Below are 115,343 nucleotides of genomic sequence, written 5' to 3'. Positions count from 1 at the left end.
ACGATTTCCGAGGCGGACCGGCTTACTATATCCAAAAGGGGCTTGGAGTCAGATGGCTTGGCATCGTATTTGCTGTCTTAATTACCGTATCATTCGGTTTAATCTTTAACGCTGTTCAATCAAATACAATTGCAGGAGCGTTAGAAGGCGCTTTTCATGTGAATAAAATAGTTGTCGCTGTTGTTCTTGCTGTTTTAACGGCTTTTATTATTTTTGGCGGCTTAAAACGTGTTGTCGCTGTGACACAGTTGATTGTTCCGGTCATGGCGGGGCTTTATATTCTTATTGCACTATATGTTGTATTCACAAATATTTCTGCATTCCCAAGCGTTATTGCGACAATTGTCAAAAACGCTTTAGGAATTGAACAAGTTGTCGGCGGAGGAATAGGAGCTATCATTGTCATCGGTGCACAGCGCGGACTTTTTTCTAACGAAGCGGGAATGGGTAGCGCGCCAAACGCTGCTGCGACAGCTCATGTTTCGCATCCGGCTAAGCAAGGCTTTATCCAGACATTAGGCGTGTTTTTCGATACATTTATCGTATGTACGTCCACAGCGTTTATTATTTTACTGTACAGTGTAACACCAAAAGGTGACGGCATCCAAGTAACACAGGCTGCTTTGGACCACCATATTGGGGGATGGGCGCCTAGTTTTATAGCAGTCGCAATGTTCTTATTCGCTTTCAGCTCAGTTGTCGGAAACTACTATTATGGCGAGACAAACATTGAATTCATTAAAACAAGCAAAACATGGCTGAACATTTACCGTATTGCGGTTATTGCTATGGTTGTCTTTGGATGTGTAGCAGGGTTCCAGATTGTTTGGGACATGGCGGATCTCTTTATGGGGGTTATGGCGCTGATTAACTTAGTTGTGATCACACTGCTGTCAAACGTAGCATACAAAGTCTATAAAGATTACGCGAAACAGCGCAAACAAGGACTTGATCCTGTGTTTAAAGCGAAAAATATCCCAGGACTGAAACACGCTGAAACTTGGGAAGAAGAGAAACAAGAAGCATAAATTCATAAAGAATACGGCTGCATTCAATGACTTGAATGCAGCTTTTTATTTGCCGAAAAAAAGCGGAATCTTTTGATTTCATCAAAAAATAACGTGTAAAGTCCTGAACAAGCACTATTATCCCTGATATACACGTGTCAGCTGTATAGGAAGCAACACAAAAAGAGTCAATAGACAGGCTTTTAAGCCGCCTAAAAACAAGAAATTAGGTTGATAGACAATCATGAGAAAGATTTTTACAATGAGTGCGTGTTTAAAAAAAGAAAGGGAGGGAGAGCGGCAGCTAATAGGCAGACATTTTACATGATTATTTGGAGGAGGAGAGAATGCTATATGAAACGTTCAGTCTCTATCTTTATCGCTTGTTTATTAATGGCAGTATTAACAATTAGCGGTGTCGCGGCACCAGAAACCTCTGCAGCAGGGGCGAAAACGCCTGTAGCCCTTAATGGCCAGCTTAGTATCAAAGGTACTCAGCTAGTCAATCAAAACGGAAAACCGGTGCAGCTGAAAGGAATCAGCTCACACGGTTTGCAGTGGTTCGGTGATTATGTCAATAAAGACACTTTAAAATGGCTAAGAGACGATTGGGGAATTACCGTCTTCCGGGCGGCAATGTACACGGCTGACGGCGGTTATATCGAGAATCCGTCTGTGAAAAATAAAGTCAAAGAAGCTGTTGAAGCGGCAAAAGAGCTCGGGATATATGTTATCATTGACTGGCATATTTTAAATGACGGCAATCCAAATCAAAATAAAGAGAAGGCGAAGGAATTCTTTAAGGAAATGTCAAGCCTTTACGGAAGCTCACCAAACGTTATATATGAAATTGCTAATGAACCGAACGGTGATGTAAATTGGAAGCGCGATATCAAACCGTATGCGGAAGAAGTGATTTCTGTTATCCGTAAAAATGACCCGGATAACATCATTATTACCGGAACAGGCACTTGGAGCCAGGATGTCAACGATGCTGCGGATGATCAGCTTAAGGATGCTAACGTCATGTACGCGCTTCATTTTTATGCCGGCACCCACGGCCAGTTTTTAAGGGATAAAGCGGACTATGCGCTCAGCAAAGGAGCGCCGATTTTTGTAACGGAATGGGGGACGAGTGACGCTTCCGGAAATGGCGGTGTATACCTTGACCAGTCGAGAGAATGGCTGAATTATCTCGACAGCAAGAAAATCAGCTGGGTAAACTGGAACCTTTCTGATAAGCAGGAATCATCCTCAGCTTTAAAGCCGGGGGCATCTAAAACAGGCGGCTGGCCGTTATCAGATTTATCCGCTTCAGGGACATTTGTTAGAGAAAACATCCGCGGCTCCCAAAATTCGAATGAAGACAGATCTGAGACGCCAAAGCAAGAGAAACCTGCACAGGAAAACAGCATCTCTGTGCAATACAGAACAGGGGATGGAAGTGTGAACACCAACCAAATCCGTCCTCATATCAATGTGAAAAACAACAGCAAGACCACCGTTAACTTAAAAAATGTAACTGTCCGCTACTGGTATAACACGAAAAACAAAGGCCAAAACTTCGACTGTGACTATGCGAAGATCGGATGCAGCAATGTGGCGCACAAGTTTGTTACATTACCTAAACCTGTAAAAGGTGCAGATGCCTATCTGGAACTTGGGTTTAGAAACGGGACGCTGTCACCGGGAGCAAGCACTGGAGAAATTCAAATTCGTCTTCACAATGAGGACTGGAGCAATTATTCACAAGCCGGGGATTATTCTTTTTTCCAGTCAAATACGTTTAAAGATACAAAAAAAATCACATTATATAATAACGGAAAACTGATTTGGGGAACTGAACCCAAATAGTGCCTGTTTTGACGGACATCACAATTGGTGTCCGTTTTCATTATCTAATCAGCGGCAGAACAAGGAGGTACAAGCTGTGGACGAAACATTGAAACAGTATATGTTGCTGTTCAAACAAAACAGCGACTTGGTTAACGGACCGGACTATCCAGGAAAGGAAAAAGATATCCAAAACCAAAAAGAACAGATTGAAGCCTACGAAAAACTTCTGCAGCAAGGCTTTACCAGCGATTATGATTATGATGAGTTTGCTGATTCGGTGATCAAATGCGCATACGGTGATATGACATTGGAAGAGCTGGAAGCCGTTTATTATGGGTTGACTTCGCCATTTTAAAGTTTCTTAATAAGACTTGCTGAAGCTCAGGGTTTTGACACTTGAAATGAAAAGCAATCGAAATTGGTCAACCTGTAAGTGATTTTTTATTCTGTCTCACTAACTTAAGTATACTTTGTTATTGAGACAGAATTTCTTTGAAATTAATTACTTCCTAGAATATATATTATGTAAACTAAAATAAGTCGAAAATCTACACCATGGTTGTTCAGCCTCTCTTATGCCAGGATTATTCTCTGTATAAGAAAAAACCTTCATGGCCAAGACATAGTCGAATTCGGTCCTTTACAGTAGCTCACGAAAACAATAATTGTTTAGGTGCAATGAAATTTGACAAATCATTGCACCCTTGAGCTTGTAATAATATTCTATTTATCTAAATTAAAATCAATATTTAGAAACCAGCTTCATACTGTTTTGGAACCCATTCGTCAGTTGATTTTTTTAATTGTTTTGCTGCTTCCAATGCCCAATATGGATTGCGGAGCATCCCTCTCCTACAGCAATCGGTAATGTCACTTGTTGCTGGTCTTCTTGATCAAGTCCACGCCATCGTATGCCAGACTCTCCACACTTGCAGCCTTCTGCAGTATGTAATGATCAAAAAAGTTCTTCGTATAGTCTGTAACAAGATTTCGCATCTCCATAGCAACCCGTTCGCCTCTGAGTTCCTCATTAACACTGGTGAACACGATGTCGCAGTAATCTAAATGCGCAACACGATCAACAGCGAAATAATAGGTTTCCATGCTATTATTAGCGCCAATTATCGCATTCATGTTATAGTTAGGTTCACAAAACAGTAGCAAAAAGGGTTTCTTAAGGTCGCTGTCGAGAAGGCCGAACGCACCGCTATCCAAGCCAATCCCGCAGGCGAACCGATCGTCGTCCCGGCAAACAATCGCCGTCGTAGGCCCTCCATAAGAATGTCCGACTATGCCCATGCCGATGTCAAGCAACAATCTGCCCTTAAAGATGGAATTCAGCTCTCCAGAGTCCAGTTTGTAAAGATAATCGGCTACATACCTTACATCTTCTGCCTGTAATTCACTATACTCTGTTAACTTGGCAAGTATCGGCAGTGTAAGCACATTATGGCACATCTCAATGGCTGTTTCATCGTCAGGCCGCATCTCCATCTTACCAGCCAACACCAGCATCTCCGGATCTTCAGAAAACGCCATAATGACATCTGAAAAATCCTTTGATACATTAAACAGGCGCCCATCTTTACGCTTATACATCGTGCTATTCTGATGGCCGATGCTTACCACAACATATCCCGTGCTTGCCAAGTCTGTACAGATCACTGTACCCCATTCTGGAGAACCGCCCCCGCCGCAAACATAGAATAACACCGGATAGCGCTTTTCCTTCCCGGAGAGAGCAAGGTCGTCGTAACACTGGGTCTTGATATCTATAGAGAAAACATCCTTCCCTTTAAGATACGCAGTGACAAGTGGCTGCTCATGAAACATCTCGTAGACTTCAGGAAACATGTACGTTGATGTAGTCTTACCTTCGCTGCTGTCGGACGGATAGTACACAAACGCCGTCAGTTCTCTTTTTGAGTGATCTGATGCCGTGTACTCAAAATCCATCTGGGTTCGACCGACAGTATAGCCGCCAATTGGTTCTGGAAATGCGTCATAAGTTTTCATTCTCGTTTTCCCCCTTAATTAATAAAAGTGGCGAATGTGAAATACAAACATTGCTCTATAAGCGCTTTTCAAAACTGTGAAACTATTACATCCTATCTTCAGTAAATCATATCTACTCCCTGACTTTCTTGTGATCGCTAACAATTTCAGAATATTTATGATCTTCAAGCATCCCATGACCCATAAAGTCAGCGCAAAGTACTTACTTAATCTTATGTTGCAGCTTAGAGTCCTTAATATCGAATTCCCTAAAAAACATGACTAAATGAAACTGCATTGACTCAAACATAAAAGAAATCAAGTCGTCGTCAATATCAGGGCGGAGATATCCATCAACCCTCAATCGGCGTAAAATGTCCTTGATTAAGGGGATGACTAGTCCTTTAGCACATTCAGATATATTTTAAGCAAAATGTCCTCAGGAATGTATAAAAATGTTTCAGTTAATACTTTTTGCCATCGAGAAGTATCTAAACTCTTTGGATCAATGTCTGGTTTTTCATAAAATCTGCTTCTAGCTATTTAACCACACCTCCAAATTAGGATCTATTAATGCTTTATCAAAGTTGGCGTATAATACAGCTAAAATATAACAATGAAAAACTGATGTCTCCCGCATGTAAGGCTTTAATGCTGTATGCTTCAGACGCAAGACACGAAAAAAGCGATTTTCCGATCGGAAAATCGCTCAATTTCAACGTGGTACGCTTGCCTTAGGTGCCTTTAACGATTTACGACAAATGTTGTCACGCTTTGAGCTGGAAGATGGGCCCAAAAATGATTGTCCGTTACTTTAAGATTCGTCCCAGGTTGAAGATTGCTGTTGCTGCTGGTGATCCATCTAGATACCTGAGAAGCAGATCCATTCTGCAAAACAAAGTTTTGGTTGACTCCTGTGTTGCTTTTGTTAATGGCAACAATAACGACCTTGTTGTCACCTTTATAGGCTGACACGTAAACGTTCGGATTAGGATTTTTCGTTGCATCAATCCTTACATATCCAGGGCGCACAAACTTTGAGAAATGAGCCATATTGTAGCCACGTTTGCTGATCGTGCCATCTTCTTTCATAGGACCATATGATCTTCGGATGTACCACCAAACATAAGCTTGAAAATCCCCTTCAACCATCGAATTGTGAATATGTTGTGAAACATCCAAGGCCTCGGGCCATCGATCCGCTGAGTTGTTATCACTGTTCGGATAGTATACTTCAGTCATCCAAAGGTCCTTCCCCGCTCCTTTTTGTTTAAAAAGAGGATAAGGGAATTGACTGACCTGAGTCCCATACAGGTGGGTTCCGAGAATATCCAAATTGGCAAGAGCCTGAGGATCGTTCAAGATTGGGTCAGACAAATTCTTCAAGTATTGAAATGACTCAGGTGCAATGACACGGGCATTTATCGAGCCTGCGTTTTCTCTCATAAAGCGAAGTATTTCTTGCGGCGTCCACCACGTCCACTCGTGAGCGTAATCAGGCTCGTTTTGGATGGAAATCGCATACAGATTCACTCCATTACTCTTCATGAAGGTAACGAAATCGTTAAGATGCTGCGCATATGCGGCGTACTTATCGTATCTTAGGCGTTTAGCTGATGTGTCACCATTATGATTGAAGGTCTCAACCATATTGCTTGGAGGATTCCAAGGAGAAGCGAAAACGATTGCCCCGTGTTTGATCGCGCTCTTTGCAGTTTCCACTTCTTTGTACCAATTATTTCTATTTTCATCTACATGAATTCTTAAGATCGAAAAGCCTAACTGATTCTGTCCATTGCCAAAAGCAGTTTCTCTTTGAGCAGCAGTTAAATCTCCAACCCAAGCCGGGTGGTTCATTCCTCCAAAACCGCGAATCACTTGTTTTTCTGCAGAAATATTAACTGTTACATCATTTGCCGCCAAGACCTCAGCAGCGCCTGGGCCCATTAACATTACTGACAGCATAGTGAAACATACCAATAGTAGACAAATTGTTTTTTTGACGCTCGACATCATTTTTTCCTCTCCTTCAATGTCTTTTACCGTATTAGAAAAATGTGTTCTGTCTGCTTTTATATCGCAAGCAAGCGGTGCCATAACTGGTGTTATCTTTGCGTAAACTGCCAGTAATCAACATTAAACAAGTTTCCTGTACCAGTTCCGGTAAATACAAAGAATACGTTGTGAATACCGGATGCGCCGCTTACCGCAGTTTCTATTTCTCTCCAAGATTGCGTTCCGCCTGTGGGAGGTACATTCAGGGTTCCTGCAAGCTTGCCGTTTACGCTATCGAGACGCACTTCTATTTTTCCTCCTCCAGCAGATGCTACATTTGCTTTAAACGTCCTGGCACCGCCTGACCCGAAGTCTGCATTTCCTACAGCAATCCAGTCTCCGTTATGAATGTTTGTGACATGTTGATTATTGACCGGCCCGCCGGGTGCTGAGGATGCCTCTGTCAAAATCCGTCCGTTCCAGGCAAACGTTTCCGCTTCTACCCGGTTATATGGATTCAAGTTGGAGAGCTGTTTGACCCCTGCAAAATTTGCCGCTACCTCTTGCAGGGAGCCATCTGAATTATGCACAAGCTTATTAATATGGGGAGAACGGTATCCTTTGCCGGCCCCGAACAGAGCGGAGCTGACAGTTTGAGTATGATACACCACATACCACTCGTTTTTAAAATTGAAAACAGCATGGTGATTGTTCCCACCGCCTCCGAAAAATGCTCCCGGATTTTTCAGAAAGTGCCCTCTATACGAAAAAGAATCCATAGGACTTGAGCTGGTCATATAGCCGATCTCACCTGGAGGTTTATCGGCCGGGTGCGCGCCCCCGAAATTGATACAATAAGAATAGTAATATTTTCCGTTATACTTATGCATTCCCGAATCTTCAAACATAAAAGGCGCATCAATCGTAGATGCACTTCCGGCAACACTGGTCATATCAGGCCCTAATTTCATGACTCTTGCTGTTTTAGGATTGGCCCATTGCCCCTGCGTGGGATTTGAACCGCCCGGAACGCCTCCGCCGGCATATAGGTAACCGGCACCATCATCATCTACGAATACTGCCGGATCAAAAAGCCATACAACACCGGACATTCCTGGCGTATTTGGCGTTACCAGCGCTTTTCCGATCGGATCTGTCCATGGGCCGGTCGGGCTGTCTGCGGTGAGAACCCCGATACCTCCGCCGCCGTTTGCGAAATAAAGGAAAAATTTATCCTTACCATTGATCTTTTTCACGGCGGCTGACGGGGCCCATGATGCTCCTGCCCACTTGGCAATCCCCCGGCCGCCATTCGCCCCATTGGCACCCGCTACGGGAATCGCTCCGTGATCTGTCCAGTTCACCATATCCGCTGAAGATATGACGAATATTTTATTCAAATTGGCAAATGAATTATCCTTAATCGTTCCGTCGCTATTATATTCATAGTCATCGCTTGACATATAGATGTAGACTCTTCCGTTATAGGTCAGCGCAAACGGATCTGCTCCCAAATGATGGTCTATAAGCGGGTTTGAATTCCCTGCATGTTTTGCAATTGTAGTACTGGCTGCATACGCAGACTCCCCAAATAAGCAACTTAATAATAAAGCAAGAATCCATAAACATACGCTACACTTTTTATTCATGACTTAACATCCTCCTTTTTCCTAAAAATGGGGGGTGATCACACAGGTCATGAAGGATACATAAATCGGATGCCGATCGTATCATCGAACTGTGAAAAAGCGCACTGACATTCAAATAAGTATATTTAGCCCCCCTTTTCCTCCGCCATTCTGATGACACGTTCCACAGCTTGCCGATGCCTGAAAATCACATGCTGCTGGCAGGAAATAAAAAGGCAGGATTTTTCATGAGTTCCCTCCGATCACATTGAATAGAGATGCAATATTATACAAAATATCCCTTTATATAACATCCTAGCATGATTATAATAAATGTGTATAGAATACTTTCGGAGGAATTATTGTTCGGTTTTACAAAGAAACTGGATACATTTATTCATTAAATATATAGGTGAGACTGACACCGAAAAATCAGTTTAAAGAGAGATGATAAGAGCCGGGATGGAAGGCTGTTAACGACTCTTCTTCACTTTTTCAGGCACAAAAAAACAGCCGTTCAGAGCGGCTGTTTTTTTTCAAAAGGATAAGCCGCCATCCATGACTATGGCCTGACCTGTGATGCCATTTGCTTTGTACGCTGTCCCTCTTGAGTGTGAGTAGCCTTTATGTAATAAGCCATTCACCCCTGTAAACCGCTGTAAGTGATGACCCGTTGTCCGCCTTTTTCATAGGGGGCCTGGGAAGCTCTCATTCTGACGCTGTAATATGTTTCTACCAGCATCTTATTCCCCTCCTTTCTAACCTTGAGAATGAATGTTAACTAAAATCATTAAAGGTTAACACTCTTGCTGAATATTAGTGTGCCTCGTAAAATATGTCAACCTACACGATCAAACGATTAACTTAATGAATCTGCAAGGCCTCATTATTTTTTCATGTTTTGTTCATATTTTAGTAATTGTTTATTCAACACTGTCCGCTAAAGTAATCCATATCAACAAATATGACAGCCATATGCATCTTTTATGAAGGGAGGTCAAAACTGAGTGCCGTTATGCTGAAAGAAAAAATAAAGACATTAGGCCGTTTTTGTACCGTGGGCGTCGGCAATACGCTGATAGATTTTGGTGTCTTCTTTCTTCTCACCGCTTGTCATGTCCCTTATCTTCCGGCACAGATCTGCTCCTATTCGGCAGGTATCATCAATAGCTATGTGTGGAACCGGAATTGGACGTTTCGTGTAAAACGTAAGGCTGACGGAAAAGAGATCGTGCGCTTTCTCATGATTAATATTGCCGCGTCGGGGATCACCTTTTTGCTGCTTTATTTGTTTCAAAAAGGCGGCTGTTCGCTTTTGGTGAGTAAGCTCGCCGCCACTATCGGCGGAATGATGATGAATTTTATCGGAAACCGAGTCTGGGTATTTGGAGATTCGCTGAAAAACATACAGGATCAGGAGTGAAGATGAATGAGAAAAAAAGTGAGAAAAGCGGTCATTCCCGCAGCGGGTTTAGGAACGAGATTTCTGCCGGCGACAAAGGCGCAGCCGAAAGAAATGCTCCCGATCGTCGACAAACCAGCCATTCAATACATTGTAGAAGAGGCCGTAGAGTCAGGAATTGAAGATATACTGATTATTACAGGGAGAAACAAACGCTCGATTGAAGATCATTTTGACCGGTCGGCGGAATTGGAATTCAAACTGCGGGAAAAAGGCAAGACGGAGACGCTTAAGGAAATGCAGCAGATTGCTGATTTGGCCAACATACATTATATCCGCCAGAAAGAACCGCTCGGCTTAGGCCATGCGGTGCTGTGTGCGGAGCATTTTATCGGAGATGAGCCTTTTGCCGTTCTATTAGGTGATGATATTATGGTGTCTGAAAAGCCGGCTCTTCGGAAATTAATGGATGTATACGCCGCTTATGGCACAGAGGTTGTCGGCGTACAGCCTGTTCTCCCTGAGGATGTCAGCAAATATGGCATTATTCAGACATCAGGCTCTCAAGGCCATGTGTATGAAGTGAACGATTTAGTTGAAAAGCCGTCTCCGGAAGAAGCCCCTTCCGAAATTGCAGTGATGGGACGATATGTACTGAATCCTTCTATCTTCCCTATTTTGAAGTCGATCGGGAGAGGCGCAGGCAATGAGATTCAATTAACAGATGCACTTCGTGAGGTTTGCCGTACCCAGCCTATTCATGCGCGGCTTCTGGAAGGAAAACGATATGACATTGGCGATAAATTGGGCTGTTTTAAAGCAAGCACTGAAATCGGCTTAATGCGTCCTGAAATGAGATCTCAGCTTTTAGCTTATTTAGAAGAAGTGCTCAAACGGGAAACAAAAGAAGTGCTGCGATAAAAAAATTTGTAACCATCTTGCTCGTCAATCAGTCATATAATAGTGAAAAAGATAAGGACAGGTTGTGAAGAATGTGGGCAGTTTGATAAGCGAAATTTTAACTTGGCTGACGAATATGGGATATGCGGGCATTGCAATTGGGTTGATGATCGAAATCATACCGAGTGAAATTGTATTGGCCTATGGCGGCTATATGGTATCGGAAGGCACGATTGGATTTATCGGCGCCATCATTGCGGGGGTTATCGGGGGCACCATTGCCCAGATCTTTATTTATTGGATCGGACGCTATGGCGGCAGGCCGTTTTTGGACAAATACGGGAAGTACTTATTGATTAAAAAGCATCACATTGACATGTCAGAAAACTGGTTTCAAAAGTATGGTACGGGAGTTGTCTTCTCGGCACGTTTTATACCGGTTGTCAGACATGCGATATCAATTCCCGCAGGCATTGCCAAAATGCCGTTTCTCAAATTTGTGGTACTGACTGTACTTGCTATCATTCCGTGGTCTATCCTGTTTGTTTATTTAGGCATTCAGCTCGGAAGCCAGTGGGATGACGTTGAGAACATTGCAGGCACTTATACAACACCGATTATGATACTGGCTATAGTGGTCATTGCACTTTATTTTGTCATAAAAAAACGCACAGCCATTTTTAAACGATAGCTTATGGGTATGCATAGGGAGGACTCTCCCCTATGCATATTTTTTGTTATTTTCGATGATGATTTGAAAGCTTCATATGTTCCGCTAAAAATGCGACAAACACTTCATCCCGTACAAGAGATGCCGCGTAATTCCTTTTAATAAACCATTCTGCTTCCTCAAAAGCCGCGAAGGTTTCGTCCTGTGTCTCCCCGTTAATTTGAATGTTCCATGCGTTGTCCAAAGGAAACAGGAAGAATCTCATTTGTTCGCGATTTTCGTATAATGAGCCGTTTGCCGACCCTTTCAGATTATAGAAATTACGGAATGCATCTGGGCGGACCGGTTCCATTCGGAATGCTTCAGCTACAAACAAATCGTATACTTCGTCCGTTATGGAACAGCCTGAAGCCTTCGCATGCCCCCCGCCTCCGTACCGGCCTGCTACTTCTGAAACATCAATGTAATCATGAATGGTACGCAAGCTGGCTCGTTTTGATCCCATGCTTAAAATGGCAATGTAATCAAGATGCGGATTGTCTTTTCCGAGTCTGTTTCCGAGTTCAGAATGGTACGATTCTGCGTGAACGATACCTACACAGTGTTCGTGAACAAAGGTTTGCACCATTTCTCTTTTTTTCCTGCGAAGGTAGCGCTCGATCTTCTCTTCTTCTAAATCAAGCAGTTTCACTTCAAATTCATCAAAGAAGAATTCGTCATGGGCAGAAAGCCGCTGAATCATTTTTTGTTCAAATTCATCGATTGAAAGCAAAAAGAAAAGGTCATTGAGCCGCTTTGCCTGTTTTTGATCGTACTGCTCCCATTCCCAAGTGTCGTATTGGCGGATGAGCTCTGTAAATTGATCTAAGGCGTTTGTCGGCTTCATCAGATCATTTTGGACAAGATAGTCGTATAAAAGAGATGTGGCCGATGCAAGACGTCCGTCATCGTATTCCACCTGGACAAATCCCCACTCATGCTCATTCAAATGAAGGGCTGTTTTATGGTGGTCAATCAGTTTCACTTTTCCGCCCGCATGGACATACTCGTTCAGCCTCTTTTCATTTTCTTCATTGACAGCCAGATCCGTGATAAATAAGGCATCGTGTCTGCTGCTCTCTTTTGCTTTTTGTAAGAAGTATTGGACTTGAGCGTTTAAGCCGTTGACAGAGTTATAACGGACCTCAACTTCTTTCCCGAAAGCCAATTTCGCAACGATCCCGCACCCTATTCCGTCCAAGTCGTTATGTGAATATAAATGGTACATAATAAAGGCCCCTTTTTATCATACTGGAGATTGCCGCTATAGGTGTGCGGCAGCCTTTATTTACTATTGTAAAAAACAGAGGGTTTTATGCACAGTTGATTAGTTTACATAATAAAATTATCTAAAACAATAAAAAGAGCGCTTATTTCACGCTCCTGGTACTTCCTTTTAAACTGGATAGACCGGATGTTTTCGATTGGTGAATGTTATTTCCTTTGTCATGTAAGCCATAAGCCGTTTGTGCAATTCCTCGCGCAATGAATTGGCTGGGATTACCGCGTCAATGATCATCTCTGAAGCCAAGCGGTATATATTGATGTCCTCTTTGTACTCCTCCCGTTTGCTGCTGATAAATTGAGCCCTCTCTTCTTTCGGCAGCTCGGAGATTTTCTTGGCATAGACAGCGTTTACGGCTGCTTCAGGGCCCATTACGGCGATTTGTGCGGTTGGAAGCGCTATGCAGCAATCCGGTTCGAAAGCCGGTCCGGCCATAGCATATAACCCCGCTCCATAGGCTTTTCTGACAATTACAGAAAGCTTGGGGACGGTTGCTTCTGACATCGCTGAAATCATTTTGGCTCCATGACGGATAATTCCGGCCTGTTCTACCTTTGTGCCGATCATAAAGCCGGGAATGTCCGCTAAGAACAGCAATGGAATATGAAAGGCGTCGCATAATGTGATAAATTTAGCGGCTTTGTCCGCTGAATCGTGGAATAAGACACCGCCTTTTACTTTTGGCTGATTCGCGATAATTCCGACAGGCTGTCCGTGAATCCTCGCAAGACCTGTAATGATTTCCGGTGCGAATAAAGCTTTGATTTCAAAAAAAGAGCCTTCATCTATTACACGATCGATCAGCTCAAACATATTAAAAGGTGCATTTTGGTTTTGCGGAATAACGTCGGAAAGCGGTATCTCAAAGGGCTTTGGCGGCCGTTTTTCTTGTACAGGCGCTCTTTCTTTATAATTTGCCGGAAAGTAAGATAAATATGAGCGTGCCAAGTGAATGGCTTCTTGTTCAGTTTCTGCGAGAATATCTCCGCAGCCGGAAACTGAACAATGCATGCGGGCGCCTCCCATCTCTTCAAGTGACACCTTTTCGCCGATCACCATTTCTGCCATCCGCGGTGAGCCTAAATACATAGATGCGTTACCGTCTACCATGACGACAATATCGCAGAAGGCAGGAATATACGCACCCCCAGCTGCGGACGGGCCGAATAGAAGGCAGATTTGGGGAATGCGCCCTGACAATTTGACCTGATTGTAAAAAATTCTCCCTGCGCCTCTTCTGCCCGGAAATACATTGATCTGGTCGGTGATTCTGGCGCCTGCCGAATCGACTAAATAAATGAGCGGACAGTTTAATTTTTCTGCTGTTTCTTGTATTCTGATGATTTTTTCGACTGTTTTTGCTCCCCAGGAGCCTGCTTTCACTGTAGAATCATTTGCCATGGCGCAGACGGTTTGGCCGCCGATTTTACCGATGGCGGTTACGACTCCGTCGGCGGGAAGCCCGTCTGACATACATTCTGCAAAAATAGCGTCCTCAAGCTCGATGTCATCGTCAAATAAAAGGGCAAGCCGCTCTCTAACAAAGAGCTTGCCTTTTTCTTGGTTGCTGCGATGATACTTCTCCGCTCCGCCTTTTTGTATTCTTTCCGCCCGTTCTGTTCGTTCTTTTTCATAATCCATAAGGCGTTCCCTCCGATCTTTATTCTCCCGTGTATACGGCACGTCTTTTTTCTTGAAAGGCTTGAAGTCCCTCTGTCCTGTCCTTTGTCGGGATCGTGTGTTCATATGCTTTTTGTTCAATTGATAATCCCGTTGCAAGGTTTGTTTCCAATCCTTTATTGATCGCGAATTTAGCCTGGCGGACGGCAATTGGTCCGTTAGCTGAAATGGCTTCTGCCAGTTCCTCTGCTTTCGCCATAAGCTCACAAGAAGCCGTAACATGCTCTACAAGGTTTATCTCTTTGGCTTCATGTGCGGTTATGCGTCTGCCTGTATAAATGAGTTCTTTTGCTTTTCCTCTGCCGATCAGACGCGGAAGTCTTTGTGTCCCTCCTGCGCCCGGGATAATGGCTAAAGCCGTTTCCGGAAGGCCTAACGTAGCGTTCTCGGCTGCTATTCGGATGTCGCATGCCAATGCCAATTCAAGCCCGCCTCCTAAAGCACTTCCGTTTATGGCTGCTATCACCGGCTGCGGCAAGGCTTCGAGTAAAGCAGCGGTTCTGTGAATGAGGGAAACACTTTTGAGAACCTGATCTTGTTTCATTTTTATTCTTTCTTTCAAGTCTGCTCCCGCACAGAACGCTTTTTCACCGGCGCCTGTCAGGATGACGCAGCGGATTTTCGTGTTGAATTCGATTTCTTGGAGAGTGGATTGCAGGTCTCTAAGCATTTCTGCCGAAAGGGCATTTGCCGCATGGGGCCTGTTAAGGGTGATGACAGCAATATGTTCTGTTTTTGCAGTGAAAAGAATAGATTCTCCCATTGGTATTCCCTTTCTTTTATAAAGATGATTTATACACCTGTAAATTTCGGCTCGGAAGATGTTTCCCGATTTTCTCCTCGATCCATTTGGCTGCTGGAAGCAACTTGGCGAGCTTTACGTTTGTTTCAATTCCCATTTGATCTAGCATGTACACGATATCTTCTGTCGCAGCATTTCCCGATGAACCTGGAGCATATGGGCAGCCGCCAAGACCGCCCGTTGAACCGTCAAATGTGGTGATGCCCATTTGCAGAGCGGTGAGAATGTTGGCGAGAGCCGTTCCCCTTGTATCATGAAAGTGGAGGGCGAGCTGGCTTGCCGGGAATCGTTTCAAAAGCGCTTCAAGTATGATTTCAACCTGTACAGGATTTGCGGCGCCGATCGTATCTCCAAGCGATAGTTCAGAAATTCCGAAATCAAATAAAGATTCTGCAAGGCGAATCACTTGTTCGATCGGTACATGTTTTTCATACGGACAGCCGAAAACTGTGGAGAGATAGGCTCTTACTGTAAGATTTCCTTTTTTTGCGTCGTCTGTTACTTGTTTGAGAACTTGGAGAGTGTCAGCAGTGGATTTGTTGATGTTTTTTACGTTGTGTGTTTCGCTTGCGGACATAAAGACAGAAGCTTCGTCAATACCCCCTTCCAGCGCATTCTCCAGTCCCTTTTGATTAGGGACAAGTACTGCGTACGTGACGCCTTTTACCCGGCTGATGCCTTTTGCCACATCTAGAGCATCTCGAAGCGCGGGAATCCACTTTGGATGAACGAAGGATGTTATTTCGATATAGGAGAGTCCTGTCTGGGAAAGCTGGTTGATCCAAGCGATTTTGTCTTCTGTTGCAAGCCACACCGGTTCGTTTTGCAAGCCGTCCCGCGGGCCGACTTCTCTTAACATGACTTTTTTAGGATAGGACATGGTAAGCCTCCCCGATTATTGAGTTGAATCGTTCAGTTCGAGCAGCACATCACCTTCATTCACGAAATCACCTTCCTTTTTTTTCACTTCTTTGACTGTTCCGCTTCTCTCTGCAACAATCGGGATTTCCATTTTCATTGATTCTAAAATGGCGACTTCCTGGCCTTTTTCAACGTGGTCTCCGGCTTTGACATGCACCTTCCATAGGTTCCCTGCCATTTGAATGTGTATCGTCATGACAGCTGCCTCCTTATAAGTTGTTTTTCAAAAAATCAGTCGTGACGTCTCCTTTTTTGAATGCTTCTGATGAAGCAGCCTGTAAGAGAAGCGGAATATTCGTTTTGATGCCTTCTATCCGATAGTCACGGAGCGCCTTCTTTAGCCTCTCAATCGCTTCCTCTCTGTTTGGGCCTTTGACGATCATTTTGGCGATCATCGGATCGTAAAAAGGCGTAACTGCGCTCCCTGTTGCTACTGCACATTCGTGTCGGACTCCATATTGTTCCGGGAGAGAAAAAGCGGTGATTGTTCCCGGTGACGGATAGAAGGTTTTCGGATCTTCTGCATATATTCTGACCTCTATGGCATGCCCGTTTCGTTTTATGTCCTGCTGAGAGAATCTGAGAGTCTGTCCCTCCGCAACCCTTAATTGCTGCTCAACTAAATCTAAACCTGTAATTTCTTCAGTCACGGGATGTTCTACCTGCAATCTCGTATTCATTTCCAGAAAATAAAAGTTTTTATTCTCATCGACTAAAAATTCGATCGTTCCCGCATTGGCATAGCCGATCGCTTTGGCTGCTTTCACTGCCGTTTCTCCTATCTTCATTCTCAGCTCATCATCAACAAATGGAGATGGGGCTTCTTCAATGACCTTTTGGTGGCGCCTCTGGACAGAACAATCACGTTCAAACAGATGCACAGTATGCCCATGGTGATCGGCAAGAATTTGAATTTCGATGTGGCGGGCGTGTTCAATCACCTTTTCTATATACATGGACCCGTCTCCGAAAAAATCTGCTGCTCGCTTTTTGTTTCCTTCATACGCCTTTATCAATGCTTCTTCGTTAGGAACGAGCTGCATTCCGATGCCTCCTCCCCCTGCTGAAGCTTTCAGCATAACGGGGTAGCCGATTTCACTCGCGGCGAGGCAGGCTGCCTGAATATCTCCAAGGGATTCGGAAACACCCGGCACTACAGGAACACCTGCCTCCTCCATTGCCTTTCGTGCTTTAATCTTACTTCCCATTTTGGCAATCACAGCGGGTGAAGGACCGATAAATACAATGTTTTCTTCTTTGCAGCGTTGCGCGAAACGGCTGTTTTCTGACAATAACCCATATCCCGGATGGATGGCGTCGGCATTTGCCTTTTTCGCCGCCTCTATGATTCTCTCAATATTTAAATAGCTCTCACTGACTCTCGATCCTCCGATATAATAAGCCTCTGTTGCTGCCTTTGTATGGAGCGCATCTCTGTCTGCTTCAGAATATACCGCTGCCGTTTTGATCCCAAGGCGGCTGCACGTACGTATGATTCTCATTGCGATTTCTCCGCGATTGGCAATCAGCACTTTTGTAAACAAATGAAATCACCCCTCATTGACTTGATGGTAAGTGAAACAGCTGAATCGTTTTTTCACGAAGCTTGTATTTTTGAATTTTGCCTGAGGCCGTCATAGGATACTCGTCTGTAAAGATGAAATAACGCGGAATTTTGTGGCGGGCGATTTTCCCTTTGCAATAGGTTTTCAGCTCTTCGGGTGAAGCTGTTTTTCCCTCTTTCAGCTTAATCCAGGCAGCTGCCTCCTCCCCGTATTTTTCGTCAGGCACACCAACTACCTGTACATCTAAAATATTAGGATGGCGGTATAAAAATTCTTCTATTTCTCTCGGATAAACGTTTTCACCGCCTCTGATGAGCATGTCTTTTAATCTCCCGGTGACGCGGCAGTATCCGTCTTCATCCATCACAGCGAGATCACCGGTAAAGAGCCATCCTTCTGGGTTGATTGCCTTTTGGGTAGCTTCTTCGTCTTTATAATAGCCCTTCATCACATGATAGCCGCGGGTGCAAAGCTCTCCCTGTATGCCTCTTTGAACCTCATTAAACGTGCCGGGCTCCACAATTTTCACTTCGACCTCTGGAAAGGCTCGGCCGGTTGTTTCCACTCTTCTTTGGAAGGAATCATTAGCTCTTGTTTGTGTGATCACCGGCGAAGCTTCCGTTTGTCCGTAGGCGATTGTGATGTCTGTCATGCCCATTTTTTCAATGACAGCTTTCATCACCTCACTCGGACAGGATGATCCTGCCATGATGCCTGTTCGCAAAGATGACAGATCATAAGAATCAAAATCTTGCAGATGAAGCTCCGCGATAAACATCGTCGGAACACCGTGCAGTGCTGTGCATGTCTCGTTTTCAACCGTTGTAAGGACTGTGGCAGGTTCAAATTCTACAACAGGTACCATGGCTGCTCCGACGGACACACATGCCAAAACGCCAAGCACGCAGCCGAAGCAATGGAAAAACGGAACCGGAATGCACATGCGGTCAGATGAGGTTAATTTCATACATTCAGCGATATTTGCGGCGTTGTTGATGACATTAAAATGAGTTAGCATCACTCCTTTAGGAAATCCTGTCGTTCCTGACGTGTATTGCATGTTAATGACATCATCTTTTTCAAGGCTGCTCATTCTTGCTTCCAGCTCGGCATCTGACACTGACTGTGCCAACATCTCTGTATCGTCCCAATGATACATACCAGGTAAACGTTTTTCACCGATATAAATCAATGTTTTTAAACACGGATAGCGTTCTGATTGCAGCTGCCCGGGCTCTGCTTCCTTCAGCTCGGGAATTAAGCTGTTCAGGATCTCAGTATAAGAAGTGCCGCGATATGAATTCATGACGATAAGTGCATCCGCATCTGATTGTCTCAGCAAGTAATCAAGCTCTTGGGATTGGTAATTTGTATTTACGGTAACGAGCACGGCCCCGATTTTTGCTGTGGCGAATTGAGCAGCAAGCCATTCCGGTATATTCGAGGCCCATATGGCTACGTGGTCTCCCTTTCCAATCCCCATCCCCATGAGACCTTTAGCGGTTTGGCGGCACAGCCTGTTGAATTGCGCGTACGTGTAGCGAATATTCCGGTCGGGATAGACAACCGCTTCTTGATCAGGATAGGCTGCTGCCGTTTGTTCCAGCAGCCTGCCGATTGTGCAATGGATGAGTTCGGACATGTGACGGTCCTCCTTTCACGAGATCAGAAAGCGTTTACATTTTATTTCAGAAGCTGTCTGGCGATCACGATACGCTGTATTTCTGATGTGCCTTCTCCAATTTCCATCAATTTTGCATCCCGCAGCATCCGTTCAACCGCATATTCTCTCATGTAGCCGGAACCGCCGTGAATTTGAATCGCTTGGTTGCATGCCCTTGTTGCCATTTCAGATGCAAACAGCTTGGCATAAGCCGCTTCTTTCGTAAACGGGCGCTTATGATCTTTCAGCCAGGCAGCTTTTAATACCATTTGCCGGGCAAGATCGATTTCCATCGCCATGTCGGCAAGTTTAAACTGAATGGCCTGAAAGGAAGAGATCGGCTGTCCGAACTGCTTTCGTTCTTTCGCATAGGCTAAGGAGGCTTCAAGTGCTGCTTGGGCAATGCCGACTGCAAGAGCGGCAATAGAAATACGTCCGCCATCTAGGGTATGAAGAAACTGTTTAAATCCTTTTGAAGGGTCGCCGAGCAGGTAACTTGCGGGTACACGGACATCCTCAAGCAAAATTTCCGCTGTATTTGATCCGCGCACGCCCATTTTATCGTACGGGCTCGTTATCGTAAGGCCGGGTGTGTCAGTCGGAACAATCAATGCGGAGATGATATTATTTCCGCTCTCATTTTTGCCTGTCACTGCTGTCACAATCACCGTACGTGCATAGCTGGCATTTGTGATCCAGCATTTTTCGCCGTTAATCACATATTCATCACCATCTATCACCGCTTTCGTTTGCGTGCCTCCTGCATCAGATCCGGCATTTGGTTCTGTCAGGCCGAATGATCCGAGTGCTTTTCCGGAAGCCAGAGGAATCAAATGCGCCCGTTTTTGTTCTTCTGTCCCGAAGTAATATAGAGGGCTTGCACCGAGTGAAACTGCAGCTGCATAGCTTAATCCTGTACTGCCGCATGCTTTGCCGATTTCTTCAACAGCTAAGGCATAGGAAATCGTATCTCCGCCTGATCCTCCATATTCCTCAGGGAAGGGGATGCCCATCAGTCCGAGATCACCCATTTTTTGAAACGTTTGTATCGGGAATTCACCCGTTTGATCTACATGTTCTGCGTGAGGAGCAATTTCTTTCTTTGCAAAATCCTTTACCATTTCACGAACCATTTGCTGTTCTTTTGTCAGCTCAAAATTCACTTGGTTTCCTCCTTCACATCTTTGTAACATCCTATTAAGTGAATTCAGGAATCATTCCCTGACAAAAGAAGTCTGAAAATTAAAACGTCAGCATTAAAATTAACCGGTGATAATAAGCATTTTCCTTCGTTTGGGCATTTGCTGACAGTCATGCCTCTTTTCGCTTTTCGATTGGCGGACGCTGATTGTTCTTTACGTTTGCCAATGAACTGTCGCACACATGACGAACCACCTCCAGCATCAGGTTCTTTTTTGTGCGAAAATGATAATAAACCGTTCCTTGCGTAACATTTGCTTGTTCGGCAACTGATTTTAACGTCATTGTAGTTCCTTGATACTTCTTATAAATCCCCCGCTTTTTTCTGATCATCTCGATCAAAATGGCTAATCATTTTATGTACTGTCTTTTATGTTATGTTTAGGAATGATGCCGCAGTTTTCAAATACTTCGTCATGATCATAGATTGAAAATACATTTTGCAAGTGTGTCTCTTCGATCTTTTTTAATACGAAATGCTCAGATTCCAATACAGGAAATCGTTAAAAATCATTTTCTCTTAGTAATTCAGCACCGGCAATACGTTTCTTGTCTCATTCATAAAAAATGCAATTTGTTGAAAAAGACGGCTAGTAAACAGCCGTCTCTCTGCGGGCTATTTATTTATTTTTCTTTTCGAGGCCTTGCTTTCGTTATGAAGCCGGTCTGCGGACGTGACATAATACGAATATGTTTTATTTGGTTCTGCCGTGTCATCCAGGAAGGTTTGCTTGTCGCTTGTTTTTCTTGCTGTGGCCAGCAATGTTTGCTCCTGTTTTCCTTCAGCTCTGTATATTGCATAGTAGGCTGTTTCCTTTGTTTTTCGATTAGATGGGTGGTCTTGTATGTGCAGGAGATTTCCGTTATCGTCTGCGGTTACTTTGGTCAGTTTCGGTTTTTTCGGCGCTTTGCTGTCGAGCCAAGGCATTTCGGGTACCAATGCAGGCTTGCTGTACAGGTCGGTAATGAGTCTGTCTTTGATGCCGAGCGGATTTTTATTGAGGTCTTTGAGGCTGAAATGCATGCTTCCTTTCACCAGCTCCAGCTGACGGTTGAGGTTGATTTGTCTGGCGTATTCTTCAGGGTCGGACCAAGGCGGGTCAAAATTGTTATTGATTTTATAGGCTGCCTGCCCGATGTATAAATGAACGGGTCTGTTTTTGACCTCGTTGCTCCACCAATCAGCCAGCACGTCATAAGCGGCTGCGTTGAAGCCGATGCTCCAGTAAATTTGCGGGGCAATATAGTCGATGTCGCCTTGCTGGATCCAGTGTCTCGTATCTGCATAAAGGTCATCATAATTTCTGACGCCTGCTTTGGTATTCGATCCGGTTGGGTCGTCTTCTGCGTTTCTCCATACACCGAATGGACTGATGCCGAATTTGACATATGGTTTTTCAGCTTTGATTGTTTGATTGATTTGGCTGACAAGCTGGTTTACATTATCTCTTCGCCAGTCATCAATATCGGGAAACATGTCTTTCCCGTATTGTTCATACTGTATGGTATCAGGAAATTCCTGTCCGGCTATTTTATAAGGATAAAAATAATCATCCATATGAACGGCATCAACGTCATAATGCTTTACGACTTCTTCAATGCCCTCGACGATAAAATCCCTCGCTTCAGGAATGCCGGGATTATAATAAAGCTGCTTTCCGTAAGCCACGACCCAGTCCGGATGCTTTCTTGCCGGGTGATCATCAGACAATTTATTGAGATCTGTATGGTTCATCGTAATGCGGTAAGGATTAACCCAAGCGTGAAATTCAAGATTTCGTTTATGGGCTTCTTCAATCATAAAAGCGAGCGGATCATAACCTGGGTCTTTTCCTTGAACACCAGTCAAATATTCAGACCAAGGCCCGTAAGCGGACGGATAAAAGGCATCGGCCGTCGGCTTAATTTGAACGATGACGGCATTCATTCCCATTGACTGAACGTCATCCAGCAGGCTGAGATACTCCTGTTTTTGCGCTTCAATCGATAAGCCTTTTTTTGACGGCCAATCAAGGTTTAGTACGGATGCAATCCATACGGCTCTCAGTTCCCTGTCCGTGTGTGCTTTGGCCAGATAAGGAACGGATATGATTAACGTTCCGATGAGCAAGCTGACAAGAATACGTACAATCGGCTTTTGACAACCCTTCATTCTGTTTCTTCTCCCCCATTACATCGCTTTCACTATTCGTTATTACGGTATTCCCGAGCTGTAAAAGGGTGCTTAATCGGATTGAAGAAACCGGATTTATAACCGGCTGAACGTAAAAAAGTCCCGAAGCCTCTTTACCCTGCTTTAGGACTTTTTATCATTTATGAGAATTTGCACACTTTTTAACACGTCTACGAGTTTTACGCCTACGCCGACAGCTGATTCAAGAATGGCCTGTGCGCCTGCGATCGATAATATGAAAATCACCGGAACAGCGATATCAGGTAAAAAAAGATAGCCAAGCCCGATCAGGATGGCACACCAAACGCCGGCGCACCAGTAGCAATTTAACATATAGCCAAAGTTTGAGGCCGGCACGTTTTTTTCATTCACGTGCCCGTTTGCATCAACGGTTCTTTTCTTTTTCATAAAAGGTTTTCGGATGAATTCTGTAATTTTGTCGAATACAATTAAGTGTGTCAGCCTGTAACTCGCCAGTATCAGCATAAAAAAAGTAAGCCAAGAAAGATGTTCCATGACAAGCCTCCAAGAAAAAGGATGATGTTATCATTCCCCGCTTTTTTGCATCCATTCTTATGCGCGACTCTCTTGCAAAAAGAAAACCGGACAGAGATACGCTTCTGTCCGGCAAGTATTTGTTTAATGCTTATTTGGCAGCACTTTTTGATCTGAATTGATCTTGTCTAAAATATCGAGGATAATATTTGCATTCTTTTCAGCAAATTCACCTTCCAGCATGTCTTTGTGCGCGCCGTACCCGGTGTATTCGGCATAGCCTTCCTCAGCGGCGTCTTGCCATTTCTGTAATACCATAGCCCCGCTCGTTTCGGTTTGAATGCCAGCTTCAATGAAATGAATGTTTGATTTAATGCGGCCTTCATTTATTAACTGAGCCCAATATTCCTGATAGCACCTTTTTTTCTGCATCACTGTTTCTCTGACTGCTTCCGGCAGGTATGCGGCTGAGTCGTCGTTTTCGGTATCTGCTGTTATAGACTGATCCTTTTTGTAGGCGTCTACGATAATGAAGTCACTGACTTCTAATCCTTTCTTCTCCATAGCCTGTACAACCTCAAAAGCCAAGTTTCCGCCCGCGGAGTAGCCTAATAGAACGTACGGCCCTTCTGGCTGTATTTCGGTAATGCGGCTGACATATTGTTCGATGCGGCTGTCTTCCTCAATAAAATGAAAGCCATACACGGCTGCTTTGTGATTCAGCTGCAATGCCAGGTCTTTAAAATAAATCCCGAATCCTGAAATTGGCGGGAAGCAGAACAGGTTTTTTCCGCCTTGCTGGTTCAGTTGGATCACATGCTGTTCACCGGCCGCTGACAGCTGATTAGAATAAAGCTTTTCCGCAAGCTGGGCGATCGTCGGATTTTCGAATAAGACATCAATCGGTATATCAACATGCTGATGATGTTTAAGCATGTGTATCACTTGAAGCGCTTTTAGTGAATGTCCGCCAAGAGCGAAGAAATCATCATGTATTCCGATCGTTTTAACGCCGAGTACGCTTTTCCAAATTTGCGTCAATTCCTGTTCGACCCAGTTTCTGGGCGGTGTGAGGTCCTGACGATTTTCAGACTCGTTTTCTGGAACAGGGAGTGCGCTGCGATTGATTTTTCCGTTTCCGGTAAGCGGCATACGGTCAACCCGAACCCAGCGCTGCGGAATCATGTAGTCAGGAAGCACACGTGCCAATGCAGCGCGAATTTCCTTTTCGTTTCTGCTTTCATCACTAACATAATGCGTGTATAGCTGCGCCTCTCCATCTGTTTCCAGCAATGTAACTGCCGCTTCACGTACCCCTTCGATTTCTAACAGCCGCGCTTCAATTTCAGCGGGTTCAATCCGTTTTCCGCGAATTTTAATCTGTCTGTCAATCCGGCTGATATATTCTAGGTTCCCATCAGGCAGCCACCGCGCCAAATCACCGGTACGGTATATTCTTTCTCCAGGTATGAAAGGATCAGGAGAAAAAACGGCAGCTGTTACATCATCTCTGTTTAAATAGCCTTTTGCCACCCCGTCACCGCCCACACATAGCTCTCCGGGAACGCCTATTGGCAAGAGACATCCTTTTGCATCTAAGATGAAAGCGGTACAATTGCTAATCGGTTTCCCGATCGGGATAGGAGTGGCATAGTCTCTTTTAATCTCAAAAAAGGTTGAGAACGTCGTGTTTTCTGTCGGTCCATAGATATTATAAAGCGAAAGGTTCGGACACGCGCGCCTGACAGCATTTATAAGCTCAGGCGACAGCGCTTCGCCCCCGACATATAGCGTATGAAGCCTGTGAAACATGTCAGCTTGAGCTTGTGCCAGCTGATTAAAAAGAGCGGTTGTCAAAAACAGCACAGAGATGTTGTTTTCAATTAAATACGCGCCAAAACGATCTGGTGTCAGCATTGTTGATTTATCAATGATATGCAGAGTTGCTCCTTTTAAAAGCGCTCCAAACATCTCAAAGGTGACGGCGTCAAAGCTGATGGACCCTGTCAGGATAAACCGGTCATTTACAGAAGCTGATGTGTAATTGCTGTTGCAAACAAGGGACACGACATTGCGATTGGTAATCATGACGCCTTTAGGCCGGCCTGTCGAACCGGAAGTATACATGATGTACGTGAGATCATCCGGGCCAGTGACGATTTCCAAAGGTTTCGTATGTTCTTCAATCATCGCCTCTGCATCTGCAGAAATGAAGGTTCCTGCAAACGCTGTGTTTGGCTCCAGTCCTTTTTGAACAATCAGCATAGCGGCTTTTGTTTCGCCGAGCATATAGCTGATCCGTTCAGGCGGAAGCTCCGCGTCAAGAGGAAGGTATGTCCCCCCTGCTTTTAAAACAGCCAGTACACTAATGATGAATTCAGGAGAATGACCAGCCAAAATACCGGCTGTTCCGTTTCGGCGCAGCCCGTTTTCATACAATGTTCTGGCCAGTGCATCCGATTTTTGATCGAGATCACGATACGAAATGGACCTATTTCCGTAAACCAGAGCTGTTTGATCTGGTGTTTTTACTGCCTGTTCGCGGAATATATCTATCACTGTTTTGTTTTTCGGATACGCCGTCGAAGTGTCGTTACATTGTGTTAAAATCTGCTCTTTTTCTTTCGGATCAAGAAAGGAAAAGTCTGCAACGGGAATGTCAGGGTGATCTGCAGCGGCTTGTAACGCTTGAGTCAACTGTCTTTGGATGCAGGTCATCCAGGCAGCATCATACACGTGCGCATTATAGCTGAACTTGATGACGAGTTCATCACCGGGAGCAACGACAAGGTTGAAATTGTATCCTGACTGTTCAGACACTTTTACATTGTCTATTTGCAGAGGTGAATCAATCTGATCAGCTGAGTCAGCCATTTTTTGCTGTAACGGATAATTTTCAAAGACAATAATGTGGTCAATCAGTTCCTGTTTTAAGGCGGTGTTTGCCTGAATATCGAATAAAGGATGGCAGGTAAACGGCTCAGCGTCCAGCATATCTTGTTGACAGCGGCTGAGCAGTTCTGCAAACGTTTCTTCTTTGCCTGTTTTAACACGAACCGGAACTGTATTGATAAACAATCCGATCATTGATTCAACACCCGGAATTTCAGATGGTCTGCCTGAAACGACCGCGCCAAAAACGACATCGTCCGTTCGGTTGTAGCGCTGGAGCATGACACCCCAGACCGTTTGAATAAAGGTGGCAAGCGTGACGCCTGTTTGTTTGGCGGTCTCTTTCAGCTTGTCCGTCAGCTTTTGATTTACAGTGAAAATTAATTCTTCACGGTAATACCCTTCTTTTGCTTCTCTGTCCGTCACCCGAGGCAGCTGTGAGGGGGTGCTGTAGTTTTTCAGATAAGCACGCCAGTAGTCTGCTGCCGTTTCTTTGTCTTGTTTTGTCAGCCAAGAAATATAGGTGCTGTAGGGACGAACAGGCTCCAAAGCAAGGTGATTTCCTGTATGGATAGATTGATAGATTTGCATAAATTCCTGCAGAATGATTCCGAGACACCAGCCGTCCATTAAGATGTGATGGTGGCTCCAGACACAGACATGCTCATTTTCCGCTGTTTTGAGCAGAGAAATCCGCATCAGCATGTCTTTTTGCAAATCAAACCCTTTTTTCTTATCTTTCTCCTTAAACTGTTCAATATAATCATTTTGCTCATTCGTTTGCAGGCTGGAAATGTCCTCAGTGTGCAAATGGAAATTCCGTTCTGTCATCACGACCTGCCGAGGCCCCGACAGATTGGGGACGTGCGGCAGAAATACAGTTCTGAAAATATCATGGCGGTCGATGATGGCTTGAATACTGCGCTGAAATATCTCATAGCTGAGGCTTCCTTTTATCGTAAAGAGCGACTGCTCAACATAAGCTCCCTCCTCTTTATGGAGGAAGGAATGAAACAGCATTCCTTCCTGCATATGACTGAGAGGATAAACATTCTTGATTTTTTTGGTTTTAACCATATCGCCTGCACCTTTCTATACGGTTTCATTAGTTAGTGAAAACTGAGCATATCAGCGATTTCTTGGAGCGCGTCCTCGGTCAGTTCATGATCATCAAAATCGCTGATGGTTTTTTCTGTTTCTGTTTTGTTCAGACAGTGATCAATCAGCTTCAGTAAGTAGTGATGGCAATTCTCACAAAGCTGTGCGATTGTTTTATGCTGGAACCGGGATGTTTCATACGTCATGTTGACTGTCATTTTTCCTTCTGCTGCCATCGCACTGATGTCAAGCGTTTGCTCACGGTTCCAAGAAGTGCTGATATCTTCTCCGGTCCCGAGCGGAGAAAACGAGAAGGTGTTTTCATCAGTCGCTTCAGTTGTACGGCTGTTTTCAAATTGACCCAAATAGTTGAAGCTGATGTCCGCCGTGCCGGTGAAATCGACGCCAGTTTTCTCAGGCGGGGTCAAATATTTGAGTACACCGTAGCCGAATCCTTTGTCCGGAACGCGTCTCAGTGTATCTTTTGTTGTTTTTAACACATGAACCAAGTATTCTTCTTGATCCTTGCCGGTCAAGTCTGAATCTAGTTTGACGAATAATGGATAAATGGCGGTAAACCATCCAACCGTGCGGCTGACATCTATGCCGTCTAACACATCCTCGCGTCCGTGGCTTTCTAATGACAATTTGACGGCGGATTGGTTTGTCCAATCCCGCAAAGCTAGAATCACGGAAGCCAGCAGCATATCTTGCGTATCTGTGTTATATGTGCTGTTGACACGTTTTAAAAGCGCCTCCGTCTCTTTTGTATTTAGAGAGAATGAAACTGTATCCCGTTTTCTCTCATTTAAAGTTTGAGCGTTCATTTGATCAAACGGCAGTGCTTCTGTTTGGTACTCTTCAGCTTCGCGCCAATATGCGAGCTGTTTCATAAGCTGACGGCTTTCAGCATAGTCAGCGAGTTTTTCCGTATATGCTTTGAAAGAGCTTGTTTTAGGCGGCAAATCAATGTCTTCTCCGTTTACAGCCTGACGGTATCCGGTTGCCAAATCCTCCAGCAGGACACGCCATGAGACGCCGTCAACGATGAAGTGATGAGCCGTTAGGAACAAAAAATCTCCATCAGCTGTACGGAAAAGTCCGGCCTGCAATAGCGGCCCTTTTTCCAAATTGATGTTCTGCTGAATGTCACGTACATGATGTTTAATCAGAGATTCATATTCATTGACTTCTGAACCTTTAAGATTGATGATCTGTAGGCTGTACAGCGCGTCGTCTGAATGACTGACCGGCCGATTATATTGAACCCATTTGCCTTGCTCAGACTGTGTGAACACCATTCGCAGCGCATCGTGGTGGATTGTGATGGCTTTTAACGTTTTGCGCAGCGCGTCTTCTTGGATGGAGGTGCTCCGGTGCAGCATAACAGATTGATTAAAATGGTGTTTCTCTTTTATATCTTGAGAAAGGAACCATTTCTGAACCGGTGACCACTGTACTTCCCCCTCAACCGGAGCTTGGCTGGCACTAGTATCGGAATCACGAATATATGCTGCCAGTTCTTTAATGGTCGAATGACTGAATAAATCTTTAACCGACATTTGTTTTCCGATTCGATGAAGCCGTGCTGACACCTGTAACGCTTTAATGGAATCTCCGCCGAGCTCGAAGAACGAATCATCAATTCCAATTTTCTCTGCACCGAGCACTTCACCCCATATATCTGCCAGTTTTTGTTCCATCTCGCTGGTCGGTGCATGAAATGTACGTACTTGATTGAATGCAGGTTCTGGAAGTGCCCGGCGATCCAGCTTGCCATTTAGTGACAAAGGAAGCGAGTCCAGCGTTTGAATAAACGCCGGCATCATATATAAAGGCAGCTGTTTATTTAATTCGGCACGCAGCATTTCTGTATTAAAGTCTTGCTCTGCCACAATGTAAGCACATAATTCGGTTTGAGCAGGCGCTGTTTCTCGAGCAAGGACAACAGCCTCTTTTACTCCATTTATACGGCGGATAACCGATTCAATTTCTTTCGTTTCTACACGGTGGCCCCTGATTTTGACTTGATCGTCCATCCGTCCTAAGTATTCGATTGTACCGTCTGCCATCCATCTGGCTGCGTCACCTGTTCGGTACATCCGTTTTTCGGGCTGGAATGGGTGCTGAACGAACGTTTTTGCTGTCAGTTCCGGAAGATTGACGTACCCTCTCGCAAGCCCTGTTCCTGCTATGCAAAGCTCGCCGGCAACGCCGATTGGCTGAAGCTGATCCCCGTTTAAAATCAGAACTTCAGTATTGTCGATCGGCCGGCCGATGCATACGTTTTTCTGCCGTTCCATATGTCTCATGGCTGTGGTTGCCACACTGTTTTCTGTCGGCCCATATTCATTTGCTAGCTCTGTATTCGGGCATATTGCCATGCTGCGGTCTATCAATTCCCGGTCAGCTGCTTCTCCTGCAAGCGTGACTACTCTAAGCGTCTTCGCATCTTCCGGCTGTATGACGTCCAAAAGTGCCCGATATAAAACAGGGACGATAATCATATGTGTAATCCGATGATGAGATAGATCATGCTTAATGGACAAAATATCTTTCGCTTCGTTTTCATCAGGCAGCACTGTCTTTGCACCTGACAAAAGCGGTGTGAACATACTTGTTAAAAAGCCGTCAAACGAAAAAGAAAAGAGCTGAAGGACTGTGTCTGTCTCATTCAAAGTATAAGCATTTCGCCGCCACTGCAGAGTGTTGGCTATTCCTTTATGCTCGACCATCACGCCTTTTGGCTGGCCTGTCGTTCCTGAAGTGTAAATGATATAAGCCAAATGCTGAGGGCGTGACACTTGCGGAAGCGGTGATCCGTCGTATGTCTCCGCGTTCTCTATGGCGAATATCTCACCTTCAAAATCTTCAAGTGCTTCTTGGTCGGCAGCAGGTAAAGTGATGAGCAGTTTGGTTCGGCTGTCGCCGAGTATATAGCGTTTCCGTTCCGCCGGGTATTCCGGATCAATCGGGACATAACAGCCGCCGGCTTTCCAAACGCCCAGAATGGCTGCAATCATGCTGAATGAACGAGACATCATAATGCCGACTGGTGTGTCCGGTTTAACCCCGCGGTCTCGCAGGGCCCATGCAATGCCATTGGACCATTCGTCCAGTTCCTGATAGGTGAGCGTGTTTTCTCTGCTGACGAGTGCAGGAGCATTCGGAGTCAGCGCTGCTTGTTTTTCAAACAGCTGATCGATTGTTTGCACTTTATGTTCATTTTCTTGCCCGCTGTTAAACTCATTCAGCAGTTTGTTTCGCTCTTCATGAGTCAGAATGTCGATATTGTTAAGAAATGTGTTCGGATTTTTGACAATATGACTCAGCAAATTTGTCAGGTGATATGTCCATTGTTTTATCGTTGCTTCTTGAAAAAGTGCAGTCGAATATTCAAATTTCAAATGAATTTGCTCGTCACCCTCAGAAGCCTGCAATGTGATATCAAACTTAGAAACATGATGAGAAACGCCGGCCGGCTGGAGTTGTATGTCATCCAGTTCCAAAGTCTGTTGCTCTGTATTTTGAACGACTAACATCGCATCAAACACTGGATTTCGGCTCATATCCCTTGTTACGCCGAGCTTGTTGACAAGCTCTTCGAACGGATAATCCTGATGTTCGTAAGCTTCCAATGCAGTCTCGCGCACTTCCTGCAAAAATTGCGCAAATGGCTTCCCGCCCTCCGGGCGTGCCCGAAGCGCCAGGGTGTTGACGAACATTCCAAGTATCGGCTCAAGGTCCTTGTGAGGACGTCCGGCAATTGGTGACCCGACGATGATGTCTTCCTGTCCGCTTAAGCGCGCCAATAACGCTGTGTAAGCTGCCAGGAGCACCATGTACAGGGTGCTTCCGTTCTCTCGTGCGAGCTTGTGAAGCCCGGCTGTGAGTTCTTGATCGAGCGTAAATGAGACTTGATCACCCGCGAAGCTTCGCACAGGCGGCCGGGCGTAATCAGCCGGCAGGTCCAGTACGGGCAGCTCGCCTTCGAGCTGCTTCAGCCAGTATGCCTCCTGCGTCTTGTACGTGTCTCCTTTTTTAAAGGCCTCCTGCCATACGGCATAGTCTTTATATTGAATGTGAAGCGCAGGTAGCTCCTGATTGGCGTACAGCTCCCCGAATTCCCGAATGAGCGTATTGACTGACACACCGTCTGAAATAATGTGATGCATATCGACCAGTAATAGATGCCGCCCGTCTGATACCTTGACGATCCCCGCCCGGAACAGCGGAGCTTGGCTGAGTTCAAACGGCTGGATAAACGCTGACGCGGCTTCCTGTTCAGTTTGTCCGCCGAGCACAGAGGTGCGGAATGTAAACGGCACTTCGTCATGGATGCGCTGAACCGGCTCGCCGTCTGTGTCCGTTGTAAAGGACGTGCACAGTGACTCGTGGCGTTTGATCAGCTTTTTGAATACGGCCTCCATTCTTGTAAGATCCAGCTTTCCTTCCAGCTCCAAGACTGCCGGCATATTGTAGCCTGTGCCTCCATCCTCCAGCTGCTGGAGCACATACATCCGCTTTTGGGCGGAGGAAACCGGGTAGGTCTCGCGTTTTTCAGCCGGCTTAATGGCTTCATACGGACTTTCCGTTCCTTCGCTGATGACAGAAGCCAAACCTTCTACCGTCGGATGGGCGAACACATCCTTCAGCGGCACTTGGACGCCGAATTCCTTGGTGATCCGGGAGACAAGCGCGGTGGCTTTTAAGGAATGGCCGCCCCGGTCAAAAAAGTTGTCGTGAATGCCGACAGGTCCGCTTTTCAGCACTTTCTCCCACAGCTGGGAAAGCTTCATCTCTGTCAGGTTTCTCGGCGCTGTGTAGGTTTCCCGATCTGCCGCTCCGTCAGGAGCAGGCAGCGCTTTTCGGTCGAGCTTTCCGCTCGGGGTAACCGGCCATTGTTTCATCTCAATGATATGAGCAGGGATCATGTAGCCCGGAAGCAAAGTCTCAAGCTGCTTGCGCACTTCATTTCTGCCGAGTCCTTCCGCATACGCACATAATTCCGCCTCGCCGCTTTCTGTACGAACGGTCACAGCCGCTTCCCGCACACCTTCAATGCTTCTGAGCGCCGCTTCAATTTCTCCCGGCTCAATCCGGTAGCCGCGGATTTTCACCTGGTCATCCAGACGGCCGAGGAATTCAACCTGTCCGTCTGGGAGCCAGCGCGCCAGATCACCCGTTTTGTACATGCGTTCACCCGGATAAAATGGATCATCAAGAAAACGTTCTTCTGTTAATTCCGGACGATTCAAGTAGCCTCTGGCGACGCCGGCTCCGGCGATATACAATTCTCCGATACATCGAGCAGGCAGCATCTTCTGCTTCTGGTTAAGAATATACAATCTGACATGATGAATAGGTTTGCCAATGGGAATTCGGTCAAGTTTTTCATCCAGCGGGCAATCAAAGTATGCCGCTTCTACAGTAGCTTCGGTAGGCCCATAGGAATTGGTTAATGTAACATCTGGCAGCAATTCACAGAACCGAGAGACAAGATGTGCCCCCAGCTGTTCGCCTCCAGAAAACACCCTCTTCAGCCGGTTCGTTTTGATCGGTACAGGGCCATTTTTTAGATATTCTAAAAACGCATGAAGCATAGAAGGCACAAAATGCATCGCTGTAATCTGCTGTTCTTCTATGACCTTCAATATCATGTCAGGTTCTTTTTCGCCTCCTTGAGGAAGCAGATAAACAGAGGCGCCAGCGTACGGCCACCAAAACAGCTCCCATATCGAAGCATCGAAGGAATACGACGTTTTATGCAAAATGACGTCCGATTGGTTCAAAGGATAGCGGAACTGAAGGGAATTTAAAAAATTCACTGCAGATTGATGCTCAACCTGTACACCCTTAGGTCTTCCAGTAGAGCCGGATGTATAAATCATATAGGCTAAAGAATCCGGATAGACTTCAACATTTGGATTGGACAGACGACGTTTCAGCCCGCTGTTTAATTGACTGAGATGAACGATTTCTCCATCAAAAGCCGGAATGTCTAGATTGTCAGATTGAATAAGGAGAATGTCAGAATCGCTGTCCTTCAGCAAAAAGCGGATCCGTTCCTCTGGATAATCCGGGTCAATAGGAAGATAAGCACCGCCTGCTTTTAGAATCGCATAAATCCCGATCAGCATTTCAGGGGAACGCCTTCCCATAATGGCAACAGTCGTTTCGGCTTTTACTCCCCGGTCGATCAGCTCCCAGGCTACACGGTTAGCCTGTTCGTTCAATTCCTTGTAGGTTATCTCTCCGTCTTCAACGATCACGGCCGGTTGGTCAGGTGTTTTTGCCGCTTGCTGTTCGAGTGCATGGTGCAGGGTCTGTTTCAACCGATAGCCTGTCTCTTCAAGCGGCTGGCATGAGTCAATGAAAGACCTTTCTTCTTCTAAAGTCAGGATCGGAATATCGTCCAATTCCATGTCAGGACTGGAAACTGTGTTTTCCACAAGTGTCGTAAAAAGGCCGGCCCACCTTTGAACGGTATCTTCTTCAAACAAAGCGGTACTGTATTCAAACTGACAGTACAGCTCAGCTTCATGCTCTGTGACATACAGGGAAATATCGAACTTAGATATCGGATGCTGCAAATCGTTCCATCTAAGCAGCAAATCATTCATTTTCAGCGTTTGCTTTTCCATATTTTGCAGCACAAGTGTTGTATCAAACAGCGGATTCCGGCTCATTTCCCGCTGCACACCGAGTTGATCAACCAGCTCTTCAAACGGATAATCCTGATGCTCATAGGCTTCCAGTGCAGTCTGCTTGACTTCCTTCAGAAAATCCGTAAATGTCTTATTGCCGGCTGGGTGCGTCCGGAGCGCTAATGTATTGACGAACATGCCAAAGACCGCTTCAAGATCGGCATGCGGGCGTCCGGCAATAGGCGAACCGATCACGATGTCTTCCTGACCGCTTAACCGCGACAAAAAAGCTGAATACAATGCGAGTAGCGTCATGTACAGCGTGCTCTCATTTTTGCGGGCTAGCTCCTTCAGGCGGGACGTGATTTCTTCATTCATTTGAAATAAAACTTTGCCGCCCGTGAAATTCCGTTCTGCCGGTCGGCGCTTGTCTGTTGGGAGCTCGAGCACCGGCAGCTCACCGCTAAACTGTCTCAGCCAGTAAGTCTCCTGCTTTTTGTATGTGTCTCCCTTTTGAAATTCCTGCTGCCAAACGGCGTAATCTTTATATTGGATTCGTAACGGCTTAAGCGTCCGATTTGCATAGCGCTCAGTGAATTCGCGGATTAAAAGCTGAACGGATACACCATCGGAAATGATATGATGCATGTCCACCAGCAGCAAATGCTTCTCATTTGCCAGTTTCACAAGGCCAGCTCTGAATAACGGCGCTTGACTGAGGTCAAATGGACGGACAAATCCAGCAGCAGAGGCTTCTTCACTTAACGTGAATGGAACCTCACTGTGAATACGCTGTACGGGCTCGGCATCTTCTCCCGGCACAAAGGACGTTCGAAGCGGCTCATGCCGGCTGATCAGTTCCTTGAATACAGCAGCCAGTTTTTCGCGATCAAGCTTCCCTTCCAGTTCTAAAACTGCCGGCATGTTGTAGCCGACTCCTCCATTATCTAGATGCTGGAGCACGTACATCCGCTTTTGAGCTGATGATACTGGGTACGTCGGTTGTTCTTTTGCCTGTACAACCGACGCAAAGGGATTTTCCTCTGCATGTCGAATAATGAGAGCCAATCCTTCCACTGTCGGATGGGCAAATACGTCCTTCAGCGGGACTTGAACATGAAATTCCTTGGCGATTCGCGACACAAGCACCGTTGCTTTTAACGAGTGTCCGCCGCGGTCAAAAAAGTTGTCGTGAATGCCGATCGGGGCTTCCTTCAGCACATCTTCAAACAGCTGCGAAAGCTTTACCTCTAACAGGTTCCGCGGAGCAGCGTATGTATTACTGCTGATTGAAGCTTCCGGTTTTGGAAGAGCTGATTGATCGACTTTTCCGTTCGGCGTCAAAGGAATGCTGTCAACCCAGACCCATTTGGCCGGAATCATATATTCCGGGAGCTTATTTGCCAGATATTGTCGCAAAGCCGAGGGATCCAGCCTGTGCATACTGCAATAATAAGCGCATAACTCATGTTCTTCACCTTGATTTTGCCTGATAAGAATAGCAGCTTCTTTGACCTCTGGATGATTCATTAACGCGATTTCTATTTCTTGCGGCTCGATTCGATAACCTCTGATTTTCACTTGATCGTCGGCTCGACCGATATATTCAAAGCTGCCGTCTTCACGAATTCTCGCTACATCTCCCGTTCGGTACATGACCGCTCCGGACCTGAAGGGATCGGGTAAAAATTTCTCTCGCGTCAGTTTATCGTTATTGATATAACCTCTGGCGACACTTGAACCGGAAATATATAGTTCTCCTGATACCCCCCGAGGCTGCAGCTGTTTTTGGCGATTTAAAATATACAGATCAGTACAATCAATCGGTTTTCCGATCGGAGGAAACTCCGGAATTTGGTTACCCGGATGTATGGTATATGCCGACACTACATGAGTTTCTGAAGGTCCATAATGATTGTGCAAGTACATGCTGCGCTGGCGCAAAACATCTTGGAGAAGACTGGAAACGATTAATTGCTCACCGGCTGTAATCAGGTGTTTTACATCATGAGGAAACGCGTTCGCAAATTCCTGTTCGCTGAAAATCATTTTGATAAAAGCCGTTGGGAGAAACACAATAGTCGTCTGATGCTCTTTTATAAATGCAAACAGCTGAGGTACGTCTCTTTTTATAGCTTCTGGCACGATATGAAGTGTGCCGCCTCCCAGCAATGTTGAAAATATTTCTTGATAGCAGACGTCAAAGGCAGGAGTTGCAAATTGCAAAACATCATTTTCAAAATCAATGCCAGAGCGAGTGAATTCGAACTGCAGCAAGTTAGCCATATTTCGATGTTCAAATTGAACGCCCTTTGGTTTTCCTGTTGTGCCTGATGTGTAAATCATATAGAGCAGGTCGTCCGCACTATTCACTGAATGTAAGCAGCTGCCGTCTTCGATTTGAATATCTTCCATATAGATAACATTCAGGCCAGTCTCAAGCAAAGGTGCAAAATGCGCTTGTGAAACGACATGAGAGCAGCCGCAGTCATTCAGAATATAATTTATTCTGTCAGACGGATAATGGGGATCGATTGGAACAATGGCGCCTCCAGCCTTCAATATACCGAGAATACCTGTAACGAACTCAGTTGAGCGTTCCATCATGATTGCGACAGGTTCCTGCCTCATAACGCCTTTATTCCGCAAATGCCGTGCCAATCTGTTGGCGGATTCGTTCAATTCTTTATAGGTCAGAGAATGCGCTTGATCAATCACAGCCCGCGCGTCAGGCGTCTTTTCTGCCTGTTTTTCAAACATGGCATGGATGGTTTCGTAAACTGGTTTGTGATCTTTGATTTCCCCAATCAGCTGCAGCTTTTCAGTGTCTGTTGTGATATCGATGTCTTCGGGTGAGAGATGCGGATGATCTAAGATTTGGGAAACAGTGTTCAAAAGATGCTCCTTAACAGAAAGCACAAAGGATCGGTCGTGCAGTGCTGCATCATAGCTCATTTTTATATGGATTTCTTCCGCTGGCGCCACCATAAGATAAAAGCTGTAATTGGTTTCATCCGCTACTGTAAAGTTATGAATCTGAAAAAGATCTGAATCAGGCACCTGGCTGTTCAGCATTTCTATTTCTTTCTGCACCGGATAGTTTTCGAATACAAGAATGTGATCAATCAAACCTTGCTTGACTGCTGAACGGGACTGTATCTCGTATAGAGGATGGTAGCTGTATGCTTCTGCAGCAAGGCGATCCTTTTGCATGTCTTTTACGAGCTGTAAAAATGGCGTTTTTGATCCATGCAGCCGTATGGGAATCGTGTTGATGAAAAGCCCGACCATTTGTTCAATTCCTTCAATGTCTGAGGGCCTTCCTGAAATGACAGAACCGAATACCGCGTCATCACTATTGTTATATTTTTGAAGAAGAATTCCCCATAGGGTATGGAAAATTGTACTGAGTGTGACTTCTTCTCTTACGGCAAGCTCTGACAGCCTGCTGCTGTCTTCTTTTGAAAATGAAAATGTAATTTGCTCCTGCCTGCTTGTACTCTTTGTTTTTTTCTGCTTCGGGAGCAAGGTTTGCTGCTCAATGCCGGAAAGATAATTGTCCCAATAGGAAACAGCTTTCTCTTTGTCTTGCTCCATCAGCCAATTGATATAAGTTCCGTATGGCTGAACGGGCTCCAATGATAATGGAGCCCCTTTTATTTTTGATGCATAAATCTGAAGGAATTCTTTTAGTACAATGCCGAGGCACCAGCCGTCCATCATGATGTGATGAAAGGTCCAAATACAAGTATATTGCCGCATTCCGGTTCGAATAAGTGTGATGCGCATGAGCATATCTTTTTGCAGATGAAACCCTTTGGCGCGGTCCTTTTCTTTTATTCGTTCGACAAACGCAGATTGGCTCGCTTCATCTAAATGAGCAATGTCCTCCTCCAGTACACTGACAGTCCGTTCCCTCAAGACAACCTGCTGAGGTGAAGAGACATTTTGGCTGATGAAAATCGTTCTGAAAATGTCATGTCTTGCTACTAAAGCATTGATGCTCTCTTGGAAAAACTGCAAATTGACTTCTCCCTCTATTGTAAAAGAGGCTTGTTCAACATATGCCCGTGAATCTTTTTGCAGGAGGGAATGAAAGAGCATTCCTTCCTGCATATAAGACAGCGGATAAATATCCTGAATTGAATTCGCTTTTGTCATGTTCATATCTCCCTGTCACGATTTTCTACAAGTCTTCCACCAAGCTGGATATACTGTCCAAATCCTCTGCCGTTAATGATTGGCTGCTGAAATCGCTCAGCGTCTTTTCTGTGTTCTGTTTTTCAGCACAGTGTTTCATAATATCCTGCAAATAGCATTCAATCATGGTGATGAGCCCCTCCATTGTACCCCTGTGAAACCGTGCCGGAGGATAGCTGAGCTGAAAATGAAGCTGATTTTCTGCTGCCATCGCACTCATCTCAATAAGCTGCTCCCGCTTCCAAGTAGGAGTGATGTCCTTACCGCTCCCAAGACCGGATGGGCGGAAACGGTCTTGACTTTCTATGTCGTTGAACTGCCCTAAATAGTTAAAGCCGATTTCAGGTGTTTTTGAAAACACCATGCTTTTATGTTCGGGAGATGTAAGATATTTCAACATGCCGTACCCTACCCCTTTGTTCGGTATCCGGCCCAATGTATCTTTCACGGTTTTAACTGCGGTTCCAAGCTCATCCGCTTGATTTTCAAAGTCAATAAGGACGGGGTAAATGGATGTAAACCAGCCAACCGTCCGGCTGATGTCTAAATCCGGCAGAATGTGTTCTCTTCCGTGTCCCTCCATTGCCATACGGAGCTTGCTGCCCCCTGTCCAGTCACAAATTGCTAAGGAAGCCGCCGTCAATAGAATATCTTGTGTATCTGTGCCATAAGCGTGGTTTACCTTTTGCAGCAAGACCGCGGTGTCTGCTTCAGTGAGTGAAAAGCGCAATGTTTCCCTTTCACTGCTGTTCATATTCTCCATATAAGGCATTTCATATGGCAGTTCCGCTGCTTTTTCCTCTTCAACCGTCCGCCAGTACGTTTCCTCGCGAATCAGCTTGCTGCTTTGGGCATAATCTTGAACTCGCCGTGCGTATTCCTGATAGGAATCTGTTTTAGGCGGAAGCTGTATAGCCTGTCCTGAAGCTGCTTGATGATATGCCGCTGACAGGTCCTCCAGTAAAATTCTCCATGATACCCCATCAACGACCAAATGATGAATCGTGAGAAATAAATAATCTCCGGACAGCGTTTTAAACCAAGCGGCATGCAGTAATGGTCCTTGTTGGAGATTGATACTTTGCTGAAGATTTGCCACTTCTTCTTTAATGCTCGTTTCCCAATCGATTCCCGGATCTGAAAAATCAGAAATCCTTAAGCTGTACAGTTTGGATTCATGAATATCTTGGTTGATTTGCATCTGTTGTCCGCCATCTTCCCGATAAATCATCCGCAGGGCATCATGATGCTCTGCCAGTTTTTTTAATGATGCGCGCAGTGCATTTTCCGACAAACAATCAGGGCTAAACAGCATGACAGACTGGTTAAAATGGTGTCTTTCTTTTATATCCTGAGAGAGGAACCAATGCTGAATAGGTGTCCATGGGACAGCTCCCTGAACAGATCCTTGGTCTATTACTCTTTCTGTCTTCCGGATGACTGCTGATAAATCTTTTATTTTGGGATGGCGGAATAAATCGCTTGCATGCAAGCTCCATCCATAACGTCCGAGGCGCGCGGATACTTGAAGAGCCTTAATTGAATCTCCGCCTAGTTCAAAAAACGAATCTTCTATTCCGATCCTCTGTGTCCCGAGAACCTCCTGCCATATGATCGCAAGCTGTTCTTCAAGGTCATTTCGAGGCGGGACGTACGTTTGTTTAGATGTGATATCTGGTTCAGGCAGTGCTTTTCGGTTCAATTTTCCGTTGGCAGTGAGCGGGAGAGCATCCATTTCTATCACATAGGCCGGCATCATATAGCCTGGCAGCATTTGAGAAAGGTGAGTACGCACTTGTTCAGCATCAGTACCCTCTTTTACGCTTATATAGGCGTAAAGCTCCTTGGTGCCTAATTGTCCTGTTCGCGCCAATACGGCTGCTTCTTTGACACCGTCTATATGACGAAGCGCTGATTCAATCTCACCGAGCTCAACCCGGTACCCTCTTATTTTTACCTGATCATCGACACGGCCTACATATTCAATTGTGCCGTCCGGTAGCCAGCGTGCCAGATCACCGGTACGGTACATTTGTTCGCCGGGCGCAAATGGATTTGGCACAAATTTCTCTTTCGTCAGGTCTGGTCGACCAAGATAGCCTCTTGCCACACCATCTCCGCCGACACACAGTTCACCGACAGCTCCGATCGGCTGCAGCATTCCCCATTTATTTAAGATAAATGCGGTTGAATTACCAATCGGCCGGCCGATCGGAATGGAATGTTCATACAGTTTTTCAATGTGAAAACAAGTCGAAAATGTTGTATTCTCAGTCGGCCCATATCCGTTCCAGATTGACAATTCCGGGCATGCTTGCTTGATTCGATTGACATGACTGGCTGACAGAGCTTCTCCGCCAATAATCAGATTTATGAGCCGGGAAAATATTTTCTCATTCTGTTCTGTTAAATGGTTGAAAAGAGATGCAGTCAGCCACATTGTGGTGATTCCGTTTTGTTCTATGTATCTCTTAAGCTGATGGGAATCCAGAAATGTTTCTTTATCTGTGAGATGCAAAGCAGCGCCATTTAGCAGCGGCCCGAGTATTTCAAATGTAACGACATCAAAACCAAGTGAAGAAGTCAGCAGAAGCCGGTCTTCAGGTGTAAATTCAATGTAATTGCTGTTTTTGACAAGACGGATCACACTTCGCTGCTCAATCATGACACCCTTCGGTTTGCCGGTTGATCCTGAGGTATAGATGATATAAGCGAGTGAATGTGGCCCTGCTGGAGATTCAAAGTTCTTCGTTTCTCCTTGTCCTTGAATCTCTTCGATGACGATTTTCTCACATTTAAGCTCTAAGTCTAATCGTTGATTGTTTGCTTTTTCAGATTGAAGGAGTATTTTTGCACCGCTGTCTGACAGCATATATGATATTCGGTCAGCGGGAAGATCCTTAGCAATAGGCAGATAGGCTCCTCCAGCTTTCAAAATGCCGAGCATTCCTGCTGCAATTTCTGGAGTTCGTGTTGTCAATAATGCAACTACAGTTTCAGGTCCAACTCCTTTTCTCCGAAGAACGGCAGCAATCCTGTTTGCCCGGATGTTCAGCTCCTTATACGTTAATGTTTGTTCATCGCCGGCCACAGCTATGGCATCAGGCGTTTGTGCAGCCTGTAACTCAAACAGCCTGCTGATGGTTTCATGTCTCGGATACTCTCTTTTTGTACAGTTGAGTTCATGGATAAGGAAATGAGTTTCATTCTCGTCCAATACATGTATTGTTCCAAGTGCCGCTTCGCTGTCTTGGATGATGGCGCGCAGCATATTCATTAAATATTGAAGCCACATTTCAATCGTATTTTTCTGATAGAGATCAGTGCTATATTCCATTTGAAACATCATAGAACCATTAGCTTCCTCGTACGCATATAGGGTTAAATCGAACTTTGAGACCTGATGTTCCACATTTGTTGCGGGCCGGAGACACAGGTCCTTCAGCTGCATGGATTCTTGGTCCATATTCTGAAGCACAAACATCACATCAAACAGCGGATTTCGGCTCATATCCCTCGTCATGCCGAGCTTATCGACAAGCTCTTCGAACGGATAATCCTGATGTTCGTAAGCTTCCAAGGCGGTCTCGCGCACTTCCTGCAAAAATTGCGCAAACGGCTTCCCGCCCTCCGGGCGTGTGCGAAGCGCCAGGGTGTTGACGAACATTCCAAGTATCGGCTCAAGATCTTTGTGAGGACGTCCGGCAATTGGTGACCCGACGATGATGTCTTCCTGTCCGCTTAAGCGCGCCAATAACGCTGTGTAAGCTGCAAGGAGCACCATGTACAGAGTGCTTCCGTTCTCTCGTGCGAGCTTGTGAAGCCCGGCTGTGAGTTCTTGATCGAGCGTAAATGAGACTTGATCACCCGCAAAGCTTCGCACCGGCGGACGGGCGTAATCAGCCGGCAGGACCAGTACGGGCAGCTCGCCTTCGAGCTGCTTCAGCCAGTATGCCTCCTGCGTCTTGTACGTGTCTCCTTTTTTAAAGGCCTCCTGCCATACGGCATAGTCTTTATATTGAATGTGAAGCGCAGGTAGCTCCTGATTGGCGTACAGCTCCCCGAATTCCCGAATGAGCGTATTGACTGACACACCGTCTGAAATAATGTGATGCATATCGACCAGTAATAGATGCCGCCCGTCTGATACCTTGACGATCCCCGCTCGGAACAGCGGAGCTTGGCTGAGTTCAAACGGCTGGATAAACGCTGCCGCGGCTTCCTGTTCAGTTTGTCCGCCGAGCACAGAGGTGCGGAATGTAAACGGCACTTCGTCATGGATGCGCTGAACCGGCTCGCCGTCTGTGTCCGTTGTAAAGGACGTCCGCAGTGACTCGTGGCGTTTGATCAGCTTTTTGAATACAGCATCCATTCTTGTAAGATCCAGCTTTCCTTCCAGCTCCAAGACTGCCGGCATATTGTAGCCTGTGCCTCCATCCTCCAGCTGCTGGAGCACATACATCCGCTTTTGGGCGGAGGAAACCGGGTAGGTCTCGCGTTTTTCAGCCGGCTTAATGGCTTCATACGGACTTTCCGTTCCTTCGCTGATGACAGAAGCCAAACCTTCTACCGTCGGATGGGCGAACACATCCTTCAGCGGCACTTGGACGCCGAATTCCTTGGCGATCCGGGAGACAAGCGCGGTGGCTTTTAAGGAATGGCCGCCCCGGTCAAAAAAGTTGTCGTGAATGCCGACAGGTCCGCTTTTCAGCACTTCCTCCCATAGCTGGGAAAGCTTCATCTCTGTCAGGTTTCTCGGCGCTGTGTAGGTTTCCCGATCTGCCGCTCCGCCCGGAGCAGGCAACGCTTTTCGGTCGAGCTTTCCGCTCGGGGTAACCGGCCATTGTTCCATCTCGATGATATGAGCAGGAATCATATAGCCCGGAAGCAATGTCTCAAGCTGCTTGCGCACTTCATTTCTCCCGAGCCCTTCCGCATACGCACATAATTCCGCCTCGCCGCTTTCTGTACGAACAGTCACAGCCGCTTCCCGCACGCCTTCTATGCTTCTGAGCGCCGCTTCGATTTCTCCCGGCTCAATCCGGTAGCCGCGGATTTTTACCTGGTCATCCAGACGGCCGAGGAATTCAACCTGTCCGCCTGGGAGCCAGCGCGCCAAATCACCCGTTTTGTACATGCGTTCTCCCGGATAAAATGGATCATCAAGAAAACGTTCTTCTGTTAATTCCGGACGATTCAAGTAGCCTCTGGCGACCCCGGATCCGGCAATATACAATTCTCCCGCTACGCCGACAGGCTGTACGGCTAAATGAGGATCTAATACATACAGACGCGCGCCAGGCACGGGTTTTCCGATCGGAAGGCGTAAGCGATTCTTGTCCAGCTCAGGATCACACGCGTAAAATGCGGCATCAACGGTTGCTTCTGTCGGCCCGTAGCCGTGAACCAGCGATGTCTCCGGCAGCAAAGAAGCGAAACGGGCTGCCGTATGGGGAGCAAGCGGTTCACCTCCGGCGAATACGCGCTTCAGGCTTCTCGGTGCCTCTATTTCCGCTTGATCCAAAAAGCTGTTCAGCATGGCCGGAATAAAATGGGCCGTTGTAACGCCTTCCTCCCGAATGGCTTTTACCATCAATGCCGGGTCTTTCTCCCAGCCGGACGGAAGCAGATAGGCCGAAGCACCTGAAAGCGTCCACCAAAACAGCTGCCAGACAGATGCATCAAAGGAAAAAGACGTTTTCATCATAATGATGTCGTCTTCCTCTAAAGGAAACTGCATCTGCATGCCGGTCAGAAAGGAAACAGCCTGGCGGTGCTCCACGGCGACCCCTTTCGGCCGTCCAGTGGAGCCCGACGTATAGATCACATAGGCGAGAGAATCGCTGTCTGCTTGATGAAGAGAGTGACATTCAGATTCTTCATTCGCAAGCGCCGTCATATCCACTTCCAGTGTCTTTCCGGAAAAATCAGGTGCCTTTAATCCCGGCTGCGTCAGCAACAATGCTGCCCCGCTGTCTTTCAGCATATAGCTCAGCCGCTCCTCTGGATATGCAGGATCAAGAGGCACATAAGCCCCGCCTGCCTTTAATACGGCGAGAACGGCTGTCAGCATGTCCGGCGAACGCTCGCTTAGAACACCAACAATGCTTTCCTTTGTGATACCATGCGCCGTAAGGCGCGCTGCCAGCCTATTAGCGTACATGTCAAGCTGCGCGTAAGTCAGCGAGCCGCCAGAAAAGCGTAAGGCCGTCCGATCCGGCGTCAAAGCCACCTGACGTTCAAACAGCCCGTGCAGCGTCGGAGCTAACGCTGAAACAGCTCCCGTCGTATTATATTCAGCAACCATTTTCTGTGTTTTGTCATGATCTAGTAACGTCATCTTTGAAACAGGAAGAGAAGGATCAGAGATGACAGCTGAAATCATATGCTGTAAATAATCTTTTATCTCAGCTATTATGCCAGGCTCATATAAACCTGTATGAAAATTGATGCGCACGAACAATGTGCGGCCTGGAATCACTTTGACGCTGCAACCATAATTAGTCTCCTCCGCCATCGCAAAGTTTTCCACTGAGAAACCGAACGATCCAGTCTGGTTTAGTCCTTCAATTTCTTGCTGGGTCGGCACGTTTTCAAACACGATAATATGATCAATGAGCTCTTGTTTAAGAGCACTCTGTGCTTGAATGTCATATAGAGGGAAATAACTGTATGCTTCTGCTTCAGTCATTTCCTTTTGCATCCGGCTGACCAGGCCAGAGAAAGAAAGAGCTTTGCTTTGGACCCGGATGGGGATGGTATTGATAAAAAGGCCGACTATATTTTCTACATCCTCCAGCTCAGAGGGCCTGCCTGAGACGACTGATCCGAACACGGCATCGTCACAGCGATTGAATTTTTGCAGCAAAATTCCCCACAAAGCTTGGAAAACGGTGTTAAGCGTTGCACCGGATGCTGCTGCGATTTTCTGCAAATCGGACGTTTCTCTTTCAGAGATGGTAAACGTGACCTGCTGTAATTCACCTTCTGATACTAGCTCGTTTCTTTTTGGCAAAGAAGAAGCTTTCTCGAAATGCTGCAGCCGCTTTTTCCAATATTCAGCTGCCTCTTCACGATCCTGCTGCATCAGCCATTTAATATACGTTCCGTACGGCTGAACTGGCTGCAAATATGGAAGCCGCCCTTCTCCCAGCGCTTGATAAATGTGGAGAAAGTCTTTAATGATGATGCCTAAGCACCATCCGTCCATTAAAATATGGTGATGGCTCCAGATGCATACGTAACGCTCAGGCGCCCATTTTAAAACGGATATTCTCATCAGTACATCCGACTGAAGATCAAAGCCCCTTTTTTTATCTTGTTCCTTGAATGCTTCTGTACAATGTTCTTTCTCTCTCTCATTAAGATGAGAAATATCTTCAAAATGAACATGGCAAGGACGGTTTTTAAGCACCACCTGACGAGGTTTGGCTACATTTTTGTAGATAAAAGTCGTTCGAAAGATTTCATACCTGTCAAAAACAGCGTCCATACTTTTCTGGAAACGGTCTAAGTCAAGCTGCCCATTGATTGTAAAAGACGCTTGTTCAAAATAAGCTCTCGACTGTTCATCATACAGCGAATGAAAAAGCATCCCCTCCTGCATAAAAGACAAGGGATATATATCCTGTATTTCGGGTTGCTGCGGCATCAATGAATCTCCTCTCCTATAGTTTGTTGACGGCCCCCATAATCTCACTTAAATCCTCCAGCGTTAAATCCTCATCAGTAAAATCAGCGGCACTCCATTCGCGGTTTTCTTTGCCCGCGCAATGCTGAATCATGTTTTCAAGCGCATGTTTAAAATGATCGGCTAATGCTTGTATGGTTTGTTTCTTAAATTGAAGACGGTTATAAATAATGTGCATGTGCAGGCATCCTGATGAAACGGCTCCGCTGATATCAAGAACATAAGGACGCTCCCAATTCGGGCTGATTTCATTCCCTGTCTTAATATCAGAAATCTCAAAAGCTTTTGATTGAACATCCTGATCAAACTGGCCTAAGTAATTAAAGCTGATTTCCGGGTCGCTGTACTCAGAATCCCATATCTTATTGATATATTTCAGCACTCCATAGCCTGCGCCTTTATGCGGTATGCGGTGCAGCATGTCTTTTGTCTGTTTAATGTGTCGTCCCAGCCGCTCACCTTCATCCGTATAGTCAGAATCACTCATATCAAGCCATACAGGATAAATTGAAGTGAACCAGCCTACAGTTCTGTTCATGTCGATATTGTCAAGATAATCTTCTCTGCCGTGGCCCTCCATACTGATTTTGAAATGGTCAAGTCCCGTCCATTCCTGCAAAGCTAGGCCTAAAGCAGTCAGAAGGATATCATTCGTTTCCGTGTTGTATGCATTGTTTGCACCAGTTAACAGCAATTCTGTATCTTCACGAGACAGCTCGAAGTCAATTACTTCTGTATCTTTGAATGAGTTCGATGTGACCGAATGATCTTTGGGAATACGCTCAATATGCCGGTCCTCCCGCTCATTCCAATACGCGATTTCACGCTGCAGACGACGGCTCTTTGAATAGTCAGCCAATGTTTGTGCATAAGTGAAATATGAATCCGTTTTTTCCGGCAGTACGATGGGTTTTCCTGAGACTGCCTGTTCGTAAGCAATTGAAAAATCCTCAAATAAAATGCGCCATGAAACGGCATCAATGACTAAGTGATGGATCGTCAGAAACAAATGGTCTCCATCTTCGGCTTTAAACAAACCAGCATGAAGCAAAGGGCCAGTCTCCAGTCGAATAGTTTGCTGAATTTGGTTTGCCATTTCTTCAATCTGTTTGTGTGCTTCGGCTGACAAGCACTGTGCATTTTCGGCTGTATTTGAACGATGATCTCTTATATCAAACAGATCGAAGGCATATAGCTCCTCATCCGGAAGATCTGCTCCTCTGTTAACCTGTACAGGCTTGCCATCTTTGTAACGGCATATGATTCTCAGTGCGTCATGATGAGTCACCAAGCTTCTCAGTACATTTCTGAGTGCAATGTCATCAAACCGTTCAGCCCGGTAGAGCATGACAGATTGATTAAAATGGTGGGCTTCCAATGATTGTGAGAGAAACCATTGCTGTACAGGTGTCCAAGGCAGCTCGCCTTCGACTGGCGTTTGGTCAATTACGCGTACGGCTTTTCGAACGCGGGCGGACAGTTCACCAAGCGTCTGATGCTCAAACATCTCACGCACTGTCGTTTCATAGCCTCGCTGCTTCAGCCGTGCACACACCTGCAACGCTTTTATTGAATCCCCTCCAAGCTCAAAGAAATTTGCGCTGACACCTATCTCCTCCGCTTCGAGCAGTTCCTCCCAAATGTCAGCCATCGCCTTTTCAATCTCATTTCTAGGGCTGATATCATTCTCAGCTTGAGCGCGCTTATCTGGTTCCGGCAGGGCTTTCTGGTCGAGCTTGCCGTTAACCGTCAGCGGGATGCTGTCAATTTGGATCAAGCGGGCAGGCACCATAAAATCAGGCAGAACGGCTCTCAGGGCAGCCCTGATATCTGCTTCATTTACGACCTGTCCATCTTCCGCAACCAAGTAAGCATATACAGCGGATTGGCCTTGTTCATCATCTCTTGTGATGACAGCAGCCTCTTTAATTATTGGAAGCTGAAGCAGAGACGCCTGGATTTCACCGAGCTCGATGCGGTGTCCTCTCACCTTTACTTGATCATCAATGCGGCCCATATATTCCAGATCTCCACTTGCCAGACGCTTTGCAAGGTCTCCGGTTCGGTATAATCTGTCTCCCGGAAGATAAGGATTAGGTACAAATCGGGCCGCGGTCAGATCATCTCTGTTCAAATATCCCCGGGCTACACCTTCTCCGCCAATATACAGCTCTCCTGGAACTCCTGTAGGCTGTAGATTCATATGAGCATCCATCACATAAGCCTGAAGGGTTGCCAGCGGTTTTCCGATATTGCTTTTATTTTTTTCTATATCTGCTGAGGACAATTTCTTATATGTCACATGTACAGTTGTTTCAGTAATGCCGTACATATTGATCAGATCAGCATCAGGGTATTTCTCGTTCCAGGTTACAAGCATGCCGGGCTGTAAAGCTTCTCCGCCGAAAATAACGTATCGCACATGTAATCGGTCCGTATGGTTTTCTTCTTCATGAATGAGTCCGTAAAAAGCAGTTGGAGTCTGATTGAGTACTGTGACGCCCTCGTTTTTTAACAATAGGCGGAATGCGTTTGGATCGCGGGCTGTTTCTCTGGAGACAACAACCAGCGTACTTCCATTCAGCAACGCTCCGAACATTTCCCATACTGAGAAATCAAAGCAATATGAATGAAATAAAGTCCAAACGTCCTCACTGCCAAAATCAAAAGGCAGGTCCTGATGCTTCAATAGACTAATCACATTACGGTGCTCGACAACGACGCCCTTTGGCTGCCCAGTGGTTCCAGATGTATAAATCACATAAGCTGGCTGGTCTGCTAATGTTTCTTGCGCTTTCAAATCAGGCGAAATCAATTCGTTTTCGGCGTCATTCAGGTATAAAATTTGCCCATGGTAATCCGCCGGCTTGTTGTGTCCGTGCTCTGTCAGGAGAATTCTCGCCCCGCTGTCATTCAGCATAAAGCTGATGCGTTCTTGAGGATATTCAGGGTCAATCGGCAAGTATGCCCCTCCGGCCTTTAGAATAGATAAAACGCCAATCACCATATCAGGCGATCGATCAAACATTAAACCGATGATATCCCCGGATCGGACTCCTTGTTTCATCAGCATAGCCGCTGTCCGTTCTGCTTTTTCATTCAGGTCCCGATAAGTCAGCCGTATATGATCGCATACGACTGCGGTATGTTCGGGATGTTCAGCTGCTTGTTTTTCAAATAAACGAACGATGCTTTCATCTCTTGGATAGTCAGCATACTGACCCATCGTTTCAAGAAGCAATTCGCGCGCTGGAGCAGATAGCAATTGCATTTCCGAAAGCTTCCTATGGATATCAGACGTTATTCCTTTCACCAGCTCAATAAAATGGGAAGCCCATCTTGCAATGGTCTCTTCTTCAAACAGCGCGGTACTGTATTCGAAGCGGCAGCGAATGCCATCGGAATGCTCCTCAGCGTGTAATGTCAAATCGAATTTAGATACATTGTGTGACGGGGTTACAGACGAGATAGATAAACCAGGCACTTCAAACCGGAAATCTTCGCTGTTTTGAAGCACGAGCATCGCGTCAAACAGCGGATTGCGATTTACCTCCCGTTTCGTTTCAAGCTTATTGACGAGCTCTTCAAAAGGATAATCCTGATGCTCGTATGCAGTCAGAGCAAGTTCGCGAATTTCCTGCAAATAAGAGCTGAACGTTTTGCGGCCCTCAGGCTGGCATCGCATAGCTAATGTATTGACAAACATCCCGATGACTCGCTCCAGATCAGCGTGCGGTCTCCCGGCAGCAGGCGAGCCGACAACGATATCCTCCTGCCCGCTCAGTTTGGAAAGCATGATGGAATAGACAGCCAGAAGGAGCATATACATCGTCGTTCCCGTTTCAAACATCAAGCGGTGCAGTTCTTCCGCCGTTCTTTTATCAATGTTTACTTCAAATGTTCCGCCGCTGAAATCAGGCAGAAGCGGCCTCGTTTTATCAAGCGGCAAATCCAATACTGGAAGGCTGCCGCCAAGCTGCTTCAGCCAGTAGGCCTCCTGTTTGCTGTAATGCGTTTCCGGAAACTTCTCCTGCTGCCAAACCGCAAAATCCTTATAATGCAGGTTTAAAGCTGGAAGCTCTTTTCCGCAATAAAGATCAGTGAATTCTTGGACGAGTGTACTCATGGAGATTCCGTCAGCAATGATGTGATGCATATCAAGCAACAAATAGGCTCTTTCTTTTTCGAGAGATATCAAGCTTGCTCTAAAAAGCGGTCCCGCGGTGAGATCAAACGGTTTGATAAAGGACGAGATCGCAGACTGCAGCATTTGCTCTGAGTCAATTTCAAGCTCTTTCAGATCAGCTGTCAGCGCCGGATGAATCTTTTGCACTGGCTCTCCGTTGTTCAGTTCAAATGCCGTACGCAATGATTCATGCCGATTCACAAGCTCTGTGAGAACTTTTCTCAATCTCCCGCGATCCAGATGTCCTCGCAGTTCCAGTACCGCCGGCATGTTGTAACCTGTGCTGTCATCTGCCAACTGGTAAAGAGCGTATAATCTTTTTTGCGAGAAAGACAGCGGATAAACATCTCTAAAATCCGCAGGTTCAATCTGCGTAAAAGCATGCTCATGTAAACTCATCAGTTTGGCTGCCATGCTTTCCACGGTCGGATAAGAAAAAACGTCACTGAGCGGCAGCTCGATATTCAGCCGTTTATGTATTCTTGATACGAGTGTGGCTGCTTTTAAGGACTGTCCGCCTAATTGAAAGAAATCATCGCGAATACCGATTTGATTTTTGTTCAGCACCTCTTCCCAAATGCGTGCCAGTTCCGTTTCCATTAAGGTTTGTGGCGGCATGTACGTTAAGCTAGTTGTGTTTTCTGGTTCCGGAAGTGCGGAACGGTCGAGCTTCCCGCTGGATGTTAACGGCATTTGAGTGATTTTGATGATGCTTGCGGGAATCATATAGGACGGCAATGTACCGGCAAGATGCTGGTGCAGATTCGGAAGGCCGTTTCCTTTTTCCGGAACGATATAAGCAACGAGTTCCTTTTCCTCATCAGAAACATCACGGGCCAGCACTGCAGCTTCCTTCACTCCAGATGCTTGCCGAAGAACAGTTTCAATCTCACTTAATTCAATGCGATATCCCCTGATTTTTACCTGATCATCAAAACGTCCAATATATTCAATCGTGCCATCAGGCAGGAAGCGCCCTGCATCCCCGGTTCGATATAAGCGTTCCCCTTTAAGGAATGGATGGTCTGTGAATGCTTTCTCTGTTAGCTCTGTCCGCTTATAGTACCCCTGGGCGAGACCCGCGCCGGAAATACACAGTTCACCCGCCGCGCCTATCGGCTGCAGCTGCTCTCCTTGTAAAATATATACTTTTGTATTGGCGATCGGGTGTCCGATCGTGATTCTCTCTTCTTCGTTCAGATGACGAAGGATTGTTGTTGCCACACTGTTTTCTGTCGGTCCATATTCATTTGCAAGTTCAGCGGAGGGACAAATCTTTCTGCTGGTCTCAAGCAGGTCGGGAGTCACTGCCTCGCCCGCAAATGTCACGATACGAAGACTTTTTGCATCTTCAGCAGTCAGCACTTCTAATAACACCCGGTACAAGGAAGGAACAATAAGCATATGACTAACCTTGTATTGAGCTATTTTCCGTCTGAGGGCGAGCACGTCCTTCGCTTCGTTATCTGTTGTCAGCAACACGCATGCGCCGGACAGAAGCGGAGTAAACAAGCTCGTCACGCAGCCGTCGAAAACATAGGAAAACAGATGAAGTGCTGTATCCCCTTCGCTCATGCCGTACTCTTCCCGTCTCCACTGCAAGGTATTTGCAATTCCTTGATGGTCAACGAGCACTCCTTTTGGCCGTCCTGTCGTTCCTGACGTATAGATCAGGTAGGCAAGCTCACCAATCGATGCATCAGGAGAATCCGTTCTGTAATGTGTTGTATGTCCTGATGTCACAATACTGCCTTCATAGCCTGACGGGATGGATGAAATAAGTTCTTCTTCTGTCAGTAAGAGAGCTGCTTGACTGTCATGCAGCAGAAAAGAAAGCCGCTCTTTCGGATAACTTGGATCAAGAGGCAGATAAGCGCCTCCGGCTTTCCAAATTCCAAGCAGGGCAGCAGCCATGTCCATTGACCGTTCCATCATCACAGCGACAATCCCGCCAGATCCAGCTCCCTTTTCTATCAGGGCGTGTGCAATCTGATTGGCTCTTTCATCTAATTGCCGATATGTCCGGCACTCATCTCCCATTCTCAAAGCAGCCGCGTCAGGTGTTTTAAGAGCCTGTTCCTCAAATAATTGGGATAGCGTTTTATTTGGATAATGGCGCTCCGTTTCGTTAAACGATTGAATGAGCTTTCGTTCTTCAGTAGGCACAATGTTGATGCTGTCGACAGCAATATCGGGATTTGACAAAATACAATCCATTGCCTCCATGAGGTGCCCTTGAATCCGAAGCACCTCTTCACGTTCATAAACGGCGGCATTGTAGCTGAATTTAATATAAAATGATTCACCTGGAACGATGACAACGTTAAGGTCATAGCTGGTTTGTTCTGACATAGAAATGTCATCAAGCTTCAATGCGTTTTCGTCATTTTCGCTTTGCCTATTGACTGCCTGCTGAAGCTGTACAGGATAATTTTCAAAGACAAGAATATGATCGATCAATCCTTGCTTCAAAGCACTGCGGTTTTGAATCTCGTAAAGCGGATAATAACCATGCTGCTCAGAACGTAAAGTATCCTCCTGCACGGATTTGACAAGCGTAGAAAATCTCATTTTCTCTGCAGATCGAATACGCACCGGAACAGTGTTAATAAACAAGCCGACCATTGACTCGATCCCGTCAATCGCTGACGGACGTCCGGAAACAACAGAGCCGAAGACCGCGTCATCCGTACCGTTGTAACGATGTAGAAGAACACCCCATAGACTCATAAATAAAGTGTTTAATGTAACTCCCCAATTTTGAGCAGCTGCTGTCAATTTCTGAACGATAGCCGGCTCTAAAGAAAAACGGATATTTGCGGCTTCATATTCCCCGTTCGCTGAGCGGCTTTTTAGTTTGGGAATAGAAGCGGTATTGCCGTACTCCTGCAGATAATCTCTCCAGTATGCAGCGGTTTCTTCTTGATCTTGTTCTCCGAGCCATTCAATATAACGGCTGTACGGCACCGTGCTATCGAGCTGTACAGGCCTGTTATTTTTAAGTGAGTCATACATGCTGAAGAATTCTTTGAGGATGATGCCCAGGCACCAGCCATCCATGATGATATGGTGATGCGTCCAGACACATGTATATGTGCTGTCTCCTCTATCAAAAAGCGTGAGCCGCATTAACGGATCTTTTTGCAAGTGAAACCCTTTTTCCCGGTCCTGCTGCATAAAGTCTTCTATCAGAGCAAGCTGCTCATCATGTTTCAGGTGAGAAAGATCTTCCCTTTGTACGGTCAATTCCCGGTTTGTCAGCACAACTTGCTGCGGCCCAGTGAGGTCTGGAACCTCCTTAATGAATATGGTTCTGAAAATATCGTATCGGGAAACAAGAAGATTTAAGCTTTTTTGAAACGAATCGATACACAGGCTGCCTGTAATGGTAAACGAGGTTTGTTCCACATAGGCTTTAGAGCTGAAATCAAGCAGTGAATGAAACAGCATCCCTTCCTGCATGTACGATAACGGATAAATATCTTGGATCTGTGTTGCTTGCGTCATCAATTCCACACACCTTTTCCAAAAGTTAAAGATCTTTAACGAGATTTTCGATGCTAGATAATGCGGATGGCGTTAGTTCTTTGTTGCTGAAATCGCTCAGCGTTTTTTCTCGTTCTTTTTTCTTTGTACAATGCTCAATGATCTCAATAAGATGACTGTGAAAGCTGTCCATCAAACACTGAATTGTGTTTTCGTGGAACACCCGGGTGTATACTGCTTTGACTTGCAGGCGTCCGTCTGTTATCAGAGCATTAATATCGAGCTCGTACTCTCTTTCTCTCTCCCCCGCTATTTCGTAACGAGGCTGATAAGAAGACAGTTGAAACAAATCAGAACCCTCACCTTCGCTGAATTGTCCAAGATAATTGAAGCTGATCTCAGGCTCTTTATGCTGTATGGCTCCCTTTTGTACTAATAAGCCGTAGCCCGATCCCTTATGCGGCACTCTTCTCAGTCTGTCCTTTGTCGCTTTGATTCTGTAACCGAGCTGATCTTCAGATGAATGCGGTGCACTCATGTCCAGAAGGATAGGATAAATAGAAGTGAACCAACCTACTGTTCGTGAAATATCAATATTCGGAACATGTCCTTCTCTTCCATGGCCCTCAGCGCTGATCACAATTTGTTCGTGTCCGCTCCATTCATAAAGCGCCATTCCTAAAGCGGTCAGCAAAAGTTCGTTGGCATCAGTACCATAGGCTTGCTGCGTTTCAAACAGCAGTTTTTTAGTCCAGTCACTGGCTAATACAAATGCAGCTGTTTCAGCACTGCTTTGATGCCTGTCCGACTCAGCCATGTCCTTAGGCAGAAAAACGTTATGAGCATCCAAAATCGTTTGCCAATATGTTATTTCTGATAACAATTGCCGGCTCCCGGCTATCTGTGCCAGACCGTTGGCATATGATAAATAAGAATCGCTTTTCGGCGGCAGTTTGATCTCTGTTTGCTCCAAAGACTGTTGGTAGGCTGCAGCTAAATCTTCAAGCAGAATCCTCCAAGAAACGCCATCTACAGCGAGATGGTGGATCGTAATCAGCAAATGGTCTCCCTCTCTCGTTTTAAACAATCCTGCTTGCAGCAAAGGTCCTTCTTTTACATTCATATTGCTTTGAAGCACGATTTCCTCAGCAGCAAATTTTTCTTTCAAGAGTGTGCCTTTTGCCTGTTCTTTTGTCCAATCCGCTAGATGAAATCCGAACAGTTCATTTTCAGTAATCTGAATACCGCGATTGTACTGAACGACACGCCCGGTATGATCCTGTGTAAACACCATGCGAAGCGCGTCATGATGCTCAGTCAATTTGCGCAGCGCTTGTCGAAGCGCGTCAGCATGAAACCCCTTTTCGCTGAAAAGCATGACCGATTGGTTGTAATGATCACGAAAAGCATGACGATGATCAAAAAATCTGCTCTGAATCGGTGTGAGATCCGCTTCACCTTCGATAGGCCTCTGTTCTGCCTGAGATATCAATGGAGTGATATGGCCGCTCAGCTCATGAACTGTTGGATAACGGAATAAATCTTGTATAGTCATGCTCCAGCCTTCAGCTGCCAGCCGGGCGGACACTTGCAGTGCTTTAATAGAGTCTCCTCCGAGCTCAAAAAAGGAGTCGTGAATGCCAACTCGAGACACGCTCAGCACGTCCTCCCATATCTGCGCTGTCATTCCCTGCAATTCGTTGACCGGTGCAGTATACGGCCGCGAGACAGCTTCATTTGGTGCCGGTAAGGCTCTTCTGTCCAGCTTCCCGTTTAATGTCAGCGGCATAGTTTCCAAAGGAATGATATGCGCAGGAACCATATATGCCGGCAGCATTTTTGATAAAGCACCGCGGAGAGCCGTTGTATCGGCATCGGAAGGCAGAATATACGCTGCCAAACGAGCCTGTCCATTCGTATCATTTTGAACCGCAACAACCGCTTCATTGACAAGTCCGGTTTGGAGGAGCACACTTTCAATTTCTTCTGTTTCGATTCTGTACCCGTTTATTTTTACTTGATGATCTATCCGGCCAAGAAGCCTGAGAGTGCCGTTTGGAAGCCAGCAAGCCAGATCCCCTGTTCTGTACAGTCTTTCTCCGGGCACAAATGGATTTTCTGTAAATTTCTTTTCCGTTAATTCAAATTTTCCGTGATAGCCCTTGGCAACGCCGGCTCCGCCGATACAAAGCTCGCCGGCAATACCGATCGGCTGTATTTGGTCAGTCTGGCTGAGTACGTACAGTTTTACATTGGGAAGCGGGATGCCGATCGGTACGCTGTCTCCCGAATACTCTTCACCCATATTCATTTCATAGTAACTTGAATCGATCGTGGCCTCTGTGACCCCGTAACTATTGATTAAGCGCATTTTGTTTCCGAAACGGTCCGCCAGTGTTTTGAAATCATGGGCTTTCACCATATCCGAACCAAGAATAAGGATGTCTAAGTCAGGAAGACTAAGCTGGTTGCGGTAAACATATTCCATAAATGGGACAATGAGTGCCGGTGTTGACTCCATGATCGTGATACGCTGGCGGTTCATCAATGCATATAATTCAGCAGGTTCAAGCCTTGTTTCATCAGGACAAATGACTAGAGTCCCTCCGTTGGCCAATGTTCTCGCCAAGTCTCCTGAAAAGACATCAAAGGAAAAGCTCGCCATTTGAAGCAGCCTGACAGGCATTTGATCGAGCTGATATATGCTCCGCCATGCAAGAACAGCATGAGCAAAGTTGCGGTGCGTAACGATAACGCCTTTAGGCGCACCGGTTGTTCCTGACGTATAAATGATATATGCCGAGTCCTCCGGGGCAGGAGATGAAGAAAGGTTGCATCTTTTTGCTTCATAGAAACTTTCATCATCAAGACAGACGCGAGAAATATCACCTATATCTGAGCCTGCAATCAAATGCTTTACTTCATTCTGTAAAAGAAGAATTTCAGCCCCGCTGTCTTTGAGAAGATATTCAACCCGGGCTTTTGGATAATGAGAATCTATCGGAATATACACGCCGCCGGCTTTCATAACAGCTAAAATGCCAACAATAGCATCAATGGATCGCTCCGCTAAAACAGCAACGATTGGCTGCGTCTCTTTTCCTTTTTCTTGCAGCGTACGCGCCAGACGATTGGCTTTTTCGTTGAGATGGCGATAGCTGATCTGTTTTTCACCGTCAATAACAGCAATATGCTCCGGTGTCTCTTCAGCCCTCTTTTCAAACATGCGATGAAAAACGGTATCAGTTTGAGAACATTCAACGTGGGTTTTGTTGAGTTCTATCAAAATCTTTTGTTTTTCTTTTTCGCTGAGTATATCCACTTGTGAAAGAGTTGTATTAGGATTTGACGTGGCAGCACGCAAAAATTCAGTAAAATGAGCTGTCCAGCGTTCAATTGTCGTTCTCATAAATACGTCGGTACTAAATTCCATGTCACATTTGATGACTCCATCTGATTCAGCCGCCATCAACGTCATGTCAAATACAGAAATTTGATGAATGACATTTGCAGGCCGGGCTTTTATGTCTCCAAGATGAATGTCTTGTTTGTCCATATTTTGAAGAATAAACATCGCATCAAACACTGGATTTCGGCTCATATCCCTTGTTACGCCGAGCTTGTCGACAAGCTCTTCGAACGGATAATCCTGATGTTCGTAAGCTTCCAATGCAGTCTCGCGCACTTCCTGCAAAAATTGCGCAAATGGCTTCCCGCCCTCCGGGCGTGTCCGAAGCGCCAGCGTATTGACGAACATTCCAAGTATCGGCTCAAGGTCTTTGTGAGGACGTCCGGCAATTGGTGACCCGACGATGATGTCTTCCTGTCCGCTTAAGCGCGCCAATAACGCTGTGTAAGCTGCCAGGAGCACCATGTACAGGGTGCTTCCGTTCTCGCGTGCGAGCTTGTGAAGTCCGGCTGTAAGTTCTTGATCAAGCGTAAATGAGACTTGATCACCCGCGAAGCTTCGCACAGGCGGCCGGGCGTAATCAGCCGGCAGGTCCAGTACGGGCAGCTCGCCTTCGAGCTGCTTCAGCCAGTACACCTCCTGCGTCTTGTACGTGTCTCCTTTTTTAAAGGCCTCCTGCCATACGGCATAGTCTTTATATTGAATGTGAAGCGCAGGTAGCTCTTGATTGGCGTACAGCTCCCCGAATTCCCGAATGAGCGTATTGACTGACACACCGTCTGAAATAATGTGATGCATATCGACCAGTAATAGATGCCGCCCGTCTGATACCTTGACGACCCCCGCTCGGAACAGCGGAGCTTGGCTGAGTTCAAACGGCTGGATAAACGCTGCCGCGGCTTCCTGTTCAGTTTGTCCGCCGAGCACAGAGGTGCGGAATGTAAACGGCACTTCGTCATGGATGCGCTGAACAGGCTCGCCGTCTGCGTCCGTTGTAAAGGACGTGCGCAGTGACTCGTGGCGTTTGATCAGCTTTTTGAATACGGCCTCCATTCTTGTAAGATCCAGCTTTCCTTCCAGCTCCAAGACTGCCGGCATATTGTAGCCTGTGCCCCCATCCTCCAGCTGCTGGAGCACATACATCCGCTTTTGGGCGGAGGAAACCGGGTAGGTCTCGCGTTTTTCAGCCGGCTTAATGGCTTCATACGGACTTTCCGTTCCTTCGCTGATGACAGAAGCCAAACCTTCTACTGTCGGATGGGCAAACACATCCTTCAGCGGCACTTGGACGCCGAATTCCTTGGCGATCCGGGAGACAAGCGCGGTGGCTTTTAAGGAATGGCCGCCCCGGTCAAAAAAGTTGTCGTGAATGCCGACAGGGCCGCTTTTCAGCACTTCCTCCCACAGCTGGGAAAGCTTCATCTCTGTCAGATTTCTCGGTGCTGTGTAGGTTTCCCGATCTGCCGCTCCGCCAGGAGCAGGCAGCGCTTTTCGGTCGAGCTTTCCGCTCGGGGTAACCGGCCATTGTTCCATCTCGATGATATGAGCAGGAATCATATAGCCCGGAAGCAATGTCTCAAGCTGCTTGCGCACTTCATTTCTCCCGAGTCCTTCCGCATACGCACATAATTCCGCCTCGCCGCTTTCTGTACGAACGGTCACAGCCGCTTCCCGCACACCTTCAATGCTTCTGAGCGCCGCTTCAATTTCTCCCGGCTCAATCCGGTAGCCGCGGATTTTCACCTGGTCATCCAGACGGCCGAGGAATTCAACCTGACCATCTGGAAGCCATTGTGCTAAATCCCCTGTTTTGTACATGTGTTCTCCCGGATAAAATGGATCATCAAGAAAACGTTCTTCTGTTAATTCCGGACGATTCAAGTAGCCTCTGGCGACGCCGGCTCCGGCGATATACAATTCTCCCGCTACGCCGACAGGCTGTACGGCTAAATGAGGATCTAGCACATACAGACGCGCGCCAGGCACGGGTTTTCCGATCGGAAGGCGTAAGCGATCCTTGTCCAGCTCAGGATCACACGCGTAAAATGCGGCATCAACGGTTGCTTCTGTCGGCCCGTAGCCGTGAACCAGCGATGTCTCCGGCAGCAAAGAAGCGAATCGGGCTGCCGTATGGGGAGTAAGCGGTTCACCTCCGGCGAATACACGCTTCAGGCTTCTCGGTGCCTCTATTTCCGCTTGATCCAAAAAGCTGTTCAGCATGGCCGGAATAAAATGGGCCGTTGTAACGCCTTCCTCCCGAATGGCTTTTACCATCAATGCCGGGTCTTTCTCCCAGCCGGACGGAAGCAGATAGGCCGAAGCACCTGAAAGCGTCCACCAAAACAGCTGCCAGACAGATGCATCAAAGGAAAAAGACGTTTTCATCATAATGATGTCGTCTTCCTCTAAAGGAAACTGCATCTGCATGCCGGTCAGAAAGGAAACAGCCTGGCGGTGCTCCACGGCGACCCCTTTCGGCCGTCCAGTGGAGCCCGACGTATAGATCACATAGGCGAGAGAATCGCTGTCTGCTTGATGAAGAGAGTGACATTCAGATTCTTCATTCACAAGCGCCGTCATATCCACTTCCAGTGTCTTACCGGAAAAAACAGGTGCCTTTAATCCCGGCTGCGTCAGCAACAATGCTGCCCCGCTGTCTTTCAGCATATAGCTCAGCCGCTCCTCTGGATATACAGGATCAAGCGGCACATAAGCTCCGCCAGCCTTTAATACGGCGAGAACGGCTGTCAGCATGTCCGGCGAACGTTCGCTTAGAACACCGACAATGCTTTCCTTTGTGATACCATGCGCCGTAAGGCGCGCTGCCAGCCTGTTGGCGTACATGTCAAGCTGCGCGTAAGTCAGCGAGCCGCCAGAAAAGCGTAAGGCCGTCCGATCCGGCGTCAAAGCCGCCTGACGTTCAAACAGCCCGTGCAGCGTCGAAGCTACAGGCGAAACAGCTTTCGTTCTGTTAAACTCATACAAAACTTTTTCTTTCTCACGTTTTTCTGCCATATCTAATTCTTTTATAGTACTATGCGGATTTTGAAGTGCGTTTTCCAGCAACGTAAGCAGGTGGTGCTGAATCCGTTTAATGTCCTCAAGAGAAAATAAGGTATTTTGATAGTCGAAATTTAATTGAATGGCTCCAGTATCTATCCGCTCCTGTATTTGAACAGAAAGCTCATTCGCGGTGTATCCGCTGAAATAAAGCGCCGTCTCATAGTTCAAATCATCCGCTTTTTGCCACTGAAGCGGATGGTACTGCATTGATATACCGATCAGGTTGTGTAAATCCTTATGTTCTTTTCTTAATTCATTCACCAGCAAATTATAAGGAAATCTTTGGTGGCGCATGACTGAAAGCTGTTCTCTGCCGACACTGCGTGCAAAGGAAAGAAAATCGGCGTCAGAATCAACCGTTTTTCTGATTGGAAGAGAACTGACAAACATGCCAAGCATTTCTTTCTCCGCCTTTGACCCCCTGTTTCCATAGTAGGTTCCGATCGCAAGGTCCGTTTTAGAGGTGATGCGGCTGATACATATGTAAAATGAAGCCATAAATAAGGAAATCATACTGATTTTCTGTTCTTCGCAAAAAGCTTGGATGGTATGTGCTAGGTAAGGTGAAAGTGTGATAGTATCTCTCGATGCGGAGGTACTCTGCTTTTGTGAAGTGCTCTGTCCGGTTAGTGAGTGGTATACCGGAGGCTGTTGGTAGGTTTGCGTCCAAAACAAATGGTCTTTTTCAAAACGTGAAGATTGTAAGTACTGCCTCTCTTTTTCTATGTAGCTAATGTAGGAAGGCTCTTGCTCATCGGGTACAGGCTCCCCTTTTTTGATTTTTTGATACAGATCAATAATTTGATTTCCCATCAAATTTAAAGAGATGCCGTCCATGATAATATGATGGAATTTCGCATATAACCAAATCTCATGAGGATGGATTCTAAGGAGATAAAATTGATACAGAGGCGAATCAAGCAGCTTAAACGGAATTCTGGCTTGATCATGAATCCATTGCTCTGTTTCTGTCATTTCAGCATTTGTAAAATCTATTATTTCAAGTGATAATCCTTTGTATTCTGCAAGATACAGACGAGGCTCTGACTCCGATTCAATTCCTTCTGTCAGCTGGAACCTGATTGCATCATTACGGGAGATTGAAAGGTTCAGAGCCAGCTGAAGAGCATCAAGATCAACATCACCCCTGAATTTTACACAGGCGGTCAGATTACAGATGCTTGTACCAGGCTCCAACAGTTCAGTAAACCAAACTCTCCTTTGGGCATGAGTTAAACCATAAGTATTTTCTTTCAACGAATTCCCTCCAATTCTAATTTATAAGAGGATAAGAAACTGAAATAATTACAATAAAAAGAAATTATATGACTATATAATCCATATATGCATTATATTAACCGAATTTTTTTAAAGTACAATAAAAAATATAAAATTTTTATAACATTTTTTTGAATATAGTATTAATTATTTATTTTTCTTGATTAATTTTATTAGGATTTCGAATGTAAAGTTATGAAAGCATTGATTTTTGATAGTTCTTCATCACTAGATTTTTTCTTCGTTTATTTAATTTCATATGAGGATAGTGTTGGACCGTTTATAAGATATTCTCCGCCTCAGTATCAGGTTACATTTCTACAATATTTAGCTGAATGTTTTAAAAACAAGCGCGATAATGTAAAAAGAAACATAAAAAAACCTGTTTTCCACGAAAACAGGTTTAGCGTTTTTATTGATTTGCCAAAATAACTGCAATGTGATCCTCAATGTCTTTGCCATCCGAGTCATCAATCAAACCGTTTAGAAGAATAGAGAAAACAAGCGTTTTTCCGCTCTTTGTTTCTGCATAGCCAGACAGAGAGCTGACAGTGCTTAACGACCCGGTCTTTGCCCTTATCTTTCCTTCTGCCGGGGTGTCTTTCATGCGGTTTCTTAGCGTCCCGCCTACCAGTCTGTCACTGTTCCCCGCTTCCGGCAGAGCATGCAGATAAGGTTGAAACCACTTTTCATCTTGAATGTCATATAACAGCTTTGTGATTTGGTCTGATGATACGGCGTTGATATGAGAGACCCCCGAACCATCCCTCAAAATAAGTGTTTTGGGATCAACGCTGAAATTCGGAAGCGTACTGTTTAGCACTTCAAGCCCTTTTTCCCAGCTGCCCTCTCCTTTTTCCGCTTTCCCCATCTCTTTTACAAGTACCTCGGCGTGTCCGTTATTGCTTAATTTCATAAAAGGAAGAAATAGCTTTGACAAAGGCATTGAGTGATGAGTGGCCAGTACGTCTGAAGAGTCGGGCGCTGTGCCCATTATGATTTTCCCTTTTACTGTTATGCCTTGTTTTTTAAGAGCCTGCTTAAATAAATCTAAAGCATATCCTGCCGGCTCCCAGACGGAAATCCACTCTTTTGTTTTGCTCGCATCAACCGGTATGCTCCCTTTAATCGTAATAGTGTTGGTTCCATGTTCTCTTTCGATAGAAAGATCTTTCTTTTTTCCCGCATCAACTGTTTTCGCCTCATTCTCAATCGCTACATAATCCGTTTTTGGTGACACTGATATTGCTGGCTTTTGTCCTTCTTTCTTTCCCGGACTGGCTTCTACTATCACAGTGCCTGCATCATAGTCCTCATTTGGAGACGCTGTCAGTGCGGAAATTTGCGCGCCGTAATAAGTGTACTCATCACTCCATGGCAAATCAGGCGAATAGCGGATATGATCATACCATGAGTCATCGGCGACAAGATTGCCTTTTATGGACTTGATGCCGGATTTTTTCAGCTTTTCGGCCATTTGATCAAAATCAGCTGGTAAAAGTGTCGGATCTCCTTTTCCTTTCAGATAAAGGTTGCCATTCAGCTTTTGTCCTTTGAGGCGGCCGTCTGTCCGCACTTCTGTTGTGAAAGAAAAATCCTCACCGAGAACAGAAAGTGCCGCGGCGGCTGTAAAAAGCTTCAAAGAAGAGGCGGGTCTCATCCGGACATCCCCTAAATGGTCATATATGACGTCGCCTGTTTCTGCAGAACGGACAGTAATGCCGGCCATTGCGCCTTTTAAAGCAGGTTCATTGGCTAAAATGGTTTCAATCTGCCCGGCAAGTGTATCCTGTTCTTCAGCCGCATGTGCAGCATGATGCATATATGGAATGGAAGCAAAGATGAAAAGCAGCAATATTACAAAATAAAGCTTCATGCTTTTTCTCATTTTCTTATCCCGCCTCTCCTGAATGGCTAACGATGATTACGCTCAATCGTGATGCTGCTTTTTACTGTCTTCTCTTCACCAGGCTCTAACACTTGTAAGCCGGTGAGTGACGAAGAGAGATCAAGGTTAACTGCGTTTGTCACCCATGTATAAGGCTCCGGGCACAAATACCCTTGTGTTCCATCTGCATTATACACAACCCAATGCTTAAATTGTTCATCCGCCTTGTAGATCATATTCAGGTGTGCATGCTGATGGTAAATGACAGCCTGATTTTCTCCCCCTCTCTTCTGATAAGAAGATAAAAAGACATCATCAAGCTGCTGCCGTAAGAGCATTCCTTCGTGCAAAGCTTCCTGATTCGGTATATCAATCAGCTTTCCGGTCGGCAATAAACGTTCATCCAATTCCCATTGCTGATCAGCAGTAAGAGAAAATAAAGAGCTCTCTTCCGGGAAAACGAAGGTCGTATGATAACCAAGCCCCCAAGGAAATGCATCCTTCCCTTTATTCATGATCGTGGCATGCTTATAAAGAGTGTTATCTATTAAAATGTATGTCATCCGTACAACAGCATGATGCGGAAATTGTTTATAAACATGGGGAATCTCCGAAAGATCAATTTCAGTTTCTATGATCACTTCTTCGTCTGTTTGTTTCATTGTTATGATGTCCCACTTTGTGTCATAGAGAAAGCCGTGAAGGTGATGGTGTTTATCCTTTTCATTGATATCAAAATGATACGTTCTGCCCCGGAAGGTGAACGTTCCGTCACTTATGCGGTTAGGCGGAAACAAAATGGGAATTCCATACAATGTAGGTGTGTCATGAAAGCTTTCAGTTGTTTCCGGTTCTCGTAAAAGGTGCATCTTTGTTTCTTTGTCTACGAGAGAAATGACGTTGCTGCCCCACTCAGGCACGACTATTATTTCCAAATGCTCATTACCCGCTTTGACAGCTGGTGTTCCTAAATACGTCATCTTTTCAATATAATTTGTCATGTGTACTCAACCTCTCCTTAATTCAATGCTTATATATGAATTCAATTCAGTGTGCACTATTTCCTCCATTTTATGTTTTCCCTTTAGTCTTTAAGTAAACAAAAAACACCATTCAAAATGAACGGTGTTCTCTTGGAGTTTATTGAATCAGACGTGTAATCTGCTTCTTTTTCCAAATGAATTGATAATACCCGTAAATCAAAAGCAAACTCACGGCAAATGCTGCCGGATAGCCTACCCAAATGCCGAGTATTTCAAGATTTGTATAGTGAGACAGAACAAACGCGACCGGCACTTCGATTCCCCAGATGGCGAAAATACTGATGAGGGTCGGCCATAAAACCGTTCCGCTTGCACGCATCGTCGCAGAAATAATTTGGGCATTCCCAAACAGCAAATAGCTCCATAACGTAATCATCAAAAGCCTGTGTGCAATGTAAAGGGTATCTTTCTCGGTCAAAAATAATGCTAAAATCTGATGTGCAAAAAGATAGATAAGGAGGATCAGCACACCGCCAATGATATAATTCAGCCAAATGCCGACCCGAATGACTTGCTTTAACCGGTCAAACTCATTCGCTCCAATAGATTGAGCGGCGAAAATAGACACCGCGATCCCCAGACTGACAGCCGGCATTTGCACATAGCTGGCTACCTGATTGACCACGCCATATGCTGCGGTTGCATCAGAGCCATAATGATTGACGAATGAAATGACCGCTATTTCCGATAGTGAGACGAGAATCATGTTAATGCTTGACGGAATACCAAGACGCAGCAGAAGCGCCAGCAGTTCCTTATCCATTTTCAAATAACGCCGCACTGTCTTATCAAATTGCAGCGGGTGTTTCGTTTTCCGCAGATACACCAACAATACGATAAAGGTCACAATTGTAGAAATAACGGTTGCGTAAGCAGAGCCGTAAATGCCCAGCTTCGGCAAGCCGAACATACCGAGAATTAAGATCGGTAAAAGTGCTATATTGATGACTGTGCTTACAATCAATGTATAAAAAGGTGTCTTAGAATCTCCTGTCCCCCGCAAGAATGTGGTATAAGCAAAATATAAAAACATAAACGGCATTGCGCAAAATAAGATACGCGCATAGCTGACACTGACATGAATTACATTTTCCGGCGTGCCCATGAGACGCAGAATATCTAAGGTGAATATACTGCCGATCACAGCTAACACAATTCCTAATAAAAAGGTGAATGTCAGCGTTGTTCCGACAACGGCCTTTAACCGTTCCTCATTTTTTGCCCCATAGGCTTGCCCGATAAGAATGGAACTGCCGGAACCGATGCCGATCGTAAATGAAATGAGAAGAAAAAACAGCGGGAAAAAGGATGAGACAGCTGCAAGCGCATCTACGCCAAGCCATCTGCCCACAGCGACCATCCCGACTAATTGGCCCACTGATTGCAGCACATTGCTCAGAAGAAGCGGTACTAAAAATAGTGACATTGACCGCCAAACAGATGGATTGCTTTTCTTCTTAGATACGGGATTTTCTTGTAATGTTTCCATATGAATGACTCCTTTATTTAAACTCGTTTCACTAACGTGCTCCCGTTTCTTTTGAAATGAACACGACATGCAACATGTATCTATTCACCACAGTACTTATAAAACCCTTCCCGATTCTCCTATTTTTACACATTTTTCAATCTGCCAGAATAAACTAGTGCGATACAGCATAGTCTTTTGGTGAGATGAAAGAATAAAAAATAATTTATGCAAAAGTATTGTAATCTAAACGTAACTATTGTAACATTTGTAACATAAGAGAAAGAGATTTTAAAGGAGAGAGCCACATTGAAAAAATATCTTCTATTTCTAACCACTATTGCACTTATTCTGTCATTAAACACAAATGCATTTGCGAAAAACACATCCGGGGATTTATCACAAAAACAAGCATTGCAGCTGGCACTAACAGCAAGAGAGCATTTTTGGACTACAATGAGCGGACACAATCCAAAAGCGAAAAAAGCAGTTTGCCCATCAGGCACATTCGAGCATCAAAACCTTCAGTACGTATACATGTGCAGTGACCTTGGTACAAAAGAAAAAGCTGTGAATTACTTAACACCTATTTTCTCAAAAACAGCGATTGAAAAAGGCTTTAAAGACTATCATTTCGTTGTCTCAAAAGGAAAACTGGCTGTTCCGGTCGGTGACGGAGACAATCTCTTAAATTGGAAAAAATCAACCGCTAAACTCATTTCTAAAAAAGGCGGTACAGTCACATATGAATTTACCGTTCCTACTTTGGACGGATCACCTTCAGCAAAACGGAAAGTGACATTTGTAAAAGAGAATAAAAAGTGGAAAGTAAATCGCTTTGACGCAGTTATATAAGAAAAAACGCCCGTTTTTCTCGGGCGTTTTTTATGTTCAGCATAAAAAAGCAACGGACGTATCGTCCATTGCCCTTTTGTTTTATTACGCTCTAGGAGAGATTCGAACTCCCGACCTGCAGTTTAGGAAACTGCTGCACTATCCGCTGTGCTACTAGAGCATTTTTAATATCTATATAGTAGCTCCGATTGTCACGATTTTCAAGCGATTTGATTTACAGCCCTCCAAATACCTTATAAGCAGCTCTTGTTGTATCTTCATCGATTCCAATATAACGCATTGTAATTGAAGGTGATGAATGATTAAGAATCCTCTGCAGCTCAGCGATATCTTTTGTCCGCTGGTAGAAATGATAGCCAAATGTTTTCCGGAGCGTATGGGTCCCTATTTCCTCAAGTCCGCACGCTTCGGCTGCCTCTCTTAAAATTCTGTATGCCTGAATGCGTGAAATTGGCTTTCTGGTTCGGACAGATTTAAAGAGATATTCATTTTCTTTCATGTCTTTCGTATACTCGTATATTTCTGCTTTCAAAGATTCTAAAATGAGAATCTTCCTTTTCTTTTTTGTTTTGCTTTCAGTCGCCCATAAATGGTCTTTATTTCTGACATCTTTCACTTGAAGCGGCAAAATATCAGAAATTCGGAGCGCGCTGTTAATGCCGAAAATAAATAAAAAATAATCACGCTTGTTTTTGCTGCGTAAATACTGTTTCACATCTTGAATTTTCTCTAAACTGCGGATCGGCTGTACAATATGCATCAAAAAACTCCTTAAAAACCATTATGTAACGTTTTGAGGTCTATGTTACTATTATAGCGGAAAAACGTTGAATGTCAAAGTTCGGAGGCATTTATGTAACATAATATACATAGTGTTACATAAGTAGAAAAAAGATCTCTTGAAACGCCCTATCTTCTGAAATGACATTTACAGGCTCATATAAAGCTTTTTCGACTCCTGAGACAAATCATTCTAACCCTTCCCGAAAAAGCTCTTAAAACGCAATATGACGCTTTTCTTTTCGAGATGCTCTCAAAAAAAGATGCAAAAAAAGACACAATTTCAAATTGTGTCCTAATCCTCATCCTTTACATCAATATCTTCGGGGATCGGTTCATTTAATATTTCTTGCACGAGCGCTTTGTAATTTTCCAGCTGTTCGAGATGCGTTTTGAACTGTCCCTTATAAATCAAAAATTGCTCACCGTCATGAACGGCCCTGATTTTTCCTTCGAGCACCAAACTTTTAATATAATCCTCTGAAAGATTTGCATATTCTGCTGTTTCTTTAATCGTTAAATACATATAGCATTCCTTTCTTAATCCGTATGCTGTTTCTACTATAGCACATGACTTACCCCAATATAATCAATTTCACACAGAAATAAGGCCGGATGATAAAGATTATATACCATTTGTCACTTGTGAAACCGCTGTATTTTTTTTACGCTAAGATTGTAACATAACAGCTTAATAGGAGGGAAAACATGAAAAAAACGTGGAACGTCTGTTTAGCAGCCCTGCTTAGTGTTCTGTTAGTCGCTGGAAGTGCTCCATTTCACGCGGAAGCTAAAAAGCCGCCCAAAGGCTATGACGAGTACAAACAAGTAGATGTAGGCAAAGACGGAATGGTTGCAACTGCGCATCCTCTTGCTTCAGAGATCGGAGCTGACGTCCTGAAAAAAGGCGGAAATGCCATTGACGCGGCGGTTGCCATTCAGTTTGCGCTTAATGTCACAGAACCGATGATGTCAGGTATTGGCGGCGGCGGTTTTATGATGGTGTATGACGGAAAAACAAGAGATACGACGATCATTGACAGCCGTGAACGCGCTCCCGCAGGCGCAACTCCGGATATGTTTCTCGATGAAAACGGCAAAGCGATACCCTTCTCCGAACGTGTCACAAAAGGTACTGCCGTTGGTGTTCCGGGTACACTGAAAGGGCTGGAAAAAGCCTTGGATAAATGGGGAACCCGTTCGATGAAACAATTAATTTCCCCCTCTATTAAACTCGCTGATAAAGGCTTTCCGATTGATTCAGTGTTAGCAGATGCGATTTCTGATTATCAGGAAAAATTATCACGGACTGCCGCTAAGGATGTATTTCTGCCGAATGGCGAGCCGCTTAAAGAAGGCGATACGCTCATTCAAAAAGATCTGGCCAAAACCTTTAAGCTCATTCGTTCGAAAGGCATAGACGCCTTTTACGAAGGCAGATTTGCCAAAGCCCTTTCTGACACTGTTCAGGATTTTGGGGGATCAATGACCGAAGAAGATTTAGAAAATTATGACATTACAATTGACGAACCAATTTGGGGAGAATATCAAGGCTATCAAATCGCAACGACTCCTCCTCCAAGCTCTGGCGGCGTGTTTTTGCTGCAAATGCTGAACATTCTCGATGATTTTAACCTTTCACAATATGATATCCGCTCATGGGAAAAATACCATCTGCTCGCTGAAACCATGCATTTGTCTTACGCTGACCGCGCGGCTTATGCAGGCGATCCCGAATTTGTAAATGTTCCTCTCAAAGGTTTGCTTCACCCCGACTATATAAAAGAGCGCCAGCAATTAATCAGTTTAGATGAAGTCAACAAAAAACCAAAAGCCGGTGATCCTTGGAAATACGAAGAAGGAACCGCAAACTATAAGCAAGTCGAACAGCCGAATGATAAAGTAGACGGCCAAACGACACACTTTACCGTCGCGGACCGCTGGGGCAATGTTGTTTCCTATACCACAACAATTGAACAGCTGTTTGGAACAGGCATTATGGTTCCTGATTACGGCGTCATTTTAAACAATGAACTAACAGATTTTGATGCGGTTCCAGGCGGAGCCAACGAAGTTCAGCCGAACAAACGGCCGTTAAGCAGCATGACGCCGACGATTTTGTTTAAAGATGACAAACCAGTTCTCACCGTCGGATCTCCTGGAGGGGCAACGATTATTTCTTCCGTGCTGCAAACCATCCTCTATAATATAGAATATGGAATGGAGTTAAAAGCAGCGGTTGAAGAGCCGAGAATTTACACAAACAGTATGAGCTCCTACAGATACGAAGACGGAGTTCCAGAGGATGTACTCAGCAAATTAAAAGACATAGGCCATAAATTCGGCACAAGTCCAGTGGACATCGGAAACGTGCAAAGCATTTTTATCGACCGTGAAAACGGCACCTTCAAAGGAGTAGCCGATTCAAGCAGAAACGGCGCAGCAATCGGAATTAATTTAAAACATAAATAAAAAAGAAAAACTGTACTCATTTTTGCCGAGTACAGTTTTTTTGCTGTGAACGATTAATCTTGCCTATGGTCCTCGCATACTCCTTAACGGTCGGTACGAATACCTTTCAATATAACATCCAGACATGTGCCAGATAACAATTCGAAACACATAAAGGTTTGATCAGCTAATCAATTCATAGACCTTAAAGCTTCTTTGTTTTTTTGAAAACAGTCTCTCCAGCTTACGAAAACAAAAATCTATCCCTCATCCCCTCTGCTATTGTTGAATCTTCTCTTCTTGATTAGACTGATGGGATAAATTTGGTTTCGTTCAATTCTGCAATAAACCGCTGAAATGCACTGGTCATAAAAAAGTCTTTTCTGTAAATAAACACGATCGTCATATCCTGATATGATGCGGGAAGCTGGTGAACGTACACCCTTTGGCGATGGACAGAGCAGGCAATGGCCGACTTTGGCAGCAGCGCCGTTCCCAAACCAGCGGAAACTCCTCTGATAACGGCTTCCAATGTGCCAAATTCTATAATTTTTTGCTGTTGAATACCGGCTTCCTCCAATAATCTTTTGACCCTATCTCGATGAGAGCAGCCGGTTCCAAAAAAGAGCATCGGCAGCCGAAGCATGTCCTCTATTGCCCCTTCCTCCGGTGAAATCAACACCAATTCCTCATGGGAAACAGGAATTTGTTTGATATCCATGTATTCAACAGGACCGTACACAAAAGCGCCATCCACCTTATGATCTAGAACTTGCTGAACCAAGCTGTGCGTATCACCTGTGTTCACTGATAAATCAACTTCAGGAAAACGTCTAAGGAATGAAGCTGCATGTTCAGGCAGGTGAGTGACCGCTGTTGTTTCCAATGCTCCAAGCCGCAACGGCCCTTTCGGATGCTGACTTAACTGCGCTGATTTCTCAGCTTCGTCTAATAATGATAAAACTTGATCTGCGTATTGTAATAGGTTTTGCCCTGCAGCCGTTAACTTCATTCCACGATTTGTCCGGTGAAATAACTTGATATTCAGATCTGTCTCAAGCTTATGGATTCTGGCTGTTACATTAGATTGAACATAATTCAGCTGCCGGGCTGCTTTTGTTATACTTCCTTCACGGGCAACAGCCCGGAATATCTTTAATTCTCCGCTTTCCACACGCTGTCACCTTCTTGCTATGATTAAAAGTGATACCGGCAATCATTTTTGTTCATTTTACTTGAAGAAAACCGCTGTGTAAAATATGTGAAGATCATAGATTACGAGGAATATAGGAGGCAGACGGCATGAAAGCGGTTATTCATAACGGAAAAAGCGGACTTCGGGGGTTAGCGTATCAGGACCTCTCTTCTCAAAATCCCGGATACGGAGAAGTGAAAGTCAAGTTGAAAACGGCGGGATTAAATCACCGGGACCTGTTTCTCATGAAAAATAAAACTGAACAAGATCCTGAGTTTATTCTGGGCTCTGACGGTGCTGGCATTATTGAAGCGGTCGGTGAAGGTGTAGATGATCTGGCTGTTCAAACAGAAGTGGTGATTTTACCGACTTTGAATTGGAAAGTAACAGATGATGTACCTCCTGTTCCGGATATTTTGGGAGGCCCTTCAAACGGAACACTTGCTGAATATGTGATCATTCCTTCACAAAACGCAGTAAAAAAACCTTCTTATCTATCCTGGGAGGAAGCAGGCGTGTTGCCATTATCAGCTCTGACCGCATATCGAGCACTTTTTACAAAGGCCCAATTAAAAAAAGGCGAGCATATTTTGATACCCGGAATTGGAAGCGGCGTTGCAACCTACGCGCTAGTAATGGCTAAAGCGATTGGAGCAACTGTAAGCGTAACTTCTCGAAGCGAGGAAAAAAGAAAAAGAGCAATACAATTAGGTGCTGACCACGCTTTTGACAGTTACAGCAATTGGTCTGAACATCTTCAAGGACAAAAAGCTGATGTCATTCTCGATAGCATAGGACCGGCCCTCTTTTCAGAATACTTTGATCATGTTAAACCGAATGGCCGTATTGTCAGCTTTGGTGCAAGTTCGGGTGATAATCTCAGTTTTCCGCTGCGTTCTTTATTCTTTCCGCAAATCAATATATTGGGAACGTCGATGGGTAGCAGTGATGAATTTCATAAAATGCTGCATTTCATGGAAAAACATAAACTTCGGCCCGTGCTTGACCGGACATATCCTATAGAACAAGCACATGAAGCATATACCAGAATGCAGGAAGGCAGCCAGTTTGGGAACATCGGGATCACAATAGATTAAAAAAGAAACCGGCTGACAAACAGTCCGGTTTCTTTTTTTATATAATCCCCTTTATTTACGGCAGAACTGAACTCCCCATCAAATATCGGTCAACTTCACGCGCCACTTCACGGCCTTCATTAATTGCCCATACGATTAAACTTTGGCCTCTTCTTGCATCCCCTGCGGCGAAAACACCATCGATATTTGTTTTATAATCCCCATATGCTGCGCTGATTTTGTTGTTATTAGAATCAACACCAAATTGTTTTAAAAGCGGCTGTTCTGTGCCTTCAAAGCCGATAGCGATAAAGACGAGCTGAGCAGGCCATACTTTTTCAGTTCCAGGCAGCTCGCGGAACTCGTATTTTCCATGCTCATTTTTCACTTTCTCCATTTGAATCGTATGGAGCTCTTTCAATTTGCCGTTTTTATCGGCAACCAATTTTTTTGTTTGGATCGAATATTCTCTCGGGTCTCTTCCGAATTTTGCTTCTGCTTCTTCATATGCATATTCAAGCGTAAAGACGTGCGGCTGTTCAGGCCACATATTATCATTCGTGCGAGCCGGAGGAAGTTTCGGGTGTTTGCCGAATTGGTGCACACTTTTGGCTTTTTGGCGCAAAGCGGTAGCCACACAGTCAGCTCCTGTGTCTCCGCCTCCGATCACGATAACATCTTTCCCCTTCGCATCAATGAATCGCTTGTCTTTAAAGTTAGAATCTAAATAGCTTTTTGTAGCAAGCGTCAAGTAATCCATCGCGTAGTGAACACCTTTTGATTCGCGCCCCTCGATTAACAGATCCCGCTGTTTTTGAGCACCTGTGCAAAGGATTACGGAATCAAATTGCTCTTTCAGCTCATCGGCCGTTATATCAACGCCAATTTCCGTATTTGTAACAAAATCGATTCCTTCTTGCGTCAGCAACTTAATACGGCGTTCGACAATTCCTTTTTCAAGTTTCATGTTTGGAATGCCGTAAGTTAAAAGTCCGCCCGCTCTGTCTGCGCGTTCAAATACAGTGACAGAATGTCCAGCTTGGTTCAGCTGGTCAGCACTCGCAAGTCCGGCTGGACCCGACCCAACGATGGCAACTTTTTTGCCTGTTCGTTTTTTCGGTATTCTAGGCTGAATCCAGCCATTCTCAAACCCTTTATCAATAATGGTCCGTTCAATATTCTTAATCGATACGGCCGGGTCGGAAATCGCTAGTGTACATGACCCTTCACAAGGAGCGGGACAAACCCGCCCTGTGAATTCAGGAAAGTTGTTTGTTTTTACAAGCCGTTCTAATGCTTCTTTCCATCTGCCTCGGTAGACAAGATCGTTCCATTCAGGAATTAAGTTGTAAATCGGACAGCCGGATGTAAATCCGTTAATGTCGGCACCGATCTGGCAAAACGGTGTACCGCAATCCATACACCGCGCCCCCTGCCGTTTCGACGCTTCTTCTGAAAAAGGAGCAGAATATTCCTTCCAGTCCTTTAAGCGAGTGAGAGGGTCTCGCTCAGCTGGTTTTTCTCGTTTGATTTCCATAAATCCAGTTGGTTTCCCCATGTTCCTCTCCCCTTCCTTACTGTACTACCGCTTGTTTTTGTCCCGCCGGCGCTTTTTTCTGCTTTGGTTTCGTATTGGCTTCAAACGCGTACATGACGGCTTCTTCCTCAGATAAGCCCGCAGCTTTTTGCTCTTCGATGCTCGCAAGCATTTGTTTATAGTTTTTCGGAATCACTTTAATGAATGTTTTCACGCTGTCTTCCCACTGTTCAAGCAGGTCTGCTGCTTTTTGGCTGTTTGTATACGAAGCATGCTTTTCAAGCATTGCTTTAACTTGCTGAATTTCTTTTTCATCCTCTAATGACTCAAACAAAATCATTTCAAGGTTGCATTTGCGTCTAAATGCCTTTACATCTTCGGCCAATACATACGCGATTCCGCCGGACATACCAGCCGCGAAGTTTTTGCCGACATCACCCAGTACGACAACACTTCCGCCTGTCATGTATTCACAGCCGTGATCACCGATGCCTTCAACAACAACATTCACACCGCTGTTCCGAACGGCAAAGCGTTCACCTGCACGGCCGTTAATATATGCTTCCCCGCTCGTCGCGCCATAGAATGCTACGTTGCCGATAATTACATTATCATGTGATTCGGAGTTGAATCCTTCCGGTGATTTGACAATGATTTTTCCGCCAGACAGACCTTTTCCGACGTAGTCATTTGAATCTCCGTCTAAATAAAGCGTCATGCCTTTTGGAACGAACGCTCCAAAGCTTTGGCCGGCTGATCCTGTGAATTGCAGCTTAATCGTATCTTCCGGAAGTCCTTCTTCGCCGTAACGTTTCGAAATTTCACTGCCTGTTACAGTGCCTGCTACACGGTTTGTGTTATTGATTTCGACTGAAATATCAGCTTCTTTTCCCGATTCGATGGCATCTTTTACAGCAGGAAGAATCGTTGTGATATCGAGCGATTGATCAATTTTATGGTTTTGCGGCGTTTGGAATGTCCGTACGCCTTCCGGCTGATAAAGAAGTGTGGACAAATCAAGCTGGCTCGCTTTCCAATGCGCCTTTGCCCGCTCACTCACGTTAAGTGCGTCAGTGCGGCCGATCATTTCATCGAAAGTTTTAAAACCTAATGCAGCCATGTATTCACGGACTTCTTCAGCAATAAACAACATGTAGTTCACAATATGATCAGGATCTCCCATGAACTTTTTGCGAAGTTCAGGATTTTGAGTCGCTACCCCGACAGGACATGTATCCAAATGGCAGGCGCGCATCATAACACAGCCGAGAACAACTAACGGAGCAGTTGCGAAACCGAATTCTTCAGCGCCGAGCAATGCGGCCATGACGACGTCCCGGCCTGTCATAAGCTTTCCGTCTGTTTCTAATACAACACGATCACGGAGTCCGTTCAGCATTAAGGTTTGGTGCGCTTCTGCAAGGCCAAGCTCCCACGGAAGCCCTGTATGTTTAATGCTTGTTTTAGGTGAAGCACCTGTACCTCCGTCGTAACCGCTGATAACGATGACATCTGCAGTTGCTTTAGCAACACCCGCAGCGATCGTTCCGACACCAGCTTTTGAGACCAGCTTCACGCTGATTCTTGCATCACGGTTCGCATTTTTTAAATCGTGAATCAGCTGGGCTAAATCCTCGATTGAATAAATGTCATGGTGCGGAGGCGGTGAAATCAATCCGACCCCAGGTGTTGATCCGCGGACATCGGCAACCCAAGGATACACTTTATTGCCTGGCAGCTGTCCGCCTTCTCCCGGTTTTGCGCCTTGCGCCATTTTAATCTGCAGCTCATCGGCATTGACTAAGTAATGGCTCTTTACACCGAATCGTCCGGATGCAATTTGTTTGATCGCGCTTCTTCTGTCATCGCCGTTTTCATCAGGCACAAAGCGTTTTGGATCTTCTCCGCCTTCACCGCTGTTGCTTTTTCCGCCCAGGCGGTTCATCGCAATCGCTAATGCTTCGTGGGCTTCCTTGCTTAATGATCCAAATGACATCGCACCTGTTTTAAAACGTTTGACAATCGATTCAGCAGATTCTACTTCCTCCACTTTTAGAGGCTTGCGGTTTTCGTCAAATGAGAACAAGTTTCGCAGGAATCCGATTCGTTCTTCATCTGCCGCTTTCGTATATTGTTTAAACAGATTGTAATCATTTCTGCGGCACGCCCATTGCAAGGTGTGAATCGTTTTCGGGTTAAATGCGTGATGCTCTCCGCCGTTTCTCCATTGGAAGTCACTTCCCGGTTCAAGCGTTTTGCTGTAGTCATCTTTATACGCTTCCTGGTGGCGGCGCTGCGCCTCTTCGGCAATGGTATTTAAGTCAATGCCGCCGAGCTGTGATGCTGTTCCCGTAAAATAACGGTCAATCACGTCACGGCTGATTCCTACCGCTTCAAAGATTTGGGCGCCCCTGTAGCTCTGTACAGTAGAAATCCCCATCTTCGACATCACTTTTACGACACCTTCGGTAATGCTTTTTCCATACTTGCTGACCGCTTCTTCATAGCTGATATCCAAACGGCCTTCATCAATTTCCTGCTTGTAGGTCGCATATGCCAGATAAGGATTGACAGCGTCGGCTCCATAGCCGATTAGAGCTGCGAAGTGATGAACTTCACGTGCTTCTCCCGATTCAACGATAATGCTGACTTTCGTGCGCAATCCTTTTCGGATTAAATGCTGGTGCAGTGCGCTGACTGCTAACAGCGGCGGAATTGGCGTTAACTGCTCATTCATTGCTCTATCGGACAAAATCAAAAGACTGACGCCTTGGCTGATTGCTTTCTCAGCTTGGGTGAACATGTCTTTTAACCCGCGTTCAAGATCTTCTGAAAACAGCACATTCATTTTTTGGCTTCTTAAATCAGGATGGACGATGGTTTTCAGCGCATAAAACTGCTCATTGGATAACACGGGTGTATACAGCTTGATTCGGCGGACGTTCCGTTCATTCGGATGAAGGAGATCGCCTTCTGCTCCGAGCCAAGTCATTGTTGAAGTCACGAGCTGCTCGCGAATCGCGTCAATCGGCGGGTTGGTAACCTGTGCAAACAATTGCTTAAAATAGTTAAACAGCGATTGCGGGCGATCAGACAAAACAGCAAGCGGCGAATCGTTCCCCATTGAGCCGAGAGGATCTTTTCCTTCTTTAATAACAGGAATTAAATATTTTTGAATATCCTCATATGTGTATCCAAACGCTTTCTGACGCGTAAGAAGATCCGTGAACTGCTCTTCCTCTCTTGTTTCCGGATCAGGATTCACTTGCACAAGCTCTTCCTCAAGCCATTTTTGGTACGGATATTCAGTTGCGATTTGTGTTTTTACTTCTTCATCAGAAATAATGCGGCCTTCTTCCAGGTCAATTAAAAGCATTTTTCCTGGTTCAAGGCGGTTTTTATATAAAACGTTTTCCTGTTCAACCTCAATAACGCCGACCTCAGATGAGAAAATAATATAATCATCTTTTGTCACATAATAACGGGCCGGACGTAAACCATTTCGGTCGAGTATTGCGCCGATTTGTTTTCCGTCAGTAAATGAAATGGCCGTCGGACCGTCCCAAGGCTCCATTAATGAGCTGTGATACTCATAAAACGCTCTTTTTTCTTTAGACATGTGCGTATTTTCTGTCCATGGCTCAGGAATCAGCATCATCGCCGTATGTGCCGGCTTGCGTCCCGCCATAACGAAAAACTCAAATGCGTTATCTAAAATGGAAGAGTCACTGCCGTCAGCATTCAGAATCGGAAGAATTTTATTGAGATCCTCACCAAAACTTTCAGACACAAATTGCTGTTCGCGTGCTCTCATCCAGTTGATATTTCCTCGAAGGGTGTTAATCTCACCATTGTGAACCAAATAACGGTTTGGGTGTGCTCTTTCCCATGTAGGGAAGGTATTAGTGCTGAAGCGTGAATGAACTAGTGCAAAAGCGGATACGAATGCCTCATCTTGCAGATCGGAATAAAACGCATCAACTTGTTCAGGTGTTAAAAGGCCTTTATAAACAATAGTTTGGCTTGAAAGACTGGCAAAATAAAAATCTAGACCTTCCGTTACTCCCCAGTTTTCAGCCTGTTTACGAATGACATACAATTTTCGCTCAAAGGACAAATCATCCTTCAGGTCAGAACTTGCGCCAATGAATACTTGACGGACAAACGGACAGCTTTTTTGTGCTACTGTTCCGATTTTTCCGACATTTATAGGTACAGTTCTCCATCCAATCACAACTTGGCCTTCCTGTTCAATCAGTGCATTGATTTGCTTTTCGATTTTTTTTCTTTCATCTTCCTTCTGCGAGAAAAAGACCATTCCTACCCCGTAACGTCCTTTTTCCGGCAGATTGATGTCTTTGCACTCTTTCTTAAAGAAAGCATCAGGGATTTGAACCAGTAAGCCGGCGCCGTCTCCCGTATCCGGATCACTGCCTTGACCTCCTCTGTGGTCGAGCTGGCAAAGCATCTGCAGCCCCTGTTTGACGATGTCATGTGTCGCCTTGCCTTTTAAGTGCGCATATAGGCCGATTCCGCATGCATCATGTTCAAATTCAGGACGGTAGAGACCTTGAGCTTTTGGCATTTGATTGTAAGTCATAATTCCTCTCCCCCGATCAGTTTCCGATAATACCGGTCATAAAATCTAACAACTCTAATATTATTGTAGGTTTTCAAAACGATATAAACAATATATAATTTAGATCAAAAGAATCTCAAAATGAGATAGATGGATGTGAGACTTACATGGAGCTGCGCCAACTGCGTTATTTTATGGAGGTTGCTGAACGTGAACACGTTTCAGAAGCCGCTGATTATCTGCATGTGGCCCAATCAGCAATCAGCAGACAAATTGCAAACCTTGAAGAAGAATTAAATGTTACTTTATTTGAGCGTGAAGGGAGAAATATCAAACTCACTCCGATTGGAAAAGAATTTTTAATTCATGTCAAAACAGCGATGAAAGCCATCGATTATGCAAAAGAACAAATTGATGAGTACCTTGACCCGCATCGCGGAACCGTAAAAATCGGCTTTCCTACAAGCCTCGCCAGTCAGCTTCTGCCGACTGTCGTTTCGGCATTTAAAGAAGAATATCCGCACGTAGAGTTTTTGCTGCGCCAAGGCTCTTATAAGTTTCTGATTGAAGCTGTCAGAAACCGCGATATCGATTTAGCGTTATTAGGCCCGGTGCCGACGAATTTTCCAGACATAGCAGGAAATATTTTATTCACGGAAAAAATTTACGCGCTTGTACCTTTAAATCATCCGCTCGCCAAACAAAAAACGGTCCATTTAATCGATTTGCGCAACGATCAATTTGTGTTGTTTCCGGAAGGATTTGTGCTCAGAAAAATGGCGATTGACTCTTGCAAACAAGCCGGGTTTGCCCCTCTTGTCTCTACGGAGGGTGAGGATTTGGACGCTATCAAAGGATTGGTGTCCGCAGGTATGGGTGTCACCCTTCTGCCGGAGAGCACTTTTGCGGAAACGACACCCCGATTTACTGTGAAAATTCCAATTGAGTTTCCTCAAGTGAAACGGACTGTCGGGATTATTAAGCCGAAAAACAGAGAGCTTGCACCGTCAGCGCAGGATTTTTATGAGTTTGTCATACAGTTTTTCTCGAAATTGGAACAGTATCAATAAAAAAGAACCCGAGCTTCTCTGGAGAAGTTCGGGTTCTTTGTTCCCGTGTATTTCTTCTATTTAATATACAGGCAAAGATAAATCCACATGGCATACAAACGCTTCTGGATCAATCACAGCTTTGTTTTTCATGCCTTTATTTTTTTCGGGTGTCTCAAGCTGCGAGGAAGAATAATTGACGATCCCGAGGCCGATGTCTTCACCATGAGAATCAGTCAGGCGGACAACAGCGCCGCTTTTAAATTTTCCTTTAATCTCCCTTACACCATCTGGGTATATATGCGATTGACCGTCAGATATTTGGCCGGAACAGTCATCTGATAACACAATTTCACCTTCTGGTCCGGAATTAAAAGCGATCCACTGCTCTTTTTGATTCAACGGAAGCGTTCCCTCAGCTTCAAAATAGGTGCCTTCCGCCTCTCCATGAACAGCTTGATATAATATATCTGCAGCGTCTGCCTGGCCAAGAAATCCTTTTATGCCGGATGCCATCACAATTTTAAACGCATCCAGTTTAGACCGCATGCCCCCGGTGCCGACCACGCTGTCTGTATCGCCTGCACACGCTTCAATTTCCGGTGTAATCTCACTGACTCGCTGCACCCTTTTCGCTTTTGGATTATTTCGCGGATTGCCGTCATATAAACCGTCGATATCCGATAAAATCACAAGAAGATCCGCATCGATTAATCCGGCGACTTTGGCCGCGAGTGTATCATTATCGCCAAACTTAAGCCGATTGACGGTCACTGTGTCATTTTCGTTAATTATCGGGATAATACCGCGTTCGAGCAGTACATTCATTGTGTTCCGAACATTGTGATATCGATATTCATCAGAAAAGTCGCTTCTTGTAATTAAAATTTGAGAAGCCACATAACCGTGCGCCAAAAACAGCTTTGAATAAGCCTCCATCAGCAACCCTTGACCGATTGAAGCAGACGCTTGTTTTTCAGGCAGATTTTCTGGTCGCTGAAGAAATCCGAGCTTGCGATATCCTGCTGCTACTGCGCCGGAAGAAACCAGGATGACTTCATATCCGGCGTCTTTTAGTTTGGCGACCTGGTCCACTAAAGCTTCCAGTTTGCGAATGCTGATTTCCCCATGAAGACTTGTCAATGAACTGCTGCCGATCTTCACGACAACTCTTTTCATTTCTGTTTCAGACGTCACTTTATCACTCCTGTTTTATAGCGGTGCCGCTGTTTTTTCGATATCATCGCTGATTTCCTTTGAACGCTTAGCCGCATGTTTAATGGCTTGAGAAATGGCTTCTCCTCCGCCGCTCTTCTTCAAGGCCTGTAATCCGGCAGCAGTCGTTCCATTTGGCGAGGTGATATTATCTCTCAGCACCTCAGGCTGTTCTCCTGTCTCCATCAGCATTTTTGCAGCACCCAAGAGTGTCTGTGCACCGATGCTTCGTGATAAATGTTTATCAAGGCCCGCTTCCTCGCCTGTCTTTTCGATGAATTCCATTAAATAATAAAAATACGCAGGGCCGCTGCCGGCAATTCCCGTGAAAATGTCCATTTGATTTTCCTGGATTGTATACACTTCACCCATGCAGCCGAGCAAAGCCGCCGTCAGTTTTTCTAAATCATCTGTCACATGTTTGCCAAGCGCGATGGCAGTTGCAGAAGCGCCGATCATACTTGATGTGTTAGGCATTACTCTGACAACCGGCTGTTGATTATGCAATGATTGTTCAATATAAGAGGTGGTTATGCCGGCTAGCACCGACAAAATTAATTGATGGGGTTGGATGCGTGTTTTTAATGATGACAGAGCGCTTTCGGCATCTTTTGGCTTCATCGCCAAAATGAGCACATCCATGTCTTCAATACATAAGTGATCCGGCGCCACGCCTTTGATTCCATATTGAAGTTCAAGCTCAGCTAATCGCTCTGTATTGCTGCGGTTTGTAACGCAGATGTTTTGTTTTGGGATTTTATTGGCACGAACGATACCTGATATCATTCCTTCCGCCATAGATCCGGCTCCGATAAAAGCTACTTTTTTTTGATCAAAGATCGGTAACATCTCCTTTGTTCGCTTTTTTGTTCGTATTTTCACACGTTTAAAATGTTACCACGTGAGGAAATGATGTCAAGTTTGAAGGTCACTATTGATTTGTATTGTTTCATTTCGACAAATATGTATAATGAAAAACAGAAAACACCCGATACTCGTGACTATGCCGGGTGTTTTCGATGTTAAAAATTATCTGACAGTGCTTTTTCAATCAGTTTCTTGCAGCGATCCAGCTCTACTTTCAGCTGTTTTTTATACAGCTTGGCTGCCTCGTAATCTTTAAATTGATAGAGGACCACTTCTTGGAGCTTAGCCCCTTCTTTCTTTACTTTGATTTGTTTTAATATCCCATCATCAAGAAGCTCATGCAAAGACCGGTAAACCTCTGTATGGTTTGGTTTAAAACCAATCTCTTTAAATTCTGATCGAAGCACTTCCAGAAGCTTTAATCCGTAAAGTCTTTTCTGCTCAGTCATGGTAATCATATAAAGCTTCAAAAACGCGCGCTGCTTGACTAAAAATCCAGTGGAACTTCTTTTTTCTTCTTTCATCGGTCTGCACCCCTTCTCTGTAAACTGAGAACACCATGTACTAAATATTCAATTTTTTCCTGTTGTTCTCCTTCTTCTATTCATAACATGATAATCAAGTTATTTTGTGTTTGATGTTTGTATGGCTGGAGGGAATAAAAAAAGATAAAATGAACATTTGGTACATAGTTTGTTTGGTTCATTATAACTTGTTTTCACTATGATCTTCAATTTAAAACTATTGTCCGGTTTACATTTTCTTCAATATATGTCCGTTGAATTGAAAAACAGCCTTTGATAACGTATCGATAAAGGAGATGATAAAATGACAAAGCAAACAGCGTGTCCTGCCAAAGAAGAACGTTACGCCAACTTAATTCCCATGAAAGAATTGCAATTCGAAAAGGATCGTCTTTTCCCCTTCCCGATTTATGAAAAGCTTCGGAAATCGTCTCCTGTCCGCTATGACAAACAGCGTGATTGCTGGGATGTTTTTAAGTATGATGACGTTCAATTCGTCCTGAAAAATCCTAAACTTTTTTCATCCAAACGAGGCATACAGGCAGAAAGCATTTTAACAATGGACCCTCCGAAACATACCAAATTACGTGCACTCGTCAACAAATCGTTTACTCCAAAGGCAGTGAAACAAATCGAAACCCGCATAAAAGACGTTACAGCATTCCTCTTACAGGAGGCGCGGCAAAAAGACACAATCGATATGATAGATGATATAGCAGGCCCCCTTCCTGTTATTATCATTGCTGAAATGCTTGGAGCACCGATTGAAGACCGGCACATCATCAAAACATACTCCGACGTGCTCGTTGCCGGAGCGAAGGACAGTTCAGACAAATCTGTCGCTGACATGGTTCAAAAACGCCGGAACGGCTACGCTTTCTTAAGTAACTATTTTAGAGACATTCTATTAAAACGACGAGCCCATCCAAAAGAAGATTTGATTACGATGCTTTTGCAGTCAGAAGTCGATGGAGAATATCTAACAGAAGAGCAGCTGCTCGGTTTTTGCATTCTACTTCTTGTCGCGGGAAACGAAACGACTACTAATTTGATCGCGAATGCTGTTCGCTATATCACGGAAGACACAGCCATGCAACAACAGATAAGACAGAATACAGACTATGTGCCTAATATAATAGAAGAAACGCTACGCTATTATCCGCCTGTTCAAGCCATCGGACGAGTTGCAGCAGAAGATATAGCGCTTGGCGGAGCATTTATAAAGAAAGGATCTTCCGTTATCAGCTGGGTCGCGTCAGCCAATCGGGATGAAGCTAAATTTTCTGAACCTGATCGTTTTATCATTAACCGCCCCTCCTACCCCCATCTCAGCTTTGGGTTCGGAATTCACTTTTGCCTCGGCGCACCATTGGCCAGGCTCGAAGCCAAAATCGCTCTTTCCTCCCTCTTGTCTATGTCAGCTTATATTAAAAAAGCTGATGATGAACAGAAACTCGAAGCGGTACCAAGTCCTTTCGTGTTTGGTGTTAAACATTTACCTGTGCGGATTGAATTCAAATAAAAAAAGCCTGTCGCTAGACAGGCTTTCGTTTTACGGATTTGTGGACCACAATCCAGCAGATTTAATGAAAATACGCGGATCTAACTTCAATTGAGCCACCATATATTCAGCAAGATCCTCAGGCTGCATAACCTTTTCAGGATTACCGTCTGTCAGGTTCAGTTCAATCGACATATCACTTGCGACAGTGCTCGGCGTTAACGCGCTGACTCTGATATTATGCTTTCTCACTTCTTGCATGAGAGATTCCGTTAACCCAAGAACGGCAAATTTGGATGCGCTGTAAGCGCTTGTGACAGCTGCTCCTCTTTGGCCAGCTGTAGAAGAAATATTAATAATGTCACCAGCTTTGCGTTCAATCATTTCAGGAAGCACCGCACGAGTAACATGGTATACACCCATTAGATTCACTTGAATGATATTTTCCCACTCATCAGCGGATAGATCTAAGAATCCGCCAAATTTGCTGATTCCCGCATTGTTAATGAGAATATCAATCTCGCCTAGCTCCTCTTTAATAGAAGCCACAGCTTGATCAACATGCGCCGCATCCTTTACATCCGCAGCGGCAAACGCAGCTTTCACACCAAGTGCTTTTACTTCTTCTGCGACTTTCTCAACATTGGCGGCAGTTCGCCCGATTAAACCGATATTTACGCCTTCTTTCGCAAGCGCAAGAGCTGTCGCGCGTCCAATCCCTCTGCCTCCGCCTGTGATAAGAGCAGTTTTATTTTGTAAACTTTGCAATTGAAGCACCCTTTCTTTGTTTACATATGTACGATAACACATTATAAGCACAAGAAAACCAATACGCAAATGATATGAACTGCGCAACTATCATTTCACCTGCTTAAAATAGGCGAAATAGGGTATGACATTAGAAAAGGGGTGAACATATGGTTATCGTTTATATCAGTATCGCAGTAATAGCCATTTCAATCATTTACTTAGGGATAAATGTGATTCAAAACAAGAAGAAAATAGATCCCGCCATGAAGGAACTCACTGCAGTTACGCAATCCATGCAAAAACAAGTTGAAATGGTAAAAACGGAAGCACAGCAGCTGTCTCAAAAACAAAAAATGATTCAGTACGATGTTGAAATGAAAAAAACCGCGTTGCAGCAGACTGCTGCTGAAGTGAAAGAAGCCCCTCAAGCAGTTAAAGAGGTGTGGCACGCAGGACATTTGAATAGAGGTTAAATATGAATGATATCCCGTTGTAACGTTTAAAATGGACAATGGGATATCATTTTTAGGGAGGTTCGCACATGATTGAAAACCGCAGCGGTTTAGCATCATTTGCAGAGAAACTAAATACTCTTCCGGTATCAAAACCGCTTTCGGAAACGGATTTGTTTACTTCCCCATTTCGCATACACCAAGAAAACGCGCTTGAAATGTACTATTCACCTCATAATGAATATATCAATCAAGATGCTTCGGTTGTGATTTCAGGCATAACGCCGGGTTTTTCACAGATGAAAACAGCTTATGAAACAGCTGCAGAAAGCTTGCGCAAAGGCCGATCTCTAGAACAGATAGCTTTAGACACCAAAAAAGCGGCAGGACTTTCTGGAACTATGAGAGATAACCTGATTGCGATGCTGGATCAATGCGGGCTGCCGCAGGTTTTAGGCATTCAAAGCGCCGCACAGCTTTTCGGCGACTTGCGCCATATGCTTCACACCACTTCTGTTATCAAATACCCTGTTTTCATTCAGCAGAAAAATTATACAGGACATCGTCCGGCTATCCCCCGCTCATCTATGCTAAACACTTATGCATATAAGCATTTTCCCGCTGAACTTGAAAAGCTATCGGGCCCTGCTCTTCTTATCCCGCTAGGCAAAGCAGCTGAAACAGTCTGTGAAACACTGATCAGGGAAAACGGCAAATGGCGGCTGACCTGCCTACACGGCTTCCCTCACCCATCAGGCGCGAACGGCCATCGAATGAAACAATTTAAGAAAAACAAAGAGGAATTAGAAAAACAAATTCGCACCTTTGCTTCATCAAATTCGATTTCGTTATAGAAAAGAGGAAATAAAAGGGATATAATAAACCTACATACATCATAAGGGAGGGATTGGGTGTTTCCTGTATTAGAAACCGGCAGGCTTATTCTAAGAGAGTTGACAGAGAAAGATGCGGAAGCCATTTTTACTTGTTTTTCAAACCATGGCGTCACACGCTACTACGGACTTGATCCCTTTGAAAGTATAGATCAGGCAAAAACAATGATTCATCAGTTTGCCGACAATTATCAAGAAATGCGGGGAATACGATGGGGAATTGAAAGAAAAGACTCCAAAGAACTCATCGGTACGATTGGCTTTCATGCTTTGGCCCCCAAGCATAAACGTGCAGAAATCGGTTATGAAATCAGCCCGGCGAATTGGCGAAACGGCTATGCATCAGAAGCCATTTTAGAAATTGTGTCTTTCGGCTTTGATACCCTTGAACTAACGAGAATCGGTGCAGTTGTTTTTATGGAAAATGAAGCGTCAAATCGTTTGCTGTTAAAAATGGGATTTGAAAAAGAAGGCGTATTAAAACAATATATGTACCAAAGCGGTGTCCCTTATGATACAAATGTTTATTCTATGATAAAATCATGAAAATCAGAGAATGAGCAGAGATTCTAGCTGCTCTTTCCTAAGTCTCTCGTCTGTTTTCACTCCGCAGGATTGCATCTCAAAATATCATAGGTAAAATACTCACAGTAGCGGAAATCAAAAAGACCGCATCCCATCGCAGCATTGGCGAAGACGGAGCCTCGTCATATAAAATGTCCGGTTCTGTATTCGTGCCAGCAATGACGCTCATTCTTAAAACTCCCTAATAAATAACTCACTATAACGAAACAATAAAAAGATGCATAGCGCTCTATGCATCTAGTGACATCCATTAATAAATCCCTTTCTTCATCCTGCTTCTTGTCATAAAGCCACCAAAGAAATAAAATAATGCCGACCAAAGAAAGATATAAAAAAGCTGAAATTTGAATTCCCGCACTGTCTGCCCTAGTTCTATCCCATGGATAAAAGTCATGAATGCTTTTTGCGGCAGAATCGCACAAAGTGCATCTAAGACGGGGAGATTAGTCCTAAAAGAAATAAAGCAGCCTGACAATACAGACGTAACCACACTGATTCCGCTCGTCACCAAGCTTAAGTTTCGATCCATAACTGATGCCATAAAAATAGCGAATGACGCTGCAAGCACTGCGAGAACAGCCAGCAGTTCAGCAAGGATGTCCAAGCGAAAGCCAATATCCACATGAAATAATATTGTTGTCATCACAATGGCCAGATAGGTTGGTATGTATAGACATAAAAATGTAAAGATAAACTGAACACTCAGGTATTTGTTCTCGTTTACGGGTGACACTAAAATCCGCCTGAAGGTTTTAAGCATGCGGTCTTCAGGATACAAGGCAGTGAGCGCGACACCTTGCATAAAAACAAGCATTACGATAAAACCTAAGATATTTGTGCCAGTCCCTCTTTCAGCCCTTATTTTATCCTCTCCTTTATAGCTGTTCGGCATTTTCCCAGTCTCAAAAAGCTCCCGAATCATTTTTTTATCCGCTTCACTTTTCAAAGTGGTTACCTTGTAGTCTTGATGATTTTTTTCTACGACTGCTGCATATTTTCCTAACACAAGATCAGAAAACCCCGGCTTTTGATGGACCGTAACCACTCGAAAGGCAGGATCTTTGGGTAGATTTTTCATCTCATCCTGATCCGTGACAAATGCAATGGTTTCTTTTAAGACCGGTTTACCGGAAAAAAGAATCGCTGCTTCAACCATCAGCGGAATGATAATCACTGCAATGATGATAACGGCTTTCTTCGCCAGTATTCGTTCCCACCTATTTCGGAATAGATTCAGCATACATATCCCTCCGGCTTAAAAACAACATGGGAAACGGCAATACAAACGACTGAAGCAAAGAGAAGAATGGACACCACAGGCAGCAAAATGCTGAAATCATGATCATAAATAAGGCGAAATGAGCATTCCGCTACCCATTTAACCGGAGAAAATACGGAAATTTCATTTACGGTATCTCCAAATCTATGAATTCCGAAAAAAACACCTCCAAAGAAAACAAAAAAAGCAACTGGAATTTGCATAATACTATTCGCCTGTTCTTCATTTTTGAAAATGCAGCAAAACATGGTGCCGAAACAGCAGCCAAAGAACAAAAAAACATGCAGCAAAAGCAAGATATACGGAAGGTCTTCTCCGCCAAAGTTTAATTTAAAAATCGTTTGGGCCGTCCATACATTCATGCTGTACAATATCACACTGAATATGTAAGTTGATAGTAATTTTGAAAGATAAATACTTGTTTTCGAAACGGGTGCGTATACAAGGCGGATGTTTCCTCTCTTCACCTTTTCTTCCATAAATGTGTTGGACGCGGTCATTGCGATCAGAGCCGCTGAGAAAATGATCATATTCACCCCGTAATAGTCGTATGAACTGATACCATCTGCCCCAAAGCTGTTTTTTGTGACAAAACCCATGATCACAATAAGAATGAAAGGAAAAATCGTATTAGCTAAAACGAGAACCGGATTCTTTAAAATATTCATAAAATCAAATGTCATTACTTTTATCAAACTCATGTTGCCTCTCCTAATCTCTTAAATTTCTTCCCGTCAGCTCCAAAAATACCGTTTCTAATGATGCCTCTTGACTGCTCATATGCAGAATGCTGCATCCTTGAACACTTAATTCTGCTATGATTTCACTTAGGAGATCTTGGCTCTTTCGGACTGTAACTTTCAATTCACCCTCTATGGAGTGTGCTTTTATAACCCCTTCTATATCCATCAGAATGTTTTTGTTTAATTTATCTGCATTCGCCACCTGAAAAGAGTAAGTCATTTCTTTATTTACTTTTTTGTACAATTCATCTTTCGTCCCGTTAGCAATAATTTTTCCCTCATTCATAATCATAATCCGATCAGCAATAGCCTCCGCTTCTTCCATATAATGAGTTGAGTAAATGATGCTCGCTCCTTTTTCTTTAAGCAATTTAATAGACTCCAATATGTGGTTTCTTGATTGAGGGTCTATCCCAACAGTCGGCTCATCCATAATAATCAGTTTCGGCTGATGGGCAATAGCACAGGCAATGTTTAGTCTTCTTTTCATCCCGCCTGAAAAAGTCTTAGGCTTATCATCTTTACGATCATATAGCTGTACAAGCTCCAAGGCCTCCTTAACCCGGGCTTTCAGCTCTTTTCCTTTAAGAGAATATAGACTGGCAAAAAAGCGAACATTTTGCTCAGCAGATATATCCTCATAGATGGCGATATCTTGAGGGACGATTCCGATGCCCTTTTTCATTTTCTTTGCGCTGTTTTTTACATTATGGCCCAATATCGTAACATTTCCGGAAGTGGCCGACAGTACTCCGGATAAAATATGAATCGTTGTGCTTTTTCCTGCTCCGTTTGGGCCAAGAAGCCCAAGGACTTCACTCTCCTTTACTTCAAATGAAATGCCGTCTACTGCAGTTTTGTTCGTGTACTGCTTTTTCAAATTTTCTATTGATGCCACGCTGTTCATACGTATCTCCTTTTTACATTCTCCGTTTTGCGAACTCCTGAAGTATTTTTATTTTCAGATCATCACGTTCTTGTTCAATTTCAAAGTCACGAGCATCTTCTTCGAAACCATCCTGCTCTTCTCCGTCAAAACTGTATAGCTTTTTCAATAAATTCCACAGTGTCTCTAATTCTTCCGTCGAAAACCCCTGAAAAATATCAGCCATAAAGTACACAGCTTTTTCACCGCACTCCTCTAAAACGCGTTTTCCAGAATCGGTAATTTTCACATTAACCGCACGCTTGTCACGTTTACTTGGCACAGTAACGGCATATCCTCTTTTTTCAATACTGCTGACAAGCCTGTTTATGTTCTGTTTCGACGTACCTAATTTTCTGGCAATGTTGTTGAAAGTGGTTTCTTCTTCCGGTAAATGCAGTATGGAGACAATCGTCATAAATTGCCTAGTCGTTAAGCTCTCATAGTACTCATCACCTCGTGATTGAATTTTGTTTAAAACAGAAAAAAGTGTAGCGTAAGACTGCTGCATTAAAAATAAATCTTTTAGTTCTTTAGAAAAGTTCATTATAATCCTCCTAAAAAAGACAATTTGTTGTCTATATCATCATAGCACTTCGTTTTGATTTGTCAACATATTGTCTATTTTATTTCAAAAAACTAACATCCTCGTTTGCAAAACATACACATATTGATCAATATGAAAAAGGTATATCATGGCTCGGCAACGTATAGTTGATGAAGAAAAAGCATTGAAATCAGCCTTTTTTTTGAAGATCTAATTGAAGAGAAATACGGAGACCCTTAAATCGTCCTACAATGGTTGAGCCGTGCCCTGCAAAGATACACTTAAAAAAGGCATACAATCATGAGAGTTAAAAAGCGATATAAGTGCAGAAGCGATCGCCCAAACTATTTATTGAGCGGACTCCTAATGATGAAGTCCCTTCCAGACCAATTATTTGCGCGGCACTCTGTAACTGAAACCATTGCTGAAAAAAATCATAAAAAGCGCCCTCTTTCAGGGGCGCTTTTCATCAGGATGCATATTGAGGAGAAGTCTCTTTCTGTACTTCTTTTTCTTCAGGTAGCTTAATACATTTCGTCATGACTGCACTCGCAAGATAAAGCACCGCAAAAATCCAGACAACGCCTTGTGCACCGACGAGTCCGATGAACATCCAAGCTAAAGCAGGTCCGACAAATGCCGATAAGCCGGCTGCCAGGTTCAAAACGGACATGGCGGCTCCTTTGTCTTTTCCGGCAACTGTCGGCACGATCGCACCAATCGGCACGTAGCCTGCCAGCAAGCCGCCCCAGATAAAGCCGATGATGCTCACAACCGCCATATTCCCGCCTGAAAAAACAGGCGCATAGTATAATAAAACAGTGAAAATGCCGCAGCCGACTCCTCCAAAACAAATGACGGTGTTTTTCCATCCAAATTTATCACCGACAATTCCAAAAATGAGATTAAATACAATGTTGCCCAGAAAAATCGTTCCCCAAATCTGCAGCCACACATTAGTTGAAATGCCGTGCTGAGCCATGTGCATCGGCAAAAACACAGGGAAACCATATGTGCCGATGCTGTTGATGATTCTAATCATTCCTCCTGTCAGCACCCGCGGATTGGTAACAAGAATGGTAATCCCTTTTAAAAGCTCCTCCGCCGTTTCTGATCGTTTTCTTTTCTTCTTTTCAAACCGGTCTTTATTAATAAACAACGCGAAGACTGCACCGAGGCATACCCAGAAAATAGAACTCCACAGCGTATTTAAATAACCAAACGTTTTAATTGCATAACTTGAATACCAAGCACCGAAAACAAACATGCCCAGACAATACGCAATCCAAAACCAGCCGACAGCTGTGCTGAGTCTGTTCTGCGGTGTTCTGTAGATGACCCATGTCAAGAAGGAGTAAGCAAAAAGCGGGTATCCTAAGCCTTTAATAAAGTAAGTCACATACATGACAGGCAGATTTAGCTGTTCAAATCCGAAGACGATAAAAGCAGCTGTACCGATCACATAAAACAACAACCCCATAAACATCGTCCGCTTTGCGCCAAATGCTTCCAGACACACACCCGAAAACCATGAAGCGATGGCCAGTGAAATGCCGTATATACTAAAAATCGAAGCGGATTGCTGAACGGTGAGCCCATTTTCAATCAGAAAAGGACTGAGCCATCCTTGTTCAAGACCGTCTCCCATCATAAACAGCACAATCCCTAAAAACCCCCATGCCAGCCGCTTCGGTATACCAATTTTATCTAACATATCTGTATCCTCCTTAGATGCTTATTTCAATTACCGTATTACCTCACTAAAGTAAGAGAATGTATAATTCCTCAATTGGCGGCAAATTCCGCCTTATACTAATACCTTGTTTCCCGATGACGGCTCTAAACCTGAAAAGAAGCGTTGGACTTGCTTCCACTCCTCGTATAAAGTCATTTCTATCTGGCAATCCTGCGGTTCTATCACCCGAACACTTCCAGACATTTCTTCGGTCAATCTATAGGCCTCATTGCAAACCACAGCAGCACCAACGACTGATGCCTGACTGTACCCTTCTTTGACATAGATTTTTTTCTGAAGAAGATTGGCAATATATTGTGTAAATGTTCTGCTTTGGAATCCACCTCCGCATCCCCACACATAGTCACGATCAAACGGGGTGATCTCTGTTAAGAAGTCGAAGTTCCATTTGATTGAACATGCAATCTCCTGTAAGGCCGCGCGTACAAAATGCGCTCTGCTTAAATGGGCTGAAAGCGGTACATCAAAGAGAAAGCCGCCTTTCGTCAGGGCGTTTTTTTCTGTCGATAAATACGAGCCGAGGGAAGATACACATGCATGATCTTCCTTAGCAAGAGCAGCAATCTCTTCTTCCATCACATCGTACGGTTCATTCGGATAGAAAATATCCTTTAATTTTTGAAAATTCAGACCCGTTACCCCGGGATTTGTCTCTGCAAGCCACTGTCCTTGATCTGTGTGGCAGTTCAGCCAGGCTTTATTTTGTCTGTCCTCATGAATTTCATCAATAATTTTGGTAATCGGTGTTGTCGTACCTGATACAATGACTGCGTCTCCCAGAGCAGCACCAGTGCTTTTGACAGCAAGCTGTGTATCTCCCCCGCCCGCTATAACCTTCTCATGATGTGATAGTCCCAATTCTGCCGCATACTCATCTGTTATCGATCCAATGACTGTTCCCGCTCTTACTAGAGGCGGAAGAATGGATGGCGAGAAACCGAATATACCGCACATCTCTTCTGACCATGTATTTTGTTTTACATCAAACAGCAGCGTTTCCGTCGCCTGTGACGGTTCATATGTCAATACTCCGCTCAACTGATACGTCACCCAATCACTGATGCTTGTGAAGCTTGCAGTTTTTTCCCATAAGGAGGGCTGCCGGTGCTTTAAACCATAAAGCTTGAGCGCTGAAAAAAGCGCAGTCGGCAGACGGCCTGTTCGGCTGTATACTTCTTCCCGATTCGGTATGTTTTCCTCCCACTCCCTGCCCCGATTGTCAATGTTGGGCAGACCGAGGAAAGACTCACCATTTTGATCAAGCAACACGATCCCCTGTCTTTGACTTGTTGAAGTGAGACCAATAATTTCAATATTATGAGAACGAGAAATCGCACGTTTAGCCAGATTCATGATTTGATTCCACAGCGCCTGTGGAGAAAAATAGCGGCTGTCCGGGTAAAGCGGCTCGGTCGTATATACAATGTCCTCCCGTTCAACCGTTTGAACGCTGCCCGACACACTTACGACCGCAACTCTTGCATTGCCAGTGCCAATGTCAAATACGAGATAACCTTTTTGTTTCATCATCCTGATGCCCCCTTTTCTTACACCTCAGCTTTAAGATCGTTTTTGTTATATAAAGTCGGAATATTGAGAGTTTTTTCATCCTTCCACTTTTTAAGCGCTTCGTTCAGTATGGTAACCTGATGATCCTCTACTTCAAATGTTGCTCCTGCTAAATGCGGTGTTGCCAGAACATTAGGCAATGAAATAAATTCATAATCCGATTGCTCTGGCGGCTCATGATAAAAAACGTCTAATATCGCACCCCTGATTTTACTTTCTTTCAGTACAGATAAAAGATCCTCTCGGTTTACCACGACAGCTCTTGATGTATTCACGAAAATGGCGCTCTCTTTCATCAAGTCAAAATACGTCCGATCAATGAGGCCAAGCGTATCATCTGTACGCGGCAGGTGAACAGAAACGATATCACTATCTGAAAAAACCTTCTCCAGAGATACTTTTTCATATTGCGGATAATCATGCTGTACATATGGATCGTAATACAAAACCTTGCAGTCAAACGCAGCCAGCAGTTTTGCAATTCTTTGCCCAACCGCTCCGAATCCGACCATACCCACAGTTTTTCCTGTTATTTCATTACCTTTGAATTTGGCATACGCCTGCAAATAATCGCTGTTCCATTTTCCATCCTTTAGCCATTGATTAGAGGTATTCGTGTGTCGGAGAAATGAAATCACATTTCCAATAAACATTTCAGCAACAGCTTGTGCGTTGCGCCCAGGTGTATAGAAAACCGGAATGTCTCTGTTTGACGCTGCTGCTACATCAACATTGGAAGGCATTCCCCTGCATACTCCCACAAATGAAAGTTCCGGCATTGATGCAAACACATTCTCTGTCACCTGATCAAGCTCAGTAATCAAACCCGTCGCATTTGTTTCTTTTAATAGCTGAATCAATTCATCTTCCCTGTATGCCCGGCCGTTCTCTTTCCAAGACTGATAAACAACGGAACCGAACAATTCTTTAAGCTCTTTTCGTCCTTCTTCGTTGTACGGTGCTGTAATCAAAACCGTCATGATGCAAAACATCCTTTTCATCGTTATTTTTCACAAAAAAAATCTCTCTCCAAAGATGGAAAGAGATTCATGTATAGGCGCACTCTGCCACAGACAGAAGCCGGTATAAACCTTACTTTCCTATCTTTCAAGCTGACGCTTGCTGGAATTGGCACAATAATGTTGCCGAGGTTTCATAGGGCCAGTCCCTCCACCTCTCTTGATAGAAAATGTTTTGTATGTAATTTTCAGAATTGAGAATACGTTAATCATAAAGAAGAGCCAGATTGATGTCAATGTCTTTTTTTTCAGAATTGACGTTATCATTCGAAATGTTATAATTCTTACAATATATCTAACTGGGGAGAGGAACTGGGCTATGAAATCGTTTGCCACTCAACAAAACGGCATTTTTAAATCCGTTTGCTCACTGGACTGCCCGGACCAGTGCGGCTTGCTGGTACATAAAAAAGACGGGAAAATTGTAAAAGTGCAGGGTGATCCTGATCACCCCGTGACAGCCGGAAATATATGCAACAAAGTACGAAATATGGCTGAGCGCATCTATGATGAAAAGCGGCTGACGACTCCGCTGAAACGAACAGGTATAAAGGGCGAGGCAGAGTTTAAACCAATTTCTTGGGAAGAAGCGATTGACACCATCACATCCCGCTGGAAACAGCTGATTGATCAAGAAGGAGCTGAAAGCATACTGCCTTACAGCTTTTACGGCAATATGGGAAAATTAACGGCTGAAGGAATGGACCGCCGCTTTTTTTACCGCTTGGGCTCAAGCCAGCTTGAGCGGACGATTTGCAGCAAAGCCGGATCAGAGGGCTATAAATATACCATGGGTGTGAGTGCTGGAATCGATCCTGAAGAAACAATCCATACGAAACTGTTTATCTTTTGGGGAATTAACGCAGTCAGCACAAATATGCATCAAATTACAATCGCCCAAAAAGCACGGAAAAAAGGCGCGAAAATTATTGTGATTGATGTGCATAAAAATCAGACAGGGCGTCTCGCAGACTGGTTTATTCCTATAAAACCCGGTACCGACAGCGCGCTTGCCCTCGGCATCATGCACATTTTATTTAAAGAAAATCTTCACGATGAAGCGTTTCTTTCAGAATATACAGTCGGCTATGAAGAACTTCGCGAGCATGCGAAACAGTATCATCCAGAAAAGGTATCCCTGATCACTGGTATCAGTACCGGCGATATCTATCAGCTGGCAAAAATGTATGGTGAAACCTCCCCTTCCTTTATCAGAATCGGAAACGGCCTTCAGCATCATGACAACGGCGGAATGATTGTAAGAACAATTGCCTGTCTTCCGGCGATTACCGGTCAATGGATGCATACAGGAGGCGGTGCCATCAAACATAACAGCGGAATTTTAGAATATAATACCACCGCGCTTCAGCGTCCTGATTTACTGAAAGGCCGCACACCGAGATCGTTTAATATGAACCAGCTGGGCAGAGTTCTTCTGGAAACAGACCCTCCTGTTCGCTCCCTCTTTATTTATGGGACGAATCCAGCCGTTGTGGCGCCAGAAGCGAACAAAGTCAGACAAGGCCTCCTGCGGGATGACTTGTTCACCGTGGTTCATGATTTGTTTTTAACAGAAACGGCCAAATATGCGGACATTGTACTGCCCGCTGCATCTGCTTTTGAAAATACTGATTTTTACACCTCATACTGGCATCATTACATTCAGCTGCAGCAGCCCGTTATTGAGAAATACGGGGAAAGTAAGTCTAATACCGAGGTATTTCGGTTATTGGCTGAGGCAATGGGATTTACGGATCAGGAGCTCAAAGATTCAGATGAAGACTTAATCCGCCAGGCGCTTCACCATCCGGATAATCCTTATTTAGCAGAGATTAGTTATGAATCACTTACTGAACGTTCGTTTATGAAGGCGAAACGTGAAAAGCCGCTGTTTCCGGGTAAATTGCCGACACCGAGCGGAAAAATAGAATTATATTCAGAAAAAATGAAACAATCCGGTTTCCCGCCGTTACCGACCCATACGCCGCTTGCGCCGGATCATGAATTCCCGTTTACGTATGTTCCAGGGCCGAATCATAATTTCTTAAACTCAACGTTTTCCAATAATGCAAAGCACGTCAAACTTGAAAAGACACCGAAACTCTTTATCAACACGAAAGATGCCGAAAAACACGGCATCACTGATGGTAAAGCCGTACGGATTTGGAACAGCCGAGGTGAGTGTGAACTAACCGCCGCAGTCGGAGAACAAGTGCTGCCCGGTGTTGTCGTCAGTCAAGGATTATGGGCAGATGAACCAGGCAAAAATCAGCTTGTTAACGCCCTGACCCCCGACCGCTTGTCTGATATGGGCGGAGGCGCCACTTTTTTCTCAGGCCGAGTGCAGATTGAAAAAGCATAGAAACCGTCCAGAGCTTGCTCTGGCGGTTTTTTGTGTACACAGTCAACAAAAATGAAACCAATGATATAGATTGACCGTATAACATGACGATTACATAATGGAGGCATACACATGGACGTTTTTTTAGGAATCGGTATTGCATTGGCTGGATATTTTATCGGAGAAGGATTAAAGCATATTAACAACCCAAAAGCTAACGAAAAAAATGACATCATGCTGATTAAAGAACGAGATATTCACTTTTACATCGGGCATTTCTTAGGAATAACCCAAGCGGAGGCGAAACTCTTAGCAAAGGATCTCACAGACCTCCCTCATATCGAAATAAACGGAAAAAGATATGTGCAAAAACATATCTTAAGAGAATGGGTATTAACATTAGGAGAGAAACAACAAGCGAAAGATTAATGCGGATTTTTCAATAAGACGAGCTATAAAATTTCTTTTCCAAACACAACAAAAAGCAGGATTGGAAACGCTTTTTGATGAATTTATTGGTTCTTTAGTTATTTATTTAATTTGAAACCAATCAACACATTAACGAAAGCATCTCACATATGCAAATATTGATTTTTACTTATCAAGTATAGGTATTGCTGTCTTTGGTAGAGGGGTTGCCAAATGAATACAGAGTCACCATCTAGTATCCAAGTAGCTGAAAGACAAAGACCAGTCGCAGGATTCGTTTAGCCCTTTTTCTTGAGCAGGACTTTTCATTTGAAATGTTCCTCTACCATTGCTGTGCCAACTTGTAAGCAAGTCAAAACATTCTTATTTCATAATCATTTGCTCGTATAAAAAAACGTCGGAAAATTTAGATTTTCCGACGTTTTTCAAAGGTTTTATTCAGGAAACTGAACATGCCCGGGAACTGTGTACGCCCCAGATGTTCCGTTTGCAGGAAGCTTTGGAATCGTGTCTTTTACAACTTTTCCTCGAATGTCAGTGATTCTGACTTTAAGAGAGCCCGTTCCTAAATTGGTGCTGAGGAAATGATTATAGTCCGTTTTCTCCATGTTGATCCACTTTCCGTCTTTGTAGTATTCCATTTTCATAACGGGATACTTGTGGTTTCTAACTTGGATTGCCGCCCACCACTGGCTGCTGCCTTCTTTAATCCGGTATGTGAAATTGCCAGTGATTGGCGCTTTGATCACACGCCATTTGATTTTGATTTTTCCATCTTTCATAGCACCGATTTTGCTGAAGGCATTGGGTGAAAGATCAAGGGCTCCTGGGGCACCCTCAGGATATAGATCGGTAACATAGACGATCGTCTTCCCCTTTGGCCCTTCCACTTCAAGATAAGAGCCGGCAAGAGCTGCTTTCACACCGCCGTAATTAAGATCTTTTGGGTTAATTGCCGTAATCTCCATGTCAGATGGAATGGGGTCAAGAAGGAAAGCCCCTCCTGAATAGCCTGATCCGGTATAGGTTGCATAGCCTTCGTGCAAATCGTTATAGGCTGCCGAAGCCTGCGGGCAAAAACAAAGAATCATCAACATAACCACGCTAATAACAGCACTGATCTTCTTTTTCATAGACATCCTCCTAATCCAAATTTCGAATGAGAATCATTATCATTGTAATACTCATTCGATATGGATTGAAAGAGGACATAGATTCATAGATTGATTTATGTCTAATTCACTATTCTATATCTATCAAAGGGTGCATTTTATACGACTATGCAATACTTATGTTCAGATGCACATATGAGCCAAAATTCTAGTTTCATTAATATGGATAGCTATAGTGAGGATCTGAAGTATATCAGCTCAAAAAATTCCCATCCCCGCTTGAATCGCAAGCGGGAGAATTTCACTTTACTTTTTGCAACTTGGCCAGAGCAGTAAGTATAATACCTAAAATGAGCACAATCGGAACCCAAATAATGATGTAATGAAAATGCGGTTCTGCAAAAGCTACAATAATAGCCCCCATACAATATAATATGATGGCCAGCGCCCTTAACACAGCATCTCTCAAGAATGTTTTATTCTGTTTAGAGAAAAACAACCGGCCGGAAAGATCCTCTAAAAGAGAAGCCAATGTTCCGGTCAAAACAGTTGAAGAAATGCCTGCAATCCCCAGTTGTTTAGCTGCTGTTGTTTGTATCCCCATGGCAATACTCAAAAGGATAATAAGGATGTATACGGGAACGAAAGCAGAAGATATTGAAAGACAAGCAAAAACAAATAAAATGAATGCTTCAATTGCCAGAGCTTTTGTTACAGCGGATGGCCAAAATGTTTTCTCTGCCTTTCCAACAATGATTGTTGAAATAATCACCCCAAATATGAAACCGATTAGCGCAGTCAGAGAATGAAAAACAGTGACCTGAAGAGATTTTCCGATCGCTAATCCCAATAAAACGATATTTCCGGTCATATTAGCAGTGAAGACGTGTCCTAGGCTTAAATAGCCGATTACATCCACGATTCCCGCTGTTAAACAAAGAAGTGAAAGCAAGGTATTTCGATATGCTGAAGCAGTCAATGGTGTATCAATCCTTTCGTGTTGTTCCAATTGTAACTCTTTTATTTGACATCAAAAACATATAAAATCCCGGTTTTGATCAGGAATATAGACTCTATTCTTACTTTTGTCCAACTGTAATAATAATCCATATGAATTTATTTCAATTTGAAAGGAAGCTGAGTGGCTTTGAAACGATTTTCTTTATTATTTGCCATGTTAAGTTTATTATTGCTTCTCTTGCCTGAAAAAGCTTTAGGCGCCGTCGATTTTCCAAATACCTCGACGAATGGCATTTTAGGATTTGCCGGAAATGCAAAAAATGAAAAAGGAGTCTCTAAAGCCAGCACAACCGGCGGAAAAAACGGCCAGATCGTATATATCCAAAGTCTAAATGATTTAAAAACCCATCTGAGCGGATCAACACCTAAAATTTTAGTGCTTCAAAATGATTTAATCGCTTCTTCAAAAACAACGATAACGATTGGTTCATATAAAACACTTGTAGGTTCTTATGCTAAAAAAACGCTGAAAAATATTTATTTAACAACATCTTCTTCATCCGGAAACGTCATCTTTCAAAATCTGACCTTTGAACACAGCCCGCAGATTAATGGAAATAACGATATACAGCTTTATCTAGATTCAGGCTTCAACTATTGGATCGACCATGTTACATTTTCAGGACACAGCTATAATGCTGGCGGAAGTGACCTGGACAAGCTGTTGTATATCGGTAAATCAGCTGATTATATCACCATCAGCAACTCAAAATTCGCAAATCATAAGTACGGTTTAATTTTAGGATATCCTGATGATTCCCAGCACCAATATGACGGCTATCCGCACATGACCATCGCCAACAACTATTTTGAGAATTTGTATGTAAGAGGCCCGGGGCTGATGAGATATGGCTATTTTCATGTCAAAAACAACTACAGCAACAATTTTAACCAAGCAATTACCATCGCGACAAAAGCAAAAATATACTCTGAATACAATTATTTTGGAAAAGGCAGCGAAAAAGGCGGAATCCTTGATGACAAGGGCACCGGATACTTTAAGGATACAGGAAGCTATCCATCCTTGAACAGGCAATCCTCTCCGTTGACAACGTGGAATCCAGGCTCCAATTACAGCTACCGGGTTCAAACTCCGCAGTACACAAAAGAATTTGTCACAAAATATGCCGGATCACAAAGTACAACATTGGTTTTTGGCTACTGACACAAAGAGGGCTTGCATAACGCCAAGCCTCTCTTTATGGCTATGTATTGTTCGTCTGGCTTGTGTCTAAACTTGCTTATCAAACATATCATTCCTGCACAAGATGAACATGCTTACGGACCAAAATTTTTTCGCCAAAATGTTCACTCCATTTTCATTGAATGAACACACGGACCTCTGAATTGCTTTTCTCATTATACAACTAGGTCATTATGGTTTCATCTCAAACAAAAAGAATCCATTTCGAAAATGGATTCTTTTATCAATGTACATTCTATCATCTATAAACCAGGCCGCCATCAGTTAAAATAGCTTGACCGGTGATATAATCTGAATCATCTGAAGCTAGAAATGAGACTAAATTGGCCACATCTTCAGGTGTTTGATATCTTTTAAGTGCAATGTCTGAAGAGAATTTCTCAAAAGCTTCTCCTGGTTTTAAATCATCGCTATGTTTAACCATTTCCTCATCAATACGATCCCACATTTTTGTTTTTGCAACACCAGGACAATATGCGTTAACTGTTATTTTATATTTGGCTAACTCTTTAGCAGCTGAATGTGTAAAAGATTTCACAGCGTGCTTCGTTGCGGAATATGTGCCAAGCATTTCAAATGATTCGTGACCTGCTATACTGCATGCGTTAATGATTTTGCCTTTTGTTTCTTGCTTAATGAACTGATCAGCAGCTGCTTGAGTACCAAACACAACGCCATTGACATTAACCTTGAACAATTGATTCAGTTGTTCTTCTGTTATTTCTAAAAATGGCGAAACTGCCTCAATGCCTGCATTGTTTACAAACACATCCAAACGGCCAAATGTATCTGCCGCTGCTTTAACTAAATTGAATTGATCATCACGCTTGGATACATCCCCTTTTACTCCAGTAACATGATAGCCTTTTTCTTTGAAGTCTGATACAGTTGCCTGCAGCAGTTCCTCGTTAATATCATGCAGAACGACACTAAAACCATCCTTGCACAATCTTTCTGCTATCCCTCTCCCTAATCCGCCTGCGGAACCAGTAACTATTGCTACCTTGGTCATAAATATTCCCCTTTCGCAATGAGGTATAATGACGATATATTTATTTTAACAAACTCAATGTTTCTCCACATAATGTAAACTGCTGTCTCAAAAGAAAGCTTGTATTATATTAATTAATTTAAGTTGAAATCATTGTGTGTAAAGTAAAAAAGCTCTTCACTTCAGGATTGATCCCTTAATTGAGATGGTCTATATGACGTGTGTAACCATGACCTCATTGTTAAAGATATGGACACCGAGCTCCTATCCGTTTTCTTTAGTATTCATACGCTGTAATACATTGTATTGGAATTCATTAGACCGTACCCAATGTTTCATTGCTACGGTCTTACCCCTAAATGTAGTTTTCCTTGCTTACAATACCTTTGAATTTCATATAAGCATAGTGTAAATGCCATTGAGTTTAATTGGTCTTGATTCCAAAGCATGCGTGATGAAGTCGTTCTTTAACTGATGAAGAAGATCATCGACCTGGTCAGCTTTTTCATCATTTAACATTCAATTTTCTTAGCAAGCTTATCATCATATGTATTGCCGATGCTGCCGTCCTCTTGTTTCCTTTGTCATTCTTTAAACTGCAAGCTTTTTCTGACTCCTACTTGGTTTACATTCTTCAACTGATATACCATTATTTATAAATGAGATATATCGTTTATCAAATAGAGTTATCCAATTTACATCCTTTTTTATCAGATTCTAAATAATTAATTTATATTATGTGGTTTTAAAGAGGAGAAAGTCCCCTCTTTTACACTTGTATTTCTCCATAACATAATCTGTCACATAACTCATAGTTACCGCCAGTTTGATACATGCAACGTTGATAGCATCGTTGTGGATCATAAGAGATTGTTTGGTATTGAGGCACATGATAATTTAGATAGTACGGTGTTTGTGTATACCAAACTGGATATTGTCTAAACACATCGAACCCTCCATTCGCTCATCTAGTTTACTGTATTGTATTTACCTCACAGCCAAATGTCATTTGTCCATACGAAATTAGGCATTCTTTAGAGCAATTGATCTTTTCAACACATTTAGTTATTTTTTTATTCTTTAACAATTTATCAATTCAATTTCACTCCAATTATTTTCAACTTTGACTCATATGAGCAATAAACTTCTCCACAACCCGTTTCTTAAAAACATGTCAGCAAACTTGGTTTGGAAATCACTGTCGTTATTGAGTTTCACCTTCTCTTTCCTCCTTTTAAATCTAGATAAAAGTCTTTTTTATTTAATCTTAATCTCTTTCCTAATTATGTTAAAATAGATCAAAAAAGAAATTGTGGTGTATTTATGCTTGACTCAACTTTTCTCTTGCCATTCATGTTTGTACTTTATTTTTGTTTTATTCTATATAGAATTATTAAACGATTTATATTTAAGAAAGAACGAATGGCCAATGATAAGCATCTTGTTATTGTTTGTTTAATCGTTTACTTCTTTGAACTGATAAGCGTAACAATATTCCCTTTACCTATAGATCATCATTTAATTGCGAACTGGAGGAACGATTCTTATCATCCATTTTTGTATGGAAATAACTTTATCCCGTTTTATTTCTTTGTAGATATTTATCATCTAGGCTTGCAGTTTTTTGTGATAAGATCTCTTGGCGGAAATCTGATTTTACTGTTGCCAATTGGCTTGTTGTTCCCCCTTTTATTTGACAAGTTAAGGAACCTAAAAAGAATGTTATTAACTGGATTTTTTATTTCATTGTTTATAGAACTAACGCAACTTTCAATTTCTATGTATGTAAGAAACTCTTATAGAAGTTTTGACGTTGATGATTTAATCCTTAATACGTCAGGTGCTGCAATAGGCTACTCGCTGTTTTGTATTCTTCGATCGTTATATAAAAAATTACGATTTAAAAATGATTCTTTCATAAACATCTGATCTGTAAACAAGATATGTAGCCCTCATCAAGCAAAGACCAGCCAATGTGACAGACTTTTTGTTGAAATTCAACTAGAAAGACATAATAGGAAAAGGTAAGCATTCACTAGCGCGAGAAATGATGTTTATTGGAAGACCGCAAGGTGAAAGGATATAATCAACATAACTAATCATTTTAAGGTGATACGAAAATGGACAGTGTAATGAAATCTCATTTTGAAAATCTAGAAGCAAAGGACAAAAGCCTGCAATTAGAAGCCTTTCAGAATATTATTAACGCCACAAAGGAAAAAGTAGACTGGGCTTATGAAGTATGGGATCAATTAATAGGATGGCTGACCGATCCGGATAACCACAGGCGAGCGAGAGCTGCACAGTTTCTTGCTGGTTTAGCAATCAGTGATCCGGATAAGCGGATGCTGTACGACTTTCCAGCGTTATGGGAAGTGACCAGGGATTCAAAATTTGTAACTGCTCGGCATAGTTTGCAAGCAATCTGGAAGGTTGGCTTAGCTGGACCAGAACAAAAAGAACTGGTGCTTACTCATATTATTGATCGCTTTAAAAATGGAATGAACGAAAAACATTATACATTGATTCGCTACGATATGATTGTAGGATTAAAAAAATTATACGATGAAGATAAAGATGAGCATATTAGGGAAATAGCAATGGACTTGATTGAGATCGAGAAAGATAGCAAATATCGAAAGAAATATTTGTCAGCCTGGAAATAACCACTTTTATGTAATGCTCTGCAAACGTTAAAACAGCACTACGTCTTCGTGTGAGTGCTGTTTTTTACGCTAAAGCATCATTACAAATTACACTTGCCGCCCTCGCCCATCATGCTGCTTTTATACAGCAACTAGCTGCATTGAATGTTCATGCTCTTTCGGCGTGGTAAAAGAACATCTTTTTTTCAGGACCGTTCCAATCGTAAATCCATTTTCTCTAAGCTTTAAAGTTTGTTTCATATCAAAATTGCCCTAGCGCTGTTAATGGCAGTACCATTATTAAAATAAAATAAAAGACCAAAGAACTTCTTATTCAGCAGAACGTAATGCGTAATTATAAAAATAGACAAATGAGGGATTAATGTTGGACAAAGAATTGTACTCATGTTTAGTATGCGGGTATAAAGGATTAATAGAAAATCTTTTGTATAATGGGGAGTATCAAAAAACATTTGATATTTGTCCATGTTGTGGATTTGAATTTGGTTACAGTGAAGATCATGATGTGAAATTAGGTTTTATTGTAACACCAGATCATCTGATTGAAGCTGCATTTCAATTGTATCGTAAACAATGGATTGAGGCTGGTATAAAAATTTTTCACCCTGAAGATATCCCAAAAGAATTTAAAAACGGTGACTGCTTAAAAGCTGAAGTTTTGTTAAAACAATTGAAAAACCTAAATCTTGATATAGATAATTTTGAAATCGACGGGTTAAATGAATAATTGAAGCTAACTTTATCTGCATTTAGATTGAATCGATTCTAGAGAAGCAGGTGTATCCCCTCTTGCTATTTAACTCTTCAAATTGTTGTATACGGTAATTGTAGAGCTTTCTATTAAGCGATCATATGCGGGGGGATGCCAACCTTTATAACCATTTGAATTTTTTAATTGTTGCTTTTGGAGGATCAGATTCTTTTAGAGTGTTGAACCACACCTTCATTTTTTTACCTTCCACAAGGTCTTCTTTGTTTTCAATTTGACTTAACTCTAATATCACAACATGATTTTTATATTTTCTTATAAGTCTATCTTGAGACAATTCAAAGTCCTCTTTTTCAGGAGCATGTGTGCCCTGAAGAAAAACGGCTGACTTTTCATCCTTAAAAAGGATAAAACCAACAAGGTTCTGCATCTTTGGCGTTTTTATTTTATTTTCTTCCTTATCATTGCAGCCTGAAATAAAAGCAAGGAACACTAAGACCAATATCCCGTTTTTACGCATTTATCTCTCCCTTTTTGGCGTATGTTTTATAACAGTAAAAAAAGGCAAATCATTTTAGAGGTAATTTATAATCACGCGACACAAGAGTACTGGACCCGGAAAAACAGTACAAGTTTATAGATTTGAAGAACAGATTTACCACAGGTAAACTCTCTTCAATTCCGTTTTGCCTTTCCGTTACACATCATTTCCTAGTGCCCGCACATAAAAAATGATTGAATATTTAGTACATGGTACAATAAGGTAAAACACCTATTTCGTTAACCAATAGATTAATTTACTGACATCGCGTTGTGCCTATTGTGAAAAACTTGTAAACTTTTTGGGTAGCCATAAAATAAGGAGCGATTTTTTTGTCTAAAAACTTAGCATTTTTTCTTTTCATCTTATGTATCATCATTGAGAAAATCATGAAAAATATTGATGTCATAAGCACTGTAGCATCCTTTTGCTCTTTAGTTCTCGTTTTCATTTATTTTAAAGATGAGTTTAAAAAGCTAAAACCAAAAGCAAGGAGCATTCTGTTTTCATGCTTTTTAGTATTAACAGGGATTATAACTTTTATCATTTTAGAAGGACAGGTATTCATTAAAAACCACGATTTTTTTAACGGCTGGGAGACCATAGCAGTGATTATTTTGTTTGCAGTCCCTTTGATATCTGGTACTGTTTGCTTTAGATTGCTTTACGAGCATTTGAAAGAAATGTAAGCATTTTATGTACAGGTAAGGAACTACACTCGCATGTTTTATTTTTACTTTGAATAAAAACATGCCTTAATCATGACATGTACGTATCAATCAGATGTTTCTGAAAGGCAGACCTATATTTTGGACGTTCATCCCTAAACTTGCCATTGCAAATTTATCTTTTATACCATGGTTTCTCTTGTAATCTTATTTTATCTGTATGTTTCTCCCTACCGGTCTTCCACTCAACCTTAACAACTACATCATGTCCTATTACTTCATCTTCAGGCATAAAATCAAACGTAGCAATATGGTCTTCCATTTGTCCTCCGCCTGGCATTTCTTCACCTGTGTACTCTGATAAATCATAATCTTCTCTGTCATCGTACTTTTTACCATCTATATATAATATAATTTTTTCAACAATGGTTCTTTTCGCTTCTTTCTTGTTCCCTCGCCAGTATAAATTCAAGAAGTAATTAGGGCCAATCGAAGTTTTATCTGATTTTTCAATGGTAGAAACCCACAATCCGTTCCTGCTGCTTCCCTCATATTTTACTTTGTCTCCTGATATTATTGCAAAGAACGTTACAAAACAAATCAATAATAGAGCTGTAATGATTAGTGATTTTTTAATTTTATTTTTGCTTCTCATGTTTTCCCTCGCTTTCTTCATTTTATTAGTAGAATAAATGGGCAATATGTTACTTGAAAAAGAATATAAAAAAAGCTGCTCATAAAGCAGCCCAATCATTGTCTTTTCAGTTTTGCAGCCATATAAGACTTTCTTCTTTGTTCTCAGCTTTGTGATTCACAGCGCATCTATATTTGCTAATGACTGATCAGATGTTGATTATCTGCCTGTTAGCATCAAATGGCAAGAAGTTTACTTATAAGTATTTTAACTCCTATGTAGGTCACTATATTGTCTAATTCACCTGGTACTAACTGAATGTAAAGGTTTGTTTTAATTGGCGTCCTTCTTTTCCTTTTTGTGTCCAAATCATAACAACCTCTAATTCAGATGCCTTTTCAGCCACCATAAAATGGTTAAACTTCAGCGGGGCACCATCGTTTAAACTTTCGGCTAAGCTTATTAAATCCTCCTCCTGTCTCACACAATTTTCGTTGGGACAGCCAAAAAGTGAAAACCTAGTGGTTGAATCAGGATCATTTCTATACAATTGTACATCCACTGTAGCTACGGCTTCCCCTATGTTTTTGATTTCCATTGAATATACGTTATATTCCCCCTTTTTTGGACTCGCTAATTCCTTTGCATTTTTTGCTTCAGTTATTTCGACTGACCATTGTTCTGTTTTTTGTTTAATTGGCAACTCTGTAAATGTCAGGGCTTGAGTCTTTGTTTGAACAAAAGTCAATGCAAATAATAAAACACATAAGGAAAGTAAATGCTTCTTCACTTCGTATCTCCTTCTTTCTTTTTCATTAGCTTCCCCAATATAAGTGTCCGGTATGACGCATAAAAAAAGCCCTCATTTAGAGAGCTTTATTACAAATGCAATACTATTTCATTAGTCTGCGGGAATCTAAGCAGGACTTTCAGCAACATAACATTACAATAGCTAAATGTATGTGGTTTAGATTCAAAACAATTGAAACAAGCTTGTTTCTTTGTCGATCGAAGCAGCCTTTTGAAATGCTGCCTCTTGAGATTTCGCATTTGTCATTAGTTCATATATGAATGTGAGGACGAAGATAAGCGTAGCGTTTCCATCTATATAGTCGCCAGGGGCTATGTAAGAAGAGCTTTTGCATTGTCTAAACGCTTCTGCAAGCCTTTTGTCACCTAATGTGCATCCAGTTGCTAACACATGCACCCCTCGTAAATCTGCATACGCCCGAACTTCTTCAGGACCGAAATAACATGAATGCGGCTCGTTTTTTTCATAAACCTCTTGCCCCAATTCCGGCAATATAAATTTTCCATCTTCTCCATGAAAACTTAAAATCAAATAATCGGTTTCTCCCCTGTTCTCGCCAGAAAGCACGCTAACTAAATCATTAGGTCGTCCAACCCAATGCATGTGTACTTTTGCACCGTAATATTCAAGTGCGGAACGTAATGCAAATGATTCTAACTCACAATTTGGCCCTGCCACTAAAGTAATGCACATACTTGACTGCCTCAAAACAAATAGCCTCCCTAAAGTTATTAGTGCCCTAAATTCTAGCTTCACAAATTAAAATGAGATATCAAAAGATTCCGTTAGTTATTTCCAAATTATAATTACAAATCGTTTTGCTTGAGCAGATCAGTGAAGGGCATGCTATATGCACACCCAATGTTATCCCATCATTTCCTTCGCCAATACTAATGGCGGCCTTCATGTAATCGTTGAATTAAGAAAGTATAAAGTTTGCTTTCTCCCACAAGTCCATATCAATTATTTCTCGCACTTCATTGGGAGTCTGATGCAGAATTGTTTTCTTGATTAATCTAATTGAGTTTCAATATCATTTTAGTACAGATATCACGCTTCATGAATTGATTTTTCAGAGTCATAATTTCTATCCATTGAACGGAAATGCTCTTCTAATTCCTCAAGTGTTCGTCCCTTAGTTTCCGGCATGAATTTGTACACAAAACCGATTGCCAAGATACCCAAAGCGACAAATATAAAGAAAGTAAAGGATAAGCCTGCAGAGCTAAGCATGATTGGAAAAGCAAAACCGATGATAAAGTTTAAAATCCAGAGGAAAAATACACTGATGCCAGAACCAAGCCCTCTTACTTTTTGCGGGAATATTTCTGCAATGACCAGCCATGTTACTGGTCCGACACAGCCCTGCATAAAGGCTAGAAATAAAACGGTCAAAGATAGCACCATATACGGGAGTGCTGCTGATCCATCAAGCACGATTGAGAATATGGCAATGAATAAAAGCGCTGTGGTGGTTCCTGATAAACCAATCATCAATATCGGGCGCCGGTTCACCCTGCCAACCAGCCAAATGCCGATGATAACGGCGATGACTGATATCAATCCATTCCCAATATTAGCGATTAACGCTGCCTTTGTACCAAAACCGGATTCTTGCAGGATTTGAGTGCCGTAATACATAATCGAATTGACGCCTGTGATTTGATTAACGATGGCAACACCGATCCCAATCCATAAAAGACGGCGCAGCCATGGTGTAGAGAACTCTTTGATCGATGCCTTCTCTACATTTGAATCTTTGACTGCCGCTGCTTGTATTTCTTTAAATTCTGCTTCTGCCCTTTTCTCGTCACGTATGAGTTTAAGAACGCGCAGCGCCTCGCTTTTTTTACCTTTAGAAGTTAGCCACCTCGGGCTCTCCGGAACCCTGAGCATACTTGCAAATAATAGGAGAGCCGGTATGGCACAAAGGACAAGCATGTATCTCCAAACATGCCCTGTATCAGCCATTGCAACACCAAGAATCGCATTAAAAACGTAGGCTAAAAATTGCCCGCCGACGATCATCAGTTCATTTTGCGTTACCATACGCCCTCTTTTCTCATACGGCGCCATTTCTGCTAAAAAGGCCGGTACCATTGATGATGCCCCACCGACAGCCAGTCCCAGCAAAAACCGAAAGATAACCATCGTTAAAACATTCGGCGCAAATGCTGTTCCGAGTGATGCCAGAAAGAATAAAAAGGAAAGATTAAGGATCATTTTACGTCTGCCATAGCGGTCAGCCAATTTGCCGCACAGCAATGCACCAAACGCTGCTCCTAATAGAAGCATGCTTGTAACCAGCCCTTCTGTGACCGGTGTTAAGTTAAGTTGATCAGATCTTGCCATAAAAGGCAAAGCTCCATTTATAACTCCGGTGTCATATCCAAAGAGAAGCCCGCCAAATGTTGCTGAAATCATTATTAACTGTAAAGACGACCTAGGATTTCGTTGTTCTTTCATACCCTTTCCCCACCTTTATGAAGAATGCTTTATACATTTTTTCATTCTTGTCAACCGAGTGTGCTGGATTCACCCTTTCTCTTTTAAAGAGCAATACTCGTTTCAGCCAGGTTTTTTATTTCCCGAGACCTTATCAATCTGAAAATTAGCAATACTCTCAATGCAGCGAATGAGGCTTTTCGCAAAAACAACCTAATTGAAATCGCTTTCATTTTTTACAAGAAACATATCCACTTTTTTGTTATGTCCTAGTTATATTTTTGTTACATCCTTGTTAGGTTTGATATTATCATAATTTTAAAAGCATTTTCAGTCAATAAAAAGCTTCTGAAGTTTTTTAGCAATCATAGGATTTTCCCAGATAAAACGCCTAACACCAGGAATACATACTAATCCCCTTATGCTCCGAATGATTTCAGGAAATTCAGCTGAACATGTTCTATTTTTATTATGTTATGGTTATGTTTTTGAAACCTTTTTGTGATATCTGAATATTGATCAAGGGCTTGTACTCAAATATAAACGTGTTAAGAAAAATTACATTCACAATAAATAGCGATATCATTATAATGAATGTTGGTTGATTGAGATAGAAACAGAAGAAGGAGAAATAGAATTGAAGAAAGTACTGTTAGGCTTTAGTCTATTAGCTTTTAGTTTTTCTTTGGCAGCCTGCGGATTAAATGATACTGCTGAAAAAAGCCATTCAGATCTTAAACAGCCAGTTGCCAAGAATTCTAAATCGGAAGCAAAAAAAGGCTTGGTGGATGCTTTGTTAGAAAGGCCTGTTGACGGAGATACGATCAAAATTAGCTATAACGGCAATATTGACACGGTTCGCTACTTGCTCATTGATACTCCAGAGACTAAAAAGCCACATTCATGTGTTCAGCCATATGGCGAGGATGCATCTAAACGAAACAAAGAATTGGTTAGCGGCGGCAAGCTCCAATTAGAATTTGATAAAGGAGAGCGCAGAGATAAATTCGGAAGGCTGTTAGCTTACGTTTATGTCGATGGCAAATCTGTTCAAGAAACACTGTTAAAAGAAGGATTAGCCAGAGTAGCATATGTTTATGAGCCAAATACGAAATACATAGACCAGTTTAGAAAAGATGAACAGGAAGCACAAACGAAAAAACGTTCTATTTGGAGTAAAAACGGTTATGTGAATGCCAGAGGATTTAAAGGCTGTGTTGAGCAGCACTCAACTGAAAAACACAAGTGAAAAAAGGATATAGTTCGTGATAGATACCCTTTTGAATGAATATAATGCAATAAATCAAAAAAGAGGGTGCCTCACAAAAATGAATTCTCTACTAAAGAACGAAGACATGATTGCGATGATTAGAAATGGTCTTAGCACATCACAATACCCAAAGCACATTATTATCGTTGGCGCCGGGTTGGCCGGGCTTGTTTCTGCATCTTTACTGAAGAATGCGGGACATAAAGTGACGATTCTGGAAGCGAGTGATAGAGTCGGGGGCAGAGTTTACACGTTGCGATCTCCCTTCAGCGCCGGGCTGTATTTCAATGCTGGACCAATGCGTATTCCGGATACCCATACTCTAACCTTGGAATATATAAAAAAATTCAGCCTGCCAACAAATGTATTTTTGAACAGAACTCCAATGGACATCATTTACGCCAATGGCATTCAAACACGTCTTCTTCATTTTGAAAGCAATCCGGGTATCTTAAGATACCCAGTTGCAGCAAATGAACAAAGAAAAACGGCCGAAGAACTGATGCTTTCTGTATTGCAGCCTATCCTCAATTTTATTTATGGAGATCCTGCGAGAAATTGGCGGATTGTTGAAACACAATACCGGAACCATTCGTTAGGCTCTTACTTGAATACTTATTTTTCATACGGTGCAATCGATATGATCGGCGTACTTTTGGATATGGAAGCATATATGGGGATGTCCCTTGTTGAAGTGTTACGGGAATCCATCTTTTATACGTCGCCAACTCGCTTCTATGAAATAACAGGCGGCATGGATCTGCTTCCTCAAGCCTTTCTTCCTCAATTAACAGAACATACTGTCTTCCATCATAAAATGGTGAAAATATCTCAAAACCAAAACAATGTTACGGTTAACTGCATTCATCAACAGACAGCAAAACATTTGGCAGTGACAGGCGATCTCGCTATCATAACCATTCCATTTTCAACATTGCGTTTTGTACAAGTTGAACCATATGATTCATTTTCCTATTATAAACGGCGGGCTATTCGTGAACTCAACTATATTGCCGCAACAAAAATCGGAATAGAGTTTAAGAGCCGTTTTTGGGAAAAAGCTGGGCAGCGCGGCGGCAAATCGATAACTGATCTTCCGATTAGATTTTCGTATTATCCCAGCATTGACATTGGCTCGAATGGACATGCTGTCGTTGTAGCGAGTTACACATGGGCGGATGAGGCACTGATATGGGACAGTCTTTCAGAGGGAGAGCGCCTCCGCTATACGTTAATGAATTTATCGGAAATCTATGGTGATGTTGTATGGTCAGAGTTTGTTACTGGCGCTTCTTTTAGCTGGACCCAAAATCCATATTCAGCCGGGGGTTTCACAGCTTTCGAACCAGGACAGGAATTACAGCTGTATTCATACATCCCTGCCCCTGAAGGGAAAATACATTTCGCTGGAGAACACGCCTCACTTACTCACGGATGGATGCAAGGAGCGATTGAATCCGGAATACGAACGGCGTATGATGTGAATCGTATAACTTAAATCCTACGTTTTTTATATCCGTTTTAGCGACTCCTTTAGATAGATTTGATATTGCTTTTTAAAACAGCAATTAGATCGTGTAGCTAATCACAAACACCCCTTCACATTTAATGTGAGGGGGTGTTTGTGCGTAGACAATACTTCCGATTTGATCGTAAATCAAGAGTTTGGACTGAAACCAAATCAGATTTGAATCAAATCTTAAAAGGATGATTTACTGCTTGAATTTCCTTCCAGATTGAAGGTTGCATTGTAATGAATTGACATGTTTCCAAGTTATGAGTAAGTCTTGGTTGTATCGAATTTCTTGCCTTTTCGAATAAAGCATTCCCAATGCTACTTCACTGGGCACTAAACGCGCCGCCGCTATTGAGCGTCATACTGGTGTTCCCATAATCCTTCCGCAATAGCCATCTTGGGAGCCGATTTGAGCTGTAGTTTTGTCATCAAATGCCTTTGTTGATGATTAGTCGTTAATTGTTTTTTCGTTGATCCCCTGACAAAAAACACATTGTTTTTGAACCATACTTATAATTGGTTTTTTCGAAAGCTCTTCAAGGCTGTATTTAGATCCTTTGTGTGAGCGTAAATTTTCTTATACACATCGAATAGTGTTTTATATTTTTGAACATTTTTTTCCTTTGGATAAAATGTAGCAGCCTCGCGAATGAACTGCTCTGCACACTCTTCAAGAGATTCAAACCACCTACTTCCAAAGGCAGCTATCATAGCAGCACCCATGGCCGGGCCTTGTTCATTTGCCAACTTTATCACTCTCGCATTGAAAATATCAGCTTGCATTTGAAGCCACGTTTCATTTTTAGCTCCTCCACCAATAGAAACAACAGTATGCACTGATTTTCCCGCTTCTCGAAATAGCTCAATTGATTCATGTAAAGAGAATGTAATGCCTTCCATAACCGCCCTCAAAAAATGCTCTCTTTTATGTGCTCCATCCATTCCAATTAAGCTTCCCCGAATAGAAGAATCAGCATGCGGCGTTCTTTCACCTACCAAATAAGGAGTGTATAGCAGTCCATTTGCTCCTATTGGAATAGATTCCACCCCCTGCAATAATTGCTCAAACGATTCGTTTGGGGCAAACGTTCTTTTGAACCAGTCCAAGCTGTACCCTGCAGCGAGCGTGACTCCCATCGTATAAAAAGAATCCTTTTTTCCATGATTAAAAAAGTGCACTTTCCCTTTAAAGTCTCTTTCTTCGCCTTCTTCGTATGAAAGTATGACCCCTGACGTTCCAATACTGCATAATGTTTTTCCGGAAGAAAGAATGCCGGCTCCAATCGCACCACAAGCATTATCTGCTCCCCCAGCGTACACTTTTGTTTTTTCCGACAGCCCTGTCTCCGCCGCAACGTTCGGAAGCAGCGATCCTACACAATCATGAGATTCAACAAGCGGAGGACAAATATCTGCAGAAATGCCAAATCGATTGCAAATATCATCGCTCCACTCCTTGCGAGTAATATGTAAAAGTAACGTTCCTGCTGCATCGGAGTATTCGGTGTGAATGGCACCGGTCATACGAAATCTCACATAGTCTTTCGGAAGCAAAAAAACAGCCGTTTTTTTAAAAAGTTCAGGCTCATGTTCCTTCACCCATAAGATTTTAGGTAATGTAAACCCTTCTAAAGCACGGTTTTTTGTGATGTTAAGCAGATGATCACCGAATTTCTCGGTCATCTTAATACATTGAGGCGTGGTTCTGGTGTCATTCCAAAGAATCGCATGACGTAACACCTGCCGATCTTGGTCAAGCAGTACTAACCCATGCATTTGTCCTGAATAACTTATCCCGTCAATATCCTTGGCTTGAACGTTGGATATGGACACCAATTCAGTCAATGCATCAATTGTTTGCTGCACCCAGTCTTCAGGATTTTGCTCACTATATCCCGCCTTCTCTTGAATGAGCGGATAACTTCTGGACGTTTCTGCACAAACCTTGCCGTTTTGATTAACTAAAATCGTTTTTACAGCACTCGTTCCAAGATCTATTCCAATGACATACTTCATTTTTTCACCCCTTACCCTTATAAAAAACCATTCACTCTAAATAAATGCCCAGTTATAGAAATTACCCGTCATAACAATAAGCAAAAGTTAAGGGATCATGACGGGTAATCTCAGGTATTGGCTATCATGCTATACCTTTTTATAGCAGTTCTCTTTATCTGTTATACTTCTAAAATGTATTGGTTCAATATAGCTTTTAATCGCTCCTGTCTTCCTGATTCGTTTTTAATTGCTTTATTATTTAGCGCATATTTCTCAAGAGTATGGAAATTAGCTCTTCCTTCTGTAATTTCAAGACCAATTCCTTCAGAAAAGCTGCGATAACGATGTTGAATCACATCATCAAACACACGATCTTCGATCAATTTATGGGCTACTCTCAATCCTCTTGCAAATGCATCCATCCCTGCAACATGGGAATATATTAAATCATCAGGCTCAAAAGAAGACCTTCTCACCTTCGCATCGAAGTTTAATCCACCGCTTCCAAGGCCGCCATTTTGCAGGATTTCGTACATTGCTAATGTCGTAGAATATAAATCCGTCGGAAATTCATCTGTATCCCAGCCTAAAAGAGGATCACCCTGATTCGCGTCAACAGAGCCAAGAAGACCATGTACTCTTGCCATCCGTAATTCATGTTCAAATGTATGCCCTGCTAAGGTGGCATGATTGGCTTCGAGATTTAATTTAAAATGATTGTCTAAGCCATATTGCTTTAAAAAGGCAATGGTTGTTGCTGCATCTGTATCATATTGATGAGTGGTCGGCTCTTTTGGTTTTGGCTCAATCAAAAACTGCCCTGTATATCCGATTTCCTTCGCATAATCCACTGCCATATGCATGAATCTCGCCAAATTATCAAGCTCCAATTTTAAATCGGTATTTAACAATGTTTCATATCCTTCACGTCCGCCCCAAAATACATAGTTCTCGGCACCAAGCTCTTTTGCTGTTTCTAACCCTTTTTTTACTTGTGCTGCAGCATACGCAAACACATCTGCATTGCAGGAAGTCGCCGCACCATGGACGAAGCGGGGATTCGTGAACATGTTTGCAGTATTCCATAATAGCTTAACGTTGCTATTTCTCATATACTCTTTAATCATACCCACGATGATATCTAAATTTTGATTTGTCTCTTTTAACGTACTTCCTTCTGGTGCAACATCTCGGTCATGAAAAGCAAAGAATGGTGCATCTAGTTTTTCAAACATCT

72 protein-coding genes, 1 tRNA gene, 3 pseudogenes and 1 riboswitch (2 of these 77 cut by a window edge) are annotated in these 115,343 nt (G+C 43.6%); of the genes and pseudogenes, 23 read left to right on the top strand and 53 right to left on the bottom strand.

Going from position 1 to position 115,343, the window contains the following annotated elements; translation table 11 throughout:
* The 3 genes from LNN34_RS06310 to LNN34_RS06300 all read left to right on the top strand — a co-directional run.
* A protein-coding gene (locus tag LNN34_RS06310; protein ID WP_059291731.1) for an alanine/glycine:cation symporter family protein crosses the window boundary here: on the top strand, window positions 1-1,028 show its 3' portion. The gene continues 370 nt to the left of window position 1, outside the view; 1,028 of the gene's 1,398 nt are visible here — the last part of the coding sequence; its start codon lies beyond the left edge, outside the window; it ends in the stop codon at window positions 1,026-1,028.
* Window positions 1,029-1,361: 333 nt separating this feature from the next.
* Window positions 1,362-2,861, top strand: a complete 1,500-nt coding sequence (locus LNN34_RS06305) for a cellulase family glycosylhydrolase (RefSeq protein WP_229043009.1) — start codon at window positions 1,362-1,364, stop codon at window positions 2,859-2,861.
* Between the two features lie 76 nt (window positions 2,862-2,937).
* Window positions 2,938-3,198, top strand: a complete 261-nt coding sequence (locus tag LNN34_RS06300) for a YnfE family protein (protein ID WP_059291729.1) — start codon at window positions 2,938-2,940, stop codon at window positions 3,196-3,198.
* Window positions 3,199-3,713: 515 nt separating this feature from the next.
* On the opposite strand, the gene LNN34_RS06295 is transcribed toward LNN34_RS06300, so the two are convergent.
* The 5 genes and pseudogenes from LNN34_RS06295 to LNN34_RS06275 form a co-directional block, all read right to left on the bottom strand.
* The gene (locus LNN34_RS06295; protein ID WP_229043008.1) at window positions 3,714-4,859 is read right to left on the bottom strand and encodes a choline esterase; all 1,146 of its coding nucleotides are present in this window, start codon (window positions 4,857-4,859) and stop codon (window positions 3,714-3,716) included.
* A 723-nt stretch (window positions 4,860-5,582) separates the two neighbouring features.
* The gene (locus LNN34_RS06290; RefSeq protein WP_229043007.1) at window positions 5,583-6,854 is read right to left on the bottom strand and encodes a glycoside hydrolase family 30 beta sandwich domain-containing protein; all 1,272 of its coding nucleotides are present in this window, start codon (window positions 6,852-6,854) and stop codon (window positions 5,583-5,585) included.
* 89 nt (window positions 6,855-6,943) lie between these two features.
* Window positions 6,944-8,482 (bottom strand): glycoside hydrolase family 43 protein, encoded by a 1,539-nt coding sequence (locus tag LNN34_RS06285; protein ID WP_229043006.1) that lies wholly within the window; start codon window positions 8,480-8,482, stop codon window positions 6,944-6,946.
* A gap of 64 nt (window positions 8,483-8,546) precedes the next feature.
* Window positions 8,547-8,682, bottom strand: a pseudogene (locus LNN34_RS06280) (malonyl CoA-acyl carrier protein transacylase); the annotation flags it as partial.
* 378 nt (window positions 8,683-9,060) lie between these two features.
* Window positions 9,061-9,203, bottom strand: a pseudogene (locus LNN34_RS06275) (6-carboxyhexanoate--CoA ligase); the annotation flags it as partial.
* Between the two features lie 222 nt (window positions 9,204-9,425).
* On the opposite strand from LNN34_RS06275, the gene LNN34_RS06270 reads away from it, so the two are divergent.
* The 3 genes from LNN34_RS06270 to LNN34_RS06260 all read left to right on the top strand — a co-directional run bounded on the left by LNN34_RS06270 (window position 9,426) and on the right by LNN34_RS06260 (window position 11,454).
* A complete protein-coding gene (locus tag LNN34_RS06270) occupies window positions 9,426-9,884 on the top strand; it encodes a GtrA family protein (RefSeq protein WP_229043005.1) in 459 nt (152 codons plus the stop codon).
* Window positions 9,885-9,890: 6 nt separating this feature from the next.
* Window positions 9,891-10,784, top strand: coding sequence for a UTP--glucose-1-phosphate uridylyltransferase GalU (gene galU / locus LNN34_RS06265; protein WP_229043004.1), 894 nt, complete (start codon window positions 9,891-9,893; stop codon window positions 10,782-10,784).
* 73 nt (window positions 10,785-10,857) lie between these two features.
* Window positions 10,858-11,454 carry a DedA family protein gene (locus tag LNN34_RS06260; RefSeq protein ID WP_014113955.1) on the top strand — a complete coding sequence of 199 codons (597 nt, stop codon included), beginning with the start codon at window positions 10,858-10,860 and terminating at the stop codon, window positions 11,452-11,454.
* A 46-nt stretch (window positions 11,455-11,500) separates the two neighbouring features.
* On the opposite strand, the gene LNN34_RS06255 is transcribed toward LNN34_RS06260, so the two are convergent.
* From LNN34_RS06255 to LNN34_RS06160, 19 genes are all read right to left on the bottom strand, one after another.
* The gene (locus LNN34_RS06255) at window positions 11,501-12,700 is read right to left on the bottom strand and encodes a DHH family phosphoesterase (RefSeq protein ID WP_229043003.1); all 1,200 of its coding nucleotides are present in this window, start codon (window positions 12,698-12,700) and stop codon (window positions 11,501-11,503) included.
* A 168-nt stretch (window positions 12,701-12,868) separates the two neighbouring features.
* Window positions 12,869-14,398: an acyl-CoA carboxylase subunit beta gene (locus LNN34_RS06250; RefSeq protein ID WP_229043002.1), complete on the bottom strand. Its 1,530-nt coding sequence runs from the start codon at window positions 14,396-14,398 to the stop codon at window positions 12,869-12,871.
* Between the two features lie 19 nt (window positions 14,399-14,417).
* Window positions 14,418-15,200: an enoyl-CoA hydratase gene (locus LNN34_RS06245; RefSeq protein WP_044155703.1), complete on the bottom strand. Its 783-nt coding sequence runs from the start codon at window positions 15,198-15,200 to the stop codon at window positions 14,418-14,420.
* A 16-nt stretch (window positions 15,201-15,216) separates the two neighbouring features.
* Window positions 15,217-16,119 carry a hydroxymethylglutaryl-CoA lyase gene (ldeG, locus tag LNN34_RS06240; RefSeq protein ID WP_101863380.1) on the bottom strand — a complete coding sequence of 301 codons (903 nt, stop codon included), beginning with the start codon at window positions 16,117-16,119 and terminating at the stop codon, window positions 15,217-15,219.
* Between the two features lie 15 nt (window positions 16,120-16,134).
* Entirely contained in the window at window positions 16,135-16,356 is a 222-nt protein-coding gene (locus LNN34_RS06235; protein ID WP_101863379.1) for an acetyl-CoA carboxylase biotin carboxyl carrier protein subunit, read from the bottom strand.
* 13 nt (window positions 16,357-16,369) lie between these two features.
* A complete protein-coding gene (locus tag LNN34_RS06230; RefSeq protein WP_101863378.1) occupies window positions 16,370-17,704 on the bottom strand; it encodes an acetyl-CoA carboxylase biotin carboxylase subunit in 1,335 nt (444 codons plus the stop codon).
* Window positions 17,705-17,717: 13 nt separating this feature from the next.
* Entirely contained in the window at window positions 17,718-19,367 is a 1,650-nt protein-coding gene (locus LNN34_RS06225; protein WP_101863377.1) for an AMP-binding protein, read from the bottom strand.
* Between the two features lie 41 nt (window positions 19,368-19,408).
* Window positions 19,409-20,551 carry an acyl-CoA dehydrogenase family protein gene (locus tag LNN34_RS06220; RefSeq protein ID WP_044155696.1) on the bottom strand — a complete coding sequence of 381 codons (1,143 nt, stop codon included), beginning with the start codon at window positions 20,549-20,551 and terminating at the stop codon, window positions 19,409-19,411.
* Window positions 20,552-20,699: 148 nt separating this feature from the next.
* Window positions 20,700-20,873, bottom strand: a complete 174-nt coding sequence (locus tag LNN34_RS06215; protein WP_229043001.1) for a TetR/AcrR family transcriptional regulator — start codon at window positions 20,871-20,873, stop codon at window positions 20,700-20,702.
* A 331-nt stretch (window positions 20,874-21,204) separates the two neighbouring features.
* The gene (locus LNN34_RS06205) at window positions 21,205-22,740 is read right to left on the bottom strand and encodes a glycoside hydrolase family 10 protein (protein ID WP_101863376.1); all 1,536 of its coding nucleotides are present in this window, start codon (window positions 22,738-22,740) and stop codon (window positions 21,205-21,207) included.
* Between the two features lie 144 nt (window positions 22,741-22,884).
* Window positions 22,885-23,277, bottom strand: a complete 393-nt coding sequence (locus tag LNN34_RS06200; protein ID WP_010334451.1) for a DUF1360 domain-containing protein — start codon at window positions 23,275-23,277, stop codon at window positions 22,885-22,887.
* A gap of 123 nt (window positions 23,278-23,400) precedes the next feature.
* Entirely contained in the window at window positions 23,401-27,225 is a 3,825-nt protein-coding gene (gene fenB / locus LNN34_RS06195) for a fengycin non-ribosomal peptide synthetase FenB (protein ID WP_101863375.1), read from the bottom strand.
* A gap of 32 nt (window positions 27,226-27,257) precedes the next feature.
* Window positions 27,258-38,054 carry a fengycin non-ribosomal peptide synthetase FenA gene (fenA, locus tag LNN34_RS06190; protein WP_229043000.1) on the bottom strand — a complete coding sequence of 3,599 codons (10,797 nt, stop codon included), beginning with the start codon at window positions 38,052-38,054 and terminating at the stop codon, window positions 27,258-27,260.
* A gap of 25 nt (window positions 38,055-38,079) precedes the next feature.
* Complete coding sequence (gene fenE, locus LNN34_RS06185) at window positions 38,080-45,744, bottom strand: fengycin non-ribosomal peptide synthetase FenE (protein WP_229042999.1); 7,665 nt, start codon at window positions 45,742-45,744, stop codon at window positions 38,080-38,082.
* Window positions 45,745-45,760: 16 nt separating this feature from the next.
* The gene (gene fenD / locus LNN34_RS06180; RefSeq protein ID WP_229042998.1) at window positions 45,761-53,476 is read right to left on the bottom strand and encodes a fengycin non-ribosomal peptide synthetase FenD; all 7,716 of its coding nucleotides are present in this window, start codon (window positions 53,474-53,476) and stop codon (window positions 45,761-45,763) included.
* 25 nt (window positions 53,477-53,501) lie between these two features.
* Window positions 53,502-61,184 carry a fengycin non-ribosomal peptide synthetase FenC gene (gene fenC / locus LNN34_RS06175; RefSeq protein WP_229042997.1) on the bottom strand — a complete coding sequence of 2,561 codons (7,683 nt, stop codon included), beginning with the start codon at window positions 61,182-61,184 and terminating at the stop codon, window positions 53,502-53,504.
* Between the two features lie 433 nt (window positions 61,185-61,617).
* On the bottom strand, window positions 61,618-63,093 hold the full coding sequence (gene dacB / locus LNN34_RS06170; RefSeq protein ID WP_229042996.1) for a D-alanyl-D-alanine carboxypeptidase/D-alanyl-D-alanine-endopeptidase: 1,476 nt from the start codon (window positions 63,091-63,093) through the stop codon (window positions 61,618-61,620).
* A gap of 26 nt (window positions 63,094-63,119) precedes the next feature.
* The gene (gene galM / locus LNN34_RS06165) at window positions 63,120-64,094 is read right to left on the bottom strand and encodes an aldose 1-epimerase (protein ID WP_229042995.1); all 975 of its coding nucleotides are present in this window, start codon (window positions 64,092-64,094) and stop codon (window positions 63,120-63,122) included.
* Between the two features lie 139 nt (window positions 64,095-64,233).
* On the bottom strand, window positions 64,234-65,625 hold the full coding sequence (locus LNN34_RS06160; RefSeq protein ID WP_059336512.1) for an MATE family efflux transporter: 1,392 nt from the start codon (window positions 65,623-65,625) through the stop codon (window positions 64,234-64,236).
* Window positions 65,626-65,913: 288 nt separating this feature from the next.
* On the opposite strand from LNN34_RS06160, the gene LNN34_RS06155 reads away from it, so the two are divergent.
* Complete coding sequence (locus LNN34_RS06155) at window positions 65,914-66,459, top strand: IseA DL-endopeptidase inhibitor family protein (RefSeq protein ID WP_229042994.1); 546 nt, start codon at window positions 65,914-65,916, stop codon at window positions 66,457-66,459.
* A gap of 87 nt (window positions 66,460-66,546) precedes the next feature.
* Here the strand turns inward: LNN34_RS06155 and LNN34_RS06150 are convergent.
* The 3 genes from LNN34_RS06150 to LNN34_RS06140 all read right to left on the bottom strand — a co-directional run bounded on the left by LNN34_RS06150 (window position 66,547) and on the right by LNN34_RS06140 (window position 67,765).
* Window positions 66,547-66,619 (bottom strand) — tRNA-Arg (locus tag LNN34_RS06150).
* A gap of 54 nt (window positions 66,620-66,673) precedes the next feature.
* Window positions 66,674-67,219, bottom strand: a complete 546-nt coding sequence (locus LNN34_RS06145; protein ID WP_044155674.1) for a site-specific integrase — start codon at window positions 67,217-67,219, stop codon at window positions 66,674-66,676.
* Between the two features lie 315 nt (window positions 67,220-67,534).
* Window positions 67,535-67,765 carry an excisionase family DNA-binding protein gene (locus tag LNN34_RS06140; protein ID WP_024121629.1) on the bottom strand — a complete coding sequence of 77 codons (231 nt, stop codon included), beginning with the start codon at window positions 67,763-67,765 and terminating at the stop codon, window positions 67,535-67,537.
* 182 nt (window positions 67,766-67,947) lie between these two features.
* Here LNN34_RS06140 and ggt point away from each other — a divergent pair, with 182 nt between their 5' ends.
* Window positions 67,948-69,711 (top strand): gamma-glutamyltransferase, encoded by a 1,764-nt coding sequence (gene ggt / locus LNN34_RS06135; RefSeq protein ID WP_229042993.1) that lies wholly within the window; start codon window positions 67,948-67,950, stop codon window positions 69,709-69,711.
* A gap of 283 nt (window positions 69,712-69,994) precedes the next feature.
* Here ggt and LNN34_RS06130 read toward each other — a convergent pair whose 3' ends face one another.
* The gene (locus LNN34_RS06130) at window positions 69,995-70,864 is read right to left on the bottom strand and encodes a LysR family transcriptional regulator (RefSeq protein WP_059336514.1); all 870 of its coding nucleotides are present in this window, start codon (window positions 70,862-70,864) and stop codon (window positions 69,995-69,997) included.
* A 128-nt stretch (window positions 70,865-70,992) separates the two neighbouring features.
* Here LNN34_RS06130 and LNN34_RS06125 point away from each other — a divergent pair, with 128 nt between their 5' ends.
* Complete coding sequence (locus LNN34_RS06125) at window positions 70,993-71,982, top strand: zinc-binding dehydrogenase (protein WP_059352523.1); 990 nt, start codon at window positions 70,993-70,995, stop codon at window positions 71,980-71,982.
* Between the two features lie 55 nt (window positions 71,983-72,037).
* On the opposite strand, the gene gltD is transcribed toward LNN34_RS06125, so the two are convergent.
* Together gltD and gltB are read right to left on the bottom strand one after the other, a co-directional pair.
* Window positions 72,038-73,519, bottom strand: coding sequence for a glutamate synthase small subunit (gene gltD / locus LNN34_RS06120; RefSeq protein ID WP_044155668.1), 1,482 nt, complete (start codon window positions 73,517-73,519; stop codon window positions 72,038-72,040).
* A gap of 16 nt (window positions 73,520-73,535) precedes the next feature.
* Window positions 73,536-78,098: a glutamate synthase large subunit gene (gene gltB, locus LNN34_RS06115; protein ID WP_229042992.1), complete on the bottom strand. Its 4,563-nt coding sequence runs from the start codon at window positions 78,096-78,098 to the stop codon at window positions 73,536-73,538.
* Window positions 78,099-78,244: 146 nt separating this feature from the next.
* On the opposite strand from gltB, the gene gltC reads away from it, so the two are divergent.
* Complete coding sequence (gltC, locus tag LNN34_RS06110; protein ID WP_024121635.1) at window positions 78,245-79,147, top strand: glutamate biosynthesis transcriptional regulator GltC; 903 nt, start codon at window positions 78,245-78,247, stop codon at window positions 79,145-79,147.
* A 60-nt stretch (window positions 79,148-79,207) separates the two neighbouring features.
* Here the strand turns inward: gltC and proB are convergent, their stop codons facing one another.
* The 3 genes from proB to rtp all read right to left on the bottom strand — a co-directional run bounded on the left by proB (window position 79,208) and on the right by rtp (window position 81,732).
* Entirely contained in the window at window positions 79,208-80,323 is a 1,116-nt protein-coding gene (proB, locus tag LNN34_RS06105) for a glutamate 5-kinase (RefSeq protein ID WP_229042991.1), read from the bottom strand.
* A gap of 15 nt (window positions 80,324-80,338) precedes the next feature.
* On the bottom strand, window positions 80,339-81,217 hold the full coding sequence (gene proC / locus LNN34_RS06100) for a pyrroline-5-carboxylate reductase (protein WP_083244549.1): 879 nt from the start codon (window positions 81,215-81,217) through the stop codon (window positions 80,339-80,341).
* Window positions 81,218-81,363: 146 nt separating this feature from the next.
* Window positions 81,364-81,732 carry a replication termination protein gene (gene rtp, locus LNN34_RS06095; RefSeq protein ID WP_010334473.1) on the bottom strand — a complete coding sequence of 123 codons (369 nt, stop codon included), beginning with the start codon at window positions 81,730-81,732 and terminating at the stop codon, window positions 81,364-81,366.
* 304 nt (window positions 81,733-82,036) lie between these two features.
* On the opposite strand from rtp, the gene LNN34_RS06090 reads away from it, so the two are divergent.
* Window positions 82,037-83,254, top strand: a complete 1,218-nt coding sequence (locus tag LNN34_RS06090) for a cytochrome P450 (RefSeq protein WP_229042990.1) — start codon at window positions 82,037-82,039, stop codon at window positions 83,252-83,254.
* Between the two features lie 30 nt (window positions 83,255-83,284).
* Here LNN34_RS06090 and LNN34_RS06085 read toward each other — a convergent pair whose 3' ends face one another.
* Window positions 83,285-84,001, bottom strand: a complete 717-nt coding sequence (locus tag LNN34_RS06085) for a 3-ketoacyl-ACP reductase (protein WP_059293344.1) — start codon at window positions 83,999-84,001, stop codon at window positions 83,285-83,287.
* A gap of 149 nt (window positions 84,002-84,150) precedes the next feature.
* Between LNN34_RS06085 and LNN34_RS06080 the strand changes: the two genes are divergently transcribed.
* From LNN34_RS06080 to LNN34_RS06070, 3 genes are all read left to right on the top strand, one after another.
* Complete coding sequence (locus tag LNN34_RS06080; RefSeq protein WP_059336520.1) at window positions 84,151-84,456, top strand: DUF948 domain-containing protein; 306 nt, start codon at window positions 84,151-84,153, stop codon at window positions 84,454-84,456.
* Between the two features lie 68 nt (window positions 84,457-84,524).
* Window positions 84,525-85,289 carry a hypothetical protein gene (locus LNN34_RS06075; RefSeq protein ID WP_229042989.1) on the top strand — a complete coding sequence of 255 codons (765 nt, stop codon included), beginning with the start codon at window positions 84,525-84,527 and terminating at the stop codon, window positions 85,287-85,289.
* A gap of 57 nt (window positions 85,290-85,346) precedes the next feature.
* Window positions 85,347-85,874, top strand: a complete 528-nt coding sequence (locus LNN34_RS06070; protein WP_229042988.1) for a GNAT family N-acetyltransferase — start codon at window positions 85,347-85,349, stop codon at window positions 85,872-85,874.
* 76 nt (window positions 85,875-85,950) lie between these two features.
* Here the strand turns inward: LNN34_RS06070 and LNN34_RS21925 are convergent, their stop codons facing one another.
* From LNN34_RS21925 to LNN34_RS06035, 8 genes are all read right to left on the bottom strand, one after another.
* Entirely contained in the window at window positions 85,951-86,082 is a 132-nt protein-coding gene (locus tag LNN34_RS21925) for a hypothetical protein (RefSeq protein WP_267476629.1), read from the bottom strand.
* An 81-nt stretch (window positions 86,083-86,163) separates the two neighbouring features.
* Window positions 86,164-87,153 carry an ABC transporter permease gene (locus LNN34_RS06065; RefSeq protein WP_229042987.1) on the bottom strand — a complete coding sequence of 330 codons (990 nt, stop codon included), beginning with the start codon at window positions 87,151-87,153 and terminating at the stop codon, window positions 86,164-86,166.
* Window positions 87,147-87,893: an ABC transporter permease gene (locus LNN34_RS06060; protein WP_099043005.1), complete on the bottom strand. Its 747-nt coding sequence runs from the start codon at window positions 87,891-87,893 to the stop codon at window positions 87,147-87,149. The genes LNN34_RS06065 and LNN34_RS06060 overlap by 7 nt, the downstream gene beginning before the upstream one ends.
* A gap of 10 nt (window positions 87,894-87,903) precedes the next feature.
* Window positions 87,904-88,842 carry an ABC transporter ATP-binding protein gene (locus LNN34_RS06055; protein ID WP_229042986.1) on the bottom strand — a complete coding sequence of 313 codons (939 nt, stop codon included), beginning with the start codon at window positions 88,840-88,842 and terminating at the stop codon, window positions 87,904-87,906.
* A 13-nt stretch (window positions 88,843-88,855) separates the two neighbouring features.
* Window positions 88,856-89,407, bottom strand: a complete 552-nt coding sequence (locus tag LNN34_RS06050) for a MarR family winged helix-turn-helix transcriptional regulator (RefSeq protein ID WP_229042985.1) — start codon at window positions 89,405-89,407, stop codon at window positions 88,856-88,858.
* 469 nt (window positions 89,408-89,876) lie between these two features.
* Complete coding sequence (locus LNN34_RS06045; protein ID WP_229042984.1) at window positions 89,877-91,121, bottom strand: MFS transporter; 1,245 nt, start codon at window positions 91,119-91,121, stop codon at window positions 89,877-89,879.
* Window positions 91,122-91,214: 93 nt separating this feature from the next.
* On the bottom strand, window positions 91,215-92,693 hold the full coding sequence (locus LNN34_RS06040; RefSeq protein ID WP_229042983.1) for an FGGY-family carbohydrate kinase: 1,479 nt from the start codon (window positions 92,691-92,693) through the stop codon (window positions 91,215-91,217).
* 17 nt (window positions 92,694-92,710) lie between these two features.
* Window positions 92,711-93,733, bottom strand: a complete 1,023-nt coding sequence (locus tag LNN34_RS06035; RefSeq protein ID WP_229042982.1) for a 2-hydroxyacid dehydrogenase — start codon at window positions 93,731-93,733, stop codon at window positions 92,711-92,713.
* A 96-nt stretch (window positions 93,734-93,829) separates the two neighbouring features.
* Window positions 93,830-93,921, bottom strand: a riboswitch (SAM riboswitch).
* A gap of 149 nt (window positions 93,922-94,070) precedes the next feature.
* Between LNN34_RS06035 and LNN34_RS06030 the strand changes: the two genes are divergently transcribed.
* Complete coding sequence (locus tag LNN34_RS06030; RefSeq protein WP_229042981.1) at window positions 94,071-96,113, top strand: molybdopterin oxidoreductase family protein; 2,043 nt, start codon at window positions 94,071-94,073, stop codon at window positions 96,111-96,113.
* A gap of 111 nt (window positions 96,114-96,224) precedes the next feature.
* Window positions 96,225-96,521, top strand: a complete 297-nt coding sequence (locus LNN34_RS06025; RefSeq protein ID WP_059336530.1) for a hypothetical protein — start codon at window positions 96,225-96,227, stop codon at window positions 96,519-96,521.
* 434 nt (window positions 96,522-96,955) lie between these two features.
* Here LNN34_RS06025 and LNN34_RS06020 read toward each other — a convergent pair whose 3' ends face one another.
* Both LNN34_RS06020 and LNN34_RS06015 read right to left on the bottom strand, forming a co-directional pair.
* Entirely contained in the window at window positions 96,956-97,654 is a 699-nt protein-coding gene (locus LNN34_RS06020) for an expansin EXLX1 family cellulose-binding protein (RefSeq protein WP_044155645.1), read from the bottom strand.
* 280 nt (window positions 97,655-97,934) lie between these two features.
* A complete protein-coding gene (locus LNN34_RS06015; protein ID WP_059293345.1) occupies window positions 97,935-98,612 on the bottom strand; it encodes a YoaK family protein in 678 nt (225 codons plus the stop codon).
* A 195-nt stretch (window positions 98,613-98,807) separates the two neighbouring features.
* On the opposite strand from LNN34_RS06015, the gene LNN34_RS06010 reads away from it, so the two are divergent.
* Window positions 98,808-99,818: a polysaccharide lyase family 1 protein gene (locus tag LNN34_RS06010; RefSeq protein ID WP_416378568.1), complete on the top strand. Its 1,011-nt coding sequence runs from the start codon at window positions 98,808-98,810 to the stop codon at window positions 99,816-99,818.
* Between the two features lie 277 nt (window positions 99,819-100,095).
* Here the strand turns inward: LNN34_RS06010 and LNN34_RS06005 are convergent, their stop codons facing one another.
* Both LNN34_RS06005 and LNN34_RS22060 read right to left on the bottom strand, forming a co-directional pair.
* Entirely contained in the window at window positions 100,096-100,869 is a 774-nt protein-coding gene (locus LNN34_RS06005) for an acetoin reductase (RefSeq protein WP_229042979.1), read from the bottom strand.
* A 181-nt stretch (window positions 100,870-101,050) separates the two neighbouring features.
* Window positions 101,051-101,432: pseudogene (locus tag LNN34_RS22060) on the bottom strand (thymidylate synthase); the annotation flags it as partial.
* Window positions 101,433-102,171: 739 nt separating this feature from the next.
* On the opposite strand from LNN34_RS22060, the gene LNN34_RS06000 reads away from it, so the two are divergent.
* From LNN34_RS06000 to LNN34_RS05990, 3 genes are all read left to right on the top strand, one after another.
* Window positions 102,172-102,777, top strand: a complete 606-nt coding sequence (locus LNN34_RS06000; RefSeq protein WP_324251394.1) for a VanZ family protein — start codon at window positions 102,172-102,174, stop codon at window positions 102,775-102,777.
* A gap of 191 nt (window positions 102,778-102,968) precedes the next feature.
* Complete coding sequence (locus LNN34_RS05995) at window positions 102,969-103,514, top strand: hypothetical protein (RefSeq protein WP_044155637.1); 546 nt, start codon at window positions 102,969-102,971, stop codon at window positions 103,512-103,514.
* 361 nt (window positions 103,515-103,875) lie between these two features.
* Window positions 103,876-104,241 (top strand): hypothetical protein, encoded by a 366-nt coding sequence (locus tag LNN34_RS05990; RefSeq protein ID WP_059336535.1) that lies wholly within the window; start codon window positions 103,876-103,878, stop codon window positions 104,239-104,241.
* Between the two features lie 145 nt (window positions 104,242-104,386).
* Here the strand turns inward: LNN34_RS05990 and LNN34_RS05985 are convergent, their stop codons facing one another.
* Window positions 104,387-104,743: a DUF3221 domain-containing protein gene (locus tag LNN34_RS05985; RefSeq protein WP_059336536.1), complete on the bottom strand. Its 357-nt coding sequence runs from the start codon at window positions 104,741-104,743 to the stop codon at window positions 104,387-104,389.
* Window positions 104,744-105,096: 353 nt separating this feature from the next.
* Between LNN34_RS05985 and LNN34_RS05980 the strand changes: the two genes are divergently transcribed.
* Entirely contained in the window at window positions 105,097-105,453 is a 357-nt protein-coding gene (locus LNN34_RS05980; RefSeq protein ID WP_044155632.1) for a YoqO family protein, read from the top strand.
* 154 nt (window positions 105,454-105,607) lie between these two features.
* Here the strand turns inward: LNN34_RS05980 and LNN34_RS05975 are convergent, their stop codons facing one another.
* The 4 genes from LNN34_RS05975 to LNN34_RS05960 all read right to left on the bottom strand — a co-directional run bounded on the left by LNN34_RS05975 (window position 105,608) and on the right by LNN34_RS05960 (window position 109,343).
* The gene (locus tag LNN34_RS05975; protein WP_202657147.1) at window positions 105,608-106,087 is read right to left on the bottom strand and encodes a DUF4944 domain-containing protein; all 480 of its coding nucleotides are present in this window, start codon (window positions 106,085-106,087) and stop codon (window positions 105,608-105,610) included.
* A 289-nt stretch (window positions 106,088-106,376) separates the two neighbouring features.
* The gene (locus LNN34_RS05970) at window positions 106,377-106,856 is read right to left on the bottom strand and encodes a hypothetical protein (RefSeq protein WP_202657148.1); all 480 of its coding nucleotides are present in this window, start codon (window positions 106,854-106,856) and stop codon (window positions 106,377-106,379) included.
* A 183-nt stretch (window positions 106,857-107,039) separates the two neighbouring features.
* Entirely contained in the window at window positions 107,040-107,585 is a 546-nt protein-coding gene (locus LNN34_RS05965) for a hypothetical protein (protein WP_059336539.1), read from the bottom strand.
* A gap of 342 nt (window positions 107,586-107,927) precedes the next feature.
* Window positions 107,928-109,343: a sugar porter family MFS transporter gene (locus LNN34_RS05960; RefSeq protein ID WP_229042977.1), complete on the bottom strand. Its 1,416-nt coding sequence runs from the start codon at window positions 109,341-109,343 to the stop codon at window positions 107,928-107,930.
* A gap of 616 nt (window positions 109,344-109,959) precedes the next feature.
* On the opposite strand from LNN34_RS05960, the gene LNN34_RS05955 reads away from it, so the two are divergent.
* Window positions 109,960-110,571, top strand: coding sequence for a thermonuclease family protein (locus LNN34_RS05955; protein WP_044155626.1), 612 nt, complete (start codon window positions 109,960-109,962; stop codon window positions 110,569-110,571).
* A 79-nt stretch (window positions 110,572-110,650) separates the two neighbouring features.
* Window positions 110,651-112,090, top strand: a complete 1,440-nt coding sequence (locus LNN34_RS05950; RefSeq protein ID WP_229042976.1) for a flavin monoamine oxidase family protein — start codon at window positions 110,651-110,653, stop codon at window positions 112,088-112,090.
* A 528-nt stretch (window positions 112,091-112,618) separates the two neighbouring features.
* Here the strand turns inward: LNN34_RS05950 and xylB are convergent.
* Both xylB and xylA read right to left on the bottom strand, forming a co-directional pair.
* Complete coding sequence (gene xylB / locus LNN34_RS05940; RefSeq protein WP_229042975.1) at window positions 112,619-114,124, bottom strand: xylulokinase; 1,506 nt, start codon at window positions 114,122-114,124, stop codon at window positions 112,619-112,621.
* Window positions 114,125-114,285: 161 nt separating this feature from the next.
* Window positions 114,286-115,343, bottom strand: the 3' portion of a protein-coding gene (gene xylA / locus LNN34_RS05935) for a xylose isomerase (RefSeq protein WP_229042974.1). It continues 280 nt past the right edge of the window; 1,058 of the gene's 1,338 nt are visible here — the last part of the coding sequence; its start codon lies off the right edge, out of view; the stop codon is at window positions 114,286-114,288.

The organism is Bacillus sp. AF23 (assembly GCF_020861455.1).
GTDB lineage: Bacteria > Bacillota > Bacilli > Bacillales > Bacillaceae > Bacillus > Bacillus halotolerans.
This window is presented reverse-complemented; position numbering and strand designations above follow the sequence as displayed.

Coding starts and splice junctions, on each gene's coding strand:
- LNN34_RS06305 (WP_229043009.1), top strand. CDS start 1,362: ATGAAACGTTCAGTCTCTATCTTTATCGCTTGTTTATTAATGGCAGTA.
- LNN34_RS06295 (WP_229043008.1), bottom strand. CDS start 4,859: ATGAAAACTTATGACGCATTTCCAGAACCAATTGGCGGCTATACTGTC.
- LNN34_RS06290 (WP_229043007.1), bottom strand. CDS start 6,854: ATGATGTCGAGCGTCAAAAAAACAATTTGTCTACTATTGGTATGTTTC.
- LNN34_RS06285 (WP_229043006.1), bottom strand. CDS start 8,482: ATGAATAAAAAGTGTAGCGTATGTTTATGGATTCTTGCTTTATTATTA.
- LNN34_RS06270 (WP_229043005.1), top strand. CDS start 9,426: ATGACAGCCATATGCATCTTTTATGAAGGGAGGTCAAAACTGAGTGCC.
- galU (WP_229043004.1), top strand. CDS start 9,891: ATGAGAAAAAAAGTGAGAAAAGCGGTCATTCCCGCAGCGGGTTTAGGA.
- LNN34_RS06255 (WP_229043003.1), bottom strand. CDS start 12,700: ATGTACCATTTATATTCACATAACGACTTGGACGGAATAGGGTGCGGG.
- LNN34_RS06250 (WP_229043002.1), bottom strand. CDS start 14,398: ATGGATTATGAAAAAGAACGAACAGAACGGGCGGAAAGAATACAAAAA.
- LNN34_RS06245 (WP_044155703.1), bottom strand. CDS start 15,200: ATGGGAGAATCTATTCTTTTCACTGCAAAAACAGAACATATTGCTGTC.
- ldeG (WP_101863380.1), bottom strand. CDS start 16,119: ATGTCCTATCCTAAAAAAGTCATGTTAAGAGAAGTCGGCCCGCGGGAC.
- LNN34_RS06235 (WP_101863379.1), bottom strand. CDS start 16,356: ATGACGATACACATTCAAATGGCAGGGAACCTATGGAAGGTGCATGTC.
- LNN34_RS06225 (WP_101863377.1), bottom strand. CDS start 19,367: ATGTCCGAACTCATCCATTGCACAATCGGCAGGCTGCTGGAACAAACG.
- LNN34_RS06215 (WP_229043001.1), bottom strand. CDS start 20,873: ATGACGTTAAAATCAGTTGCCGAACAAGCAAATGTTACGCAAGGAACG.
- LNN34_RS06205 (WP_101863376.1), bottom strand. CDS start 22,740: ATGAAGGGTTGTCAAAAGCCGATTGTACGTATTCTTGTCAGCTTGCTC.
- LNN34_RS06200 (WP_010334451.1), bottom strand. CDS start 23,277: ATGGAACATCTTTCTTGGCTTACTTTTTTTATGCTGATACTGGCGAGT.
- fenB (WP_101863375.1), bottom strand. CDS start 27,225: ATGGTTAAAACCAAAAAAATCAAGAATGTTTATCCTCTCAGTCATATG.
- fenA (WP_229043000.1), bottom strand. CDS start 38,054: ATGACAAAAGCGAATTCAATTCAGGATATTTATCCGCTGTCTTATATG.
- fenE (WP_229042999.1), bottom strand. CDS start 45,744: ATGCCGCAGCAACCCGAAATACAGGATATATATCCCTTGTCTTTTATG.
- fenD (WP_229042998.1), bottom strand. CDS start 53,476: ATGACGCAAGCAACACAGATCCAAGATATTTATCCGTTATCGTACATG.
- dacB (WP_229042996.1), bottom strand. CDS start 63,093: ATGAGAAAAAGCATGAAGCTTTATTTTGTAATATTGCTGCTTTTCATC.
- galM (WP_229042995.1), bottom strand. CDS start 64,094: ATGACAAATTATATTGAAAAGATGACGTATTTAGGAACACCAGCTGTC.
- LNN34_RS06160 (WP_059336512.1), bottom strand. CDS start 65,625: ATGGAAACATTACAAGAAAATCCCGTATCTAAGAAGAAAAGCAATCCA.
- LNN34_RS06145 (WP_044155674.1), bottom strand. CDS start 67,219: ATGCATATTGTACAGCCGATCCGCAGTTTAGAGAAAATTCAAGATGTG.
- LNN34_RS06140 (WP_024121629.1), bottom strand. CDS start 67,765: ATGTATTTAACGATTAAAGAAACAGCAGAATATGCAAATCTTTCAGAG.
- ggt (WP_229042993.1), top strand. CDS start 67,948: ATGAAAAAAACGTGGAACGTCTGTTTAGCAGCCCTGCTTAGTGTTCTG.
- LNN34_RS06125 (WP_059352523.1), top strand. CDS start 70,993: ATGAAAGCGGTTATTCATAACGGAAAAAGCGGACTTCGGGGGTTAGCG.
- gltD (WP_044155668.1), bottom strand. CDS start 73,519: ATGGGGAAACCAACTGGATTTATGGAAATCAAACGAGAAAAACCAGCT.
- gltB (WP_229042992.1), bottom strand. CDS start 78,098: ATGACTTACAATCAAATGCCAAAAGCTCAAGGTCTCTACCGTCCTGAA.
- gltC (WP_024121635.1), top strand. CDS start 78,245: ATGGAGCTGCGCCAACTGCGTTATTTTATGGAGGTTGCTGAACGTGAA.
- rtp (WP_010334473.1), bottom strand. CDS start 81,732: ATGAAAGAAGAAAAAAGAAGTTCCACTGGATTTTTAGTCAAGCAGCGC.
- LNN34_RS06090 (WP_229042990.1), top strand. CDS start 82,037: ATGACAAAGCAAACAGCGTGTCCTGCCAAAGAAGAACGTTACGCCAAC.
- LNN34_RS06080 (WP_059336520.1), top strand. CDS start 84,151: ATGGTTATCGTTTATATCAGTATCGCAGTAATAGCCATTTCAATCATT.
- LNN34_RS06075 (WP_229042989.1), top strand. CDS start 84,525: ATGATTGAAAACCGCAGCGGTTTAGCATCATTTGCAGAGAAACTAAAT.
- LNN34_RS21925 (WP_267476629.1), bottom strand. CDS start 86,082: ATGAGCGTCATTGCTGGCACGAATACAGAACCGGACATTTTATATGAC.
- LNN34_RS06065 (WP_229042987.1), bottom strand. CDS start 87,153: ATGCTGAATCTATTCCGAAATAGGTGGGAACGAATACTGGCGAAGAAA.
- LNN34_RS06060 (WP_099043005.1), bottom strand. CDS start 87,893: ATGAGTTTGATAAAAGTAATGACATTTGATTTTATGAATATTTTAAAG.
- LNN34_RS06055 (WP_229042986.1), bottom strand. CDS start 88,842: ATGAACAGCGTGGCATCAATAGAAAATTTGAAAAAGCAGTACACGAAC.
- LNN34_RS06050 (WP_229042985.1), bottom strand. CDS start 89,407: ATGAACTTTTCTAAAGAACTAAAAGATTTATTTTTAATGCAGCAGTCT.
- LNN34_RS06045 (WP_229042984.1), bottom strand. CDS start 91,121: ATGTTAGATAAAATTGGTATACCGAAGCGGCTGGCATGGGGGTTTTTA.
- LNN34_RS06040 (WP_229042983.1), bottom strand. CDS start 92,693: ATGATGAAACAAAAAGGTTATCTCGTATTTGACATTGGCACTGGCAAT.
- LNN34_RS06035 (WP_229042982.1), bottom strand. CDS start 93,733: ATGAAAAGGATGTTTTGCATCATGACGGTTTTGATTACAGCACCGTAC.
- LNN34_RS06030 (WP_229042981.1), top strand. CDS start 94,071: ATGAAATCGTTTGCCACTCAACAAAACGGCATTTTTAAATCCGTTTGC.
- LNN34_RS06025 (WP_059336530.1), top strand. CDS start 96,225: ATGGACGTTTTTTTAGGAATCGGTATTGCATTGGCTGGATATTTTATC.
- LNN34_RS06020 (WP_044155645.1), bottom strand. CDS start 97,654: ATGAAAAAGAAGATCAGTGCTGTTATTAGCGTGGTTATGTTGATGATT.
- LNN34_RS06010 (WP_416378568.1), top strand. CDS start 98,808: ATGTTAAGTTTATTATTGCTTCTCTTGCCTGAAAAAGCTTTAGGCGCC.
- LNN34_RS06005 (WP_229042979.1), bottom strand. CDS start 100,869: ATGACCAAGGTAGCAATAGTTACTGGTTCCGCAGGCGGATTAGGGAGA.
- LNN34_RS06000 (WP_324251394.1), top strand. CDS start 102,172: ATGCTTGACTCAACTTTTCTCTTGCCATTCATGTTTGTACTTTATTTT.
- LNN34_RS05995 (WP_044155637.1), top strand. CDS start 102,969: ATGGACAGTGTAATGAAATCTCATTTTGAAAATCTAGAAGCAAAGGAC.
- LNN34_RS05990 (WP_059336535.1), top strand. CDS start 103,876: ATGTTGGACAAAGAATTGTACTCATGTTTAGTATGCGGGTATAAAGGA.
- LNN34_RS05985 (WP_059336536.1), bottom strand. CDS start 104,743: ATGCGTAAAAACGGGATATTGGTCTTAGTGTTCCTTGCTTTTATTTCA.
- LNN34_RS05975 (WP_202657147.1), bottom strand. CDS start 106,087: ATGAGAAGCAAAAATAAAATTAAAAAATCACTAATCATTACAGCTCTA.
- LNN34_RS05960 (WP_229042977.1), bottom strand. CDS start 109,343: ATGAAAGAACAACGAAATCCTAGGTCGTCTTTACAGTTAATAATGATT.
- LNN34_RS05950 (WP_229042976.1), top strand. CDS start 110,651: ATGAATTCTCTACTAAAGAACGAAGACATGATTGCGATGATTAGAAAT.
- xylB (WP_229042975.1), bottom strand. CDS start 114,124: ATGAAGTATGTCATTGGAATAGATCTTGGAACGAGTGCTGTAAAAACG.